Here is a 115,343-nt window from a genome sequence, read left to right on the forward strand (position 1 = left end):
GACAAGGCGCAGGATTCCAAAGGAGGCGCGCCTTCGCCTCCTTTGGGCGGTCTGGGCCGCCGCCCAGTGAGCGCAGCGAATGCAGTTGACCTTGACCTTGACCTTGAAGTTGAAGTTGAAGTTAAAAACAAATTTGCAATTAAAAACCCTTCCCTATATTGCCCCCAAAAAAAAACGCCACTTGATTAAGTGGCGTTTGAGACTGCTTAAAAAATATTATTTTGCAGCAACGAGCGCTTCAGCCTGTGCAGACTGGATCGCCGTCAGGGCTACGGTGTAAACGATATCGTCTACCAGTGCGCCACGTGACAGGTCATTGACCGGCTTACGCATACCTTGCAGCATTGGCCCGATAGAGACCAGGTCTGCAGAACGCTGTACGGCTTTATAAGTGGTGTTACCGGTGTTCAGATCCGGGAAGATAAACACGGTAGCCTGACCAGCAACCGGTGAGTTCGGTGCCTTGGATTTGGCAACGTCTGCCATGATTGCCGCATCGTACTGCAATGGGCCATCGATGATCAGATCCGGACGTTTTTCCTGAGCCAGACGCGTTGCTTCACGTACTTTCTCAACGTCACTACCTGCACCTGAATTACCGGTAGAGTAAGAAATCATCGCTACGCGAGGTTCGATACCGAAGGCTGCAGCAGAATCGGCAGACTGGATAGCGATTTCAGACAGCTGTTCAGCCGTTGGGTCCGGGTTAATTGCGCAGTCACCGTAGACCAGAACCTGATCAGGCAGCAGCATAAAGAACACGGAAGAAACCAGTGAACTGCCTGGTGCCGTTTTGATCAACTGCAACGGAGGACGGATGGTGTTGGCCGTGGTATGCACCGCACCAGAAACCAGACCGTCAACTTCGCCTTTTTCCAACATCAGCGTACCCAGAACCACGTTGTCTTCCAACTGTTCGCGGGCAACAACTTCAGTCATGCCTTTGCTCTTACGCAGTTCTACCAGACGGGCAACGTACTCTTCACGCACGGCAATCGGGTCAACGATTTCAATACCTGTTCCCAGCACAATACCTTGGGAAGCGGCAACGCGGCGGATCTCTTCCGGATTACCCAGCAGCACACATTCCGCGATACCACGTTCAGCACACAGTGAAGCGGCTTTAACGGTACGTGGCTCATCGCCTTCTGGCAGTACAATGCGTTTGCACGCTTTACGTGCCAGTTCGGTCAACTGATAACGGAAGGCCGGAGGCGACAGACGGTGAGAACGCTCAGAGTGTGCACTCAGTGAATTGATCCAGTCCGCATTGATATGCGAAGAGACATACTGCTGGATTTTTTCTACACGCTGATGGTCGTCTGCAGGAACTTCCAGGCTGAAGCTCTGCAAGTTCAGAGAGGTCTGCCAGGTGTTGGTTTCAACGGTAAATACCGGCAGGCCGGTTTCGAAGGCGCGTGCGCACAGCTGGGCAATGCGTTCGTCAACCGGATAACCGCCAGTCAACAGGATGGCACCCAGTTCAATACCGTTCATCGCGGCCAGACAGGCAGCAACCAGCACGTCTGGACGGTCTGCTGAAGTGACCAGCAGTGAACCAGGACGGAAATGTTCGAGCATATTAGGGATGCTGCGTGCGCAGAAAGTCACTGACTTCACGCGACGAGTATTCAGGTCGCCTTCATTAACAATCTGGGCATCCAAATGCTTGGCCATGTCGATTGCGCGGGTGGCAATCAGCTCAAAGCTCCATGGAATGCAGGCCAGAACCGGGATCGGGCTGCTGGCAACCAGTTCGGCAATATCCACTTTCTTGGCGATATTGGCTTTGGTGGAATCGTCAAAAATTTCTGACAGATCCGGGCGGGTTCTGCCCAATTCATCAACCGGAGCGTTGAGTTTGTTAACAATCACGCCGGTGATGTTTTTATTTTTGCTGCCGCCGAACACGCTGCGAGCCAGATCGATACGATCTTTGATTTGCTCAGCGGAATCATTGCCTTGTGCAATAACGAAAATAATTTCGGCATTCAGCGTCTTGGCAATTTCATAGTTCAGCGCACTGGCGAACTGGTGGCTACGGGTTGATACCAGCCCTTCCACCAAAACCACTTCCGCGTTTTTGGTATTGGCGTGGTAATTCGCCACAATCTCTTCCATCAGCACGTCTTGCTGATTGGAGCCAAGCAGGCTTTGTACATGCTTGAGCTTCAGCGGTTCAGCCGCGTTGATATTGGAGTTTGCGCGAATAATGGTCGTAGTCTGGTCAGGCACATCGCCGCCTGCGCGGGGTTGTGCAACAGGTTTGAATACGCTCAGGCTAACGCCTTTTTGTTCGATGGCGCGAATTACGCCCAGGCTGACGCTGGTCAGACCGACGCTGCTGCCAATTGGAACCAACATAATAGTACGGGACACGATAAACCTCTTTGACGATTTCCAGGTCGTGGCTTTGTAAGAATAGAGCTCGGGTCTTAAGCTACAAATAGATTAAGGTCATGTGAGCCAGTCGTATTCCATGGCAACGCCCGCCTGTGGTGTAAAAAACACTGCCAGCAGAGGCTGGCAGTGGAGGGGACTTATTTATGCGGTCAGACGCGCGGCGTCCTGGGCAATCACCAACTCTTCATTGGTTGGGATAACCAGTGCTTTGCGAGTGCCTTCTTTATTGATTTCACCTGAATTGCCGAAACGCGCGGCCAGGTTGCGTTCATGGTCAACTTCAAAGCCCAACAGGCCAAGTTTAGCCAGAGACAGTTCGCGAACCATTGCTGCATTTTCACCGATACCACCGGTAAAGACCACAGCGTCAAGACGACCTTCCATCAGCGAAGTATAGCCGCCGATGTATTTGGCCAGACGGTGGCAGAACACGTCCATGGCACGTTTGGCATCTTCTTTGGTGGTGTAGTTCTCTTCAACATAACGGCAATCGCTGGTCACCTGGGTCAGACCCAGCAGGCCAGACTCTTTGGTCAGCATTTTGTTGATTTGTTCAACACTCATGCCCAGGGCATCGTGCAGGTGGAAAACGATAGCCGGGTCGATATCACCACTGCGGGTACCCATTACCAGGCCTTCCAATGGGGTCAGACCCATGGAGGTATCAACACATTTACCGTTACGAATGGCGCTGACAGAACCACCGTTGCCCAGATGGCAAGTGATCAGGTTCACTTCTTCTACAGGTTTGCCAAGCATTTTGGCGGCTTCCTGAGTAACATAGAAGTGGCTGGTACCGTGGGCACCGTAACGACGGATGTGGTGATCGGTATAAAGGTTGTACGGCAGGGCGTAGAGATAAGACTCTTGCGGCATGGTCTGATGGAATGCGGTATCAAATACGGCGACATTTTTTTCAGCCAGTTTCGGGAAGGATTTCAACGCTTCAGCGATACCAATCAGGTGTGCCGGGTTGTGCAGCGGTGCAAATGGGATAGAATCTTTGATACCCTGCAAAACTTCTTCATTAATGACAGCAGATTTTGTCAGTTTTTCGCCACCGTGAACAATGCGGTGGCCAATGGCGACCAGTTCGGCAGACAGTTCTGGCTTCTCTGCCAAAATAGTATTAACGATGTACTTCAATGCTTCGCTGTGGGCTGCTCCAGCACCTAATGCAGCTTCATGTTTAACGCCGTCCAGTTTCCACTTGATACGTGCTTCTGGAAGGTGGAAGCATTCGGACAGACCAGAGATATGCTCTTCGCCATTAACAGCATCAATGATGGCAAACTTCAACGAAGAGCTGCCACAGTTAAGAACCAGAACTAACTTACTTGACATGGAAGTACCTATTTATTTGTGTTGGTGTCGTTGAGAAACAATACACATGGTTAATTAATCGTCACAATCACATAAGCGTAGCGCATTATGGAGGCGGCAATTATGATTAACATCATGCCCAAGCGGGTTTGGAGGCATGACATACCTTCCGTTCTTCGAGTTGGAGGCGGTGACGATCGTCTACCCTGCTACTTATTTGAGTAAGCATCAGACGATTCGTTCCTTTACTGCCAGCCCGTTTCTTGAACGCGTAAGGTATCGTAAATGCTGCAAGACCTGTTATACCAATCGGGTCAATTATCTGTCTATACAATCTGTCTATCAGGCGCCCCTAAAGGCCGGGATAGGATACCGATAGGTTTTGATAAAAACAAAATATATTTGTATGTGATAAAATATATTTTTAGTTTTACAACTATTTTTTAAATTTTCAGAAGTTGAGGTGCACCATGACGAGCAAACCATCGGGTTCTGTCGGTTGGTTTCAGGTTTTCCAACGTGGGCAGCATTATATGAAGACGTGGCCCGCTGACAAGCGCCTCGCTCCTGTGTTCCCCGAGAACCGTATCTCCACGGCAACACGCTTTGCAGTGCGGTTTATGCCGCCGGTAGCGGTATTTACTCTGGCCTGGCAAATTGCGCTGGGCGGACAGCTGGCTCCAGCCGTTGCGACCTCGATTTTTGCCTGTAGCCTGCCAATGCAGGGACTATGGTGGCTGGGACGCCGGGCTATTACGCCATTACCCCCCTCGCTGCTTGGCTGGTTCCATGAGGTACGCCATAAGTTGCTCGATGCCGGACAGGCGTTGGCTCCTCTTGAGGGGGCGCCGACCTATCAGTCACTGGCGGATGTGCTTAAACGTGCTTTTAAACAACTGGATAAAACCTTTCTCGACGATCTCTGAGGCAGTGGCCGGGTATGCCCAACGGATATCCTGCCCTGCACGTTGCCGCTTTTTCCTTATCAGCTAAGCTTTTGTCTGGGGCAATTGGCCTTTTACCCACGGGTTAACCGCTGTTGGCAAAAGAATTCACCCCATATCCATGGTCCAAATCAAAGAATGGTCAGCTTGGGATTTCGTCCGGGTTTGCGCTATGCCATGCTTTGCTCATTATGATTTGCTTAGGAGCTCGATAATGGAAATGACCCATGCACAACGCCTGATTTTGTCTAATCAATATAAGATGATGACCCTGCTCGATCCGGACAATGCTGAACGCTATCGTCGTTTGCAAACCATTGTCGAGCGCGGCTTTGGTCTGCAAATGCGTGAACTGGATCGTGAGTTTGGCGCCCTTGCTGAAGAAACCTGCCGTACTATTATTAATATTATGGAAATGTACCATGCGATGCAGGTGTCATTTTCCAATCTGACCGACGCCGCCGGTGTGGATCCCCGTCGCGTGCAGTTCCTGGGTTTTGATGCCGCCACGGAAGCCCGCTATCTCAGCTATGTGCGCTTTATGGTCAATACCGAAGGGCGCTATACAGATTTTGATGCCGGAACTCATGGTTTTAACGCGCAGACCAAGATGTGGGAAAAATATCAACGCATGTTGTCGGTATGGCAGGCTTGCCCGCGCCAATATCATCTTAGCGCCGTGGAAATTACCCAAATTATCAATGCCTGATAAATAAAGGAGTTGTCTGTGAAGTGTAAAGGTTTTCTGTTTGATCTGGATGGAACCTTGGTGGATTCACTGCCAGCGGTAGAGCGAGCCTGGATTAACTGGGCGCTGAGCCGGGATGTAGACCCACAAGAGGTGTTGTCTTTTATCCACGGCAAACAGGCGATAACTTCTTTACGTCATTTTATGCCGGGTGCCAGCGAAGAGGAAATTCGGCAACAATTTCTGGTGCTGGAGCACGTCGAAGCCAATGATACCGACGGCGTGGCGGCATTACCGGGCGCTCATGACTTATTGAGTGAATTAACCCGCCTTGGGATCCCCTGGGCAATTGTGACTTCCGGATCTTTGCCGGTAGCCAGTGCACGTCACGCAGCGGCAAACTTGCCGATGCCTGAGGTGTTTGTTACCGCTGAACAGGTTGAGAAGGGCAAACCGCACCCTGAGGCTTATCTGCTGGGCGCGGCGCGTTTGGGACTGCCCGCTGCTGATTGTGTCGTGGTCGAAGATGCGCCGGCCGGTGTGCAGTCAGGTCTGGCGGCAGGTTGCAAAGTTATTGCCGTCAATGCCCCTGCTGATACGCCAAATCTTGATAAGGTGGACTTTGCCTTAAGCAGCCTGGCGGTTTTGGCGTTGAGCGTCGACGCGCAAGGCGTCACCGTTAGTTTGAAATAACCCGGACCAATGTCTTGATGATTGATTAAACCCTGCATTTGCAGGGTTTTTTTATGCCATATTTTTAGAGACGTTTGCTTTGCATAGGATATTGCTTTTGAACGCTCAGTTGATGTGGGTACTGATATTGCTGGCCGCCGCCGTGTATTTATTTGCCAGCAACAAGATCCGGATGGATGTTGTGGCGCTGCTGGTGATTGTCGCCTTTGTGTTTAGTGGGACCCTGACCGTTACGGAGGCGTTGGCCGGATTTAGCGATGCCAATGTTATCTTGATTGCTGCCCTGTTTGTGGTGGGGCATGGTCTGGTTCGCACCGGCGTTGCCTACCAGGTCGGTGAATGGTTAATGCGTGCTGCGGGCAACAGTGAAACCCGGATGCTGGTGCTGCTGATGCTGGCGGTTGCCGGTTTGGGCGCTTTTATGAGCTCGACCGGCGTGGTGGCCATCTTTATTCCTGTGGTTATCAGCGTGGCGGATAGAATGCAGACCTCGGTAACCCGCCTGATGATGCCTCTATCTTTTGCCGGATTGATCAGCGGCATGATGACGCTGGTGGCGACGCCACCCAATATGGTGGTCAACAGCGAACTGCTGCGCGCAGGTTTTGCCGGCTTTGGCTTTTTCGGCGTTACGCCCATTGGCCTGGTGGTGTTGGTCTCGGGCATCGGTTATATGCTGGTGGCCCGCCGCTGGTTGGCCAACGAGCCCAACCAGCGTAAAGAAAACTGGCGGCGGCGTACTTTTCTTGATCTGATCCGTGATTATCAACTTAGCGGTCGCGCGCGGCGGATGGCGATTCGCCCCGGTTCGCCTCTGGTCGGCCAAACGCTGGACGGACTACATTTGCGTGCGCGTTACGGCGCCAATGTGATTGGCATTGAGCGCTGGCGTAAATTCCGCCGGGTGATGATCAGTGTCACCAGCAATACAGAGCTGAAAGCGCGCGATGTGCTGCTGATTGATATGTCGGCAGCGGAGATGACGGTACGCCAATTCTGTGCCGAGCAACAACTGGAACCTCTGGTGCTGCGCGGCGAGTATTTTTCCGGCCAGTCGCGCGATGTCGGTATGGCGGAAGTCTCACTGATCCCCGATTCCGAGCTGCCAGGTAAAACCCTGCGTCAGGTGATGTTCCGTTCGCAATATGGCTTGAATGTCGTGGGCATTCGCCGTCAGGGGCAAGCGATTGCGGGCAAACTGGTGGACGAAGAGTTAATGATTGGCGATATGCTATTGGTCGCGGGTGACTGGAAGTTGATCCGGCAACTGCAGCAAAAAACCTATGACTTTATTGTGCTTAATCTGCCGGCAGAAGTAGATGATGTCGCACCGGCGGTCAGTCAGGCACCCCATGCGCTTTTTTGTCTGGCGTTAATGGTGGCATTAATGCTCACCGATGGCATTCCCAATGTGCTCGCCGCGCTGATTGCCTGTCTGCTAATGGGCAAATTCCGCTGTTTTACCGCGGAAAGCGCCTATAAAAGTATTCACTGGCCGAGTCTGATCCTGATTGTTGGCATGATGCCGTTTGCCCTGGCGCTACAAAGGACCGGTGGCGTTGAGCTGGTGGTCAGGGGATTGATGGATATCAGCGGCGGACAGGGGCCGCGAGTGATGCTACTGAGTCTGTTTGTGCTTTGCGCGGTCATTGGCTTGTTTATTTCCAATACCGCCACCGCCGTATTGATGGCACCGATTGCCATTGCGGCTGCGCATGAGATGGGGCTGTCCCCTTATCCCTTTATTATGGCAGTCGCGCTTGCCGCGTCAGCCGCTTTTATGACGCCGGTCTCTTCACCGGTCAACACGCTGGTAATGGTGCCGGGCAACTACCGCTTTGCCGATTTTCTGCGCATTGGCGTACCTTTTACGCTCTGGGTTATGCTGGTTAGCGTCGTGCTGGTTCCCCTGATCTATCCGTTTTAAAAATGGTAATTCAGAAGATGAGATCATTGTTTATAGCGGTGAATCCTGGCTGATTTCGTCGAGAGAGAGACTAAAACTGGGAATAAAGATCGCCATAAAATAGTCCATTTCCGGACTTTGCCGTTCGGCGAGGGTTTTTTCCAATCGCGCTTTGGCTAGCGTGAATTCGGTATTTCCTGCTGATAACTCTTCCAGACACTTCAGATAGGCACAGAGCGCATCGGCTTGTTTAACGGTTTTCTTTTCGTCATCACTAAAGTGATCTTCATCAATAAGTGAGCGAAAATCTTCCTGCAAGTCCTGCGGCAGCATTTCGATCATTTTCTGCTGGGCAATTTTCTCTATCTTTTTGTATTCACGAGCAATTTGCGGATTATAGTATTTGATCGGCGTTGGCATATCGCCGGTCAGCACTTCACTGGCATCATGGTACATTGCTAGCAATGCTACGCGTTCAGCGTTTAATTGGCCGTCAAATTTACGATTTTTAATCAGCGCCAGCGCGTGGGCCACAAAGGCGACCTGCAAACTGTGTTCTGATACGTTTTCCATACGCACATTGCGCATCAGCGGCCAGCGAGAGATGAGTTTAAGACGGGAAAGGTGGGCAAAGAAATGGCTCTGGGTCATAGGATCCTCAGCGGCTAGTGACAGACTGTCATTGTGGCCGCATGCCCTTCATCTTTCAAGCCACAGATGCGTTGGCTGCTTTCGTTCACCCCAATCACTGACTAGAGTCAGCTCATGGGGATTCGCTCAGTTGCCGCCTTTCTGTGACTCGAAATCTATTGGGCATGCCCTTCATCTTTTAAGCCGCAGATGCGTGGGCTGCTTTCGTTCACCCCAATCACTGACTGTGGTCAGAGCTCATGGGGATTCGCTCAGTTGCCGCCTTTCTGTGACTCGAAATCTATTGGGCATGCCCTTCATCTTTCAAGCCACAGATGCGTTAGCTGCTTTCGTTCACCCCAATCACTGACTGGGGTCAGCTCATGGGGATTCGCTCAGTTGCCGCCTTTCTGTGACTCGAAATCTATTGGGCATGCCCTTCATCTTTCAAGCCACAGATGCGTTGGTTGCTTTCGTTCACCCCAATCACTGACTGGAGTCAGCTCATGGGGATTCGCTCAGTTGCCGCCTTTCTGTGACTCGAAATCTATTGGGCTTGCCCTTTATCTTTCAAGCCACAGAAAGGCAAAGGGCACAGACTGTTACTGATGATAGGTTTCCAGGAAGCGTCCCAGTTTACCGACGGCCATTTCCAGCTCGTCAACGCGCGGCAGGGTCACGATACGCACGTGATCCGGGTACGGCCAGTTAAATGCCGAGCCCTGTACCAGTAACACCTTTTGCTGAAGCAGCAGATCGAGCACCATTTTCTGGTCGTCGTGAATGTTAAAACGTTTGGCGTCGATTTTCGGGAACATATACAACGCGCCGCGCGGTTTCACGCAGGAGACCCCCGGGATCTGATTGATCAGTTCCCAGGCCTTATTACGCTGTTCATACAAACGGCCACCGGGTTGGATAAATTCGCTGATGCTCTGATAGCCACCAAGTGCCGTCTGGATGGCATGCTGCATGGGGACATTGGCACACAGACGCATCGAGGCAAGCATTTCCAGCCCTTCGATATAGCCTTTGGCGTGTTTTTTCGGCCCGTTAATTACCATCCAGCCCTGGCGGAAGCCCGCCACGCGGTAGGTTTTTGACAGGCCATTAAAGGTGACGGTTAATAAATCCGGGGCCAGCGAGGCAATAGAAATATGCTGCGCATCATCATAGAGGATCTTGTCGTAGATCTCGTCAGCGAAGATGATCAGATTGTGTTCACGGGCTAACTTGACGATTTCCATTAACAGCGCTTCGCTGTAAACCGCACCGGTCGGGTTGTTGGGATTGATGATCACGATCCCGCGCGTGCGTGGGGTGATTTTAGCGCGGATATCATCAAGATCCGGGAACCAGTCCGCTTCTTCGTCGCAAAGGTAATGCACAGCGTTACCCCCGGAAAGGGAAACGGCGGCGGTCCATAAAGGATAGTCAGGTGCCGGAACTAGCATTTCGTCACCGCTGTTAAGCAGTGCCTGCATAGATTGCACAATCAGCTCCGAAACGCCGTTGCCGATATAGATATCTTCCACGGTCATATCGCGCATATCTCGCGCCTGGTAGTGCTGCATGATGGCTTTACGCGCGGTAAACAGACCTTTTGAATCACAGTAGCCCTGGGCGGTGGGCAAATTGCGGATAACGTCGACCAAAATTTCATCAGGCGCATCAAAACCAAAAGGGGCAGGGTTACCAATATTCAGCTTAAGAACTTTGTTGCCTTCTTCTTCCAAACGCTTGGCTTCTTTCAGCACCGGCCCGCGGATGTCATAGCAAACGTTATCCAGCTTGTGGGATTTTTCAATGGGGGACATAGTCAATGTTAACCTTTTGCGGTAAAGCTTGTTCTTTCCCTGGAAGAGATACCGTAGAACATAGCGAAGCGGACAATTTACTCTCAAGGCGGGGGATTTTGAAGGGCAAACACTGGCTTTGGCGTAAAACAGTAGTCCTGTTGCCAGTTATGATATCAATCACCTGGTTTTATGTTGCCAATGAAGTTTTTCACTAATTATTTTTGTTTTTATGAATTTTAATTCTGTAATGGCTTTATATGTAAATTTTTACAGTGTATTCAACCATGTACAGCTGATAATTCAAGCTATTCAAAAAGATACTGCCAACATTGCCCAATTGGCGTTAAATTGACCATTATGCTAGCAATATTTGGCCGGTGTGGGCTTAATCTTAAAAGGCTTCCCCTCAGAGTTTTTCTCTTTTCTTATAGTGTATAAAAGATATCGAACAAGAAAAGCTTAAGTTAAGGGTTTTCTCTTGGTAAGGGTAAGATTGCGTAAATATTTAGTTAAATGATTCTGATGGTTCGTTTGGAGAAATATATGAAGCTTGCTACATAAAGTGGATTATACAACGAAGATTAAACTTTAGGAATAATCTCATTAGTTGCCGGCGTTATTACTCTTTGGCGAAACAACGTTGGCGGAATTACCTTGATACAAATTAACTTCGGCTGTTTATTTATTAAAAACGTTTATATATCAAATTTTTAATGTCGCGCTATCGCGAGCTGTGTACAGGAGAAATGAGCCAGTGAAGATGGGCTGAATCCTGCCTTAATCATTAAAATGGCGTCACTGGTCAGCAGGAAATTATATTTCTTTGAATTTAATAACTATTTGAAAAAGTGCACAGGGAATTGAACATTTTAAATAGTTGCCGGGCAGAAATATTTCTCATTTCTTCATTATCTAATGAGTGAGTGTCTTTCAGATCTGGTATTCTGCATTTTGCGGGAAGTTTTCCGCACTATCAGGGTAGCTTGTTATTAGATTTTAAAAGTGAAGAAAAACTATGACAAATGCAAATCGTCCAATTCTTAATCTAGACCTTGACCTGCTTAGGACCTTTGTTGCCGTTGCTGATTTAAATACTTTTGCTGCTGCGGCCGCTGCGGTATGTCGTACTCAATCAGCGGTGAGTCAACAGATGCAACGTCTTGAGCAACTTGTCGGTAAAGAACTGTTCGCCAGGCATGGACGCAATAAGTTATTGACGGAACACGGTATTCAGTTGCTCGGCTATGCACGTAAAATATTACGCTTTAATGATGAAGCTTGCACCTCGCTAATGTACAGCGATGTTCAGGGCGGGATAACCATTGGTGCATCCGATGATACCGCAGACACCATTCTGCCTTTTCTGCTGAGCCGTGTGACGTCTATTTACCCTAAGCTTTCTATAGACGTTCGCGTCAAGCGCAGTCCTTTTATGTTGTCGATGTTGGAAAATGACGAAATCGACCTCGCTATTACCACCATGACCTCCGCTGACCATCCTCATATTGTATTGAGGACGTCACCGACTCTATGGTATTGCTCGGCTGATTTTTCTTATCCTTCCGGTGACAGCGTGCCCCTGGTGTTGTTGGACGAACCTAGCACCTATCGTTCCATGGCAATCGAGCACCTTAACAAGGCGGGTATTCCATGGCGTATTGCCTATGTCGCTTCGACGCTGTCGGCTATTCGTGCGGCAGTTCGTGCCGGATTGGGGGTAACCGCCAGGCCTATTGAGATGATGAGCCCGGAGTTGCGCGTATTGGGTGAGCAAGATGGTTTGCCAAGACTGCCAGATACGCAGTATGTACTCTACAAAAACCAGCGTTGTGAGAATGAACTCGCCATGGCGATTTTCACCGCAGTCGAACAGGGGAACGATCCCTATTCACTGAGCAGCTATGCTCAGCGCGCTGTTGTTGATGATGAATACGAAGGCGATGCCAGTCACTGATTGCCGGTAAAGCGTTTTCTATCCCCGCCCTCCTGGAGTCACAGTAGGGTAGGGGATGGACAACATATAAAGGTTAACTAATGTGCAATTCATTAGTTTTTCTTTATCAAATTCTCATTTTCCCAGGTAAAGGTTCCACAAATCCCCCCTCCCGTCATTGGCTCACTTAATCCTCTACGCTCTACCCATCGTCGGTCTGCAAGGCAAAAAAAAAGCATGCTGCCAGTGGTTATTTTTTGTTAGGTATTGACTTTTTTTGAATTTCACAACCAATTTTGATCAAAAAATTGTCTTATTTTCTAGCAAACATCACTGAAACGTGTCCTGGATCAAAAAAATAACCCTGATTAATGAGTGGAAGAATGGGTTATTCCTGCGACAATAGTAAGGTAGAAACCAAAGCATTAACTCTCGTTAACATAGATCCTTATTATCACACTTTTGGACTGACTCGATTTAGCAAAAGGGCGGCGCATGATATGTTAATAAAATGCTAATGATGTAAACTAACGTAGAGATACTTTTGTCAAAGTTGACAAAAGGTTATAGAAAGGGGTAAAAAGCCCCCAGTATTTCACTGGCTAACCGATTTTTATCCCCGCTCGAATTCAAGCTGCAAGCAGGCGGTCGATGCATTAGCAACCTGAAGACGAAACGGATACCCCGTGAACACTGGTGGTTATTAATCCTTCCCTTGAATCGATGTGGCAGGCAAGTTGCCGACCAAGAGCAAATGCAAAACGCCACTTTTGATGAGTAAGCATAGAGTATGTCAACAGCCACAGAAGTTACCGCTCATAACTGGGCGCTCGCAGTTTTTCTTATTGTCGCAGTCGGTCTATGTTGCCTGATGTTGTTGGGTGCAGCTTTCCTGGGAGGGAAGGTTCGTGGTCGCAACACGGAGACGCCGTTTGAGTCGGGTATTGCCCCCGTTGGCACCACTCATATGCGTTTGTCGGCAAAATTCTATCTGGTCGCCATGTTCTTCGTGATTTTCGATGTGGAAGCCCTGTATCTGTATGCATGGTCTACGTCGATTCGCGAAAGTGGCTGGACCGGTTTTGCCGAGGCCGCCATTTTTATTTTTGTACTTTTAGCCGGCCTGTTTTATCTGGTTCGCATCGGTGCGCTTGACTGGACTCCTGTTCGTTCTAAAGGTCCTGTGAAAGCCAGCCCGGTTATCCCGAGTCCAGTCATTAAGACCAGCAATCACCCGCAAGATCATCGCCAATAAAAAAGTGAGGCATTCAGATGGACTATACGCTCACCCGCTTAGACCCGAACGGTGAGAACGACCGTTACCCCCTGCAGAAACAAGAGATCGTTGCCGATCCCCTGGAGCAGGAAGTTAACCGCAGCGTGTATATGGGGAAACTCGAACACGCGCTGCATGATGTAGTTAACTGGGGTCGTAAAAACTCGCTTTGGCCATTCAACTTTGGTCTTTCATGCTGCTATGTCGAAATGACCACGTCATTTACTGCCGTGCATGACGTGGCCCGCTTTGGTTCGGAAGTTATCCGTGCCTCACCTCGCCAGGCCGACTTTATGGTCGTTGCCGGTACCTGCTTTACCAAGATGGCGCCGGTTATTCAGCGTTTGTACGATCAGATGCTCGAACCCAAATGGGTGATCTCCATGGGCGCCTGTGCCAACTCTGGCGGTATGTACGATATCTATTCCGTCGTCCAGGGTGTCGATAAGTTCCTGCCTGTTGATGTCTATATCCCGGGTTGCCCGCCGCGTCCTGAAGCCTATATGCAGGCTTTGCTGCTGTTGCAGGAATCCATTGGTAAAGAACGTCGCCCTCTCTCCTGGGTGGTAGGCGACCAGGGTGTTTACCGCGCCAATATGCAGTCTGAAAAAGAGCGTAAACGCGCCGAGCGTATCGCCGTGACCAATTTGCGGACACCTGACGAGATTTGACACTGTTCGTCAACCCTGAGGGGGCTACGCCGTCAGGAGATATTTAATTAAAGACGACGGTGACTTAGCCGATAGGTTTCAAGATGTAAGAAGGCGGCGAACGCACTAGCAGCTTGAGAGCTAAAGGGTAGAACAGGGCTTTCCCCCTTGGGCATACATGACCATTTAGTGTGGTGAGAAAATATGACTGATTTGACGACGCAAGACCTCGCTCAGCCAGCATGGCAAACCCGCGATCATCTCGATGATCCGGTCATTGGCGAGTTGCGCAACCGTTTTGGGCCAGAGGCCTTTACTGTTCAGCCGACCCGTACCGGTATCCCGGTGGTATGGGTAAAACGCGAACAGATACTGGAAGTAATTACCTTTCTACGCAAACAGCCAAAACCTTATGTCATGCTGTACGACCTGCATGGTATGGATGAACGTTTACGTACCCACCGTGACGGTTTACCGGCTGCGGATTTTTCTGTTTTCTATCATCTGCTTTCTATCGAACGCAACAGCGACATCATGCTTAAGGTGGCGCTGGCAGAAAACGATTTGCACTTACCGACGCTGACCAAGGTTTACCCGAATGCCAACTGGTATGAACGTGAAACCTGGGAAATGTTTGGCATTACCTTTGATGGCCATCCACATCTGACGCGCATTATGATGCCGAAGACCTGGGAAGGACATCCGCTGCGTAAAGACTACCCGGCACGTGCTACCGAATTCGATCCTTTCGAGCTGACCCGCCAGAAAGAAGATCTCGAAATGGAGTCGCTGACCTTCAAGCCGGAAGACTGGGGCATGAAGCGCGGCACCGACAACGAAGATTACATGTTCCTTAACCTGGGACCGAACCACCCGTCCGCGCACGGTGCCTTCCGCATTGTGATGCAGCTTGATGGCGAAGAGATTGTCGATTGTGTACCCGATATCGGTTATCACCATCGCGGCGCAGAAAAAATGGGCGAACGCCAGTCATGGCATAGCTACATCCCCTACACCGACCGTATTGAGTATCTCGGCGGCTGCGTTAACGAAATGCCTTATGTACTGGCGGTGGAAAAACTGGCTGGTATCACCGTCGGCGATCGCGTCAATACCATTCGCGTGATGCTTTCGGAACTGTTCCGCATCAATAGCCATCTGCTGTTTATCAGTACCTTTATCCAGGACGTCGGGGCGATGAGCCCGGTATTCTTTGCCTTTACCGACCGCCAGAAAATTTACGACGTTGTTGAAGCGATCACCGGTTTCCGTATGCACCCGGCCTGGTTCCGCATTGGTGGCGTTGCCCACGACCTGCCAAAAGGTTGGGAACGTTTGCTGCGTGATTTCCTGGCGTGGATGCCAAAACGTCTTGATGCCTATATGCAGACAGCATTGAAAAACAGCATCCTGGTTGCCCGCTCCAAGGGCGTTGCTGCTTACAACGCAGAAGATGCTTTGGCCTGGGGCACGACCGGTGCCGCACTGCGTGCGACCGGCGTCGCCTTCGACGTGCGCAAATGGCGTCCTTACTCTGGCTATGAAAACTTTGATTTCGAAGTGCCGGTCGGCGATGGCGTCAGCGATGCCTATTCACGCGTGATGCTGAAAATGGAAGAGATGCGTCAGAGTCTGCGCATTCTCCAGCAGTGTCTGGATCATATGCCGGAAGGTCCGTTCAAAGCCGACCATCCGCTGACGACGCCGCCACCAAAAGAGCGCACGTTGCAGCATATCGAAACCTTGATCACCCACTTCCTGCAAGTTTCATGGGGGCCGGTCATGCCAGCCAATGAATCTTTCCAGATGATTGAGGCCACGAAAGGGATCAACAGCTACTACCTGACCAGCGATGGCAGCACCATGAGCTATCGTACGCGCGTACGTACGCCAAGTTTCCCGCATTTGCAGCAGATCCCGTCCGTGATCCGTGGCAGCCTGGTATCCGATTTGATCGTATATCTTGGCAGTATTGATTTTGTAATGTCAGATGTGGACCGCTAACGATGACAGATCTTAAAAAAGACTCAGAGCTTCAGTATATCAACGTGTCGGCAGCTGCGGATTATCTTGCCGCATCGGCTCAGCCGACCTTTGAACTGAGCGCGACTGAACGTGATGCGATTGAACACGAAAAACATCACTACGAAGATGCCCGCGCGGTATCGATCGAAGCGCTGAAGATCGTGCAAAAACAGCGTGGCTGGGTGCCAGACGGCGCTATCCACGCTATTGCCGAGGTGCTGGGCATTCCCGCCAGTGACGTGGAAGGCGTTGCCACCTTCTATAGCCAGATCTTCCGTCAGCCGGTAGGTCGTCATGTGATCCGCTATTGCGACAGTGTCGTCTGCCATATCACCGGTTATCAGGGTATTCAGGCAGCGCTTGAGGATCAGTTAAATATCAAGCCGGGTGAAACCACTCCGGACGGCCGCTTTACGCTGTTGCCAACCTGTTGTCTGGGCAACTGTGACAAGGGGCCAAACATGATGATTGATGAAGATACTCACAGCCACCTGAAACCAGAAATCATTGGTGAGCTATTGGAGCGTTACTCATGATTATCGACGGTTATACTCCGAGACAAATTATCCGCACGCCGGAGATGCACCCGCTGACCTGGCGCATGCGCGAAGACAAGCAGCCGGTATGGATTGACGAATACCGCAGCAAAAACGGCTATGTCGGCGCACAAAAGGCGCTGACTGGCATGTCTGCTGACGAGATAGTCGCGCTGGTAAAAGACTCTGGCCTGAAAGGCCGCGGCGGTGCCGGGTTCTCTACCGGTCTGAAGTGGAGCCTGATGCCGAAAGACGAGTCGATGAATATCCGTTACCTGTTGTGTAACGCCGATGAAATGGAACCGGGTACCTATAAAGACCGCCTGCTGATGGAGCAAATGCCGCACCAGCTGGTGGAAGGTATGCTGATCAGCGCCTTTGCGCTCAAGGCTTACCGTGGGTACATCTTCCTGCGTGGTGAATATATCGAGGCGGCGGTGAATTTGCGTCGCGCCATCGAAGAAGCCAAGGCAGCCGGTCTGCTGGGCAAAAATATTTTGGGCAGCGGTTTCGATTTTGAACTGATTGTCCATACCGGTGCCGGTCGCTATATCTGCGGTGAAGAAACCGCATTGATCAACTCGCTGGAAGGCCGTCGCGCCAACCCGCGCTCCAAGCCGCCGTTTCCTGCATCAGCCGGGGCCTGGGGTAAACCGACCTGCGTCAATAACGTTGAAACCCTGTGCAACGTACCTTCCATTTTGGCCAACGGCGTCGAGTGGTACAAAGGCATTTCCAGCAGTGAAGATGCCGGTACCAAAATGATGGGCTTTTCCGGTCGGGTGAAAAATCCCGGCGTCTGGGAACTGCCTTTCGGCACCACGGCCCGCGAAATCCTTGAAGAGTATGCCGGTGGCATGCGTGATGGGCTGAAATTCAAAGCCTGGCAGCCGGGTGGCGCGGGTACCGACTTTTTGACCGACCAGCATCTTGACCTGCCGATGGAGTTTGCCAGCATCGGTAAAGCCGGGAGCCGTTTGGGCACCGCGCTGGCGATGGCGGTCGATCATGAAATCAATATGGTTTCTCTGGTACGCAACCTTGAAGAGTTCTTTGCGCGTGAGTCTTGCGGCTGGTGTACTCCTTGCCGTGACGGTTTGCCGTGGAGCGTCAAGATCCTGCGTGCGCTGGAGCGTGGTGAAGGTCAGCCCGGGGATATCGAAACCCTCGAGCAGCTTTGCCGCCAGCTTGGCCCAGGTAAAACATTCTGCGCACACGCGCCGGGTGCGGTGGAGCCATTGCAGAGTGCGATTAAATATTTCCGGGATGAATTTGAAGCAGGTATCGCCAGGCAGCATTTCAATAATGCGCGGGCAATTGGCGGCATACAGCCAAACAACCTGCTGAAACAGCGATGGTAACCCGTAAAACCTTCGCATTCGACCGATGCCCCAATGCCTGCGGGATGCCGTTAACCGACGGAATATTTTGCAGCACTGGGGTGTTACCCGGCCAGAATTTTTGATTAACGCCTGCCGTAAGGTGGGCCTCGTGGAAGCATGCTGACTATGGCTACGATTCATGTAGACGGCAAAGAATACGATGTAAACGGAGCGGACAACCTACTTCAGGCTTGCCTCTCTCTTGGCCTCGATATTCCTTATTTTTGCTGGCATCCGGCGCTGGGAAGCGTCGGCGCTTGCCGCCAATGTGCGGTTAAGCAATACCAAAACGCGGAAGATACGCGCGGCCGTTTGGTTATGTCATGTATGACGCCTGCGTCTGATGGGACTTTTATTTCCATCGACGACCAGGAAGCCAAACAGTTCCGGGAAAGTGTGGTGGAGTGGTTAATGACCAACCACCCGCACGATTGCCCGGTGTGCGAGGAGGGCGGTAACTGTCATCTGCAGGATATGACAGTAATGACCGGCCACAGCACGCGTCGCTATCGTTTCACCAAACGTACCCATAACAACCAGGATCTCGGTCCGTTTATTTCCCACGAAATGAACCGCTGTATTGCCTGCTATCGCTGTGTCCGTTACTACAAGGATTACGCCGATGGTACCGATCTGGGTGTTTATGGCGCGCACGATAACGTCTACTTCGGTCGCCCGGAAGACGGTGCGCTGGAGAGCGAATTCTCCGGTAACCTGGTCGAGGTTTGTCCGACCGGCGTGTTCACCGACAAAACGCACTCCGAGCGCTATAACCGTAAATGGGATATGCAGTTTGCGCCAAGCATTTGCCAGCAGTGCAGCGTGGGTTGTAACACCAGCCCGGGCGAGCGCTACGGCGAATTGCGTCGCATCGAAAACCGTTATAACGGTACCGTGAACCACTACTTCCTTTGCGATCGCGGTCGCTTTGGTTACGGCTACGTTAACGCCAAAGATCGTCCGGCCCGTCCGCTGCAACAGCGCGGCAACGACTGGATCGAACTCAATGCCGAACAGGCGATGCAGGGCGCTGCCGATATCGTGCGGCAGTCGAGCCGAACCATTGGTATTGGTTCGCCGCGCGCCAGCCTGGAAAGCAACTTTGCGTTGCGTGACCTGGTGGGGGCGGAAAACTTTTATACCGGTATCAATGCGGCCGAGCAGTCCCGTCTCTCTTTGATGCTCGATGTTCTGAAAAACAGCGGTGTGCATACGCCAGCGCTGCGTGAAATCGAAGGCTATGACGCCGTGCTGGTGTTGGGTGAAGACCTGACGCAGACCGGGGCACGTATTGCCCTGTCGGTTCGCCAGGCGGTGAAGGGCAAAGCTCGCGCCATGGCTGCCGCCCAGCGTGTCGCTGACTGGCAGATTGCCGCCGTGCAGAACATTGGTCAGCACGCCAAACATCCACTGTTTATCACCAACGTCGATAATACCCGCCTTGATGATATTGCGGCCTGGAACTACCGCGCACCGGTTGATGAACAGGCACGTTTCGGTTTTGCCATCGCTCATGCCATTGATGCTACGGCACCGGCGGTTAACGATCTGGCCGCAGGCCTGGATAAGAAAATCGATGTGATTGTGCAGGCGTTAACCGGCGCGCGTAAGCCGCTGATTATCACCGGCAGCAACGCAGGCAGCGACGCTATTATCGCCGCTGCGGCTAACGTCGCCAAAGCCCTGAAGTCTCGCGGCAGCGACGTCGGCATTACCTTTGTCGCCGCCTCGGCTAACAGCCTCGGCTTGGCGCTGATTGGTGGTGGCAGCCTGGACGACGCGCTGAGTCTGTTGACCAGCGGCGGTGCCGACAGCGCCATTGTGATGGAGAACGATCTCTATCGCCATGCGCCGGAAGCTCAGGTTGATGCCGCCCTGGCCAAAGTACAAAACCTGCTGGTCGTTGACCATCAGCGTACACGTATTATGGACAAGGCCAGTTTGATCCTGCCAGCGGCAAGCTTTGCCGAAAGTGACGGTACCTTGGTCAATCAGGAAGGCCGCGCCCAGCGTTTCTTCCAGGTTTATGACCCGGCCTATTACGATACCAGCGTGGTTATGCTGGAAAGCTGGCGCTGGATGCATTCGCTGCACTCCACGGTCAACAGCCGCAAGGTTGACTGGACCCAGCTCGATCACGTTATCGAAGCCTGCGTCAGTGCATTGCCGCAGTTGAAAGGCATGGTTGACGCGGCGCCGGATGCCTCTTTCCGCATTCGCGGTCAGAAACTGTCACGTTCACCAAACCGTTCCAGTGGTCGTACCGCCATGCGCGCCAATATCAGCGTGCATGAACCGCGTCAGCCGCAGGATAAAGACACCATGTTTGCCTTCTCGATGGAAGGGAACAACAGCCCATATGCCGATCGTCAACAGGTGCCTTTTGCCTGGGCACCGGGCTGGAACTCACCGCAGGCGTGGAATAAATTCCAGAGCGAAGTCGGTGGCAAACTGCGTCATGGCGATCCCGGCGTGCGTTTAATCGAAGCCGGAGAAGCGACACTGGCCTATTACACAGAGATCCCGGCAGCCTTTACCGCCGTGGACAATCAGTGGCGAGTGGCTCCTTACTACCATCTGTTTGGTAGTGAAGAGATGTCGCAACGTTCTGATGTGATTGCTCAGCGTATGCCGACCGCTTACGTGATGGTCAACCCGGACGATGCTGCACGCCTTGGCGTCAACGAGGGAACCCGGGTGGAATTCAGCTGTGCAGGGCAAACCCTGACGCTGCCGGTTCGTCTGAGTGCCACTCTCGATAAAGGACAAGTTGGCTTACCGCTGGGATTGCCGGGTATTTCGCCGGTGCTGGTGGGTGCAACAGTTGATAATCTGCGGGAGGCAACCCGATGAACTGGTTTACACCTGAAGTAATCGACACCATTATCGCGGTGGTCAAAGCGGTAGTGATCCTGTTAGTGGTGGTCACCTGCGGTGCGTTTATGAGCTTTGCCGAACGCCGCCTGTTGGGCCTGTGGCAGAATCGCTACGGACCTAACCGTGTCGGCTGGGGCGGCTCGTTACAGCTGGCTGCCGATATGATCAAAATGTTCTTTAAAGAGGACTGGGTGCCGAGGTTTTCTGACCGGGCTATTTTTACCCTGGCTCCAATGATTGCTTTCAGCTCCATGTTGATGGCTTTCGCCATTGTGCCGGTGGCTCCCAGCTGGTACGGCGCCAACCTGAATATCGGCGTGCTGTTCTTTTTGATGATGGCGGGTTTGACGGTGTATGCCGTGCTGTTTGCCGGCTGGTCCAGCAACAACAAATACTCGCTGTTGGGGGCGATGCGTGCCTCGGCGCAAACGCTAAGTTACGAAGTATTCCTCGGGTTATCAATGATGGGCGTGGTCGCACAGGCCGGGTCTTTCAACCTGCAGGATATCGTTAACTCGCAGGCGCATATGTGGAACATCATCCCGCAGTTCCTGGGTTTTCTGACCTTTGCCATTGCCGGGGTTGCGGTATGTCACCGTCATCCGTTTGACCAACCGGAAGCTGAACAAGAGCTGGCCGATGGTTACCACATTGAATATTCCGGGATGAAATTCGGTCTGTTCTTTGTGGGGGAATATATCGGCATCGTTACCGTTTCTTCCATGATTGTGACGTTGTTCTTCGGGGGCTGGCAGGGTCCTTTCCTGCCGCCATTTATCTGGTTTGCGTTGAAAACCGGTTTCTTCATGGTGATGTTCATTCTGATCCGTGCAGCTTTGCCGCGCCCACGCTATGACCAGGTGATGTCATTCGGCTGGCGTATCTGCCTGCCGCTGACCTTGCTGAATCTGTTGGCGACCGCTGCGGTCATTCTGTACAACGCGCAATAAGGGGTGATTGAACCATGACATTGAAAGAACTCGTGGTAGGTTTCGGCACCCAGGTTCGCAGTATCTGGCTGATAGGGTTACATACCTTTGCCAAACGCGAAACCCAGATGTATCCGGAAGAACCTGTCTATCTGCCGCCGCGCTATCGTGGCCGCATTGTATTAACCCGCGATCCTGATGGGGATGAGCGCTGCGTAGCCTGTAACCTGTGCGCCGTTGCCTGCCCGGTGGGTTGTATTTCGCTGCAAAAAGCCGAAATGAAAGACGGGCGTTGGTATCCGGAGTTTTTCCGCATCAACTTCTCCCGCTGTATTTTCTGCGGCCTGTGCGAAGAAGCCTGTCCAACCACGGCGATCCAACTGACGCCGGACTTTGAAATGGGTGATTTCAAACGCCAGGATCTGGTGTATGAAAAAGAAGATCTGTTGATCTCTGGACCGGGTAAATATCCGGAATATAACTTTTACCGGATGGCCGGTATGGCCGTGGATGGCAAGCCGAAAGGCGATGCCGAAAACGAAGCCAAACCGATCAACGTCAAAGGTCTGTTACCCTAAGGAGCCGCAAGCATGGAATTTGCATTTTATATTGCAGCCTTGGTGGCCGTGTTGGCGACAATACGCGTGATTACGCACACCAACCCGGTACATGCGTTGCTGTACCTGATCATTTCGCTTCTGGCGATAGCTGCCGTGTTCTTTTCGCTCGGTGCCTATTTTGCCGCCGCGTTGGAAATTATCGTCTACGCCGGTGCCATTATGGTGTTGTTCGTGTTTGTGGTGATGATGCTGAACCTTGGCAGCGTCCAGGAACAGGAACGCATCTGGCTGAAACCGGCAACCTGGATAGGACCTTCTCTGCTGACGGCGGTGCTGTTGGTGGTGATGATCGCCTCGATTGTCGGGGTTAACGATCACGGTATCCAGGGCACGATGATCTCCGCCAAGGCGGTGGGTATCACCTTGTTTGGTCCTTACGTACTGGCGGTAGAACTGGCGTCTATGCTGTTACTGGCCGGGCTGGTGGTCGCCTTCCACGTTGGGCGCGAACATAAACCGGGCGAAGTGCTGAATAGCGCACCCGCGGTCAAAGAGATGGCAAAAAGAAAACCGGAGGAGAGAGCATGATCCCTCTACAACATGGCCTGATCCTGGCCGCTATCCTGTTTGTGTTAGGCTTGACCGGATTATTGGTGCGACGTAACCTGCTGTTTATGTTGATTAGTCTTGAAGTGATGATCAACTCGGCGGCGCTGGCGTTTATTGTGGCTGGCAGTTATTGGGGACAGGCAGACGGGCAAGTGATGTATATCCTGGCCATCAGTCTGGCGGCGGCGGAGGCCAGTATTGGTCTGGCATTGCTGCTGCAACTCTATCGTCGTCGTCATACCCTGAATATCGACACTGTCAGTGAGATGCGCGGATGAACCTATTATATTTAACAATTCTGTTCCCGCTGATTGGCTTTCTGTTACTGGCCTTTTCTCGCGGACGTTGGTCAGAAAATACCTCAGCGACGGTGGGTGTCGGCTCTATCGGCCTCGCCGCGCTGGTAACGCTCTATGTGGGCATTGAGTTTCTCGGTCAAAAAGCCACCGGTGTGCAGGTGTTTAACCAGACCCTGTGGAACTGGATGCAGGTAGGGGATTTCAATATCTCCGCCTCGCTGAGCCTGGATGGTCTGTCGATGACCATGCTGTCGGTAGTCACCGGTGTCGGCTTTCTGATCCATATGTTTGCCTCCTGGTATATGCGCGGTGAAGAGGGCTACTCACGCTTCTTTGCCTACACCAACCTGTTTATCGCCAGCATGGTGATCCTGGTATTGGCAGACAATCTGTTGCTGCTGTATCTCGGCTGGGAAGGGGTAGGGCTGTGCAGCTACTTGCTGATTGGTTTCTACTACACCACGCCAGCCAACGGTGCGGCGGCGATGAAGGCCTTTATCGTTACCCGTGTCGGTGATGTGTTCCTGGCGTTTGCGCTGTTTATCCTTTATCGCGAATTGGGTACGCTCAATATTCACGATGTGCTGACACTGGCACCGCAGAAGCTGGCGGTTGGCGATAGCGCCATTACCTGGGCGACGCTGATGCTGTTGGGCGGCGCGGTCGGTAAATCGGCGCAGTTGCCGTTGCAGACCTGGCTGGCCGATGCGATGGCGGGTCCAACGCCGGTTTCCGCACTGATCCACGCGGCAACCATGGTTACCGCCGGGGTGTATCTGATTGCCCGTACGCACGGTCTGTTCCTGATGGCCCCTGAAATCCTGCATCTGGTGGGGATTATCGGTGCGGTTACGTTGGTGTTGGCAGGCTTTGCCGCGCTGGTGCAAACTGATATCAAACGTGTGCTGGCCTACTCAACCATGAGTCAGATCGGCTATATGTTCCTGGCGCTGGGCGTTCAGGCGTGGGATGCAGCAATTTTCCATCTAATGACCCATGCCTTCTTTAAAGCGCTGTTGTTCCTGTCCTCAGGCTCGGTGATCCTCGCCTGTCATCATGAACAAAACATCTTTAAAATGGGTGGCCTGCGTAAATCTATTCCGCTGGTTTATATTTGCTTCCTGGTTGGCGGCGCGGCGCTGTCTGCCCTGCCTGTTATCACCGCCGGTTTCTTCAGTAAAGATGAGATCCTGGCTGGCGCACTGGCAAACGGGCATATCAATTTGATGCTTGCCGGTTTGGTGGGTGCGTTTATGACCTCGCTTTATACCTTCCGCATGATCTTTATCGTCTTCCACGGTAAGGAGCAAATCAAAGCACATGCGGGCAAAGGGATTACTCACCATTTACCCCTGTTGGTTCTGATGGTCCTGTCGACTTTTATTGGCGCCATGATTGTGCCGCCATTACAAGGCGTATTGCCAGGCACCACTGAACTGCCTCACGGCGCGGTAATGCAGCTTGAAATCACCTCTGGCGTGGTTGCGATTGTCGGCATTTTGCTGGCCGCAGCGCTCTATCTCGGCAAGCGCTCGCTGGTTACCAGCATTGCGCAAAGTGCGCCGGGACGCTTCTTCTCTACCTGGTGGTTCCATGCTTGGGGCTTTGACTGGCTGTACGACAAGATTTTCGTGAAACCTTATTTGGCTGTCGCGAAACTCCTGCAACGCGATCCGCTGAACTCAATGATGAACCTGCCTATGTACTTATCCCGCTGGGGTAGTGGTGGACTGACATTGAGTGAAAATGGGCAGACACGTTGGTACGTTGCGTCAATGGGATTGGGTGCAGTCGTCGTTTTAGCGCTGTTACTGGTGATTTAAAAACATAGGGACCTATACGCCATGCTATTACCTTGGCTAATTCTTATCCCCTTTATCGGCGGACTGCTGTGTTGGCAGGCTGAGCGCTTCGGAACCAAAGCTCCACGCTGGATAGCTCTGATTTCGATGGGGTTGACCTTTGCTCTATCCCTGCAGCTGTGGCTGCAGGGTGGCTATACATTAACCACACCATCGGGTATTCCCCAATGGCAGTCCGAGTTTTCCGTGCCGTGGATCCCGCGTTTTGGTATCGACTTCCATTTGGCACTGGACGGACTTTCACTGCTGATGGTGGTATTGACCGGCCTGCTCGGCGTGCTGGCCATTCTCTGTTCATGGCGTGAAATCCAGAAGTATCAGGGTTTCTTCCACCTGAACCTGCTGTGGATCCTCGGCGGTGTGATTGGGGTGTTCCTGGCTATCGACTTGTTCCTGTTTTTCTTCTTCTGGGAAATGATGTTGGTGCCGATGTACTTCCTGATTGCACTTTGGGGTCATAAAGCGTCAGACGGCAAAACCCGTATCAGCGCAGCGACCAAATTCTTTATCTACACCCAGTCCAGTGGTCTGGTGATGTTGATTGCGATTCTGGGGCTGGTCTTTGTGCACTACAACGCCAGCGGCGTGTGGACGTTCAGCTATGAGCAATTGCTGAAAACGCCGATGTCGCATAACGTTGAATACCTGCTGATGCTCGGCTTCTTTATCGCCTTTGCGGTAAAAATGCCGGTGGTTCCGCTGCATGGCTGGTTGCCGGATGCCCACAGTCAGGCACCGACCGCAGGTTCTGTCGACCTGGCGGGGATTTTGCTGAAAACCGCGGCCTACGGCATGCTGCGCTTTAGCCTGCCGCTGTTCCCTAATGCCTCCCATGAATTTGCGCCTATCGCCATGTGGCTGGGGGTAATTGGTATTTTCTACGGTGCCTGGATGGCATTTACGCAGACCGATATCAAACGCCTGATTGCTTACACCAGCGTGTCACATATGGGCTTTGTGCTGATTGCCATCTTTACCGGCAGCCAGCTGGCGTATCAGGGGGCGGTGATCCAGATGATTGCCCACGGCTTGTCCGCTGCCGGCATGTTCATTATCTGTGGTCAGCTGTATGAACGTCTGCATACCCGTGATATGCGTCTGATGGGCGGCCTGTGGGGACGCATCAAGTATTTGCCTGCGCTCTCGCTGTTCTTTGCCGTCGCCACCCTGGGTATGCCGGGTACCGGTAACTTTGTCGGTGAATTCATGATCCTGTTTGGCAGTTTCCCTGTCGTACCAGTGATTATTGTGATTTCGACATTCGGGCTGGTGTTTGCGTCGGTGTATTCGCTGGCGATGGTGCAGCGTGCATTCTACGGTGCACCCAAGTCGGACCAGCCTTTGCAGGGGATGACGGCGCGTGAGTTGTCGATCATTCTGTTGCTGGTGGTGTTGCTGGTGTTACTGGGTGTTTTCCCGCAGCCTATCCTTGATACCTCAAGCGCAGCGATGAGCAATATTCAGCACTGGTTCGGGTCATCAGTTTCATCAATTTCAACGACAAGGCCGTAATTCGCCATGACATTTACTCCTCAAAATCTGATCGCACTGTTACCGCTGTTGATCGTTGGATTGACGGTGGTAGTGGTGATGCTGTCCGTAGCGTGGCGACGCGACCATTTCCTGAATGCCACACTGACAGTCATTGGCCTCAACCTGGCACTGCTTTCGCTCTATTTTGTCGGGCATGCCGGGCCACAGGATGTGACCCCTTTACTGCGCGTTGACGGCTACTCAATGTTCTACATTGGGTTGGTGTTACTGGCGAGCCTGGCGACCAGCACTTTTGCCTATCCGTGGCTGGCGGGTTATCCCGATAACCGCGAAGAGTTCTATCTGCTGGTATTGATTGCCGCCATGGGGGGCATTTTGCTGGCCTGTGCCAACCATCTGGCTGCCATGTTCCTCGGGATTGAATTAATCTCGCTGCCATTGTTTGGTCTGGTGGGTTACGCCTATCGGCAAAAACGTTCGCTGGAAGCCAGTATCAAATACATGCTGCTGTCGGCGGCGGCCTCGTCCTTCCTGCTGTTTGGTATGGCGCTGCTGTATGCCCAGTCAGGGGATCTCTCCTTTAGCGGCCTGGGTAAAAACCTGAGCGACGCCATGTTGCATCAGCCATTGTTGCTGGCTGGCCTGGGGATGATGATTGTCGGTCTCGGCTTTAAGCTGTCACTGGTTCCTTTCCATCTGTGGACGCCAGACGTCTATCAGGGCGCCCCGGCACCGGTATCAACCTTTCTGGCCACCGCCAGCAAGATTGCTATCTTCGCCGTGGTGATGCGCTTGTTCCTCTATGCGCCGGTAGCTGACAGTGAAGCAATCCGCGTAGTGCTTGGTATCATTGCCTTCTGTTCGATCCTGGTCGGTAACCTGATGGCCCTCAGCCAGCGTAATATCAAACGCCTGCTGGGTTATTCCTCCATCTCGCACCTGGGTTACCTGCTGGTTGCGCTGATTGCCGTTCAGACTCATCAGTTGTCGATGGAAACCGTGGGGGTTTATCTCGCCGGTTATCTGTTTAGCAGCCTGGGAGCCTTTGGTGTGGTCAGCCTGATGTCCAGCCCGTATAGCGGTCCTGACGCCGAGTCGCTGTTCTCTTACCGTGGACTGTTCTGGCATAAACCGATCCTGTCGGCGGTGATGACTGTGATGATGCTGTCACTGGCCGGTATTCCCATGACCCTGGGCTTTATCGGCAAGTTCTATGTTATTGCGACCGGTGTAACCGCCCATTTGTGGTGGCTGACCGGTGCCGTAGTGGTGGGCAGTGCCATAGGTCTTTACTACTATCTGCGCGTGACCGTCAGTTTGTTCCTGCACGCTCCTGAGACGCTGCAACGTGATACGCCAAACAACTGGGCGTTGACCGCCGGTGGTGTGGTGGTGCTGATTTCGGCAATTTTGGTACTGGTGCTGGGCATCTTCCCACAACCGCTGATTTCGCTGGTGCAGCTGGCACAACCGCTGTTCTAATCGACGTAATGAGTAAGTAATAAGCCGCGCCTCGGTTGAGGTGCGGTTTTTTTTTCGCTATCAAAGGGGGATTTGGATTAAATAAAGTTTATTTCATTAATATTTTGATTATAAACATTTCATTTTATTACATGCCGAGTAAACTTCATGCTTTAGATTCGCTTATTACGACTGGGGTCCGCACAGGAATGAATGCTTTACTGATGATTGCTTTCACGACCGGTATTCTTTCCGGAGTATGGGGATGGTTGGCTATCACCTTTGGCCTGATTGGCTGGGCCGGATTCCTGGGTTATGCCATTTGCTTTTCCTCTCCCATCAGTGGATTGCGTGGGTTATCGATCACCGCCTTAACCTGTTGCACCGGGGTATTCTGGGCAGAGGTTATCTTGCTGGGCAACGCATTAACCCCAGGCTGGAGTTTTATGGGCTACCTGTTGACCGGCGCGGTGGCTTTTCTGATGTGTATCCAATCGTTATATCAGTGGCTGGCCTTTATCCCGGGGACCTTTATTGGGGCCGGGGCAACCTTTGCTGCGCAGGGTAACTGGCAACTGGTGCTGCTTTCCCTGTTGCTGGGACTGTTATTTGGCTATGCCATGAAGATAAGTGGCTTATGGCTGATGCAAAAACATCAGCTGCGCAACCTGCTGCGCGAGCAGAGTAAAGCCATCGAAATTGCCCGCACTACGCATTCTCGGTCAGAAGGTTCTTAAAAGCCGGTTATCAGGGCAGTCAGCCGCCATTCATTCAGCACAGCCTCGGAATATAAGCTAGGGTTAACACTACCGGGTGATATAACTCGCTGAATCACAAGATATGGAGAACAGAATGGCTAACCAATTTGAACCACAGCAAACCACCCTCGATGACGATCTTAAAATGCTCAGTGAAACGCTCGAGGAAGTGCTTAAATCTTCTGGTGACAAGGCTGATGAAAAGTACATCGAAATCAAACAGCGTGCCGAACAGGCGCTCAGTGACGTTCAGTCTCGCTTGAGTTCGAGTGCCGAATCCTATTGCGCCAAGGCGCGCAACGTTGCCCAACAGGCCGATACCTACGTGCGTGATAATCCATGGCACGGTGTTGGCGTGGGTGCTACCGTCGGCCTGATCCTCGGTCTGCTTTTACGTCGGTAAACACCGGCGATCTTTTTGCCTAAGTAGTTTGTTTATTTGACAAAAAAGAGGTGTACAGAGACAACCCTGGTTGTCTCTGTATTGTTAAAAGTGCTTTCTCTGATACCGTCTTAATCCCGCTTGATCTGCCGCATATTTTATAATTTTTCTACCAAGCATAATTCCACAATAGCTGTTTAACCTATTTATTGATCCAGCAGGGTATTTTTCTGGTGGTGAGGAAGAGTATTCCGTGGTGGAAAAACAGGTAGCGATTTTACTTCAGCAAATCAGCGAGTTGCTTACGCAAGATATCCCCGATTCTGCGGGTTATCGGCAGTTTTCTATTGAGCTTGATCAGCCGGGCGACGCTTCACCTGTGGCCTGGTTAGCGGCTCAGACATGCTATCCCCAATTTTACTGGCAGGATCGCGACGGTCAGCAAGAAGTGGCGGTATGCGGCGATGCCTACGCCTTTTCAACTTTGCTGGCTGCGCAGATGTTTATCCACGAATATGCCGAATTCCCCGAGATCAGTATCTGGGGTCTGAACGCCTTTACCTATCAAAAACAGGCGCAGAAGGCGATCCTGTTTCCTGAAAATGCCCTGTTTCTGCCCCGTATTGAAGTGCGCCTTAAACAGGGGCGTTGCCGCGTTATTGTCAATATTTTCAGTCCCTTTTCGCTACGCCAGGAGGTAGTACGCACACTGGCATTTATTCGTGCGTTAGCGACCCCGGCTGCGCCTTCTGCGGTTGCCAGCCGTGTACTCTCCTGCGAGCATTTGCCCGAGCAAGATCAATGGCGGCAGCAGGTGGTGCAGGCACTGAGTGCAATTGACGAGGGCAGCTTGCAAAAGGTGGTACTGGCGCGCAAAAGTACCCTGCATCTGGATATGCCTCTCGAGCCGATGGCGCTGGTGGCCGCCAGTAAAGCCGTGAATCATCATTGTTATCACTTTATGATGGCCTTTAGCCCCAGCGAGTCTTTTTTGGGGGCCAGCCCGGAACGTCTGTTTTTACGCCAGGGACAACGTTTGAGTACCGAAGCGCTGGCAGGAACAGTTGTCAGCGGCGAGAATGCGCGTATTGTCAATGACGGTGCCCAGTGGTTGATGAATGACGGAAAAAATCAGCACGAGAATCTGCTGGTGGTAGATGATATCTGCCAACGTTTGCAGGGAGCGGTCGACGAGCTTGATGTAAAACCGGCACAGGTTATGCAACTGCGTAACGTGCAGCATATCCAGCGAAAAATTAGCGCCAATCTGCTTAGCGGTGATGATGCGGACTGCCTGCAACGATTACAGCCGACGGCCGCCGTGGCCGGTTTGCCTCGCCATCTTGCCCAGGTGTTTATCAAGCACCACGAGCCTTTTAATCGTCAGTGGTATGCGGGTTCTGCCGGCTACCTCAGTCTCAGGCAAAGTGAGTTTTGTGTGGCGTTACGTTCGGCGAGGATCCTCGCTGACCGACTGGAGCTGTTTGCTGGTGCCGGTATTGTGGCCGGTTCTGACCCCGATCAGGAGTGGCAAGAGTTAGAGAATAAGGCGGCTGGTTTGCGAACCTTGTTGAGTGGGCAAGTTACGCCCGTTGTTTCACAAGAATAAGAGGTAAGTCAGGCGATGTCGGTGAATACTTTTAACCATCGTTGGGCCAGCGTGATCCTTGAGGCCCTGACGAGGCACGGCGTGCGCCATATTTGCATTGCCCCGGGTTCACGTTCAACGCCGCTGACGCTGGCTGCAGCCGCTAATGCAAAGTTTATTTGCCATACCCATTTTGATGAACGCGGTCTCGGCCATTTGGCGCTGGGTCTGGCCAAGGGCAGCGGTGAGCGCGTCGCCGTAATTGTTACCTCGGGAACGGCAGCTGCCAACCTCTATCCGGCGGTGATCGAGTCCGGGCTGACCGGCGAACGGCTGATTATGCTGACTGCCGACCGCCCGCAGGAGATGATCGACTGTGGTGCCAATCAGGCGATTACCCAGCCGGGACTGTTTGCCAGTCATGTAACACAATCCCTTAATCTTCCCCGACCAACCCCGGCGATTGAAGCCCGTTGGCTGGTCTCGGCGGTAGATAATGCGGTGGCTCTGCAGTTACAGGGCACGGTACATATTAACTGTCCCTTTGCTGAACCGCTTTATGGCGAATGGGATAACGAAGAACAGGCGTGGTCCGAGGCCTTGGGCGACTGGTGGCAGGAAAGCCAGCCCTGGCTTCAGCAGCCGCAGTCGCGCTTTTCGGAAAGTCAGCGGGACTGGAATCAATGGAGCCAGAAGCGCGGCGTGGTGGTCTGTGGCCGTCTTTCGGCCGCAGAAGGGCAGCAGGTTGCCCAGTGGGCGGCGATCCTCGGCTGGCCGCTGATTGCCGACGCGCAGTCGCAAACCGGTCAACCATTGGCCTATGCCGATCTCTGGCTCGGCAACCCCAAAGCACAGGCGATATTACAGCGGAGCGAACTGGTGATTCAGTTTGGCAGCCATCTGACCAGCAAACGGCTGTTGCAGTGGCAGAACGCTTGCCGCCCGCAAGAGTACTGGCTGATTGAAGACCGCCCTGGACGCCTGGATCCGGCACAGCACCGTGGTCGGCGTATTGCCACTGCGGTCGGCGAATGGCTCAGGCAACACCCTGCCTTGCCCGGTAAGCCATGGGCGCAACTATTGACCGAGCTGTCATCCGCCGCCCATACCTGCATTGAACAGCGACTGGCCAACGAGTTTGGCGAAGCCCAGGTCGCCAGCCGCATGTCGGCATTACTGCCTCCCCATGGTCAGCTTTTTTTAGGTAACAGCCTGGTGGTGCGGCTGGTGGATGCCTTTGCTCAACTGCCCATCGGCTACCCGGTGTTTGCCAATCGTGGTGCCAGCGGCATTGATGGGCTGATTTCCACTGCTGCGGGGGTAGAGCGCGCCACCTGCAAACCTACGCTAATCCTGCTTGGCGACCTCTCCGCACTCTATGATCTCAACTCGCTGGCGCTGCTGCGTCAAAGTTCTGCTCCGGTGGTCATTCTGGTCGTTAATAATAATGGCGGGCAAATTTTCTCACTGTTACCGACGCCGATAGCCGAGCGTGAGCGTTTCTACTGCATGCCGCAGCAGGTGGATTTCAGTCATGCCGCCGCGATGTTTGGCTTGCACTATCGCCAGCCGCAGGACTGGGCGTCACTGTATCAACAGGTTACCCAGGCCTGGCAGCACGGCGGCGTCACGCTGGTGGAGTTAAAGGTCGCAGAAACCGCTGGGGCCGAAGCACTGAGACAATTGGTTCAGCAAGTCGGGGCATTATGAAGCTGGCTTGCCAACGTATTGAGCAGGGCACAGAGGATCCGCAACGGCCCTGGCTGGTACTTATCCACGGCTTTTTAGGCAGTGGCGACGACTGGCAGCCTCTGTTGCCTTATCTTCATGGCTGGCGCTGTCTGCTGGTGGATCTGCCTGGGCATGGTGCCTCGGCATCGGTGACCGCCGCAGGCTTTGCCGACGTCAGCCAGCACCTTAGTGACACCTTGCGCACGCAAAATATCGACCGCTATTGGCTGGTGGGTTATTCCCTTGGCGGGCGTATCAGCCTTTATCATGCCTGCTTTGGCGAAACCCCTGGCTTGCAAGGCTTGCTGGTGGAAGGTGGACATCCCGGTCTGCAATCTGTGGAAGCGCGTCAGGCACGGCAGTATCATGACGCTTGCTGGAGTGACAAACTGCGCCAGTTGCCGCTGCCAAGTTTTTTGCAACTGTGGTATCAGCAACCGATTTTTGCCTCGCTGTCTGCTGCCGAACGTCAGCAGCTTGTTGCGCTGCGTATGCATAATCGGCCGGAGAGTCTGGGGGCCATCTATAACGCCACGTCGTTGGCGGTGCAGGCGGATTTTCGCCCCAGACTGCGTGAATTGACACTGCCCTATGCCTGGCTCTGTGGTAGCCAGGATCACAAGTTCCAGTCGTTGGCCGCAGAAAGCCAACTGCCCATTTTTAGCGTAGCCGATGCCGGTCATAATGCTCATCGGGCGCAGCCCGCTGCGTTTGCCCGCCAGCTACTCGATTTTATTGCTTAACCCAGTCCGCAGGAGACGATGGATGAGACAGTTCGACGAACAACAGTTTTATGTGCCGATAGACTGGCAAGATTGCAGTGCTGATTTTGAGGATATTCGTTATCACAAGTCAGCTGAAGGCATCGCGAAAATCACCATCAATCGCCCGCAGGTGCGTAATGCGTTTCGTCCCTTAACGGTGAAGGAGATGATCCGCGCCATGGAAGATGCGCGCTATGATGACAGTATTGGCGTCATTATCCTGACCGGTGAGGGTGATAAAGCCTTTTGTTCGGGCGGCGATCAGAAAGTGCGCGGTGATTACGGCGGCTATCAGGATGACAGCGGCGTTCACCATCTGAATGTGCTCGATTTTCAGCGCCAAATCCGCACCTGCCCCAAACCTGTGGTGGCTATGGTGGCCGGTTATGCCATCGGCGGTGGCCATGTGCTGCATATGATGTGTGATTTAACGCTGGCTGCCGATAATGCCATCTTTGGTCAGACCGGACCCAAGGTCGGCTCCTTTGACGGCGGATGGGGCTCGTCCTATATGGCGCGCATTGTCGGGCAGAAAAAAGCCCGTGAAATCTGGTTCCTGTGCCGTCAGTACGATGCCCAGGCCGCGCTGGATATGGGACTGGTTAATACCGTGGTGCCGCTGGCCGATCTGGAAAAAGAGACCATTCGCTGGTGTCGTGAAATACTGCAAAACAGCCCGATGGCTTTACGCTGTCTGAAAGCTGCGCTGAACGCTGACTGTGACGGTCAGGCCGGATTGCAGGAACTGGCCGGTAATGCCACCATGCTGTTCTATATGACCGAAGAAGGTCAGGAAGGGCGCAACGCATTTAATGAAAAACGCCAGCCTGATTTCAGTAAATTTAAACGGAATCCCTGATGCGCCGAGCTAAAGTCTATCGTTATTGCCTGCCGATGGAGGCTGGCGTGGTATTGCGTAATCAACGCCTGAAAACCCGTGACGGTTTACTGATTGAACTCAGTGAGGGCGACAGGCAAGGGTGGGGCGAAGTCGCGCCGCTGCCCGGCTTTAGTTTTGAATCTCTGGAGCAGGCGCAACAGGCACTGCTGCCATGGCTCGATGAGTGGCAGCGGGGGGAAAATATCCCCGAAAGCCGTCTGCCCTCTGTTGCCTTTGGTGTCAGCTGTGCTTTGGCCGAAATCGCCGGTACCCTGCCTGAGGCCGGGGATCAGCGCTGCGCAGTATTGTGCCATGGCGATCCCGATGAAATACTCATGCAGTTACATCAGCAGCCCGGCGAGAAATTGGGCAAAATTAAAGTCGGCCTGTATGAAGCAGTACGTGATGGCTTAAACGTTAGCCTGTTGCTGGAATCGATCCCGGAACTGACCCTGCGTCTGGATGCCAATCGCAGCTGGAGCTGTAGCAAGGCGGCGGCCTTTGCCAGTTATCTGACCCCGGAACAGCGTGCCCGCATCCGCTTTATCGAGGAGCCGTGCAACACCCGTCAGCATTCGCTGGAGTTTGCCGAAGCGAGCGGTATTGCCATTGCCTGGGATGAGAGCACCCGTGAAGCCGGTTTTGTCGCGCAGGCGCAGCCGGGAGTGGTCGCCATTGTGATCAAACCGACGCTGATCGGCAGTATTCAGGAGTGTCAGCAGCGGGTACTTGAAGCGCAACGGGAAGGTCTGCAGGTGGTATTTAGCTCCAGTATCGAGTCGAGTCTTGGCCTGACGCAATTGGCTCGTCTTTCGGCCTGGTTGTCCCCGGAATCGATTCCAGGGCTGGATACGCTGGATCTGATGTCGGCCCAGTTGGTGCGTCCCTGGGCAGGCAGCCATTTACCATTAATTGACGCAGAAAAGCTGGAAGTGATATGGCAGCGTTAAATGACTGGCCCTGGCATTATTGGCGGCAGCGCGCGCCGGATGACCTGGCGCTGCGCATTGACGACACCCGCCTGAGTTGGGCTCAGTTGGCGGAGCTTATCGACCAAAAGTCCGCCGAGTTTGTACGTATGGGCGTCCATGCCGGTGATGGCGTGATGCTGCGCGGCAAAAACAGTTTTCGCCTGCTGCTCTCCTATCTCGGCTTGCTGCAAATTGCTGCGCGCTGTTTGCCGCTTAATCCCCAGTTGCCTGCCGCTCTGCTGCAACAACTGCTGCCACGCCTGGATATTAGCCATAAAATTGATTTAACCGAAGACGTCGCCGCGGTGGAGGAAAAACCGGGCGTCAGTATTTCCCATCCATGGCCATCGTGCCATCGTCACTGGCAGTTTGCTGCCTGGCAGCCGTCAAGAGCGGCAACCCTGACGCTGACCTCTGGCTCCAGTGGTCTGCCGAAGGCCGCTGTTCACCCGCTGGCTGCCCACTTGGCCAGCGCTGAAGGGGTGCTGGCATTACTGCCCTTTAGTCGGCAAGATAGCTGGCTACTCTCTTTACCGCTGTATCATGTTTCAGGTCAGGGCATCGTCTGGCGCTGGTTATTTGCCGGGGCAACCCTGGTATTGGGGGAGGAACAACCCCTGGCTCAGGCGCTGCAGGGATGCAGTCATGCTTCGTTGGTACCGACCCAGTTATGGCGTTTGCTGGAACAGCAACAGCTTCCGTCGAGCCTGCACGATGTGTTGCTGGGGGGCGCGGAGATCCCGTTGGCGCTGACCGAGCGGGCAGAGCAGGCGGGCGTTCGCTGCTGGTGTGGCTATGGTCTGACTGAGCTGGCCTCCACCGTTTGTGCTAAACGCGCCGATGGTCGTCCTGGTGTCGGTCAGCCGCTGCCCGGGCGCGAAGTGCGCATTGTTGATGAAGAGATCCTGGTGCGTGCTGATTCACTGGCGCTTGGTTACTGGTGGAGCGACGGTATTTTGCCGCTTACAGACGTCGATGGCTGGTTTCATACTCGCGACCGTGGCCGCTGGCAGCAGGGGGAACTTTGTGTAGCAGGTCGACTGGATAATCTGTTTTTCAGCGGCGGTGAGGGGATCCAGCCTGAGGACGTCGAGCGTATATTGCTGGGGCATGCGCAAATTAATCTGGTGTTTATTGTGCCCATTGATGATGCTCAGTACGGGCAGCGGCCGGTAGCAGTGATTGACAGTGAGGGCGTGGTGTCGCTTCAGACATTACTGGCTTGGGTCGAAGATAAGTTAATTAACTTTCAACGCCCGGTGGCGGTGTTGCAGTTGCCGGAACAGTTAAAAAACGGTGGTATCAAAATCTCGCGCCGCGAAGTACAACAGTGGGCCGAGCAACAACTGCGTCTGCAATAGCTTGGTTTACATTGTGTTACCCTAAAATAAAATGTCTGACGGCTAAAATGTGCACAACATCACATTGGAAAATTGCAAACAATTGTTAACTGACTGATAACAAAAAATCAGGAGTTAACATTATGTCAGCTATTCAAGGCACTTCGGGTGCTAACAGGCAGGGTACAGCCGCCAATATCTTTCGTGTTGCCAGCGGCAACTTCTTAGAAATGTATGACTTTATGGTGTTTGGCTATTACGCCAGCGCCATTGCCCACACTTTTTTCCCCGAAAGTAATCCTTTTGCTTCCCTGATGCTGACGCTGATGACCTTTGGTGCCGGTTTTTTAATGCGTCCGCTGGGTGCCATGGTTCTCGGTGCCTATATTGATCATCATGGCCGCCGCAAAGGGTTGTTGATCACCCTCGGGCTGATGGCGATCGGTACCTTGACCATTGCCTGTGTGCCCGGTTATCACAGCATTGGCGTGATGGCACCGATACTGATCCTGCTGGGTCGTTTACTGCAAGGTTTTTCCGCGGGTGTTGAACTGGGTGGGGTATCGGTCTATTTATCGGAGATTGCGCCCAAGGGTAAAAAAGGTTTTTACGTCAGTTGGCAGTCGGCCAGTCAACAGGTTGCGGTGGTGTTTGCCGCGCTGCTGGGGGTGCTGCTTAATCATCTGTTGGGCAACGAGATGATGAGCGAATGGGGTTGGCGCATTCCCTTTGTTATTGGCTGCCTGATTGTGCCCTTTCTGTTTTGGATCCGCCGCATGATGGAAGAGACCGATGACTTCCAGCGTCGCCGCCACCATCCGGCAATGGGCGAAATTGCCCGTTCGGTGGCCAGCAACTGGCCCATTGTGCTGGTGGGCATGCTGATGGTGGTGACCACCACCGTCTCTTTTTACATGATCACCGCATTTACTCCGACCTTTGGCAAAACCGTGCTGCTACTCTCTGAACAACAGAGTTTTGTGGTCACGCTCTGTGTGGGGTTGTCCAATCTGATCTGGTTACCCATTATGGGGGCGGTATCGGACAAAGTAGGGCGTCGTCCGCTGTTGCTGATCTTTAGTACGCTGATCTTGTTGACCTCTTATCCGACACTGAATTGGCTGGTCGGCTCGCCGAGCTTTGCCCGTCTGTTGGAGGTCGAGCTTTGGCTCTCTTTTTTGTATGCCAGTTATAATGCCGCGATGGTGGTAGCCTTGACGGAAGTGATGCCTGCCGAGGTCCGCGCCACCGGATTTTCCATGGCCTACAGTCTGGCAACCGCCATTTTTGGTGGTTTTACTCCCGCCATCTCAAGTTATCTGATCCATATCACCGGCAATAAGGCGATGCCGGGCGTATGGCTCTCCTTTTCGGCTGTCTGTGGCCTGGTGGCCATTGTGCTGTTGCCGTGGATCAGGCGTCAGCGTGCCTACCAGCAGAGCATGATGAAAACCGCAGAATAGCTAAACTCTCCCCATCCGCCTTTGTTGACTGAGTATCGCCGGGACAACAGGCTGGGTGGGGTTTCGCATCGCCGTCATCTGCCCATCACTCACGCCTGTCACAATGAAAATCAATTTTCCCCTTTGCTGCTGATTACTCCGCTATAAAATTGCTTTAGACTGCTTAACAGAGACACCCCCTATAGTTTTATGATTATTCAGGACAAAAGATGAAAAAGTATCTGGTTGCTTGCTCCACCGCTGCACTGATGATGACCACCCTTTCTGCCCATGCCATTGGCGTGAACGCGGAAATTGGTCAACACTACACCAATCTTGGTTTTGGTATGGGCACGACGACATCGGGTCTGGCGCTGACCGGTAGCTGGGCGCACAGTGATAACGATGGCGACGTTGCCGGGTTGGGTCTGGGATACAACATCCCACTGGGACCCTTTATGGCCACCGTCGGTGGTAAAGCGCTGTACACCAGCCCGAAAAATGGCAGTGATGGCTATGCCGTGCCTCTCGGTGGCGGGCTGCAATTGCCGCTGGGTCGTTATGTCAGCTTGTATGGTGAAGGCTATTACGCCCCCGATTCCCTTTCCAGCGGCATTAACAATTACAAAGAAGCCAACGCCGGTATTCGCATTACGCCAATCCGCCTAATCAGCGTTGATGTCGGTTATCGCTATCAGGCGCTGGAAGGTAAAGACAGCAATCGCGATAACACTATTGCCGATGGTGTTTATGTCGGTGGTGCCGTCAATTTCTAGCCTGATCTTTAGTTAAAGGAAGGAGAAAACCATGCTTAGGGTTGAGATGCTGAGTACCGGCGAGGAAGTGCTGCACGGACAAATCGTCGATTCGAATGCTGCCTGGCTGGCCAGTTACCTGTTTGATCAGGGGTTGCCGATGACCAGCCGTCAGACTGTGGGTGATAGTCTGGAGGATTTGGTGACGGTGATGACTGAACGCAGCCATATTGCCGATGTCCTGATCGTCAACGGCGGTCTGGGACCGACCAGCGACGATCTCAGTGCGTTGGCGGTGGCCACTGCCTGCGGTGTCGAATTGATTGAAGATGCCGGCTGGATCGCCACCATGGAGGCATTTTTTGCCGAGCGTGGCAAACCGATGGCTGCATCCAACCGTAAGCAGGCGCAAATTCCTGCCAATGCCGAGATCCTCGATAATCCGGTGGGCACCGCCTGCGGTTTTACCCTCAAGTTCAACCGTTGCCAGTTGTTCTTTACCCCTGGCGTACCTTCTGAATTTAAAGTGATGGTAGAACAGCAGATCGTTCCCCGTTTGCATCGCGCCCATCCTGGGCTGGAAGCGCCGCTTTGCCTGCGTTTGACCACCTTTGGTCGTTCTGAAAGCGATTTGGCGACGCAGCTTGAGGGGCTGCCGCTGTCGGAAGGGGTGGTGATGGGCTATCGTTCTTCTTCGCCGATTATCGAGTTAAAGCTGACCGGGCCACGTAGCCAGCAAGCCTTGATGCATCAGGCCTGGGAACGGGTTCGCGAAGTGGCGGGCGAGAGCACGATTTTTGAAGGTTTTGGTGGTTTACCGGCACGGCTGGCGGAGCGGTTATTGCAGCAAAATCTGCATTTGGCGATCGGTGAATATTTCACCGGTGGTTTGCTTAACTGGCGTTTGCAAAATGCCGGTGTCCCTTTGGTCGGCGGCGAGTTGCTGGCGGCGAATACCCAGGACAATTCGCTGTCGGCGCAGTTGGCTCGGGCGCAAATGCTGGCCGAGCGCACCGGTGCGCAGTTGGCGTTGGTGACCGGTGGTCTGGACGAAGATCGTCTCAGTCTTGCTTTGCACACGCCGGCAGGCACCCGTGGGATGACTATCCAGTACACGGTAAGTCGACACAGTCATGAGCTGCGCCAGGAGACGATCGCGATGGTGGCAATGGATATGTTGCGGCGCTATTTGAATGTCTGGCCGGTGGTGGCGGATTATCCGTGGCTTACGGTATTGGAAAAAATATAGATTTTGGCTTAAATGGCAATTTTTCTTTTTTAAAGTCAACTTCAAGGTCAACTTCAACTTCTAGGTCAACTTCAAGGTCAAGGTCAAGGTCAAGGTCAAGGTCAAGGTCAAGGTCAAGGGCATTCGCTACGCTCACTGGGCGGCGGCCCAGACCGCCCAAAGGAGGCGAAGGCGCGCCTCCTTTGGAATCCTGCGCCTTGTCCAAATTGATAAGTGTCGTGCCCTCGGTTCGAGTTCTTTCCAGTGACTTCTGCGTGTGGCCTAAACCACGCCGCTGCGCGGTCCCTTCACTCGGTCGCGAGCCAAAAGCGTCTCGCTCCACGTCGTTCAGCGTAGGTTTTGAATCGGCCAAGCGGCATTTACTGAAAAACCGGCAACATTGAAGGTCAACTGCAAAAGGCAAAAAGGCAAAAAGACAAAAAGTTTGCGGCTGAAACGGCACGGCGTATATAGCTTACTGGCACATTCAGAGACGGCGCCGCGCGAAGAGGAGGGAGACGTTTTTGGCTCCCGACCGAGCAAGGGGACTGCGCAGCAGCGCGGCTCGTGCCACGCTGGGAGTGACTGAAACATAGCCGGTAATAGGCAGCAGACGTATCAAAGACACCAAAAGGCCAAGGATTGTTAAGGAGCGGGCCAGCGCTCCTTAACTCGGTTCGGCACAGTGGGTTAAGTTGCCATTGCAATGATAAAACCGAAACAGCTCCTCGGAGTTAATTGACTTTAAGCCATAAATTGCCATTTAAGCCCAAACTGAAACAATTCTGCTAAAGCCAATGGCCTTTAAAACCAAAATTGCCATTTAAGACATGCTGACTGGCACATTCAGAGACGGCGCCGCGCGAAGCGGAGGGAGACGTTTTTGGCTCCCGACCGAGCAAGGGGACTGCGGAGCAGCGCGGCTCGTGCCACACACGGAGTGACTGAAACATAGCCGGTAATAGGCAGCAGACGCATCAACAACACCAAAAGGCCCAGGATTGTTAAGGAGCGGGCCAGCGCTCCTTAACTCGGTTCGGCACAGCGGGTTAAGCTGCCACCGCTATTATAAAACCGAAACAGCTCCTCGGAGTTAATTGACTTTAAGCCATAAATTGCCATTTAAGTAGAAAATTGACTTTAAAATCAAGAAATTGCCATTTAAACCCAAACTGAGTTTTAGAGCGCCAACTCTATATCCCCCACCGGCAAACAACAACATGGCAAAATATCGCCATCCTGAATAAACGCCAACGGCTGCTGCCGATAGGCGACTTTCCCTTTTACCAGCCGCATACGGCAAGAACCGCAAAAGCCTTCACGACACTGATATTCAACCGCCACTTGGTGCTGTTCAAACACTTCCAGCAGATTGGCATGCTCGCCCTGGCAGACGAGTTGTTGACCGCTGTTTTGCAAGCTGATGGTAGACCGACTCATAAATTAAAACTCAAAGTCACTCAGATCGTCAGCGTTCATTTCTGAATCGATTTGACCGACCAGATAGGAACTGACTTCCACTTCCTGCGGCGCAACCTGCACATTGTCTGACACCAGCCAGGCATTGATCCACGGAATGGGGTTGGTACGGGTCTGGAACGGTGCGCTCAAACCCACCGCCTGCATGCGGATATTGGTGATGTATTCGATATATTGGCAAAGAATATCTTTGTTGAGACCAATCATCGAACCGTCGCGGAACAGATATTCGGCCCACTCTTTTTCCTGCTGTGCCGCCAGCACAAACAGGTCATAACACTCCTGCTCGCACTCTTTGGCAATCTCGGCCATTTCCGGATCGTCACTGCCGGAACGCAGCAGATTCAGCGCATGCTGAGTGCCGGTCAGATGCAGCGCTTCATCGCGGGCAATCAGTTTGATGATTTTCGCATTACCTTCCATCAGCTCACGTTCGGCAAAGGCAAAGGAACAGGCAAAGCTGACATAGAAACGTACCGCTTCCAGCGCATTAACGCTCATCAGACACAGATAGAGCTTTTTCTTCAGCTCATGCATGTCCACGACAATGGTTTTGCCATTGACCTGATGAGTGCCGACCCCGAGCAGATGATAGTAGCTGGTCATCTCAATCAGCGAGTCGTAATAACCGGAGATATCCTTGGCACGCTTGAGGATCTCTTCATTGGTGACGATATCGTCAAAAACCAACGCCGGATCGTTAACGATATTACGAATGATATGAGTGTATGAGCGTGAATGAATGGTTTCAGAAAACGCCCAGGTCTCTACCCAGGTTTCCAGTTCAGGAATGGAGATCAGCGGCAACAGGGCTACATTGGGGCTGCGACCCTGAATGGAATCAAGCAGCGTCTGGTATTTCAGATTACTGAGAAAAATATGCTTTTCATGTTCTGGCAAGCCCTGAAAGTCGATGCGATCGCGGGCCACGTCGACCTCTTCCGGACGCCAGAAGAAGGAGAGTTGTTTCTCAATCAGCTTTTCGAATATTTCGTGTTTTTGTTGGTCAAAACGCGCCACGTTGACGCACTGGCCAAAGAACATTGGCTCCAGCAACTGGTCGTTTTTGTGTTGTGAAAAGGTGGTATATGCCATAACTTCCTCGAAGCAGACCTTGGCCGATATCTTTTAAGCCGCAGCGGCGTGGGCTTTGGTATCCCGGTCACCGAAGGCTTTCAGTGACCGGGGTTTATGGGTTTGCGCCTTGCTGCAACCTAAAATCTACCGGATATAAGTAAAATGAATTAAATCTTGCAGGCACCGCTTTCGCAGTCGTCGACTTCTGCCTTCATATCTTCCTGAACATCGTCCGCACCGTCGCGGGTGTTCTGATAATACAGCGTTTTTACACCGTACTTATAGGCGGTAAGCAGATCTTTGAGCAACTGTTTCATCGGCACTTTGCTATTGGCAAAACGTGACGGATCATAGTTAGTGTTGGAAGAGATCGCCTGATCGACAAATTTCTGCATCACACCCACCAGGTGCAGGTAGCCATCATTGTTTGGCATTTCCCACAGCAGTTCGTACTTATCTTTCAGACGTTCGTACTCCGGCACTACCTGACGCAGAATGCCGTCTTTCGAGGCCTTGATACTGACGTGACCGCGCGGTGGCTCAATGCCGTTGGTGGCGTTGGAAATCTGCGAAGAGGTTTCTGACGGCATTAGGGCTGACAGCGTGGAGTTACGCAGACCAAATTCCTGGATACTGCTGCGCAGCGTTTCCCAATCATAGTGCAGTGGTTCATCGCACAGCGAATCAAGTTCCTTTTTATAGGTATCGATCGGCAAAATGCCCTGCGAATAAGTGGTTTCTTTAAACCATGGGCAGGCACCCTGTTCGCGCGCCAGTTCATTGGAGGCTTTCAACAGATAATATTGAATAGCTTCAAAAGTACGGTGGGTCAGGTTATTGGCACTGCCGTCACTGTAACGCACGCCGTTCTTCGCCAGATAATAGGCATAGTTGATAACACCAATGCCCAGGGTGCGACGTCCCATGGCACCGCGTTTGGCAGCGAGGATCGGGTAGTCCTGATAATCGAGCAGGGCGTCCAGGGCGCGCACGGCCAGGGTCGCCAGCTCTTGCAGATCGTCAAGGCTGTCGATGGCACCGAGGTTAAAGGCCGACAGTGTACAAAGCGCGATCTCGCCTTCTTCATCGTTAACGTCGTTCAGCGGCTTGGTTGGCAGGGCAATTTCCAGACACAGGTTGGACTGACGCACCGGAGCAATAGCCGGATCAAACGGGCTATGGGTGTTGCAGTGGTCAACGTGCTGAATATAGATACGCCCCGTCGACGCGCGCTCCTGCATCATCAGCGAGAACAGCTCAACCGCTTTGACTTTCTGTTTGCGAATATTGTCATCTTGCTCGTATTGCTCATACAGACGTTCAAACTCGTCCTGATCGGCAAAGAAGGCGTCGTACAGGCCAGGGACATCCGACGGGCTGAACAGTGTGATATCGCCGCCTTTGACCAGACGCTGGTACATCAGCTTGTTGATCTGCACGCCATAGTCCATATGACGTACGCGGTTGCCTTCCACGCCGCGGTTGTTTTTCAATACCAGCAGGCTTTCGACTTCCAGATGCCACATCGGGTAGAACAACGTCGCTGCGCCGCCGCGTACGCCACCCTGCGAACAGGATTTGACCGCGGTCTGGAAATGCTTGTAGAACGGAATGCAGCCGGTATGGAAGGCTTCACCGCCGCGAATTGGGCTACCCAGCGCACGGATGCGACCGGCATTGATACCAATCCCGGCACGCTGCGAAACGTATTTGACAATGGCGCTGGAGGTAGCGTTAATCGAATCCAGACTGTCGCCACATTCGATCAGTACGCAAGAGCTGAACTGACGGGTCGGGGTGCGGACACCGGACATAATGGGCGTCGGCAGCGAAATTTTAAAGGTCGAGACGGCGTCATAGAAACGCTTGATGTAATCGAGGCGCGTTTCGCGGCTGTAGCCGGAGAACAGGCAGGCCGCCACCAGAATGTACAGGAACTGGGCACTTTCATAGATTTGGCCGCTGACGCGGTTCTGCACCAGGTACTTGCCTTCCAGCTGCTTGACCGCCGCGTAGGAGAAGTTCATATCACGCCAGTGATCGATAAAACTGTCCATCTGCTCGAACTCTTCACGGGTGTAGTCTTCCAGCAGATGTTTGTCATATTTGCCCAGCTCGACCATTTTACTGACCTGGTCAAACAGCTTCGGCGGCTCGAACTGGCCGTAAGCTTTTTTACGCAGATGGAAGATAGCCAGGCGCGCGGCGAGGTATTGATAATCCGGGGCGTCTTTGGAGATTAGATCGGCGGCAGCTTTAATAATGGTTTCATGGATATCAGCGGTTTTGATCCCATCATAAAACTGGATATGGGAGCGCAATTCTACTTGGGAAACTGATACGTTTTGAAGACCTTCCGCTGCCCAGTCGATGACTCGGTGAATTTTATCAAGATTGATGCGTTCTTTACGGCCATCACGTTTAGTAACAAGCAGACTCTGATTCATACGGGGTTATGCCTTAAAAGTTTATAAACAGACAAACGACAACACCATGTCATGCATAAAGCGCACTGACAAAGTGTAGTGTCTGGTTAGGATATAAACACAATATATTGTGGGTTTGTGATTTCTTAGTGACAAGATAGTGTTGCCGCGCCGGATTTGCAAGGGATGAAAACGGCCGCTTTTGTGGATAAGTTGGGGAGAAAATGGTTTCCTGCGCCTACAGTGCCCATGGTGACAGGCTGTCAATATCTGCGATACGATTTTCTTATTTTTTAGAAAAAATGATCGACTGCCGTTTTATTAAACGTTAGAGAAAATCGCTATATTGATCTGGATTACTATTCTAAAAAAATAGCCTTTGGCTGCGGACGGCAGCAAGGCATTAAAAACCCGGTTGTTATACCTCGTTTCGGCCAGCGATCTCGTTATCTTCACTGGCCGAAGCGCTAACAGGGGAGATTCGGCAGTGAGTTACTGACCGTCGCTATCCTGTGATTGGGTGTGCAGCATATAGTTAACATCGACATTGGCTGCCAGCTTAAAGCGATCGGCCAGTGGATTGTAGTGCAGGCCAATAATATGGCGTTCCACCAGGCTGGTTCCTTCGAGCCAGGAGATCAGTTCGGCAGGCTTGATAAACTTTTTGATATCATGTGTCCCCTTGGGTACCATTTTTAATACATATTCTGCGCCAAACACCGCCATCAGCCAGGCTTTGTTATTGCGGTTGATGGTGGAGAAGAACACATGACCCCCCGGTTTCACCAGGCGCGCACAGGCGGCAACCACCGACGCAGGGTCCGGCACATGTTCAAGCATCTCCATGCAGGTCACCACGTCATATTGTTGCGGGTGAGCTTCGGCGTGGGCTTCCACGGTTTCCTGCACATAGTTGACCTTGACGCCACTTTCCAGCGCATGCAGTCGCGCCACTTCAAGAGGCTCGGTACCCATATCCAGACCGGTAACGGTGGCGCCGGCCACAGCCATACTTTCACTGAGAATACCGCCACCGCAGCCGACATCCAGGACATTTTTGTCAAACAGTCCGTCGGCGCGCTCGAGAATATAGTTCAGACGCAGCGGGTTGATACGGTGCAGCGGTTTGAACTCCCCTTCAAGATCCCACCAGCGTGAGGCCACGGCCTCAAACTTGGCGATTTCACTGTGATCTACGTTTTGCGATTCTTGATGAGCAGTGGTGGTGTGACGAGTCGATGTGGTTGTCATGGGGCTGATAAACTCCTTATACCTGATGAAAGGATTATACATATTCTCTGCGCGGAGAGTCAGCTTTGTCTTTTGGCTGATATTTAGACAACCGCTGGCTGACGATTGCGCAAGTTGCGCAACGGATTGAAACAGGCCGCATAATAGTAAACATAGTGGTGCGGTTGTTTCCCACGAATCCCCGCTATGTGGTATAGTTTTACACCTTTGCCTATCTAGACTGTGACCTGCTACTGCGGGATACGGTCTAGGCAGCGGCCATGAATAATCAGTAGAGGGATAGCAGCTCCATGAGCGACCTTGCCAGAGAAATCACACCGATAAACATCGAAGAAGAGCTGAAAAACTCTTATTTGGATTACGCCATGTCCGTTATTGTCGGACGTGCGCTGCCAGATGTGCGCGATGGTTTAAAACCGGTGCACCGCCGCGTACTTTACGCAATGAACGTTCTGGGTAATGACTGGAACAAAGCCTACAAGAAATCGGCCCGTGTGGTCGGTGACGTTATCGGTAAATATCACCCACACGGTGATACCGCTGTTTATGACACTATCGTTCGTATGGCGCAGCCTTTTTCCCTGCGCTACATGTTGGTGGACGGCCAGGGTAACTTCGGTTCCGTCGACGGCGACTCCGCGGCAGCCATGCGTTATACCGAAATTCGCATGTCAAAAATTGCCCACGAACTGTTGGCCGACCTGGAAAAAGATACCGTCGACTTTGTGCCGAACTACGATGGCACCGAACAGATCCCTGCGGTTATGCCAACCCGTATTCCCAACCTGTTGGTGAATGGGTCTTCCGGTATTGCCGTCGGTATGGCGACCAATATTCCGCCACATAACCTCACCGAGGTTATCAACGGTTGTCTGGCGTATATCGAAGACGAAGACATCAGCATTGAAGGGCTGATGGAACACATTCCGGGGCCTGACTTCCCGACTGCCGCTATTATCAATGGCCGTCGCGGTATTGAAGAAGCTTATCGCACCGGTCGCGGCAAAATCCTTATCCGTGCCCGTGCCGAAGTAGAAGCCGATGCCAAAACGGGTCGCGAAACCATTATTGTTCACGAGATCCCGTATCAGGTGAACAAGGCGCGGTTGATTGAAAAAATCGCCGAGCTGGTGAAAGAAAAACGTCTTGAAGGCATCAGCGCACTGCGTGATGAATCCGATAAAGACGGTATGCGTATCGTGATTGAAATCAAACGCGATGCGGTTGGCGAAGTGGTGCTCAATAACCTTTACTCGCTGACTCAACTGCAGACCTCTTTTGGTATCAATATGGTGGCCCTGCATCGCGGGCAGCCAAAAATTCTCGGTCTGAAAGAGATCCTGTCGGCCTTTGTTCGTCACCGCCGCGAAGTGGTGACCCGCCGTACCATTTTCGAACTGCGCAAAGCCCGTGACCGTGCCCATATCCTGGAAGCCCTGGCCATAGCCCTGGCCAATATCGATCCGATTATCGAACTGATCCGTGCGGCATCCACGCCGGCAGAAGCGAAAGCCGGCCTGATTGCCCGTTCATGGGATCTGGGTAATGTTTCAGCGATGCTGGCCAGCGCCGGCGATGATGCTGCACGTCCGGAATGGCTGGAAAAACAGTTTGGTATTCACGACGGCCAGTACTTTTTGACCGAACAGCAGGCACAGGCAATTCTGGATCTGCGTTTGCAAAAACTGACCGGCCTTGAGCATGAAAAACTGCTGGAAGAGTATAAAGAACTGCTGACGCAAATTGCTGAACTGTTGTTTATTCTCGAAAACCCACATCGTCTGATGGAAGTTATTCGTGAAGAACTCGAAGCGATCCGCGATCAGTATAACGATCCGCGTCGTACCGAAATCACCGCCAATACTTCTGATATCAATATCGAAGATTTGATTAATCAGGAAGATGTTGTGGTGACCTTGTCGCATCAGGGCTACGTCAAGTACCAGCCGCTGACCGACTATGAAGCCCAGCGTCGTGGTGGTAAAGGCAAGTCGGCAGCGCGCATTAAAGAAGAAGACTTTATTGACCGTCTGCTGGTGGCCAATACCCATGACACCATCCTGATGTTCTCAAGCCGCGGCCGCTTGTACTGGATGAAGGTCTATCAGTTGCCAGAAGCCAGTCGTGGTGCTCGCGGGCGTCCGATTGTCAATCTGCTGCCGCTGGAGCCGAACGAACGTATCACCGCCATTCTGCCGGTGCGCGAATACGAAGAAGGTCGCCATGTGTTTATGGCCACGGCCAGCGGTACGGTGAAGAAAACCGCGCTGACCGATTTCAGTCGTCCGCGCAGTGCCGGTATTATCGCCATTAACCTCAACGAGGGTGATGAGCTGATTGGCGTCGATCTGACCGACGGTAATGATGAAGTTATGCTGTTCTCTGCGGCCGGTAAAGTGGTGCGCTTTGGTGAGCAAGCGGTGCGTTCTATGGGCCGTACTGCTACCGGTGTACGCGGTATCCGTCTGGGTGAAAGCGATCGTGTTGTCTCGCTGATTATTCCACGTGGCGAAGGCTGTATTCTGACGGTTACCGAGAACGGCTTTGGTAAACGTACCGAGTCCAGCGAGTACCCAACCAAATCCCGTGCGACGCAAGGCGTGATCTCCATTAAGGTCAGCGAGCGTAATGGTCCGGTTGTTGGTGCTATCCAGGTGGATAATGCCGACCAGATCATGATGATCACCGATGCCGGTACCCTGGTACGTACACGTGTTTCTGAAGTCAGTACCGTTGGCCGTAACACCCAGGGTGTGACGCTGATCCGTACTGCCGACAATGAGCACGTCGTCGGCCTGCAACGCGTAGCGGAACCGGTTGAAGATGAAGAGCTTGATGGTGTGGCCACCGTTGAAGGTGAACTGGAAGCCGCACAAGAGAGCGAAGCACCTGAAGATATCGATGCTGAAGACGAAGAACAACCGGGCGAAGACGAATAAGTCCTTTGCCGGATGATGGCAAAGTCGTCTTGATCCTCTAAAATGGGCTTTGTCAGCAGTTTGCGGGCATAACGTGGCAACATGTTATGCCCTTTTCTTTGCAGAAAAGCGTGGATAACTGGCTTTTTCTGGCGGGGATCAGTAAGGTAGGACGATCGCCGGTTTCTCGGTTTTTCCCGTCATTGCTATGGTATTCGCTTGAAGTATTTAACTTCGTTTAGAACAACATTACGCATTTCCCGCTACCTGTTCAGGGTGCTGGCTATTATGCTTTGGTCGCTTGGCGCCTTGCTGACGACTTTCTATGTGCTGAATATTTTCCATAACAAAGAGTCTGAGATCCGCGAAGAAGACAATCTCAATTACACCCAGGCGCAAAGCTATATAAAAAGCACCTCGGATGTGATGCGCGATGTGAAGTTTATGGCGGAAAAACGCTTAAACGACTCGATGAATGGTCTGGATATCATCAATGGCATGCTCAGCAGCAAAAATGCCCAGCCAACTTATCATCCGTTGTTTACCGAATCAGACTGTTCCCATCTTAGCGACAGTTCGCGTAATTCGCTGATTTCCCTCGGCAATATGATCCACTATTGGAAAGATAACTTCGCCGATAATTATAATCTCAAGCGCGTATTCTTTATCGGTGGCGAAAGCCTGTGCCTGGTAGATTTTGGCATTATCAGTAATACCTTGCCGATTGAACGTGAAAACGTCCTTAAATCGCTGCATGACAAAGTGATTAAATATCGCAATGGTAAAAACCAGGATAAAGAGAACAGTTTCTACTGGGTGGCGCCGGGGATTAATAAAGAGAGCGGCAATCTCTATGTGCTGACCCCGATTTATGTTGGCAATAAACTCGAAGCCTTGATGGGCATCCAGCAAACGCTGCGCATCGAGGACCTGACCGCTTCGGGTCCTACCCATCCGGGAGTTACGTTGCTTGATGAGGATGAACAGCCGCTACTGAGCTTTGCCGATGGCGATCTTCCTGACAGTTATCCCGATAGTCAAAGCTATTTTGGTTATATGAATGGCTATAACGACCTGATATATAAAAAATCGCTGCCACCTTCGACGCTGAGTATTGTCTATTCACTGCCGTTTAAAATGGTGATCGAGCGGTTTAAAGTGCTGGTGCTCAATGCGGTGCTGCTTAACCTGTTTTCAGCGCTATTGTTGTTTGTGCTGGCCTGGGTATTTGAGCGAAAAATGTTTTTGCCAGCGGAAGAGAATGCCTTCCGTCTGGAGGAGCATGAGCAGTTCAACCATAAAATTGTTGCCTCGGCCCCGGTAGGGATTTCCATCCTGCGTATTAGCGACGGGGTGAATATCCTGAGCAACGAGCTGGCGCATAATTATATCAATATGCTGACCCATGAAGATCGTCAGCGTATTACGCGCATTATTTGCGATCAGCAAACCCGCCTCGTCGATATTATTACCCGCGATAACAACAATATACAGTTAAGCTTTGTCCACTCGCGCTACCGTAACGAAGATGTGGCCATCTGTGTGCTGATTGATGTCAGCGCGCGGGTGAAAATGGAAGAATCCCTGCAGGAAATGGCCAATGCGGCGGAGCAGGCCAGCCAGTCCAAATCCATGTTCCTGGCCACCGTTAGCCATGAGCTGCGTACGCCACTGTATGGCATTATTGGCAACCTCGATCTGTTGCAAACCCAGGGGCTGCCGCAGGGGGTAGAGCGTCTGGTGACGGCGATGAACAATTCGTCGGCGCTGCTTTTAAAAATTATCAGCGATATTCTCGATTTCTCAAAAATCGAATCTGAACAGTTAAAGATCGAGCCACAAGAATTCTCCTGTCGTGAAGTGATCACCCATATTGCTGGTAACTATTTGCCGCTGGTGGTGAAAAAACACCTGGGACTGTACTGTTTTATTGAACATAACGTACCTGAGGTCTTTATTGGCGACCCGGTCCGCTTGCAACAAGTGCTGTCCAATATCCTCAACAATGCCATTAAATTTACCGATACCGGTTGTATCGTGCTGCATGCCCGCACCAGCGGCGATTATCTGGAATTTATGGTTCGCGATACTGGCGTCGGTATCCCGACGCGCGAAATTACCCGCCTTTTTGACCCCTTCTTCCAGGTGGGTAGCGGCGTTCAGCACCATTTCCAGGGTACCGGCCTCGGGCTGGCGATTTGCGAAAAACTGATCAACCTGATGGACGGTGATATTGCCGTTGATTCCGAGCCGGGTTTGGGCAGCGCCTTTACCGTCAGACTGCCGTTATATGGCGCGATACCCCCTGCGCCGCCACAGCTTTCGCTATGGCAGGGAAAACGGCTGTGGGTTAATATTCGCAACAACTATCTCGAAAACTATCTGATGCAGTTGCTGCATCATTACGGCGCCGACGTGCAGCGCTGGCAGGCTGAGGATGACACTCAGGCTGAAGATGTAATGATCACTGATATGCCGTTTATTCATCACGGCGATCTGCATGCGCAAATCGAATTTTCCATCGATCATATCGGTCAGCCGCAAGAGACCCGCCCGGGTTACTGGGTGCACAGTACCTCTACGCCGCTGGAGGTCACGCTGCTGCTCAACCGCATTTATCAGCTTAATGATCGCAGCCATGACCAGATCAGCAATCTGCTGCCGGAAGTGATCGAATCCCCCGACAATGGAGATATTTCTCTGCTGGTGGTGGACGATCACCCCATCAACCGACGTCTGTTGGCCGATCAACTGGGTTCGATGGGTTTTCTGGTGGTTACCGCCAACGACGGTCTCGATGCGCTGGAAGCAATAAAAGTCCATCAGATCGATATTGTGTTAAGCGACGTCAATATGCCCAAGCTGGACGGCTATGGCCTGACCAAACGGCTGCGTGAGCTGGGTTATCGTCTGCCGGTGATAGGTGTCACGGCCAATGCACTGGCCGAGCAAAAACAGCTCTGTCTCGAAGCGGGGATGGATAATTGCCTGTCTAAACCGGTCACCCTGGAGCAACTGCGCAAAACCCTCAGTTATTACAGTCAGCAGGTGCGACGTCAGCGTTTAACTAAACCCATCGACTAAAATATTGCCCATTAAAAAGGCCAGCTTGCGCTGGCCTCAGACGGCTAACAAAGTCCGTTATTAGGGAGAGTGCACCGTTGGGGTCGTAGCGGGCTTGCCCGCCGGAGCGCCCCTGGGTGTGCTATGCCCGGGTATCTCGATCATCAAGACGACTTTGTCATCAAACTCAGGCCAGCTTGCGCTGGCCCTAAACGATGCAGACAGGGTCTGCGCTGCCTTGATCAACCCTGGCCGCGGTCAACCGGCGTGGAGCTGACGGAAGAGAGATAGTTGAGCAGGGCGATATCGTTCTCTACCCCCAGTTTCATCATTGCCGATTTCTTCTGGCTGCTGATGGTTTTGATACTGCGGTTCAACTTCTTGGCGATCTCGGTCACCAGGAAACCTTCGGCAAACAGACGCAGTACTTCACTCTCTTTCGGCGATAAACGTTTGTCGCCATAGCCGTTGGCGCTGATTTTTTCCAACAGTTTTGACACGCTTTCCGGGGTGAATTTTTTCCCCTTTTGCAGCGCAGCCAGAGCTTTGGGCAGGTCGGTCGGCGCGCCTTGTTTAAGCACAATGCCTTCGATATCCAGATCCATTACCGAGCTGAGGATGGCCGGGTTATTGTTCATGGTCAGTACAATGATGGACAGCTGTGGATAGTGACGTTTGATATATTTAATAAGCGTGATGCCGTCACCATATTTGTCACCTGGCATGGACAGGTCGGTGATCAGGACATGGGCATCGAGCTTGCTGAGGCTATTGATTAGCGCAGTTGAATCTTCAAACTCGCCAACTACATTAACCCATTCAATTTGTTCGAGGGATTTACGGATCCCGAATAGGACGATAGGATGGTCGTCGGCAATAATTACGTTCATATTGTTCATGTGATTAGCTACCTTGCTGCAGCAGTCTGGAGACAAAAGAATCAATCTGATTAATATTGTCTGAGATCATCAACACTTCGCCTTTGGCGAGATGCTGCTCTAATTTTTCACACATTTGCTTCCCTGGAATGATGTTTAGCATGGCGAATACTCCCTTAAGCCGATGCGCAGTCTGGGAAAGCGATGTAAAATCACGACGTTGATTCTCATTATACAGTTTCTCTATATCTTCCGGTACTGTATCAACAAAAAGCTGGTAATAGTCACTGGATCGAAGCTGTTTAACATAGCCTTCAATTTCGTCATTACCGGTACCGGCATCGGAATTACCGTTCGCTGAATCATCAGTGCTGTGTTCAAGGGAGAAAGACTCCGTTTCCTGCTCCGCTTCTTCCAGCAGTTGCTGCTCAATTAACAGTAGGGTTGCGTCAATCAGGGCACTGCTTATATTATAATTGACGCGAATATAGTGTTTTTCCAATTTCTGAAAACCGTTTTCATCACTGGTCAGCAACAAGGTGTAGCGGTCGCTGTTTTGTGGATTATCGGTTAATAATACATCGTATTCACGCGTAGGTTGCCGCTCATCGGCGACAATGCACAGCGCGCCATAGGCATTCATCACCGTGGTGACAATCCCTCTGACTTCATCGGCAGTGATATCCAGTAACAGCGTGACATCATCAAGTAATTTTTCGTCGTTGGCTGCCGGCTCCGGTGTCTGCACGCTCTGTTTGATACGCACCGTATAGCGAGTACCAATATCCATTTTACTGCGGATTTCCAACTGACCACCAAGCTTCTTGCACAGCTGGTTACACAGGTAAAAAGTCAGCCCGGAACCATGGTTAAAGCGGTCGACCAATGTCTGGCTGAGGAACGGATAGTTAAGGTTGCTCAGTTCTTCTTTTGATAAGCCACTACCGGTATCGGTAATGTGAAAAATCAGCATACCTGGGTGCTCGGCATCCTGTTCACAGCTTAGTGTCACCTTGCCCAGCGAGGTGGAAACAATGGCGTAATCAAGCAGTAAAGAGAGAATTTTTTTCACTGCCTGCCGATCGCCGACGTAATTATTCAGTGGGTTAAGCTCAAAGTGATTGATCAGCATCAGCCCTTTCTGGTTAATTTTGGGCAGCGCCTGCAACAGCATTTCATCAATCAGTGACGACAGAGAGTACTCTTCTTGTGTTGGCTGCCAATCCTGGGTCTCCAGGCGAGTGAGCAGGGTAATATTATCCACCAGCGTCAGCACATTTTTTGACTCGATCAATAACGTCTGTGCCAGCTGCGGGCGATCCTCCTCCGCGGTGTCAATGGTCAACTGTTGCGCCAGATCATGCAGGTCAATCAGCGGTTGATTAAGTTCAATCCCCAGGTTGTGCAACATCAGTTTGCGCGCCTGCAGGTTTTTTTCGTATTCGCGACGTGCCTGCTGCAGTGTTTTACTGACCATCGCTTCCTTGTCCTGATCGTGCATCATAAACAGGAAGGTTTCCGGGGAGATTTGGCTGCGGATCATACGAATTTCATACACTTCGTTATTGATAGTCGCCTGGATCATGCCGTGATTTTCTTCCGCCATATTGGCGATTTTATTCAGGCTTAAATGCGGCAACAACTGATCGGCAATTTTATTGCTCACCACCACGCTGTGGCTGCTGAAGTTGTAGATCAGCAGACCAACGGACAAATTGGAGATGATCTCCTGATTAAGGGCCTGCTGGGTCTGCAGTTGTTCGGCCATATTTTCGCTGGGGCGCAGATATTGATGGCGAATAAAATAGAGCCCGGTCAGTGCCATGCCCAACAGCACCAGGTTAGTCAGGATCAGCCAGAAATTATTGTGTGACAGATCGACCACCATCGAGAACAGTGGTACACGGTAGGTCAGGTTTAACGGTGAGTTGCTCAGTGGGGCACTGAAATACACCGAGCCACCCTGAAATGACAGGCTGCTGCTGACGCTGGCCGTCTGCGGTGCATCACCTTCGTTTACCGTGTCATTATTATTGGTCAACTGGAAATTGTCCCTGGCCATGGTTGGCGGGATCAGGTCGCTCATTGGCAGGTCAAAGGCGATCACCGTCGCCAGATTGCCAGGATTATTAAAGGTGGTGCGCAGCGAAAAGAAATAGTCGCTGGAGTTGCGTGACTTTCGCAGATTGGAGTAACTTTCGCGCTCATCGAGGGTATTGGCCTGCTGCAACATTTCTGTGCGTCGCGATTGCAGGGCACTGGCGAAGTAGCTTTCTTTTAAGCGTGAATCTTGTTGTTGCAACGTCTGAGTGGTGATCAACATCAGACTGTTATCTTGGCCATTTAAATAATACATCGAGTAGGGCAGGGTCTTGGCCCCCCACTGATTATCAAGAAACGCCGAAATTTTCAGTGCCAGATCCAAGGTCGCTGCATCGTGAGTACCATAGATCACGGCATCGGTTTTTTTGTGCGCCTTGGCGACAAAGAACATGTCCTGACGCAATTTTACTTCCTGAACATTGGCCGGGATCTGCGCCAGCGGTTGTCCGGTGAAATTATCGTAAATTTGATAGGTCAGATAGCGATAGTTATCGATACGTTTTTGCAACTGCTCGGCGGTGGTTTGCAGCGTACGCAATTTATCGTTCAGATAGGCATTGGTGTAGTTATAGCCGTAGAGGCCCAGCCCCATTACCAGAAGCAGAATGAAGATTAAAAAAAATCGCGTGATATTGGTCGACGTCAGCGATAAATATTTACTTGCCATGGTGGTAAGGCTTTTCCTTCGGTTAGCGAGTGACAGCACGTGCGCTGGCGGCAACCAGCAGTAATAACGCCGCGACACAGCTTAAGGCAATCGACAGATTGCTCAATTGCGCAATAAAGCCGACCAGCGCCGGACCGGCTAAAATTCCGGCGTACCCCAGCGTAGTGATGGACGCAATGGCCAGATTGGCTGGCATGGTGCTTTGATTGCCCGCGGCGCTAAACATAATGGGCACCAGATTGGCAGCACCGAGGCCGACCATAATAAAGCCAATGGCCCCAGCATACAGACTATCGACGGCAACAGACAGAAGTAGTCCGGCGCTGGCCACCAGACTGCCAACCAGCAGCACGCTAAAGCGTCCGCAAGCGTTGATGATTTTATCCCCGGACAGGCGGCCAATGGTCATGGCAATGGCAAACAGGGTATAACCCATCCCGGCGTGATGTGGGCTAACGCCGCGCTCGCTGGTGAGAAACAGTGCGCTCCAGTCCAGCATGGCACCTTCTGTCAGGAACATCACAAAACAGAGTAAGCCAAGGAAAATCACCCAGCCTTTGGGTAATACCAGCATCGGCTCACCCTGTTTACGTTTGGTATCCTGCCAGAGATGTTTACTGATGCCGAGCAGGCAAACCAATACCAGCGCACTGACCGCCAAAGTAGCAACCGCCGGTGTCAAGGCCATTGACAGCAGGCCGCTTACCGCCAGTGCGCCAAAAATGCAGCCAATGCTGAAAAATCCGTGGAATCCGGACATCATTGCGCGACCGCTGGCTTTTTCCACCACCACGGCATGCACATTCATTGCCACATCAACCATACCAATGGAAATACCAAACACCAGCAGGGCCAGCGCCATAGCCAGTGGTGAATTCATTAATGTAAGCAAGGGAAGATCGAGGCACAGCACCAGCGTCGATAAAAGGATAACGGTTTTGCAGCCCAGCTTACCGGTTAACACGCCGGTCAGGGGCATAGAGAAGGTGGATCCGGCCCCAATGCAAAGCAGCAGCAAGCCCAGGGTTCCGTCGCTGATATCAAGACGCGTTTTGACAAAAGGGACTAAAGGTGCCCAGGCCGACATCACAAAACCTGACAGCAGGAAGATAATCCTGGTGGCCATCTGCTGGCACCGGCCTGGTTGGGTCTGCAGGGGAGTCAGGCTTATCGTTGAGTCTGCTGGCATCTGGTTGTTAATCCTTTTTTATATTTTATGAGATCCCTATTGCACAGGATACAACGAATACTTATCGATAACTCCTTCTCTTTTCAATGAAAACGTCACAGAAAAGCGCGATTTTGCTGAAACTGGCCGCATATTTTAACAGAAATTAACCGCGTCAGTTATTTCCTGTCGTCCTAATTATTGTTTTCTTTACACACTTCTGAACGCGGCATCTGGCTGAAAAGGGAAAAATTATTAATTAATTTTAATGAAATGACTAAGGGGTGCTTAACAATTAGCCGCTACCATAGTTAGATAATTATGCGGGTATAAAATATATCTTTAAATATTTCATCGCTTTATGTGGCTATCTTTTACGCTATCGACATAAATAAAAAACAGAAGTATTAATGTAATATCGATATTTAATTTAATGTTTTTATCTGAATGATAAGAAGATTAGCAGTAGTCTGACCCACGTGTAGGCCGCTACCGCCAACATAAGGGCCTGCGCAGGGATCGGGCTCCTCACGTACTGATGTACGCTGCGGTTTCTGCGCACCGTCCGTTCTTAAATGGCTCGAGAGAATTATTCCATTTCCTCTTCGTCGGGCAGGGATGGTGACGAAGGTTGGCGGTAGGCGGCGGTGAAGTCGGCGCCTTCTACCTTGCGTTTGTCCTGCCATAAACTCATGCGCGCGCGTAGCGAACCCTCAAGTTGGCGAATGGCCAACTGGGCCGGTTCCGACTCGGGATTGAGCTCAAGCACAAACTTCATCATCTGCCAGGCAATATAGCGGTTCTTTTTGGTGCCTACGCCCTGCATCCAGGCCATACCCAGGGTATAAGCCGCAGCAAAACGCTCAGGATGATCGACATTGGCGATAATAGCCGGCAAATCCTGCTCCACCGCCTGGCGTTTTTCCAGTTCTGAACCTAAATCCAGTGCGCAACTGGCGCGCCAGTAGTCGGCAGAAGCATGGCCGGCGTCAGTAGCACGCTGATACCACTGCATGGCCTGGGCATAATCGACCTGGTCACCCAAACCTTCGCGCAGCGCATTGGCACAGCTAAACATCGCCGGTACCCATCCAGAGCGGGCAGCGCTCAACACGCAGTCCAGCGCATTGCTATCATTGTGAAACGACGGCGGAACATCCAGGTGCCAGGCGTCGCGATAAAAGAAAAACAGTTCATAGCTGTGCACTACGCTGCCACGGCGTGCCATCTCGGTCATTAAATAATGCGTGGCTTCCATATCGTCATTGAGTGCCATATCGTGCGCCAATAGCAACAGATCTTTACTGACGCTCTCTGTGCTTCGCTGCTGTTGCATTAATTGCCAGGCCCGGTCCATCAGCCGGTTGCTCAGCTCGGGATCGCAGGGTAAGCCATATAGCCCATAGTGAACGGCGGTAGCGGCAAAAGCCGTTAGCATGGGGTCGCTGGCCTGATTAATCGCTCGTACCAGCAGCGAGGTCAGTACTGACAGTCCCTCTTGCTGCGCATTGGCCAACACAGCGCGGGAAATAAACAGCGCGGCAAATTTTCCGGGCATCGCCTGCGGGGAAACGGCAAACAGTTCGCTATAGACCTGCAAGCCCGCGTGGTCATCATCATGCCAGTAGGCAATACAGGTACCTGCCAGATCCAGCAGGGCAATGCGCGTTGCCGGCTCCAGGGGCTGGGACAGCAGATCGGCTAAGCGCTGCTGTAACTGACTGGCGCGAGGAGAGTCGCGATCGGCAATCTCGCCTTGCAGCGCATCAAGCAAGGCATTGGCGCGGAACTGATTACGCTCATCGTCGCTGAATTCGGCGCAAAGCGGACTATCGATAATCTGATATTGCTGCTCGTCATCACCGCCCCAATAGCTCGAGTGCAACAGTAAATAGGACTCCATACTGCCGACATCATGATGGCGAACCGACATCGCCATGCGTAGCCAGTAATCAATGGCTTCCTCGTCGTCACGGCGAGTTTGTTGCAACACGTCAGGCAGTTGTTGAGGCCATTGGCTGGCGGGCACCACACCGAGATCATAAAGATAGGCGGCACCTTGCTGCCATACCAGGCTGTTTTCAATGTTGAATTGTTCGTGCAGCGGCTTGGGCGCGCGACCGGCAAAGAGATCGCGCAGCCAGTATGGTTCGCCGAAGCCGCCGGCAAGATTCATCATATGACGAAAGGCATGGGTCGGACGCGGGTGGTATTCAATGGCACGAATAAAGGAGAGAACGGCATAGTCGCAGCACAGTTGGGCGCCCAGCCATTGGGCATCTTCCACTTCCTGCTGTTGACCTTTGCCACGACGGATAACCCATGCCTGTTCGTGCCACAGCATGCCAAGCAGGCAATGGACGTGATAGCTATCAGGGCACTGTTGCTCCCAGTTAAGCAGCGTCTCCAGACGGTGGATGGCGCTTTCTTCCTTGGTAAATAACGTATCGGGATGCATGATCAGGCCATAGGCATTATCTGTCTCGGTCTGATTCTGCCAACCGCGCATTTGTGACAACAGCCACTCGTCGAGTTTGAAAAAACGGCGGGTTGCCAGCAGCATCTGTGCTTTGGCGATGTTGTCTTGCTTGTCCGGTTGTTGCATGCGATTCCTTATTGGCTTGCAGGATTGGTTGACCATCTTCAATGGCGCCAGTGCCGTAGTGTAGCGACTGTGATGGCCGGCCACTGCGGGATTGCTCTTATAGTAACGGAATATGCGCCGCGCTTGTTGGCTAACTGCGGATTTAAATGCTGTCTTTTCACCGGGCTGAGGCGCTTTCAGCGTAAAACGAGGGCGTCTGGTCAGATGCTGATCCACTGCGTGACGCGCAACCAAATCAGCGTGGCGTTGATGGACCGGCAATTGAGCCAGCCTGGCGTATAAAACATACATATTAGCGCTAACGTCTTGTTTTTATTTGATGATTTAAATAGTGATCATTAAAAAACTCTTGAGCATAACGTGCGATTATTTGTAAATAGAAAGTAAGGTTGCGGGTAAATAGGGTTTTCTGTTGGGAGGTTAATGGAGTAAATAACCGCTAAGATTAGGCGCTTAAGGAAGGAAACAGCAGGAGAGAAAAGTCATCACCGTGATTAATTACCGCACGAAAGGTAAAAAAAACCGGCCAAAAAGGCCGGCTGTCGTTTCCGAATACATGGGATAATGAAGGTAATAAATAACAAATAATGATGATAGCGAGATGGATTATATAGGGCTTTCTGTTTTTGTATTTATCACTTAGTGCGCTTTTCATTTTTTGTATCTTTTTGTTGTGTATGGTTTTTTTAATTCTTTAGCGATAAGTGCTATATTTTGTGTGTTGAAGAAACGCCCGGAAGTTCGTAAAAATACAATATTTATTACATTTGTTTGTTATTGTGAAACACTATCGTGTATTCCGTATCATTTTCTTTATGGATTAATATATTTTATATCCCGAGAATAGAACTGCCAGTCACTTATGGCGATTGTTGAATTTATGATTCAGTGGCAGCGACACGATATACCTTAATGAGGACAGACAAATGAAACTTCGCGTTCTTTCACTCCTGGTTCCCGCTTTATTAATGGCAGGAACCGCCAGTGCGGCAGAAATCTACAACAAAGACGGCAACGTATTAGATCTGAACGGTAAAATTGATGCTGAGCACTACTTCTCTTCCAACAGCGGTGTTGATGGCGATCAGTCTTATATGCGTTTCGGTTTCGACGGCCAGACTAAAATCAGCGATCAGATGACCGGCTATGGCCAATGGGAATACCAGGCCGCGCTGAATACCGCAGAAAGCCAGGGCACGGCCAACAGCTACACCCGTATTGGTTTTGCCGGTCTGAAATTTGGTGACTGGGGTTCATTAGACTATGGGCGCAATTACGGTGTCATGTACGACGTTGGTTCATGGACTGACGTTCTACCTGAGTTCGGTGGCGATACTTATAGCGCAGACAACTTTATGGAACAGCGTGGCAATGGCCTGCTGACCTACCGTAACAATAATTTCTTTGGTCTGGTCGACGGCTTGCATTTTGCACTGCAGTATCAGGGTAAAAATGACAACGGCAGCGGTGAAACCGATGGCCGTACCGTGCAGGCAGCCAACGGTGATGGTTACGGCATGTCCGTTTCCTACGATATCGGGATGGGTATTAGTGCTGCGGCCGCATACAGCAGCTCCGATCGTACTACCTTGCAGAATCAAATGGCTTTCGGTCACGGCGACAAAGCTGACGCTTACAGCGGCGGTTTGAAATACGATGCCAACAACGTTTACTTGGCAGCGATGTATACCAAAACTGATAACCTGACGCGTATTGGGGCCGAAGGTAATGATGTTTACGGTTTCGCCAACCAGGCACAAAACTTCGAAGCAGTAGCCCAGTACCAGTTTGATTTCGGTCTGCGTCCATCGCTGGCTTACCTGCAATCTCGCGGTAAAGACATTGAAGGCTATGGCGATCAGGATATTGAAAAATACATTGATGTCGGTACTTACTACTACTTCAATAAAAATATGTCGACCTTTGTTGATTACAAAATCAACCTGATGCGCGACAGCGAGTTTACCAGCGCCGCCGGTATCAATACCGATAACATCGTGGCAGTAGGTCTGGTGTATCAGTTCTAAGTATTAGATCGAGTATAAACAACGCAGCCCCGGCTGCGTTGAGTTTGATGATAAAGTCGTCTGCATGATCGAGATACCCGGGCATAGCACACCTAGGGGCGCTCCGGCGGACAAGCCGCTACGACCCCAACGGTGTACTCTCCCTAATAACGCACTTTGTCAGCAGTCTGAACGCAGCCCCGGCTGCGTTTTTTGATCGCTAATGGCAGGGATTTGTTTCGCTGTTTTGCCAACCCACCAGCAACACCTCCAGCATCTCCTGCAATAAACCGCTGACCTGCCGGGCATCACCGGCGATCTGCGCCTGCACAATGGCACCATCAATCAATAGCGCAATACTCCGGGCATGGGGCATCTGCTCCTGTTCCGCAGGCAGATAGCGCGCAACTTCCTGTGCCATAGCCTGCTTATGCTCGGCGGAGAGGGTTAGCACCTCGGGCAGGGCGTGGGCGTATTCCAGACTGCTATTAATAAAAGCACAGCCGCGAAAATTTTCGTCGGCGAACCACTCTTGCAGGGTATTCGCCAATGCCGCCGCCAGTGTTGTATCGCTGGCGCAGTTGCGCGCCAGCGTGGTGGTAAACCACTGCATCCAGCGTTGATGACGCAAATGCAGAAAGGCGAGGATCAGCGCATCTTTACCGGGAAAATGACGGTAAAAGGTGACTTTGGTCACTCCGGCCTCTTTGATCACACGATCGATACCGGTGGCGCGGATACCTTCACGATAAAACAGACGGTGCGCGGTCAACAAAATACGCTCCCGGGCGGGCAGGGCGGTCAGTTCAGAAGGCGAAAGGGGCTGCATATCCATTTTTTCACTGCCTGTCAGAATGATAAAATAATCACGTAGACAACTCTGTCTACTTGCGCTAGTGTGACACATGTAGACAGAGTTGTCTACGTGACGATGTTGATGAGTTTTTCTAAAACAGTGAGGCAATAATGACCGAAAACCGCCCAGAGTTGATTAAAAAACCCCTTCCTCCTTTTACCCGCGAAACGGCGATTGAAAAAGTCCGTCTGGCGGAAGATGCCTGGAACAGCCGCGACCCGCTACGGGTAAGTCAGGTCTATTCAACTGATACACAGTGGCGCAACCGCAGTGAGTTTGTTTCCGGACAACAGGCTGTAGTGGCATTTTTGCAAAGAAAGTGGGCTAAAGAGCTGGATTATCGATTAATCAAAGAGCTATGGGCGTTTGACGGCGAGCGTATTGCGGTGCGTTTTGCCTATGAGTGGCACGACGATTCGGGGAACTGGTTCCGCAGTTTTGGCAACGAGAACTGGGCGTTCAATGCACAAGGATTGATGTTTGCCCGTCACGCCTGCATTAATGATTTACCCATCGCCGCCACCGAACGCCAGTTCCATTGGCCGTTGGGACGTCGACCCGATGATCACCCGGGCCTCAGCGAGTTTGGTTTTTAGTCAGGCCGATTTTTGATGGCTAATATGCAGCGGTGGCGCAACATCCAGTTTGATATCAGGATTTTGGCGGAACTCGTAGGGCGTAATATTAAAACGCTTGCGGAACATATAGGTAAAGTGCGACTGCGATCCAAATCCAAAGTCCATGGCAATATCAAAAATTGAGGAATCACTGCTGCTTAGCTGGTACACCGCGCTGGCCAGACGCCGTTCACGAATATATTTACCCAGTGAGATGCCGGTGGACTCTTTGAACAGTTTTTGCATATGCCAAAGGGAGTAGCCGGAATACTCGGCCAGCTCCTCAAGATGGATCACTCTTCCCAAATGGCCTTCAATCCATTTGCTGAGTGCGTTGACGATAGTGAGATGAATGTCTTGTGCCATAGCCCGTCAGTGGTTGGTTTCGATAGGATGATTATACACAAATTTGTCGTAATGACGGAGACAGCACCGGATTTACCGCGGACCTGCCGGCCATCTCAGTGCAGCAAGATCCAGTGGATGATACGGGCGATAACGTCATCGAGCACCACAATGCCAACAAGGATGGCAATCACCATCAATACAAAGCGTTTACCGGTGGGCAAAATGGAGGCTCCTCGCGCCTTGTGGTGTCATCAGTAGCTTAATTCCAGGGACTGGTTCCGTGCATATTCAAGGCAATAACCGCAACACAAACCGCGATAAAAACTACCAGAACAATAAACAGCCGTTTCATAGTGTCAGACACTTTCACTCAATGGCAAACAGAGTGGAAAGAAATCCTGTTTGCCAACACAAAATCCAGGGTGATGGCATAAAAGCCCGGCATAACTGCTTTGCCGCTTTCCTGCAACTTTTACGTCTTCCCGCAGTTACCGTCTTCAGGTTGCCGGTTTACTGCTCGCGTTCGTTTTTCTCTTTCGGGGCCAGGATAACCGCTTTGCCGCTGGAGATAATGGTTGGCGGCACGGTTTCCGGGACCAGCGCATCAGGCGCTATATTCATATGGTTTAAAACCTGCCCCATGATATCACCAAATACCGGTCCGGCAACTGAACCACCAAAGTGTTTACCGGCCTGAGGGTTGTTGACCATGACTACCAGCGCAACACGAGGGTTACTCGCCGGAGCCACCCCAGCGGTATAGTTGATATAGCCACCGTCATATTTGCCGGAGGGGCCCATTTTTTCTGCGGTACCGGTTTTGATCGCCAGACGATAACCCGGCACTGCCGCACTCAGACCACTGCCGCCCGGTAAGGCGTCACTTTCCATCATATGAACCACGGTTTCTACCACGTTTTTATCCATGATGCGTTTGCCAATCACCGGTGGCGTAACTTTGGTAATCGACAGCGGGCGATAAATACCAAAAGAACCAATGGTGGCGTATTCGCGGGCAATTTGCAGCGGGGTGACACGCAACCCGTAGCCAAAGGAGAAGGTGGCGCGTTCAATATCGGCCCAGCGTTCACGATGCAGCGGGAAATAGCCGCCGCTTTCACCGCCAATGCCCAGATCGGTCGGTTTGCCTAAACCAAACGCCTGATATTGATTGACCAGCACTTGCGCCGGCATCGCCAGCGCAATATGGGAAACGCCGATATCGCTGGATTTTTGCAATACGCCGGTAATGGTCAGCGCTGGCCAGTGGCCAACGTCACGGATCAAGTGTCCGTTTACCGAGTAAGGTCGGGTGTCGAGCACAGTATCGGGACGTATTAGCCGATGTTCGAGTCCGGACATCACCACCAGCGGTTTTACCGTCGAACCGGGTTCGAAACTGTCGCTGATCGCCACGTTACGCATATCTTTAATATTAACGCCGGCGTAATTATTCGGATTAAAAGAGGGGAAGGAAGCCATTCCGAGGATTTCCCCGGTGTTGACATCAACCATCACCGCGGCACCAGAGTCAGCCTGGTTGAGCATCACCCCTTTTCTTAATGATGCGTACATTACATATTGAATATAGCTGTCAATACTGAGATTGACCGTTGGCGGCTGTTGCGGCGGAATATCTTTTAAAATACCGATGACCTTGCCCTGACCATCCTGACGATACTCACGCAGTCCCGGTTTGCCTTCCAACAGGCTATTAAAGCCACGTTCTATACCGGTAAGCCCCTCATTATCAGTGCCGACGATGCCCACCAGGTTAGCCGAGGCTTCACTCATCGGGTAATAGCGGCTGTCATCATGTTGCAAGGTAATGCCGCCAAGGTGCAGTTCACCGATATCTTTAGCAATACCTTGTTCGATTTTTCTGCCCAAAAAGACAAAGCGTCGTTTCGGATCGCTGGTGATGATCTGTTGCAGCTGGGAAAGTGGCATATTTAAGGCGGAAGCCAGATATTGCCATTTAGGACTGTTTAAGTCGCTATGGAGTTGTTCAATACGGAAAGGGTCGGCAATAATATCTTTTGACGCTACGCTCAGAGCCAGCGGGTGCCCGTTGCGATCGGCAATGGTACCGCGACCGGCTGGAATAATCTGCGTGCGCAGTGAGCGCTGGTCGGCCTGACGCTCTAACATCGGGCGGTTAAGCAACTGCAAATAGCCAACCCGCCCCAGCAGCAGCACCATGCAGCAGACGATGCCCAGACAAATCAACGCAAAACGTTTTGAATAAAAATGCGGTTGAGCGTGGTTTTTCTTAGGTGTAGGCATCTATTGCTTCGCAAGGTCATTGATAAATTTTTATTTTCTTGCGCTATCTTATAATAAGCCGTAGCAGTGATATGTTTATTTCAGTTGCGCTTTGTAACTAAATAAGTATTGATCACTCCACGGAGAGCCACTGGTCCGCTTCGTCAAACATTTCTTCAAGCATTTGATTCAACTGTGACTTCTCTTGCTTGCTGGCACCGTGGGTGCTTAGTCCATTGGCCTGCATCGCTTTGACTTTGATCTCGGCATCCGGAAACATTCGGTGGACCCGTTTGGTTAACTCCTGGGTGATTTTTTCACTTGCGTCAGGGATAGCCGCAACGTTCCTTTTGTCATAACTCAGTTCTACCCGCATAACCTGCTCTCTACTGTTAATCATGTTATCTGAAGAATGAAGACTATTGCCTGACAATGGCTGGATAAATATACAGTTAAATCAGCAGTGGGCCAAGCTATTATTGAGATATTTTAGCCGTTGATTAGCGTGCATCCGGTTTTTTTGACAGCAGGATCAGCCGACGTGCCGCCATAACAATAAAACCGATGAGGGCGGCAGAGATACCGATGCGGATGACCAGACCCGCCAATCCTAACGCCGCAGGCATTTCCCCTGACAGGTTGCCCACAGGCAGTGTCGGCTGTTCAGGAAAGGCGAGAAAATAAATTACTGCCAGACTGCCGAGGCCAATTAGCAGGCTGCAAAATAGCCAATAAAGGCGCTTCAATCCCTTGGTGCGCAGGGTGATATTCAGCGTGGCCACAAACAGGCCCACGATAAAAATGATCACTGCGATAAGCATCATGACATCCCATTGCATAAATTTTTTCTCCCATTCACTGTGTAGTGACAATCACCATCATGTTAAGAATATTAATCTGTGGGCGGATATCAGGCAATCAATAAACCAGAGAACTCTCATTGATGAGTTGATTTAATTTCGCTAAATTTGAATATTATTAATGAAAAGGAGAGCATCATGGGTTTTTGGCGAGTGATATTGACCATAATTATGCCGCCGCTGGGCGTATTAATCGGCAAAGGATTGGGTTGGGCGTTTATTATTAATATTATTTTAACGCTCTGCGGTTATTTGCCAGGGCTTATTCACGGTTTCTGGGTACAAACCAGGAATGCCTGATTTTTTCCCCCTAAGTCATGGATCCTCGGCCAGGGGGCTATCTTAATGTCCGCTTAAGGTCACCGCGTTACTCTGCTTTTAGTGTTAATAGCGAGCGACCTTGATGCGTACAAAATTTACCCCAATACAGATAGCGATACACTGGACGGTCTTTCTTATTTTGGCGGCAACCTATGCCACCATTGAGCTGAAAGGATTTGTGCCTAAGTCTCTCCCCCTGCATCAACTCTTGACCTTGCTGCACTTTTCGTTTGGTTTCTGTGTGCTGGCCTTGATGTGTCTACGGATTTTTGTGCGCTTGATGTACGTTACCCCAGGCATTGTGCCCAAGCCACCACAGTGGCAACACCTGCTGGCGCTGCTTACTCACCTGATTATTTATATAATGTTTATCAGCATACCAATTCTTGGTATCCTGTCTTTATATTTTAAAGGCGTTGAGTGGACCCTTTTCTCGTTAAAAATGCCCATTACTATCGCTCCCGATCTGGCATTCTCCAGACAGCTAAAATCTATTCATGAATTTATTGCCAATGCGGGCTATTATTTAATTGGGCTACATGCTGCGGCAGCATTATTCCACCATTATATTGCCCATGATAATACGCTGCTACGCATGATGCCGGGACGTAAATCGGCAGGGGGAAATAACCATTAAAGCCCCCTCGTCACAAAAACCGAGGGGGAAACGATCAATAGAGGGTTTTAATAAACGCCAGCAGATCGTTATTTAACTGATCCTGGTGGGTCTGCGCAAAGCCATGAGGTGCCCCTTCATAGGTTTTTAATTGCGCATTGGCAATCATACCGGCTGCCAGCTTACCGGTAGCCTCAAAAGGCACTATCTGGTCCTTGGTGCCGTGGATCACCAGTGTAGGCACATCGATTTTTGCCATATCACCACGGAAATCTGTTTCCGAGAAAGCCGTAACACAGTCAAGGGTTGCCTTTAATGATGCCAGCAGCGCAATATTCAAGGTTTGGCTCAATACGCCAGCGGAGACGGTCATACCCTGATTGATGCCATAAAACGGCGTCGCAAAGTCGCTGATAAACTGTGCACGATCTTTGCGCAAGCCGTCTTTAATACCATCAAACACAGATTTTTCAACGCCCTGCGGATGATCGTCTGTTTTGATAAATATCGGTGTCACAGCCCCTAACAATACCAGACCGCTGACTCGCTCAGTGCCGTAACGACCGATATAGCGCGAAACATCACCGCCGCCCATAGAAAAACCGACCAAAGTGATCTCGTCGAGATCAAGGTGCGCAATCAGACCGTGCAGGTCTTCGGCAAAGGTATCGTAATCATAGCCCTGCCAGGGTTGGTCTGAGCGGCCAAAGCCTCGGCGATCAAAAGCAATTACCCGGTAGCCGCGTTCAGCCAGAAAATTCATCTGACTGTCCCACATATCGGCATCCAGCGGCCAGCCGTGACTAAATAGAATAGGTTTACCTGTACCCCAGTCTTTGTAATAGATTTGGGTTCCGTCTTGCGATGTGAATGTGCTCATGATGATCCCTTATTTGCTTGTGATTGTTGATGTATTTGTCGTCTTGCAATTACATTAACTCGCATAAAAAAATAATGATAAGGCAACATTTTTGACGACTTGTTTAATAATTTTTATCAGAACAGCAGCGTTGCCGAGGGTAACAACAGAGGTGATCAACATTATAGCTGCTTTGCGCGAGACCGGGTTTGCAGCACAGATTGCGGCTGACGGGAGCAGGGCAGTGCTTGGAGATGGCAGAGTTGCGGTGATTGATACTGCCCCATGTAGCGGGCGTCGAGGTGATACGGATGATCATAACCCATAAAAAAAGGCCCGAGGGTGGTCGGGCTTAAGAGGGTGTATTTGTTGCTTTATGGTTTTACTGATACTAACGATTTGCATAGTTTAGTGGCCGTGGATTGCCAAGAGTTCCTTACCGGGGGGCATTTTTTTCCTGGTATACGTCAATTCTGACAGGCTCGCTGTGGGAATTTATCCTGCGGGTTAAAATCGCCAGCATGAGTGATTGCCAGCGACTAAAACAGGTACGAGTAGGTGTAATGAGTTTGATGATAAAGTGGTCTTGATGATCGAAATACACAGCAATAGCGACCCAAGGGCGCTCCAGCGGGCAAGCCAGAAGCCGGTTATTCCTGGTTATGACTGGATCACATTCGGGGTCAGGGTCATTTAATGAATATTTTCAGTTGAAACAGTTGCCAGTAGACGAAGCTGCCACCAAGCTGACTAAATAAGGACGCGGAATTTACTCAATTCTTTGATCGTTTGTGGTAAACCTTGGCGGAGTAGCGCATCAAGATATTCTTCCACCGATTTCGGCGGCTTTCTCATATTGTGACGTTGTTTATTTACCGCAGCCACAACAAGTGCCTGATTCAAATCGAACAGATCAGTAATAAAATCATCTGGATGCACTGCTTCAATGCTGAAATTATCCAGATATTGCTGTGGAAAATCTTTTAAGTTGAACGTAACAATAATTTCAGCATCGCTGCAAATTGCTGCAGCAACAACGTGCCTGTCATCAACATCAGGAAGATCCATACTGGCAACGAGCGGCTCGAAACCTGTAACCATTGCATCAGGCAATGCCCGATTCATAAGCTCCCCAGTATGCCTGATTTGGTCAGAATCTAAGTCAGGTCGATCTTTAATCAAATTACGCTGCCATTCGTCTTCTATCATGGCCGACCATTTCGGTTGATACAGTCCGGTCAGTCCCAGATACATCAATAAATCCCGTAGTAAGGATGGATAGAGTACGCAAGCATCTAATACTACGGGATAAGGTGAGTGAGCCATCAGTAAAATCCAAGCTCCTGGCTATGATCTGCCAATTCTTGCATTGCTTTGTGGCTTTCGCTATATCGCTGATCCTTGTACCTCATTAAATCTGCGAAAAGCACGCGGCGATGGCGACCTGTTTTGTGAAAAGGTAGCTTCCCATCTTCCAGTAGTTTCACCATGTGAGGGCGAGAAACATTCAGAATGTTGGCAGCTTCCTGTGTTGTTAATTCAGCATGCACAGGAACAACTTGAACCGCGTTACCGACGGCCAGTTCCCCTAAAATTGACATAAGTAGCGTCAATGAAGACGTTGGCAGCTCAATCTGCCGAGGGTTGTTATCTGAGTCCTGAATCGAAATTTTTTGTGTTTCCATTTTAGTGGAGAGATAGGCAGCAAGCTCCCTTTGTCCACGTACAGCTGCCTCAATCTCCCTTTGAACCGGAAGGCTCAGGCTATTAAGAATTGAGTTTGTCATTTGAGTATCCAATGTTTAGGTTCAGTTTCTGAGTTCTAGTTTTACGATTTAGTGTAGGCTGCAGCTGTTGAATGCATATTAGTCAAAACAAATATCAAATGCAATAAACGAAACAAACGAAGCAAGCGAAAATAAATTTAGACGGAAGGGGTCACAGGTACGATATGCAAGCAGTGTTCCTCAATGTCAGGACAGTTGGCACCCCATCAAAAACACTAATGGCAAGATGGGAACAAACTGTTAAGCAGGGGGAGATATTAGCCAGCCTGACTGGCCAGTGGTGCCGGAGATACAGTAAATATACGGCTCTAAAGCAGGTGTGGTTTGATTGTTTTCGATCGATGTTTTTACACCAGCCAAATTCCAGGCATAAAAAACCAACCGCAAAGGGTTGGTTTTTAAGGGAATGTTTGGTCGGCATGAGAGGATTCGAACCTCCGACCCCCGACACCCCATGACGGTGCGCTACCAAGCTGCGCTACATGCCGACGCTGTAACGACAGTCTACTCATCCGCGTTTTGAAAGCAATACCCCGGGCGAACGACTGCTTTACTTTTAAGCAGTTAGTTGGCGACAAACCGTTTTTGGTTGGTCAGCACCTGCAATAGCAGACCCAGTTCCGGCTTCTGATCTATTAACTCATTACCCTTGCTGTCGTAGGCGCGGTAGTTGCCATTATTGTCCAGACGAATAGTTTGCGTTGGCGTGGTGACTGCCAGTGCGCCATCGCTGCTGCTGGCTACCCAGTTGTTAGTGCGACGCGACGCAAACAGATCTTCGCCCTGCGAGTAATCGGCAGGCGCAGTGCTGACATGCAGCAGGCGTTGCATCAGTGTCGTCATTACGTCTTCATGGGAGGTGAGTTTATTTACCGTCTGCGCCGGCGTTCCCGGCCAATGGATCACCAGCGGTACTTGCAGTTGACTGGCATCCATCTGTTTCTGATCCGCGTCAAGGTTGATGCCTTTCGACCCGGTGATCACCACCACGGTATTATCGAGCATACCTTTATCCTGCAGTTTTTTTAATACCTCGGCGATTTGGTTATCTACGTCGGCGGCACCTTGCTGGTAGCGACGTAGCACCGTTGCCTGCGGTGGACGTTTGGCGTCATTTGCCGCGAGTGCAATATCCGAGGTGTCATTAAAACTGAGATAAGAGAACCATGGACGGGTGTTGCGCGCATTGAGCCACTGTTCCCACTGCTGAGTGGTCTGCTGGTCAGTTTGACGCACGGCAGGGGGCAGTGAGAAGTCAGACAGCAAGGCCTGGCGATATAACGGGCTGTTAAATCCATCGGAAGCAAACAGACCAAACTCGTAGTTTTGCTGCGCCAGCGCGTTCATTAACGCCGAAGGTTTGCGCGAGGTAATAATGCCTTCGAGATAGCTCGGCGAGATACCATAAAACAGGCCAAATAAGCCGGTATCGTCCTGATTGCCCGAACTGTAGTGATGGGCAAAATTGACATTGCTGCTGGCGAAACGGCTCAACTGCGGCATGTCTTTGGCCACAGAACGGGCATTGAGACCATTCACCACAATCATCAACAAATTATAATGGCTGCCGTTATCGCGAAAGCTAATGCTGTTAAGCGGATATTCTACGGAAATAGCTTCCGGGTCACCTTGCTCAATCAGCCGCTGTTGATACGCCTGGGCATCAAGCAAGCCATGCTTTTCAAGGAATTTACGCGCGGTCATCGGATACGACAGCGGCAGATTGGCGCGTTGCATGGTGATCGGGCGATAAAAATTGGCGTCTGCCCAGATATACATCAGATGCGAGGCAAAGAAACAGCAGATAAACAGGATCACCATCGGCTTGGCAAAACTGCGGCGGTTAAGGCTGCGCAATTTCTGCCAGGCCCAGGTCCCCACCAGCATCTCGATAAGAAAAATTATCGGCACGCTGATAAACATCAACTGCCAATCCCGCGCCAACTCTGCCTGACCGGGGTTAACCACCAGTTCCCATACCACCGGGTTGATATGCAGGTGGAAGCGGGTAAAGACCTCGCTATCCACCAGCAGCAGTGTCAGTCCGGCGGTAGCCAGAATCGCTGACAGGAAGCGCAGTAACCGTTGTGACATCACCACAAAGGTCAGCGGGAAAAGGATCAGTAAATAAACGGCAAAACCAATAAAGCTGAAATGACCCAGCCAGCTGACCAGCGAGTAGATGCGTCCTTCCAATGAGGACGGCCAGTCAGAAACAAAGAGATAACGGCTGCCGAGTCCAAGACTAAGCAGAATATTAAATAAAGCGAACCAGTGTCCCCAGCTAACCATCTGGGATACTTTTTCGCGATAGCGTTGGCTATTCGTCACCATAAAAAGGTCTGGCAAAATAATAAATTAATGGGCTTTGTCTTCTCTTACAGATGCTTGCAGGGCATCAGCAAACGAGCGTGCCAGTACTTTTCGCTGAGCAGGCGCGACGCTGGTATTGATCAGATTGGTCACCATATTGCCGAGGACCATTAACGACAGGTCAGTCGGGGTGCGGTGTTTTTCCAGAACGATGGCCAGCTCTGACAGAAGTTGTTCAACGTGTTCGTCACTGTAACGGGATGATTGCGGCATAGATTAATGTGCTCAAAGCTTTACAAAGTCCAATATCTTAACTTATCACGGCATGAGTTTCCGCATTTTTATAACGCTATTAGTGCGGGGATATTGTTTAGCCTTGTTAATGCAGGTTTCTGTGGCAGGGTTATGGCTTGCAGCTCGTCGTCTTCGGTGTTTGAATACGCGCGCAGGGGAAAACCCACATGAACAGGAGAAAGTCACATGAGTCTGGATCTCGAGCAGATTGCTCTACACCAGTTGAACAAACGCGACGAGCAGACGCTGGACGTTGTGCTGCGCGATACCCTTTTGACCCCCAACGCGGCGGTTGAAGAGATGATGGCCGAGCTGCATCGGGTATACAGTGCCAAAAGCAAAGCCTATGGCCTGTTCAACGAAGAGAGCGAGCTGGCCGCGGCGTTGCGCAGTTGTCGTAAAGGCGATGATGATTTTCTCGGCTTTAGCCGCGCGGCCACCGGGCGTTTGCGCGACGAGCTGGCGAAATATCCCTTTGCCGAGGGTGGGGTGGTGCTGTTTTGCCATTACCGTTTTCTGGCCGTGGAATATTTACTGATTGCGGTATTAACCAGTCGCAGCAGCATGCGCGTTAACGAGCAGTTGGACGTCAGTACTATCCGCTATCTGGATATCAATCATGCCGATATTGTGGCACGTATTGATTTGACCGAATGGGAAACCAATCCGCAGTCAACCCGCTACCTGACGTTTCTCAAGGGACGCGTCGGACGTAAAGTCTCCGATTTCTTTATGGATTTCCTGGCCGCGTCGGAAGGCCTGGATACCAAGGCGCAAAACCGCGGTCTGCTGCAGGCGGTAGATGACTACTGCGCCGAAGCTCAGTTGGATAAAAACGAGCGTCAAAACTATCGTCAGCAGGTTTACACCTATTGCAACGATCAACTGCAAGCTGGCGAAGAAATTGCCCTGCAAGAGTTGTCGCAGGAGCTGCCGCCATGGGGGGACAAGGATTTCCGTCAGTTTTCTACCGAGCAGGGTTATCAACTGGAAGAGAGCTTTCCGGCGGATCGCAGCACTTTACGCCAGTTAACCAAGTTCGCTGGCAGCGGTGGTGGGGTGAGCATCAATTTTGATGCCTTACTGCTGGGGGAACGTATTTTCTGGGATCCGGCAACGGATACGCTGACCATTAAAGGTACGCCGCCTAATTTGCGCGACCAATTGCAGCGCCGTTCCGGCAGTGGCAACCAGTAAATAACAGACATAAAAAACGCCGCAATTGCGGCGTTTTTTATTGTTCTCGCTTAGGCGTCCCTATGCGTATCTTTACCCTTTGTCTTACCGGTGGCAGCGGCGTTATCTGTTTGACCTCCTCCATTGGCTGACTTGCGTCAGTATCTGGCGGCGTCGTTCAGTTAGCGCGTGACTGCTGCTGGCCAGTCATTGGGCAGACCCGTTGGCGATTAAACGCGAACGAAGTCGATATGAGCCAGTTTTGGCTTGAACGGGTGACGCTGTACAGCTTGAACTTTAACTTTGGTTTCTTTACCGTCGATAACCAAAATGATTGCTTCGCTGTAAAATTCCGCTTTCAGTTCCAGGTTCTTAACTGGATCATGATCTAACTCGATAGAGATAGGTTCAGCAGAGCCACCGTAAACGATAGCTGGGAATTTGTTTGCTGCGCGCAGGCGGCGGCTCGCACCCTTACCCTGCGCAGTACGTACTGCTACTTTAATAGTAAACATTATGTTTTTTCTCTTAATAAGAAAATTAACCCCATTACAGGCGACCCAGCAACAGGTTGGATAGTTCTTGGCTTCACACAAGGCGAAAGCGCGCGGTATGTTACCGAAGTATCGCCCTGGCAGCAATGATTAATGCCGGAAAATGCGCCGCTTTTAGCCGCGCAACTCATAGGCGCGGCGGAAACGTCCCTGATAATCGAAGATTTTTTCCCGTATTTGCCAGAATTTGCCTTTCATACGGGCGACGACAAAATCGGGATGGCGCAATAACCCCTGTTGCGCCAGGATATCGGCGGCCGTTTGCCACACCAGTGGGATCCCCGGTGCGCGCTGATGCGGGTGCATAAAACTATGCAAAAAGGCGGTGCGCTGAGCGGCGGTGTGCAGACGATAACGTTCGCTGACGCTGGCACCGTCTTCATCGTAATAGGTAATTTTCAACCACTCGCCTTTTTCATCTTTGCCGGCCTGCAGATCCATCCCACCGCAGCGCAGTACCAGCGCATCTTTCAGCCGTTGGGCAGCTTTAAGCATATCGTCCGGGTCGACCAGAATCTCCTGGCACTGCTGACAGCGCCTGGCGGCAATATCATTTTCCGCTCCGCAGTGCGGACAGCTTTTAAACCGGAAGCGATAGTCGCACTGCTGGCGATTGTCCTCGTCATCTTCCAGTATCCCCTGGCAGCGACGGCCAAAGTGTTCAATCACTGTGCCGTCGTCGCTGGTTTTGCCCCAGAAAATATTGGCAAAACCGCAGGACGGACAAAATACCTGCACCGGCTGATTGTCCCCTGCCGGTTTATGACTGCCCACTTCCGGCGTAAACAGGTCATGGGGGTTACCGGCATAATCGAGGATCAGACAGTCGGTTTTTCCGGGGGAAAGGCGCAGACCACGACCGACAATTTGCTGATACAGGCTCACCGATTCGGTGGGGCGTAAAATGGCAATCAGATCGACATGTGGGGCATCAAAACCGGTGGTTAACACCGAGACATTTACCAGATAACGCAGTTGCTGCTGCTTAAAGGCGTCGATCAATCGGTCACGTTCGGCGGCGGAGGTCTGGGCACTGACCAGGGCGGCTTCTCCTGCTGGCAGCAGACGAAATATTTCCCCCGCGTGCTCCACAGTAGAAGAAAAAATCATCACCCCTTTACGATCTTTGGCAAAATCAATAATCTGCCTGACGATATGCGGAGTAATACGCGCCTGCTGGCGCAGTTCAGCGTTAAGATCGGCCTCGGCAAACAGGCCGTTGCTGTTGGGTTGCAGGCGACTAAAATCGTACTGCACCACTGGCATATCCAGACGCTGCGGCGGCACCAGAAACTGATGCTTGATCATATAGCGCAGCGGCAATTCATAAATACAGTCACGAAACAGACTGTTTTCAACACCGCGCACCATGCCCTGATAGTGATACTGATAGATCCAGCCTTTGCCGAGACGATAGGGGGTAGCGGTCAGCCCCAGCAGCCGCAGGCGCGGATTTTGTTGGCGCAGATGGTTAATGATCTGTTGATACTGGCTATTGTCATCGTCGCTGATGCGGTGACACTCATCAATAATCAACAGAGAAAAGGCGCTATCAAACTGGTCGAGATTGGGCGCCACCGACTGCACGCTGCCAAACACCACTTTTCCCTGACTCTGCTTAAGGTGCAAACCGGCGGCATAAATATCGGCCTGCAAGCCATAAGAGAGATATTTGCCATGGTTTTGCGAGACCAGCTCTTTTACATGGGCCAAAACCAGTACGCGACCGCGCGCTACCCGTGCCAATTCGGCTATTACCAGGCTTTTTCCCGCGCCGGTCGGCAGCACAATTACCGCCGGGGTATCATGTTGACGAAAATGCTGCAAAGTGGCGTCAACGGCTTCTTGCTGATAGGGGCGCAGTGTAAAGGGCAGTGTTTGCATGACGTACCTGAAAAAATAACTGAAGATGCAGTATGCCAATAATTGCTGCTGAAGGCGACCAGACCTGGGAAGATGCCGAGGATACCGTGCCAATCCTGTTGGTAGCGCGGCGGTATTTTTAGGAAAGCTTTTACAGACAAGGCGGGCAAAGCCCCGCTATAATACGCGCTCTTAAAGGCAGGCAAACTGCCCCCGCAAGGTAATAATCACCGATGGCAATGATTATCTATTGCCAAAATCATTCAAGATCCGGCCAATATTCCTGTGTCTTGAGAGATGACGGAAGACTGAATATGTTTACACCCCGTTGCCGCTGCGTTATGTGGAAGCGGGGTGTTGTGTTTTATCAAAGTGCGACGGTGACCGTTCGCCAGAACAGGCTAAATAGATTCAATGCGATTGGACAAGTTTTTATCTCAGCAGTTGGGCATCAGCCGGGCGCTAATTGTGCGCGAGCTGCGAGCAAAGCGCGTGACCGTAGACGGCGAAGTGGTGAAAAGCGGTTCTCTGAAATTGACCCCGGAACAGCGCGTCGAATTTGATGGCAATGAGTTGCTGCAGATCACCGGGCCACGTTACTTCATGTTGAACAAGCCGCAGGGTTACGTCTGTTCTACCGACGATCCGGATCATCCAACGGTGCTCTATTTCCTCGATGAACCTATTGCCTACAAGTTACATGCCGCCGGTCGTCTGGATATCGACACCACCGGACTGGTACTGATGACCGATGATGGCCAGTGGTCGCACCGCATTACTGCGCCGAAACACCATTGCGAAAAAACCTATCTGGTCACGCTGGAACAGCCATTGGCTGCCGATACCGCAGCGCAGTTTACCGCCGGGGTGCAACTGCATAATGAAGATTCCCTGACTCTGCCTGCCCAACTGGAACAGCTGGAAGACTGCCTGGTGCGTCTGACCATTAGCGAAGGCCGTTATCACCAGGTGAAACGCATGTTTGCCGCCGTGGGTAACCGCGTGGTTGCGCTGCACCGTGAGCGTATTGGCGCGATCATCATGGATGAGGATCTGCAACCGGGCGAATACCGACCATTGACCGAACAGGAAATTGCCAGCGTCGGTATGCCGGGTCGTTAATTCTGTGCTCTGGCATTGTCGCATTTTTGCGTCAGCGCCAGTGACTTAGGCTTTTATTTTTACAGGAGTTACTGAACGTGCAAGAACCCAGGACATCCCACTTCGGACTGATCTTGATTTTGGGATTGGTGTCGATGCTGATGCCGTTGGCTATCGATATGTATCTGCCGAGTATGCCAGTGATCGCCAGGGAGTTTGGCGTTCCCGCCGGCAGTGTGCAGATGACTCTCAGCGCCTACGTGTTGGGTTTTGCTATCGGTCAGCTGTTTTATGGTCCCATGGCCGATAGTCTTGGGCGTAAGCCGGTAATTTTCTGGGGTGTGCTGGTTTTTGCATTGGCAGCGGCGGCCTGTGCCCTGTCAGATTCAGTTCAGCAACTGGTCAATATGCGTTTCTTGCACGGTTTGTCGGCAGCCGCCGCCAGCGTGGTGATCAACGCCCTGATGCGCGATATGTTTACCAAAGACGAGTTCTCGCGAATGATGTCTTTTGTGGTGCTGGTGATGACCGTTGCCCCTTTGCTCGCGCCGATGATTGGCGGCGGTCTGATGCTGATTTTTAGCTGGCACGCCATTTTCTGGGCCATGGCCCTTGCCGCGCTGATTGCCGCCGTGTTGGTGGGCGTGTTTATTAAAGAGACCTTACCCAAAGAGCGCCGGCAGCGTTTTCATATGCGCACCAGTCTGGGGAATTTTGCCAGTCTGTTCCGTCACAAGCGGGTGCTGAGCTATATGCTGGCCAGCGGCTTCTCTTTTGCCGGCATGTTCTCTTTTCTTAGCGCCGGTCCTTTTGTCTACATTGAGCTAAACGGCGTTTCGCCGCAAAATTTTGGTTTCTATTTTGCGCTGAATATTGTTTTCCTGGTGCTGCTGACGGTGATCAACAGCCGCTATGTGCGTCGGGTTGGTGCCGTTAAAATGTTCCGCTTTGGCCTGATGGTGCAACTGGCGATGGGACTCTGGTTGCTGGTTGTCGGTGCCTGCGGATTAGGCTTTTGGGCGCTGGTATTTGGCGTGGCGGGCTATGTTGGTTGTATTGCCATGGTTACCTCGAATGCCATGGCGGTGATTATGGATGATTTCCCGCATATGGCGGGAACCGCGGCCTCGCTGGCCGGGACTATTCGTTTTGGTACCGGTGCGCTGGTGGGATCGCTGTTATCGCTGTTTACCGCGCGCAGTGCCTGGCCCATGGTTGGCTCAATGGCCTTTTGTATTATCGCCGCCGTATTGCTCTATTTATATGCCAGCCGACCGGCGACGATAAAGCGAGAAGCGACGGCATCGGAAGTTGCCAGGTGATCCCTGGCTATTCAGCATGCCAGATGCCGCCGTTCGGCGGCATCTTTTTAGTGCTATAAGCCGGTCCGCGACACGGCCTGATAGACCATCCCGGGGGCTTTATATTTTGCCCGTGCTTTGGCGTAGTGCTCGGCCAGGGCAATGGCTTTAGCGCCCGGTACCAAGGCAATATCGCACTCCTTCGGCAACAGCATGGTGACCAGCGCGGCAATCAGTAACGAGGCGACCAGCGCATAAATCGCCAGACTTTGCCCATACAGACTGACCAACACTCCTACCAAATAGGGTCCACAAAAGCCCCCCAGATTACCCAGTCCATTGATCACCCCGCGGGCACGGCCAGCCACTTCAGGGGTAGTGACTTTGCCTGGAATGGTCCAGAAGGCACTGGTTGCCGCCTGCAAGAAGAAACCGGCACCGACCAGAAAACCATAAGCGGCCATCACATTGCTTTTAAAGGTCACCGAGGCAGCCAGACAGGCGGCAAATCCAACCAGCGGCAACACAATAAACAGACGGCGTTTGCCAGTTTTATCGGAGAAAATCGACATCGCCAAAATCCCCATCATGGTACCGACAAAGGGGATCACCGCCAGCATACCGACCGAGCTCATATTCCCCCCGGTCAGGTTCTTCAGAATTGTCGGCAGCCACAGCGTGTAGCCGTAAATACCTGTCTGATAAAAGAAGTTGATAATAATCAGTTTGATAATCGACTTATTGCGGAATACCTCTTTCAGTGGTGCCGCCTGCACTTTGGCCAGCACCTGCAACGCTTCGCGTTCACGGTTCAGTTCAGTGACCAGATAGTCACGTTCACGGGCAGAGAGCCACTTTGCCTCCTCTGGGCGATCGCTGATGGTAAACCACCAGAACAGCATCACCACTACCGACAGCAAACCTTCAATAATAAACAGCCAGCGCCAGTTAAGGGCATCGAGAATAAAACCGGATAACGGCGCAGTGATCATGCCACCCAGCGGCGCAAACATCAGCACATAGGCATTGGCGCGGCCACGTTCGGCATCCGGGAACCAGTTGCTGACCATGGTTAGCACTACCGGCAACATCCCCCCTTCCGAAACCCCAAGAGCAAAGCGCAAAAACAGTAGCTGGTATTGGTTAGTCACCATACCGGTCAATACTGAGATAATTGCCCAGGCAATCAACGAGCAGGCAATAAATTTTCTGCCGCTGCCGTGAACGGCAATACTGCCACCGGGGACTTGCAGAAACAGATAACCAATAAAGAAAATACCCGCCGCCAGTCCCGCCATTGAGGAGGTGATGCCCAAGGCACTGTCCATACCCCCAGGCATGGCGAAGCTGATATTTACCCTGTCCATAAAAGACATAATGCAGGCGATTAATATGGGAGTAATTACGCGTAACCAGCGGGCTTTAGGTATTTTATTATCCATGGGTACACCTCATATGGGCACAATGATTATTTTAAATAGAGCGAATAACCTTATATTTCGGATGGGATTAATAAAGATTGAAACTTAATTAACTTGATCCGGCGATGCTTAATAAAAGCATTTCTACCATTATATTTCGTGATACAAGTCACGTTAGATCATGTTAAAAAAGGATGTTACTGCTTACGTGATCCTGCCCGCATGCCAGCCAGGCCGGATATTAGCGAGGGGAATTTAGATTGTGCCGCCGAGGGAGAGTCGATAATGCAGGTCAACGTTTTCAATTGTTGGAAGTTTATTTATTTTCTTTAGCATAATTTCCGCCGCCACTTTACCTATTTCAAAACGTGGCGTAATGACACTGGCAAGCGCCGGGGTAGTCGCCAAACCAATATCCAGGCCATGGAAGCCTGAAATAGCCATCTCTTGCGGAACCTGAATACCCAATTTAATACATTCCTGTAAAACGCCTACGGCAATATCATCATTAGTGCAAAGTACGGCATTAATTTGCGGAAAAAGCTGCCGAGCCAGGGTGAGCATTCCGCCGCCAATCGATACCGAGGAAACTTTATTTGGCGTAATATGTTGCGGTGTAAGCTGATTGTTTTCCATCGCTTTACTGTAACCGGCATAGCGTTTCATATCGCGCGCGTCAGACATGGAACCAAAATAGACCACCTGCTGCTTGCCGCTGGCGATTAATGCCGATGCCATATCGTATCCGGCCTGAAAATTGTCAAAACCGACGGCAATACGCCCCTGAACAGCGTCAATATCCATAACCTGAGCAATGGGAATATCGGCAGCATTAAGATATTTATCGGCTTTGAGGGTATGCACCGACTCGGTGAGGATCAGCCCCGCCAGCCGATAACTCAGCAGATTGATGATATGTTCTTCTTCGCGCTCTTTGCTGTAATCATAATTGACCACCAGCGTCTGGTAACCTTGTTGCGAGGTGACTGATTCAATGCCTGCCAGCAAATCCGAGAAAATCTGATTGTTAAAAGAGGGCACCAGAATGCCGATCTTTTTGCTTTGATTCTGCTTTTCAACTTCTTCCAGCGGAAAACCGACTTCTTGCATCACCCTGGTAATGCGTTCGCGGGTTTCCGGCGAGACTTTTTCCGGTGTACGCAGAAAGCGGCTGACAGTCATTTTGGTGACGTCGGCGAGTAACGCGATATCTTGCAGGGTGACGCGTTGGTTTCTCATCCGGGAGTCCTGGGCAAGTCAAAGGGCGATGAAGGGGAATACCGTTTATGTTAGCAAAATGATATGCCGTTAACAACGCACGATGGTAAAGCAAAAAACTTTTATTTTCATAAAGATGACACCTTTTGTGCGCAATGTATCTGCGCGGTACCGGTAAAAATTTGTCTTAGCGGGCCAGGCAGGACGACTGAGATCACGCTTGCGGTAACAGAGTTTGTTAACACCGTATAAGGTGATCTGCATCACAGTTCTCGGCGGGGTAAACCGCTTTGATGACGGAAACACCATCGACTTATGGCGTTCGCGCCTTATGCGGACTTCTTGCTACCTGCCGTCAGGAAAAAATAATGACCAATTTATTCTCGCTGGATAACAAAAATATTCTGATCACCGGTTCTTCCCGCGGCCTGGGATCTTTGCTGGCCAAAGGGCTGGCAGAGCAGGGGGCTGCCGTTATTATCAACAGTACCCGCCAGGACTCTGCCGAGAAAGCGGCAGAAAAGTTACGTGCCGAGGGTTTGATTGCCCATGCCCTGGCTTTTGACGTCACCGACAGCCAGGCGGTCCAGCAGGCGATTGATCGCATTGAAAATGAAATTGGCGCCATTGATGTGCTGATTAATAACGCTGGTATCCAGCGTCGTCACAAGTTTACCGAGTTTCCGGAAAAAGACTGGGATGACATCGTGGCGGTAAACCAAAAGTCGGTGTTTTTGGTTTCTCAGGCAGTGGCGCGCTATATGATCAAACGTGAGCGCGGCAAAATCATTAATATCGGTTCGATCCAAAGTGAGCTGGGTCGCGATACCATCACCCCTTATGCCGCATCGAAAGGCGCGGTGAAAATGCTGACGCGCGGCATGTGCGTTGAGCTGGCGCGCTATAATATTCAGGTCAACGGCATTGCGCCGGGCTACTTTAAAACTGATATGACCCAGGCGCTGGTGGATGACAAAGCTTTCTCCGACTGGCTGTGCAAGCGTACACCAGCCGCACGCTGGGGCAATCCGGAAGAGTTGATCGGCGGCGCAGTCTTTCTGTCGTCGCGGGCATCTGATTTCGTTAACGGCCATTTACTGTTTATTGATGGTGGTATGTTGGCTGCTGTTTAACCCGCAATTGAGAGCCCTGAATGAAGCAAAGTGAAAAGAAAATTGCCCTGATCACCGGGGCCGGGAGTGGTATCGGGCTGAGCGCGACCAAGGCCCTGGTCGCCAGCGGATTTCTGGTCATTATGACCGGACGTAATCAGCAGAAGCTGGAGCAGGCGGCGGCAGGTTTTGCCCCCGGGCAAACCTGTGTGCTTACCGTAGATGTCACCGACCCACAGTCGGTTACCGCACTATTTTCCCAGGTAGAGCAAACCTTCGGGCGACTGGATGTACTGTTTAACAATGCCGGTAATAACGTCAAGGAGCTGCCGATAGAAGATCAGCCGGTTGAGGACTGGCTAACGGTGATCAATACCAACCTGACCGGCACTTATCTTTGTACCCAGGCAGCGGTGCGGCTGATGAAACAGCAAAGGCCGATGGGCGGACGGATCATTAACAATGGCTCGGTGTCGGCGCAAAGTCCGCGACCTCATTCCTCGCCTTATACGGCCAGTAAACATGCCATTACCGGGTTAACAAAATGCACCGCGCTTGACGGTCGTAAATATAATATCGCCTGTGGACAAATCGATGTCGGCAATGCTTCTACCGATATGGGCAATAAGGCACTGGCAGGGCGCATCCAGGCGGATGGCGAAATTGCGCCAGAGCCGGTGATCCCGGTGGAACGGGTGGGGGAAGCGGTGGCATTTATGGCCAGTCAGCCGGAGGGGACCAATATTCTTACCCTGACGCTAATGGCTAGCGCAATGCCGCTGGTGGGACGCGGTTAATCTTTATGCCGATAAGGTGTTGAAGCATGCCTTATCGGCTGCCTGTTATTTTTGCATATTATTTTTGCGATACTGCAAGGGGGTTTCACCAATTCTATTTTTAAAAGAACTGATAAAATAAGTGACATCTGAAAACCCCACGGCCAGCGCAATATCATTAACACTTATTGGACTGCGTAATAATAATTCACAGGATTTTCTTAAGCGGAAGGTGGTTAAGTAGTCATGGACTTTTTCGCCGGTTTCATGATGAAATCGCCGGGAAACATAGCTGCGTGACTTGCCTAAATAGTCTGCCAGATTATCCAGACTGAATTTCTCAGTATAATTCTCTTCGATCCAAAGCATAATTTTGGTTGAAATCAGATTATCTTGCACGGTGAGCATGCTTTTATGTTCAGGCAACATACTAAACAACGTTAATAGCAGACAGATAGCGCTCTCGCTATCGAGCTGATTTTTTTCTGTCAGCTGCGCGTAACGTACAAATAAATGATCAAGAAAATCATGAATATCTGCCACGTCAGCAATAAAGGCTTCACTGCCGCGTAGTGAGATCTGACTTAATTGCTGATAATTTTTAGGAAAGTTTTTCAGGATGGGCAGGATGGCATTCTGATCAATATGGATAATTGTTCGTCGATAAATTTCGGTCGAACTTTCTTCAATCATGATTTTATGCAATGTCAGAGGAGGGAAGAAAAAAATCCTTCCAGGCCTCAGCGTATAATGTTTGTTATCAACGATAACCACACCATATCCCTGCTCCACATACAGCATTTCCAGGCACTGATGCCAATGATGGTAGCGTACGCTATTGGCGTAAAGCCGATTGAAAGAGACGATATTGTCATTGAGTGAAATAAGCTCAAGGCGTTCAGATTTTTCTTTTTCGTCCATGATGCAATATTTTTAAGTTTTCTGGCCGTAAATCCTATTAGTAACCAATAGTTTTAAATTTACAAGAACGTAGCCTCACAAACCTTGCGCGGATGTGATCGAGATAACATTTTAGCGAACGGCCATTTCATTATTCTCTGCTCAGTCAACAGACACCCATCTGGCCTATTTAGCTGAAAAGGAACCAAAGCATGTTAGATAATATCGTTAAAGAACCTTTGCACGGATTTGCAGAGGAGACCGTCGAACAGCGTCAATTTTACGACGAGTTAATTTCTGCCCGTGCCCAAGTTCTTGCGCTGATTAGTCGTAATTTAACGGATTTTGGTGATAAGTATCCCGCAGAAACCTGCCTTGATGGCCAATACCCCTTAACAGAGAATGTTGAATGGACCACCAGTTTCTGGACGGGACAGTTGTGGCTGGCCTGGGAAATGAGCGGCGATGAAAAGTTTCGTCATATGGCAGAAAGGCATGTGCGTTCATTTGGATTACGTATTGCAGGCAGAGTGGATACCAATACCCACGATCTGGGCTTTCTTTATACGCTATCTTGCGTGGCTGCATGGCGTCTTACGGGAAATCGCCAGGCACGGGGTTTTTCGTTATTAGCTGCGGAAGCCTTGCTAGAGCGTTTTCATGCCAAAGCAAAAATTATTCAGGCCTGGGGAGATTTGCGCGATCCGGAACAGGCCGGTCGGATGATTATTGACTGCAATATGAATCTGCCGCTGCTGTATTGGGCCAGCGAGCAAAGCGGAGATATGCGCTTTGCGCAGGCAGCTTATGACCACGTCAGTCAGGCCGCCCGTTATTTGATCCGTGAGGACAGCTCCACCTATCACACCTATTACATGGATAGTCTGACCGGGGCACCGCTTTACGGTAATACCCAGCAAGGCTATGCCGATGATTCCTGCTGGTCACGCGGCCAGGCATGGGGCATTTATGGTTTTACCCTCAGTTACCTTTATACCGGTGATCAGGCATTGCTTGAGCACGCCAAAAGGCTGGCAAACTACTTCCTTAATCGCCTGCCGAAAGACGGTATCTGTCATTGGGATCTGGCGCTAAACGGCACAGACGCATTGCGCGATTCCTCAGCGGCCGCCATTGCGGTCTGCGCATTGCTGGAATTAAGTAAACAGTTGCCGGTTATTGATGCGCATCGCAAAAGCTATGAAATTGCCGCCAGGCATATGATGTCCTCCCTGACGCGTAGTTATTTGACCCGACTTGAAGATAAGGGGACGGGTTTACTAAACCACAGTGTTTATCACTATGCGTCAAATAAAGGTGTCGATGAATGTAGCATCTGGGGCGACTATTTTTATGTCGAAGCGCTGGTGCGTATGACGCAAAGCTGGAAATTATATTGGTGATCCGGTCACGACGTTGACAGGAAACACAAGGTGTTATTAATAGCACCGCTAAATCCTATCAGGCGGGAGAAAAAATGAACGTAGTGGATAAACATAATCAGGCAACGATGGAGTCGGTGATTGGCTCCTGTTGTTCTGATTTCACAGTGGAATACGCCTTATTGGTAAAGGATAAGTTTTACGTTGCCTACTACAACGCAGAACACTGCATTACTGTTGCCAGCCGCAAGCCAGAAGAAAGCCAGTGGACAATCAGTCAGCCACAGGGCAAATGGCTGGCGGATAAAAAGCGCTATATGCATCAGACCGAGTTTGACAGCCATAACTATCTGACGTTGGCCATGGATAATCAGGGCCACCTGCATTTATCGGGCAATATGCACAAAGACCAAATGGTCTGGTTTCGTTCTGTCAGGCCCTATGACATTCATTCATTGGTGCAGCGCACCATGATTGGTGAACGGGAACAGAGTGCCACATATCCATTATTTTTTTATGGCCGCCAGGGCGAGCTGTTGTTTCGCTATCGTGACGGAGAAAGTGGTAATGGCGACGATATTTATAACCGTTGGGATGAGTCACAACGTCGTTGGACCCGGTTACTGGCGCAGCCTTTGCTCTCCGGTAATGGCTTACGCAATGCCTATGCCCGTCTGCCGATATTTGGACCGGATGACCAATGGCATATGGTCTGGATGTGGCGCGAAACACCCCATTGTGAAACCAACCATCACCTATGTTATGCCTGCAGCCCCGATCTGCTGCACTGGTACAGCCACAGTGGGCAGATGTTTACGCTGCCGATGACGTCGGAAACTGGCGATATTGTTGATCCCGCTCCGGTTGAACAAGGATTGATAAATATGAGTCAGAACCTGGGCTTTGATAGTCAGGGTCGGGTCTTGATCACTTGGCACCGCTATGACTCATCAGGCTGCTCGCAGGCATGGATCGCGCGCCCCGAGGGCGACCACTGGCTGATCAGACAAATGAGTGACTGGAATTTTAGATGGAATTTCAAAGGGATGGGTTCTATACCTCCGGAAGTTATTATCTCTGCAGCCCGGCCGGAAAATGGTCAACTAATAGTCAGTTTCCAGCTCAGTGATGGTCGCAGCGGTCAGTGGCATCTGCAGGAAGAAAACCTGGCGGTGACTGAAACACGCCTGCTTGCCGTCAACCCCTTACCTGAAATTTTCTATCAGTGCCGGCAGACTTTCTCCCGTCAGGGCGAAGTTCAGGTCGTCCCCGAGTTGTATCGTCCTTACCCGCGTCATTTTCTGCGCTGGGAAGCCTTGCCTATTCACCGAGATCTGGCATCGGGTCAACAGGTTTTACCTGGACAACTCAGCGTCATTAGCCTGATCTCTCCTCATGACCATAAGGAATAAACCATGTCATTACCCATGCTCAATAGGTCAGCCTATATACGGATCAGTTTAAGTCTTTTTTTCTTCTACTTTGCCTGGTCGATAAGCTGGTCCTTTCTGGCTATCTGGTTGGCAGATAACATCGGTTTTACCAGTACCCAGATAGGTTATACCCTATCAATCAATGCACTATTTGCCCTGGCAATCAAACCGGTATTCGGTTTTATCATGGATAAACTCGGGCTTAAAAAATGGCTGTTAATCGCGGTGGCGACCGCTTCCGTGCTGGCTGCACCGTTTTTTATTTACGTCTATCAGACGCTGCTGCAGAGCCATATGCTCTTGGGCATGCTTTTAGGCGGAGCCTATCTTGGTACCGCCTATCTGGCAGGGATACTGGTTTTTGAATCCTATGCCGATCGCTACAGCCGAGCCTTTGGCTTTGAGTTTGGTCGGGTGCGTATGTGGGGGTCATTAGGTTGGGCAATAGCCGCCATATTTTCAGGCCAACTGTTTAATATTAACCCGCATATCAATTTTACCATTACCTCGGTGGCTGCCGTCGTGGTGTTACTGATTTTGCTGACGTTAAGAACGCAGGGGGAAGGTATCAACTGGCAGGCCGTCAATGAAGCCAGAAAAGACAAAGTCTGTGCTAAAGATGTTAGGGCATTTTTCCAGCATGCCAGTTTTTGGGGACTGATGCTGTTTTATGGCGGCATTATCTGGATGATGCAAAGTGCCGAGCAGCAGTTTCCGCGCTACTTCGTCAGCTTCTTTGACACTCATCAGCAGGGAAACTCAGTGTTGGGCTATATGGGGTTTGTCCAGTCTGCCTGCGAATTTGTGCTGATGTTTTTTATTCCACTATTGATTAACCGTATCGGGCCCAAAAATGGATTATTGATGGCGGGTTTTATCATCGGGACGCGTTTAGTGTTATCGGCCTTGGCCACACAGCCCTGGATGATTATTGTGCTCAAGCCACTGTATGGACTGGAAATGACCTTGTTGCTGGTTTCTATTTTTAAATTTCTCGCCGAGAATTTTGATAAACGCATGACCGGGACGATTTATATGGTACTGGGTTGTTTTAATTATCTGGGAATCACTGCCATTAATCCTATTGCCGGTTATTTCTATGATAAACACGGTTTTGCGACCACCTATCTTTTTATGGGGGTAATTGCCTGGCTGATTACCCTGACAGGTTTAAAACTTCTCGGCGGCAAGACGAAATTACGCAATATTATCAGTGATGATAACAAATTAGCTCATCTGCTGGAGAGGAAATAATTAACCAGTAATACCCTTTACCAGGTTATAGCTTCAACTATTATCCACTATCTAACGTTTTACCATGGCCATATTTTAACCGGTTAGGGCATTCTCTTGCCCAAGAATAAGCTAAATAACAAATAATATGATGATGTTTTTTACCAACCAATAAAAATAAGAGTGCAATTAAATGAAAAAAATAATATCAGCGATTACCGTTGCGGGTTTTCTTTACTCTGTCTCTTCCTATGCTGCCGGTCCGTGGATTGAAGCGCGTGAAGCCTTTAACTCGGCATCAGAACAACATGAATTTATGATGCGTGGAGGTTATAATTTTATTAATGGAGCAGGCATTATGTTGACCAATGCCTACAGTGTCGATAAATACAATCAGTTTAAACATAGTTATAATGAACTTGAGAGTTGGTATCCGCTGTTTAAACCTACTCAGTTTTTTACAATTTTACCGGCATTAATCATTACTGATAGCGCCAGTGGTTCAACGGTTTCACCTTATATGGATTTTAATTATAAATTTACGCCTGATTTTAATGTCACCTTTCGCTATCGCTATAATAATAAAAATTATGATAGTGTCGATAATCAGGGGCGTTATGATAAAGACAGTACTCATCAGTTTGTCATGTACTGGAATTTGAAAATTAACGATACCTGGGCGTATACCTTTGAGCCAGATTACTACATTCATATTAATGACTATAATAGTAAAAACGGGAAAGATCATAATTGGGAGTTAAACAATAAATTGACTTATACCTGGGATAAAAACTGGAAACCTTATGTCGAGGCATCATGGCTGGATCGTTGGGATTTGTATAATCGTGAGCAGTATCGTTTTCGTGTCGGTATTCGTTATTCCTTCTGATGACTTAACCGGTAATCTATCATTATCCTAATACAGGAACAAAAAATGAAAGCAGCAATACTGCTGACCGCAGGTTTTGAAGATGCGGAGGCTGTTATCGTCTATGATATTTTATCTCGATTAAATATTGTTGTAGATATGATCTCTTGTACAGAAAAGAGAACCGTGACCTCTTATTTTGGATTAACGTTGCTGACCCCTATAACACTGGGTGATATCGGTGATTTTTTGTATGATGCGATTATTATCCCCGGTGGCCCGGAGGCGACAAAAAGCATGGCGAAAAATCACCAAGCATTATCATTTATTGAGCAGCATGATGTTGCCGGTAAATGGCTATGCGCGCTTTGCTCTGCCGCTCCCCGAGTATTGGCAGATAATCAGTTACTAAAAGGTCGGGCATATACCTGCTCCGGTGATTTGTGGCAGGGGAGAACTGAGGGCCGCTACCGCGATAACGATATCGTTGTTGATGGCAACCTGATCACTGGCAGGGGATTAGGAGTCGCGTTCGATTTTGCTTTTACCGTGGCGGAATATCTATCCGGCAGTGCTGTGGCAGGCCAACAGCAAGCTGAGCATATCTATCACCAGCGAAAATCAATGTAATAGTTCGACAAAGCTGAATACCCCAGGACATCCTTCTGGGGTATTCAGCAGTGCAGTCAGCGTCTACAACAATCTAGACACGGCGTTTGCGGGATCGTCTAAACAGCCAGTAAATCAGTGCCAAAACAACGATCAGCGCCACGGCCATCGCGGGTGCTATTAAAGGCTGTAACCTGGCCAGTAGTGTGACCGGACCACCGCCGCGCAACACCGCCACATCATGGGCACTGACCGCAATCGCCGGGTTGCCATAGTGGGTCAGCACATAATTGGCGATCTCGGCAATTTGCTCATCCGTTAACTGACCCACGTAAGAACCCGGGCCAAACTTTGGCATCAGCACATGTTGCTCGCCAACCTGACGATCGACGCCGTAGAGCATGGCAGAGATCAGGTTAGAGGCGTTGGTCATCCCGGTCGCGGTATTATTATATAACGACGGGTAAGCCTGGTTTTTGCTGCCGCCACCGTCGGGCTGGTGACAACTGGCACAATAACCACTGTACAGCGCTGCGCCGCCTTTTATCGTGCCGTTGGCGTTATACGGATGTTCGCCACGCAATCCTTGTTCGACATTGACCTGCTTTGGCCCAAAGCTGTCTGCTGCCTGTTTATCCGCGGGATCGCGAACTGGCGTGCTGTTTTTCAGGTAGAAGGCGATGGCATTGAGATCGCTATCCGGCAGATACTGCAGGCTGTTTTGCACCGCTTCCGCCATAGGGCCGGCGGCCTGATTTTTACCGGTCGTGCGTCCGGTTTTCAGGTACTCCACCAACTGTGCCTGCGTCCAGTTACCAATGCCGCTGACCGCATCGGCGCTGATATTTGGCGCATACCAAGGACCGACCATGCCTCCGGCCAGCGGTTTGGCCGTCACTTCTCCCATCATTAAATTACGCGGTGTATGGCAGGTATCACAGTGACCGGCACCGTTAACCAGATAGGCACCGCGGTTCCACTCGGCGCTTTTACTGGCGTCGGCTTTAAACGGTGTTTTATCGAGATACAGCAGGTTCCAGCCCGCCATGGCGATCCGCATATTAAACGGGAAAGGCAGGGCGGTCAGCGAAGCGGTTTGCTCCACCGGCTGTACGCCATGCTGAAAATAGACATACATGGCATGAATATCTTCATCACTCATATGGCTGTATGAGGTATAGGGCATGGCCGGATAAAGGTTACCGCCGTCAGGACGTACCCCTTCACGCACCGCGCGGCTAAATTGCTCCTCGCTATAATTGCCGATCCCCGCAGTTTTTGACGGAGTTATATTGGTGGTGTAAATGGTGCCCATTGGCGAATGAATGGCATAACCGCCGGCAAACGGCTTACCGCCTTCCGGGTTGGTATGACAGGCCTGGCAGTCGGCGGCGGTGGCGACCGCTTTACCTTTGGCGACCAGATCCAGTTGGCTCTCTTCGGCCAATGCCTGCGCAGATAGCCCATTCAGTGTGGCTGCCAAGAGTACAAAACGCAGTAAATTTTTCATGCCTCACCTGCCAGGACCTTTGCCATATCATCAGCAGCTTTTAGCGCCAATGCGGCCATGGTCAAAGTACTGTTAACTACGCTGGCGGATGGGATAGCGCCACCACCAGGCAACCACAGGTTGTTGTGGTCGTGAGTGCGGCAGTTACCGTTGACCACCGAATCATGCGGATCGTTGCCCATAATGGTACCGCCCATAATATGATTATTGGCATTAAGGCTGGTGGTGATATTGAAGTCTTCGGCCATAAACAGCTTGCCGATCTGTTCGAGCTGTTTATGGGCGGCCACTGCGCCTTCGCGCACATAGTCCCCGACGTCATAGTGAATATCCGGGCAAGGCAAGCCGTGCGGATCTTTGCGGGTTTTGCTTAGTGTCAGACGATTGTCGGGATCGGGCAGCGGCTCGAGACTAATGGACAAATCAACGCCATAGATGGAACGACGACGGATCTCTTCATCCAGTTCTTCGCCCACCAGCCCCATTTCCAGTGCCTTATTGGTGGCAGGGATCACCTGACTGATATTATTGACGATCATCTTGTTTGCCGAATATTGACTGCGGAACTCACCGTCACGCGGGCCGACCAGACAGCTGCTTTGCGCCGGTCCGCGGCCGATCCACAAAGGTTCCGAGGCAATAAAGGTACAGTGGAATCCGGAGTGGTCCATCATATTGCGACCAACGTGATCGGAAGAGTTGGCAATGCCGTTGGGATTTTTTTCATTGGCGGCAATCAATAACAAACGCGGCGTTTCAATGCCGTTACAGGCCAGGGCAAACACCTTGCCGCTGGCTTTATGTGACTGCTTTTTGTTATCCAGCCAGTGCACGGCGGTGACGCGGTTGTTTTCATCGGTATCGATCTTGTACACCACCGACTCTGCCAACACCACCGCGCCCTTGTTTTCGGCCCGTTCGATATGGCTGATACCGTTGTACATGGCACCAATCGGGCAAATCGGCTGGCAGTTATTATTGCCACAACAGGTCGGGCGTCCCTGCCACGGGCGGGTGCTGCGTCCCTGCGGGATTGGAACCGAACGGAAACCGTGCGGGTTTACTACTTCAGCAAAGCGGCTATCGCCATAGGCATAGGGAACCTGATCCATCGGATAGGGTTTGCTGCGTTCGGCGGGGGATTGCAGCGCCGGATCGTTGGGACCCGCTACGCCAATCTCTTCTTCGGCGCGGCAGTAATAGGGTTCCAGCTCATCATAGGAGATCGGCCAGTCACGGCCAACGCCGTACAGGGTTTTCATTTTGAAATCGTTGGGCACATGGCGCCAGCAAGATGCCGCCCAGTGCCAGGTTGTGCCGCCCACGGTGCGCAGATAACCTTGCTGAAAACTACTGGCGCTGGGGCCGGTCAGATTGACGTAGTTGTTCTTCGGGAAATAGAGCGGGGCAGGGGCCAGTTCTGATTGCGGATACAGTCCCTGAAAGTCGGAGCCGGCACGGTTGGCAAACGGCATATTGCGCCAGTTCTCCACGGCCTGAGCCCGTTCAATGCGCAAACCGGCTTCCAGGATCAGCACCGAGTGGCCAAGGGCGACCATTTGGTCGGCGATCAGGCCGCCAACAATTCCTGAACCAACAATAATGACATCAGCAACGGCGTCGCCGTCGGCGGTAAAAGTGGGCTTGTTCATCATGCTTTACTCGTATTAACAGTATCGGGGGTCGCCTGTAAGCGCGCTTGTTTTATGCTTTCCGGCATGGCGGCAGCAGGAGGCGCGGCGGTAAACCACAGCGGGCCATTGCCGCAGTAAGTAGGGACAATCAACCCATCGCTCACCGGGCGATACATCAGCGCATCTTTATAGGCGATTAAAATGGAATCGGTACCATTTTTGACTGTGCCGGTATACCAGCCAGTGATAATACGAGTCAGCAGTTCCCCCAGGTTATGCTCTTTGGCAACCTGTTGAAATTCTTTGGCACGCTGATTGGGTTGCAGCAGCAGATAGAGCGCGGCGATCTGGGCCGGGAACTGAGTATCACCCTGATAGAAGGCGTTGAAAATACGGGCAGACATGCCGGGACTGAGATCTTTATGCTCGGTGATCGCCTGCGAAATCATAAAGAATTGCGAGAAAATTAGCGGATCGCTGGTGGCGGTACTTTTTTCCGCCTCGGTAAGAAATGGAAAGCCAAGCAGGGTAGCCGCTACCATTGCAGAACCGACGCCTTTCAACATGTCGCGCCGACTGAAACCGGTACCATTTTGCTGTGTGCCAAAATCAAAAAGTGAAGGATTTTTGTCCATCTTATATCTCTTTAGATCGGGGGAGTAAGCCAAGGGCTTGCCAGAAATTGTTATTAATGCGGTGACGGTATGTCTGATTCAGGCGCGTCACAGGCGGGGGACTGACCTCGTTGCCAGGATAAGGCAGTAATAACCTTGTGGATGATAATCGCAGAACCAATAAAAGCCTCTAACAAAACGTGCTAAAAAATAACATTTTGTTTTCAAATTAACGGCTGCACGATGCTGAAAAGCGGATAAGTTCGCACTGGACATGAGATATTAGCGAATAATGAACCAAAAGATTCGTTATTCGATTACCAAATGTAATTTTTATAGGTCATTGATTTATATGCAATCAAACTTTATCTGATGATTTTTTGTTTCTTCTTTGTAACTGTTATTGATTTAACGGGTAACAATTGTGAATGAAATTGGTTGAGAAATGATGCCAGAAAGGTTACAAATGACGCTAAATGAGAGCAAGATCCCAAAAACTAACCAAGACGCTCATAAAATAGCCAGGCAGCAGTTTATTAAGCAATTAAAAGTTAATAAAATGTAAACGAGTGGCTATTTTCTTACCGTATTGCAGGCGAAGTCAGCCATGTTGCGTTATAACTTGGTTTAGCGTTGCGGATATGTAAAATTATTGTTGAATATTCTTTGGGGAGCATCGTGAATAACAACCCTTTTTCGGTGGTGCATCGTTTGCCACAAAGCTATCGCTGGCTGTCAGGTTACGCGGGCGTAAAAGTCGAAGTTATTCCGCTGCCCGCGGAAGAAGAAGAGAGTAACCTGATTGGTCTCAAGCTGTTAAGCCCGGAAGGCGACAGTGCCCGCAGCATTTTGCAAGGCTTGAATCTGTCGCTAAGAGAAATTGAGGTTGAAAGCAATATCGTCGAATGTGACGGTGAACTCTGCCTGTTTGTGAAGCGTGATGATGAAAGCGCCGCCATGTGCCGTTTAAAAAATATTGGTACGGCAATAGCAGAATCTGTCTCCGTTTCGGCCCTCTATCCTTTCTGATCACCCGACACTATCTTGTTCACTCTCCGCGGATTGGGAGAAAGCTAACAGCTGCCGGGTATAGGCATGCTGGGGTTGGGTAAACAGTTTTTCACATTCCCCTTGTTCGACCACCTTACCGTGCTGCAACACTATCACCTGATGGCATAAACTGCGCACCACCTGCAAATCGTGACTGATAAATAGATACGACAAACCATGACGCTGCTGCAGATTACGCAACAGGTCCAAAATCTGCGCCTGTACCGATTTGTCCAGTGACGAGGTGGGTTCATCAAGGATCAGCAACTCTGGTTGCAGGATCAGCGCACGGGCAATGGCGATACGCTGACGTTGGCCACCGGAGAATTCCGTTGGATAGCGGTGACGACTCTGCGGATCGAGCCCCACCTCCTGCATTGCGGCAATCACTCGTTGTTCCCGCTGTTCGGCCGTCAGGCGTTGGTGTACTTGCAAGCCTTCGGCAATAATCTGCATCACGCTAAGTCGTGGATTGAGGGCGGAATAGGGATCCTGAAACACCACCTGGATACGGCGGCGAAACGGCAGCATCTGTTTGCGGTTAAAGGTTTGTAATGGCTGCCCGTCAAACTCAATGCTTCCCCCTGCGTTCAGTAAGCGTAATAGCGCCAGGCCAGTGGTGCTTTTGCCGGAGCCGGATTCGCCCACCAGGCCGATACTTTCCCCGCGCCGCAGAGTAAAACTCAGTTGCTGTACCACCTGTTTGTTGCTGACCGTGCGTCGTAGCAGGCCACGTCGTACGGGAAACGCCACGCTAAGGTCGACGACACGCAGCAGGACCGGGCTTGCCGGGTCAACCGGGTTTGGGCTACCGGTGGGTTCTGACTGTAGCAGCTTGCGGGTGTAGGCATGCTGAGGAGAGGCAAAGAGCGCAGCGCGGGTGTTGGATTCTACGCAACGGCCCTGATGCATTACCGCCACGCGATCGGCAATGGAGCGCACAATGCGCAGATTGTGGGTAATAAACAGCATCGCCATCCCCAGTTCCTGTTTCAGCTCTTGCAGCAGACTGAGAATTTGCGCTTGCACCGAAACATCCAGCGCCGTGGTCGGCTCATCGGCAATCAGCAATTGGGGCTGGGTCAAAATGGCCATGGCGATCATCACCCGCTGGCGTTCACCGCCAGAGAGTTGATGGGGAAAGTCCGCCAGTCGTGCAGCGGGGTGCACAATGCCGACCCGGTCGAGACATTGAATAATTTCCGCCCGCGCTGCCTGACGCCCCATACCACGATGCAGTGCCAAGACTTCCGCCAGCTGCTTCTCAATATTATGCAATGGGTTGAGGGATACCATTGGTTCCTGGAAAATCATTGCAATCTGGTTGCCGCGAATATTGCGTAGCTGCGCCTCGCTGGCATGCAACAGACTTTGTCCGGCAAACAGGATATCGCCGCGCGGATAGACCACCGTTTGCGCACGGATCAGCCGCAATATCGACAGGGCAGTCACGCTTTTACCTGAACCCGATTCACCGACCAGCGCCAGGGTTTCCCCCGGTTCAATACTCAGCGACAGATCCTGCACCACCGGCGTCACCCTCCCGGCCTGACGAAAGGCAATATCGAGATCCTCAATGCGCAGTAATGGTGAACTTGACATAGTGTGGCGATCCTAACGTGATTGGCTGGGGTCAAAAGCGTCCCGCACCGCTTCGCCAATAAAAATCAGCAGTGACAGCAGAATAGCGAGCATAAAAAAGGCGCTTATGCCCAGCCAGGGAGCCTGAATATTATTTTTACCTTCCAGCAGCAGCGATCCCAGCGACGGCGACCCCAGCGGCAGACCAAAGCCGAGAAAATCCAGCGATGCCAGCGTGGTAATGGATCCGCAAAGTATAAAAGGCATATAGGTCAGGGTAGCTACGGTGGCATTGGGCAGCATATGACGCAGCATAATCATGCGATCGCTGACCCCCATCGCCTGTGCTGCACGAATATAATCAAAATTGCGGGTACGTAAAAACTCGGCGCGCACCACCCCCACCAGTACCATCCAGCCCGATAATACGGTGATAAGCAGCAGCCACCAGAAATTGGGTTGCACCACGCTAGAGAGCATAATAATCAAAAACAGCGTCGGCATTCCTGACCACACCTCGATAAAACGTTGGCCCCAAAGGTCGATTTTGCCGCCGTAGTAACCCTGAGTTGCGCCAATCAGAATGCCAATCAGTGACGAGAGCAGAGTCAGCATCACGCCAAAAAATAGCGAGATACGCAGTCCGTAGAGCATTTGCGCCAACACGTCGTGACCATTGCTATCGGTGCCGAGCAGGTTTTGCCGCGAAGGGGGAGAGGGGAAGGGCTGGGCAGTAGCGAAATTAATGGAGTTATAACTTTGCCGCAGCGGTGCCCACAGCGCCCAGCCCTGGCTATCCAGCTGCTTACGCACAAACGGATCCTGATAATCGGTGGCCGTTTGCAGCTCGCCGCCAAAAGTCGTTTCGCTATAGTTGAAAAGAAACGGCATATAAAGATGCCCCTGATAGCGTACCAGCAGCGGTTTTTCATTGGCGAGGACGTTGGATAACAGCGCCAGAATAAACAGCAGTAAAAACAGCCATAGCGACCAGTAGCCGCGCGTGTTGTGGCGAAAACGCCCCCAGCGGGCCTGATTAACGGCGTTGAGTTTCATCAATGTCGTCCCTCAAAGTCGATGCGCGGATCCACCAGCGTATAGGTGATATCACTGACAATATTAAGCAACAGGCCAATCAGGGTAAAAATATACAGCGTGCCAAACATCACCGGGAAATCACGCTGGAGGGTGGCATCAAAGCCCAACAGTCCCAGACCGTGCAGTGAGAACATCACTTCAATCAACAACGAACCGGTAAAAAACATACTGATAAAGGTGGCCGGAAAGCCGGCGATCACCAGCAGCATGGCATTGCGAAAGACATGGCGATAAAGAATTTTCTTTTCATCCAGCCCCTTGGCGCGGGCGGTGACCACATACTGTTTCTGCACTTCATCGAGAAAGGCATTTTTGGTCAGCATGGTCAGGGTGGCAAAGCCGCCAATCACCGTGGCCAATACCGGCAAGGTGATATGCCACAGGTAATCGCCAATCTGGCTATACCAGGGCAACTGGTCAAAGTTGGCCGAGGTTAAGCCGCGCAGCGGGAACCAGTCGAAATAGCCGCCGCCGGTAAAAAACACAATTAGCAAAATGGCGAAGAGAAACGACGGTACGGCATAGCCGACAATAATTACCGTACTGCTCCAGATATCGAAGGCGCTGCCATTTTTTACCGCCTTGCGGATCCCCAGCGGGATTGATACCAGATAGATAATCAGCGTGCTCCATAGCCCGAGAGTGATGGAGACCGGCAGGCTGGATTTGATGAGCTGCATTACCGAAGCTCCGCGAAACAGGCTGTCGCCAAAGTCGAAGCGGGCATAGCGCCACAGCATATCGAGATAGCGCTGATGCAGCGGTTTATCAAAACCAAAGCGTTTGGTGATCTCGGCAATCACCTCCGGGTCCAGTCCTCGCGCTCCGCGATACTGGCTATCACCCAGCTGGCCGACACCGGCGTGGGCATGGCTGGTGCCACTGCTGCTGGTTGGCAAGCCACTGCTTTGCCCCATTTCAATTGCGGCGATCGCCTGGTCTACCGGTCCGCCGGGGGCAATCTGCACAATAAAAAAGTTGATGGTAATAATCGCCCACAGGGTCGGGATCACCAACAGCAGTCGACGAAGCAAATAGGTGGTCAATGGCAGCTCCCTACTTTCTGGCCGCTTGCAGCCGCGCGGCTTTATTCATGTCATACCACCAGGTATCCAGCTCAATGGAATAGGGGGGGCGAATGGCGGGCATGGCAAACTTGTCCCAATAGGCATAACGGTCGCGGTTGGAGTACCACATGGGGATCATATAGTGGTGCCAGGTTAAAACGCGGTCCAGTGCATGGCCCAGTGACAGCAGCGCGGCCGGTTGTCCCTGATGAGCGACGATCTGTTGCGTCAACTGGTCGATAGCCGGGTCGCTGACGCCGGGTGTATTGTAGGAGGAATTAAGAAATTTCGAATTCCACATAATCTGCAAATCGTTACCGGGGTAGGGCACGGCGCGATACACCGTCGGGATCATATCGTAATCCCTGCTACGCAAGCGGCTGATAAACTGCGAGTTATCCACTTGTCGAATCGACATTGTAATGCCCAGACGCTGCAAATTATGCTGAAAAGGCACCACATACTGCGAGTTGCCGCCGCCGGGCAGCAGCAGTTCAAAGTTGAAAGGCTTGCCGGTTTGATCGTTGACCAGTTGCTGATCTTTAATGCTCCAGCCAGCGGCTTTCAGCAAGGCTGTCGCCTTAAGCAGGTTCTCACGGTCATTGCCGCTGCCGTCAGAGTGCGGTGGCTGATAGAGCTGGCTAAATACTTCATCCGGTATTTTACCTTTTAGCGGTGCCAGCCAGGCCAGTTCGGCCGCGTCGGGATAATTTTTGGCTGCATACTCGGTATTTTGGAAGTAACTGTTCACTCGCTGGTAGGCCCCGTAATACAGCGCCTTGTTCATCCAGTCAAAATCGAACGCCAGCGTCAACGCCTCTCTAACCCGTGGGTCTTGAAAAATTGGGCGTTGAATATTAAATGCCAGCCAGCGGGTATCCTGTGCCGCCTGATTTTCATCATCCTGCTTGACGATCAGCCCGCGCGTAAAATTGCTGCCCTGGTACTGGGTGGCCCAGTTTTTGGGGGAGGACTCACTGCGAAAATCAAAGGCCCCCGATTTAAAGGCTTCCAGCGCGACATTATCGTCGAGATAATAGTCGTAGCGAATGGTATCAAAGTTATAACGGCCGCGGTTTACCGGCAGATTGGCCGCCCAATAGTTGCTGATCCGCGAGTAGGTGACATATTGGCCCAATTTATAATCGCTGATGCGATAGGGGCCACTGCCTAAAGGCGGGGTCGCCAGCGGCTCGTTAAATTTGCGATTGGCCCAGAATTTTTCCGGGATCACCGGCAGGCTAAGCAAACCCAGCATCTGCTCTTTGTCAGGGTTGGGGAATTCAAAACGGACGGTCAGCGGGGCGATGGCTTTAACTACCACACCTTTATAGACCACGCGAAATTGCGGTACGCCTTCGGTCATAAATTTATGAAAGGTAAAGGCAACATCCTTGGCGGTAATGGCTGTGCCGTCCTGGAAAACGGCATGGGGATTCATCTCGACTTCAACCCATTTGTAATCACTGTCATAGCGTGCCGACTCGGCAATCAGCGGATAATAACTGCCAATCTCGTCGCTGGAGGGCGTAAACAGGCTGTCGTACAGGGTATCACTGCGGATGGCAGCATTGCCACGTGAGGCAAAGCGATTGAAATTATCAAAGGTGCCAATGGCTGCCAGCGTGATATTACCGCCTTTCGGTGCCGCCGGATTAACATAGTCAAAATGACTAAAGTTATAGATATATTTCGCCTCGCCCAAAATTGCAAAGGCGTAGCCATCCTCGATAGTTTCGGCCTGGGCGCAATAGGTGAACAATGACAGTAACAGCGCTGTGAGTACGCGAGGAAACATCCTGAAGGTGAACTCCTGTTAAACAACATGCCCGGGTGTCAACCCATTATTCGCCACCGGTCCTCGTTATCTTCGACGAGAGTAAGCCAGCGGCGAGAGCCTCATGATAGGTCGAAATTTTTCAAACAACAATGGGCTGTTGTATCACAAGATACCGCAGAGTCCTAAAAAAATAGTCTGCTGAAACAAGGCGAAAAGCCGAAGTGACTTATACGTTGGCGGAGACGATTTGCCGGTTAAATTTGTAGGTAAAGTCAATCAGCGCATCAAGACCCAGTGCACGGCTATATAAAAATCCCTGTAGAAAAGCCACCCCATGCTGACGTAAATATTCTGCCTGTGAAGCGGTTTCCACGCCTTCGGCCACGGTTTTTAGCTTCAGTTGATCGGTCAATCGCAACACGGTATCCAGCACCGGCGTGGTCAGGGTGTTCTGGTCAATCGACATCACAAAACCGCGATCGATTTTCAAATAATCAACGGTAAATTTCTCAAGATAGATCAGGGCGCTATAACCGGTACCAAAATCGTCAATCGCCACTTCTATACCCTGCTGCCGTAGCCACATAAAATCACTCATGGCCTGTTCATTGTCAATCATGCCACGCTCGGTGATTTCAAACACAATATTCAGAAAATTAGGCTGTGGCAGAGAACTAATAAAATGCCTGACATCATCGCGAAAACTCTGAGTGGTTAAATGATAAGGCGAAATATTAATACTTAATTTCAGTCCCTTGGGCATGTTATAGGCCAGGGAATGGGCATCAATCGCCACGATGCGCAACAGGTATTGCGTCAAACTGACAATCAGGCCATGTGATTCAGCATAATTAATAAAAATATCCGGCGGGATGCGCCCTTCAGTGGGATGTTGCCAACGCAGTAGCGCCTCAACGCCAATGATTTTATTATTTTGACTGTCGATAACAGGCTGATATTCAACAAAAAATTCATTATGGCGCATGCCGCGTATTATTTCGCGTTCTATGCTGTGATAGTTGAGATGGATGTAATGGAACAGCGCCCCCAACAGCATACTAAGCAATACTCCGCTAAGCAGGGTATAGCGAATATTCTCAGGGCTAAGAAGGGGACCATATAGCCGCAGAGACAGCGGGAATTTATTTAGATCAAAGGATAAATAGTGTCCATCGGGCAATTGTTCAACATTGACAATAGTCGAACTGGAAGAGAGTAGTGCATGATTTTCAGTGATTAGCGCAATACCCTGAAAACGTGAGACACCTTGAGAAAAAAGAATATTTGAGTAATTTGTCAGGTCAATAGTGGCCAGTATCCCGCTGTTGGAAATATCCGGATTAGCCAACCACACCACAATTAACGGGCGTTTGGGTATAAAGCGGGTACCTTGCTGAAGTTTGATATCGAGGGGTTTGTGCTCGTTGATATAGGCAAAGAGATCATTAACTTTGATATCTACAGCGCCGGCAATGGATGAGCAAAAAATATTGCCGTTACGCACCAGCAGCAAGGTGCGAACACCCGGCGTCATGGCCGCATTGCGAATAAGCACATCGGAGACTGCAGGACACTCCTGCACCGGTAATTGATTCAGCTTGCTCATGCTCTCGGTAAGGCTGGTGAGATATTGCTGAGTAAACTGGACGATCTGCTGCCCAAGAGCGTCATGCTCCTGTTTGTTTCTTAACTGAATAAAATACAGGGTGATCGCCGTAAACAGCACAAAACAAAACAGCGAGACAATGAAGACTCTCGCCTTGGAGTGGCGTGAGGGCAAAAAATCATACTGAAGTGCCGAGAGCAGTCCCATGTAAGTAGTCCTTTAAGAAGGCGATGCCAATGAGAAAATGCAGATTACTAACAGCATGAAAAAGGGAATAGATGATTTTTTCTTATTGATTAAGTAATAACCAAGTTTAAGAATTGTGCAAGGGGAGAGACAACAGTTTTTAATCAATATCACCAGAATAGTGATAACAAGGGCAAGCAATAAAAAAAGACCCGCTTGAGAGGGTCTTTTTGTATTCGCTTGGCTGGGACAACAAGGGAGAAGTCAGTTAAGCGTTGCTTATTGCAGCATTGCTGTACTCAGGCTTGCCGTACTGGTATTTGGCTTAGTGCCAGTCAGTACTCGTCTTGCTTCACGATAACGCTTTGTCCAATAGGTTTCATTCATGCTGGAGATCATTACGCCATTGGTAGTAGAAGCATGGACGAATTGATCATTACCCAGATAGATACCTACGTGACGGCCAGTTGAGCCTGCACCAAACAACACCAGATCGCCTGCACGCAGTTTATTGCGCTGAATTTTCTTACCCAGGTCTTCTTGTTCATAGCTTGAGCGAGGTAAATCAAGGCCAAACTGTTCGCGGAAAGTTAACTGTACGAAGCCCGAGCAATCGATACCACGCTTGCTGTCGCCGCCTAACCGATAACGAACGCCTTTCCAGCCAGCGTATTGATCCATAATTCTGGATTTAACGTTGACGTTGCGAACCATTGCTTCAAATTCATCCTGAGAGGATTGCAGTAAAAGACCATCTTTGTCATTAACTGCATGCATCTCAGTTTGCGCGCTGTCTGTATTCGAAGCATGTGTGCCACTACACGCGGAGAGAAGAATTGCCGCGCCAATTGCGGGTATGATCCGCAGTATATATCTCATAAACGGTTGAGACTTGACCATGTTTGTTGTTATCCCTTGATGTCCTTAACGATTAAATCGTTTTACCTTGCCTTGTTTGATACCGCAGCGACATCAGCTTTTATCTTTTATCCGCTTCACTTAACTTGTTTAAGCTTATCGGGATTAAATCATTAGCTGCCTTGCTATCACTTCAACGAGCCAAGATGTATGAAAATGCTAAACCCAAGCGAGATTACCCGTCGCATTCATCTGGAGCAAAGACTTAACCAACAATTTGTGTACCAGAACACATTATTTATCGGATTCGAGCCTGTTATGCCACATTTGTGTGCAACGAGGTCGAGATTACCGTAATGATCGGGGGATTGCGAGAGGTTTTAGCTGTTTTTTAATAAGAAATAATGATGTAAAGCAATGTAAGTGTTCATGTTAAATTTGTTGATTGAGTTTTGTGCGTATTTGGCGCAAAAGCGCAGCAGACGGGGGTTTGCGGGCAATAATTACTTTTCGTCAATTGGCCCTAAAGTCAAATAAAATGGCCCAAAAACAAACAAATGCTGCATGGGCCATAATTAAAAACTATGCCAGCGAAAATAAGCTATTTCTTAAAGTGGAATTATTTTTTTGCCATTTTTGGCAGTTTTTTGTCCAGCCAATTAACCAGAACATCGCTTGCCGGGGTCATTAACCACCAACTTCCCCCCACTAGCACCACCGAAAGTGAACCCACCATAATGTCTGTAAACCAGTGCGCACCAATCATCAGCCGTGGCAGAGAGAAGATAATAGTGATCGCCAGGGCTATGGCAAAAGCACGCCTGCCAAGATAGCGCAGCATAAAACAGCTAAACACCATTAACATCATGCCATGGTCTCCCGGGAAGCTATCGCTGGAGGCATCCTTGGTGGGAATGCCGGTCAATTCACTGACGCGATTGACATGGGGGAAGCTGAGTGAGGGGCTGGGATGTGACACCGGCAGCAAATGACCCAATTGATTAAGCACCACGGCGGTCAACAACATCACGATACCGATAATCACTCTTTGGCGACGCCCGGCACGGTCTTGCCGGATAAAGTCGCTGAGATATAACAGCCCCATCGCCAGCAGTGAGCAGAGGTCAAAGGCGCGATTATTGCTGATTGCCACCAGATGTAAAAAGGTCTTGCTGGTAGCCAGATGTTGATTGAAGTAAAAAAATACCGAGGAATCTATCGCAAACCACAAACCGTGATTGGCGGGCAGGTAATAGGACAAGAAGAGCGCGAACCCTATTATGTTAAGAATAAGAATGGTAGCGAGATGACGGCGGAACATAAGATCAAAACCTGTTTATAAAAATGATTAGTTCGATAATTATTGCATGATACAGCATTCTGGCTAGCTTAAGCGAATCTTCAGCAATGCGCTCTGCAGGGTATTCCAGTCGGTCTGCTGATGGTTGATCAACTCGATTCGGCTGTCGACAGGGGCCGCTGCCAGGGTTTCGATATGCAGATCTTGCCCCTGTCGGTTGATTCTCAGCGTACCTTCCTGAATACGTATTACCGCTTTTAGGCGTTCAACGGGAGCCAGTCTGGCCCAGTCAAGAAAGGCCACAGTATCAAACAGCGTCTCTCCGTCGAATATCCAACCACAGCTGACATATTCACCGGCCTGGTTTAGCGCGCGTCGCCAGCGCTGTTGCCCGGGAAGACTAAGGGCAGCAAGCCCCTGGCGGGCACTTTGTCCATGATGGTGTTGGCCATCGGGCAGCGTTTGTTGATTGTTGCGTGGTGCATCCAGCCAGCGGGGATCGATCTCTCCCTGGGAAACATGCAGAATCTTTCTGTCGTCACCGTGCTCACTGAGCCAGGTTGCCAGCGCCTGCTGGTCCTTATCGCTGTACATCTCCTGCTTGTTGGCAACGATAATGTCGGCACAGGCCAGTTGATCGCGGAAGTTTTCGTTGCTGACCACGCGGTCATCGCTAAGTTGACGCGCATCCAGCAGGCACAATGTGGCATTGAGTGTTAGCCAGGATTGATAAACCTCTGAGGTCAACAGCGAGAGGATCTGTTTGGGGTGGCCGAGGCCGGTCGGCTCAATCAGCAATCGATCCGGTTTCGCCTGCTGCAGCAACATATTTAGCCCAACCTGCATCGGCAAGCCATTGACGCAGCACATGCAGCCACCAGGGATCTCTTTGAGCACCGCGCCACTCTCTGCCAGCAGTGCGCCGTCTATGCCCACTTCACCAAACTCGTTAACCAGCACCGCCCATTTTTCATCTGCGGGCTTGTGCGCCAGCAGATAACGAAGGGTAGTAGTTTTACCGCTGCCGAGAAAGCCGGTGACAAGATTTGTTCGCGTCATGTTTTATCCTTGCAACGGGGTGTGATCCGGCGATTTTATCCGCGCTTGCCGCCCCGGTAATAAATTAAGATTTTTTGCATCAATAAGATGCCGCGCACCGGCGAGAAAATCTACCCCATTGCTCGCCGCAGAGGGTTAAACAGCTCTTAAACCTTAGCGAGACGCCAGGATAAATAGTGGCAATCCTGAGAAAAACTCATGGTGGGCCAATAAAGATAACCTAATGTTATTAATTGGTGATGTTTATATTTGTAGCCACTTTTTCGAGGTGACCATGAACAGATTTTTCGCCATAGGTTGTTTCACTGCCATTACCCTCGCTTCTGCCAGCGCCGAAGAAAAAATATCCTCGGGGCGAATTGAATTTCAGGGGCAAATTGTTGAATCAAGCTGCTGGCAGGATGCGGCAGTAAACGCTATTACTCTTACCTGTCTGCGCCAGGGAAAAGAAAGTAAAATAGTGCAGTCTTTCACGCCTAATCATACTCAGATATTACCTTTTTATCTGGGTTCCACGACCACCTTGGCGGTGGATGGCCATCCGCACCTCCGTATGGTGACAGTGACTTATCGCTGATATGCCATAAAACAGGCTGATATTGACCTAAACGACAGTTTTCGTTACCACTGTTCGACCCTAACTCGCTGCATGATATACTCTTTTTAGGCTTTTTGGATATGAGGAAGGGGTAATGCGGCTTTATCAGCAAATTGGAAACCAATTGCGTGCGGCAATCGATGCTGGCCAGTATTGTCCTGGTGACAGATTGCCGCCTGAACGCGATATTGCCGAACGTTTCGCGGTCAGCCGCAGCGTGGTGCGTGAAGCATTGATTATGCTTGAATTACAAAAGGTGGTCGAAGTCCGTAAAGGCTCCGGGGTCTATGTATTGGCGCTACAGACGGAAAGTCTGAGCTCGGCGGCAGATAGCGGCTACGGACCTTTTGAACTGCTGCAGGCACGCCAGTTGCTAGAAAGCGAGGTTGCAGCCTTTGCCGCCGTGCAGGCCACCAAGGCGGACATCCTGAAAATGCGGGATGCCATTGCAATAGAAGAAGGTTTTATTGCCCAGGGGGTGATCGACGAAAGTGCCGATGAACTGTTTCATACTTTGCTGGCACAGGCGTCGCAAAATAGTGTGTTGGCAAATATGGTTTATGAGCTTTGGCAGGTGCGTAAACACAGCCCGATGTGGCAGGGTGTGCATTTGCATGTCGGCGAACAAAACTACAGCGAAATGTGGCTGCGGGATCATCGACAAATTCTGCAAGCAGTATTACGCCGCGATCCCAAAGCCGCCAAACAGGCGATGTGGCAACATCTGGAAAATGTGAAAAGCAAACTGCTTGAAATTTCAGATGCCGAAGACCCAACGTTCGACGGCTATCTGTTTACCTCTGTTCCCGCCAACCTTAATGGTTAAGCAAACTGGCTGACCAGCTCAGCCACGGTCTGTTTCGCGCCAAATTTCTGCAACTGCAAATAAGCCTGGGTAATGGCGGCAACGGCTTGCGGATGTTGCGGCAAGGCTTCGCCAAAGACACTTTTCATCGCTAACAGGGCATGCACGCGAGCTTCCCCATCCTGGCTCTGACTAACGATTTCACGCAGTTTCTCTGCCATGGGATCTTTAATTTCAATAGGCTGGCCGGCATCATCAATGCCACCCACGTAACGCATCCATCCGGCAACACCTAACGCCAGGCAGGCGTAATCGCTACCGTTTTCCAGATGCCAGCGAATTGAGTCAAGCATGCGCTGAGGTAATTTTTGCGTGCCATCCATGGCAATTTGCCAGGTACGGTGTTGCAAAGCCGGGTTTTTATAACGTTCAATCAGGTTGTCGGCATAATGCGTCAGATTGATCCCGGTCACGCTCAGCGTCGGAGCCTGCTCTTTTAACATCAACTGATAGGCCGCGCGACGATAGTTTTCATCGTCCATACAGCTATTGATATAAGGGTAGCCCGCCAGATAACCGAGATAAGCCAGGAATGAGTGGCTGCCGTTAAGCATACGCAACTTCATTTGTTCAAAGGGCAGGACATCGGCGACCAGCTGTGCGCCAACTTTTTCCCATTCTGGACGACCGGCGACAAAGTTGTCTTCGATTACCCATTGAATAAAAGGTTCGCAGGCAATACCGCAAGGGTCATCTACGCCGCCCAGCGCCTGACAGATAGCGGCTTGCGTGGTGTCGGTTAATGCCGGAACAATGCGGTCGACCATGGTACTTGGAAAGGTCACCACCTCTTCGATCCAGGCAGCCAGCGCCGGGTCTTTGGCTTTGGCCATACCGAGCACGGCATTTTTGACTACATGGCCATTTTCCGGAATATTGTCACAGGAAAGAATAGTAAAACCAGGCAGTCCGCGTTGATGGCGTAAGCGAAGCGCTTCAACCAATAAACCGGGCGCGGTACGTGGGGACTCTTTTCCTTGCAAATCAGCAATAATATCCGCATGTTGCAGGTCGAGTTTGCCGCTGACCGGCTCAATGCAATAGCCTTTTTCGGTGATGGTCAGCGAGACAATAGCCACCTGTGGTTCGGCCAGTTTTTCGGCGATAGCGTCAATACCATCAATACCACCGTGCAGCGATTCAGACACCGAACCTACCACAATGGCCTGATTGGCAGTAGCCCCGCGTTCCAGCACAGTAAACAGATGGTTCTGTTTGCGTAGGCTGAGGATCAACGGTTCGTTGCCAAACATCGACACCTCGCAAATACCCCAGTCTCCACCTTGTTGATTTAGCAGCCGGTTGGTCAGCAACGCCTGATGGGCGCGGTGAAATGCGCCGAATCCGATATGCACAATACGGCTTTTCAGCGCCTGACGATCGTAGTTGGGCAGTTGCACTTCGGCAGGCAAAGCACAGGTAGCAATTGTGTTCATAAAGACTCCATCAGATTCACTCAAAGGATTAATTGGTCAGGCCAAAATGGTTTTAACCGTGCGTGCCGGATGACCAGGTGGTTATTAGCGGTGATATCAGCGGTTAAAGCGTGGTTGTAGTGTAAAGTGATATGACAGGAAGATAAATTGGTAAGTCCAAAGTTTCAGGCGCATTTGTGAGGCGGATCATAAGATGGCAGGCAAAAAAAAGAGCGCCGCAGCGCTCTTATAACAATATGCTAACGTCAGACGGCTAACTATGCCCGTCCCATATAGCGATGTTCAGCAATATGGATCTGAATTTTGTCGCCGGTGCTCAGGTATTCTGGAACCTGGATCACCAGGCCGGTGCTCATGGTGGCCGGTTTGGTGCGCGAACTGGCTGAAGCCCCTTTGATACCCGGTGCTGTTTCCACAATTTCCAGATCGACGGTTTGCGGCATTTCCAGCGCCAGCAACTGACTGTCGAGAGTCAGTACCTGCATACCTGCCAGACCACCTTCCGGAATAAACAGCAGCTCTTCTTCGATCTGCGCTTTATTAAAGGTATAAGGCGTATAGTCTTCGTCATCCATAAAGATATACTCGTCGCCGTCAACGTAAGAGAAGTTGACTCTACGGCGGGTGAGGGTGACGGTATCGATAATGTCATCACCTTTAAAACGCTCTTCAACCTTCAAGCCGGTACGCACGTCAGAGAAACGCATTTTATACAGCGTACTGGCACCACGTGCGCTTGGACTTTGAACATCGATATCTTTTACCAGCAGCAATTTACCGTCGTAATTTACAACGAAGCCGCGTTTAATCTCGTTAGCACGTGCCATAAAAATAACCTGTTTGCAAAAAGTATGGATAATGGGCGACACGTTACCCGTGCCGCGGATTTCAGGCAAGCAGATAGCGTAAAAAGAGTGATGAAAAGCCCGCCTGCGGCAGTTTTTAGCGATTTTTCTGGTGACATTTTCGCCTTGCTGCTATTGTCGGCGCCTAAACTCGGGGGGGATACCATCCTTTTGAGACTTTCAATTCGCAGCCCTTAGGAGTGCAACCGATGGACTGTCGATCAGACTGCGGTGCCTGTTGTATCGCGCCTTCCATTTCCAGCCCCATCCCCGGTATGCCCAACGGCAAGCCCGCCAATACCCGCTGCGTGCAGCTCGATGAGCAGATGCGTTGCAAAATCTTCACCTCACCGCTGCGGCCCAGAGTGTGCGGCGCGCTGCAGGCGAGAAGAGATATGTGCCATACCACGCGCGACCAGGCGTTGACTTACCTGATCCAGCTCGAGCTCGATACCGCGCCTTGATAAGTATCCCGCGCTATTTTGGCTCGTAGATACGCCAGATGCATATCACCGACAGCACCACCATCGCCAGCGCCGCGTAAAACACGGCATAGTAGCTGGCAAACTGTGCCACCAACCCGGCAACAGATCCCGCCAGGATCCAGCCGACACGGGTTGAGTTGGTAAATAGCGTGGTGGCTGCTCCCGCCTGACCCGGCATCAAATCCTGAAAATAGAGCATGCCAATACCGGCCAATATGCCGATAAACAGCGCATTGAACAGCTGCATGGCAATTAGCATCACTGTACCGGTAGTAAACAGCAGGCTGATATAAAAAATAACTCCACAAATCACCGCAAAACGCATCAGGAAACGCTTGCCCAGTCGCTTGGCGAAATAGCCGGCGATCAGCATGGTCGGGATTTCCAGACAAGCTGCGGTGCCCATCAGAATACCGGCCAGTTTTGAAGAAAGGTGCAACTCGGTAACTAGATACAGCGGCATATCAATCAGATAGATACTATTGGCGGCCCACATCAGCGAACAGGCAATAAACAGCATTAAGGTATCGCGCCGATGACTACGCGGTGCTTGCAGCGTAGCGGCACTTTTTATCCTTGCCTTGGGCATGGATGGCAGAAAAGCACGCACCATTAGTCCACACAGCAAAAAGGCCAATGCTGCCGCGCAGTACATAAAGGTAAAACCAAAACCCAGCGCCAGAGCAAAGGCCAGCGGTGGCCCCACAACCCAGGCCAGTGACACCTGGGCGCGCAGAATGGAACTGAACATCACCGCTTCACGACCGGTTTTATCGGCGTGTTCCCGCGCCAGGGCAAACATTTGCGGGTTGGCGGTGGAGCCAAAACTGGAGAGTAAAACCCCAATCAGCAGCAAGATAAAATAATTGCGATTAAAGGCAAAAAGTACACACCCCAGCGCGCCCAACAGGCAGCAAAACAGGATCAGACTTTTGCGGTCGCCTTTCTTATCCGACCAACTGGCCAGAAACTGACTGACAAAGATCCCCAGCACCGCACTGCCGGTAAAAAACAGCCCCACCATAAATGGCGAGACCTTGACTTCGGTGGTTAAGAACAGGCTTAGCGTTGGGGTTTGCAGCGCACCGGCAATGCCGCTTAAAAACGCAATAATTAAAAACGCGCTCGACGTCATCTCGGGAAGACGCAAGCGACGTGCTGAAGTGGTTGAAACAGTCATTTTTTACAATTACACCAGAAAGCAGAAAGCCGCGGGAGGATAAAATTTGCGCGGAAATATTACGCCTGTTTGTGATAACAAACACGGATTTTTAGCAGTAAAACCGTGATTGTTCTTATGTTTTAACTGATTGTCAGCAAAAACCGCACAAGAGGTTAAAAAGTGATAATTCATTTCGCGGGCATAATGCCGTCCAGGCCGCCAGCCAACTTCAGCAACAGACCCGCCGGGACCGTCAGCAACACTTCAGCTTTTTGAGGTTTTGCTGAAAACAGTAAAAGTTAATAATAAGAAAATGTGCGTAGCATCATAAAAATGCAACGCCAAATCAGGGAATGCTTGCAAAATAATCGGCGCACAATGAGACTGATTGAAACGTTTCAGCGTTGTTCAGTTAATCGATTTGACTCAATGGCGCTTAATTTTTCTATTTAGGCTGAAACGATTCAAGTTCGGCAGGAGAGGAGACTTATGTTCCAGTTATCACAGCAAGATATTCACCTGGGTGCTGCCGCCAGCAACAAACAGGACGCTATCCGTCAGGTCGCTGCGGCGTTGACGCAGGCCGGACGCGTTAGCGAAGGCTATGTAGAAGGGATGCTGGCTCGCGAGCTGCAAACGTCAACCTATTTGGGCAACGGCATCGCTATTCCTCACGGCACAACGGATACCCGTGATCTGGTCCTTAATACCGGTGTTCAGGTATTTCAGTTTCCGCAGGGCATTGAATGGGGCGAAGGCCAGACGGCTTTTGTGGTCATCGGCATTGCCGCTCGCTCTGACGAACATCTGACATTACTGCGTCAGCTAACCCATGTACTCAGCGATGACAGCGTGTCGGCACAGCTGGCAAAAACCCAATCTGCGGAAGAACTGCGCAGCCTGCTGATGGGCGAAAAGAACGCGGCTGAATTCCGTTTTGACAGCCAGCTGATTGCGCTGGATGTTGCTGCAGACAGCCTGATCACTCTGCAAGCGCTGAACGCCGGTCGTCTGCAACAGATTGGTGCGGTCAATACTGCCTTTGTCAGCGATGTGATTAGCCGTAAGCCACTGAATCTTGGCCAGGGTATCTGGTTAAGTGACAGCACCGAGGGCAACCTTAACAGCGCGGCCACCCTGAGCCGTCCCGCCACTGCCTTTGTGCAGGATGGCGAGAAGGTTGCTCTGTTGCTGACGCTGGCTGTAACCGATGAACAACCCTTCAGTGTACTGAACTATCTGAGCGATCTGCTGCTGGCCAATAAAGCCGATCGTCTGCTGACTGCCGACGCCGTAGGCGTACTGGCATTGCTGACCAGTGAGGTTGCTGAACAGAGCGAACTGCTGACAGCAGAATATGTTATCCGTAATGAACACGGTCTGCATGCCCGTCCAGGCACCGCGCTGGTCAACTGCATCAAGCAGTTTGAGAGTGAGATTACGGTGACCAACCTTGACGGCAGCGGTAAGCCAGCAAATGGACGCAGCCTGATGAAAGTCGTGGCGCTGGGCGTTAAAAAAGGTCATCGCCTGCGGTTTACCGCCAGCGGTGCGGATGCTGAAACAGCATTGAAATCTATCGGTGAAGCTATTGCCGAAGGTCTGGGAGAAGGCGCATGAGCCGCAGAGTCGCCACTATTACCCTCAACCCGGCGTACGACCTGGTGGGCTACTGCCCAGAGATCGAACGTGGAGAAGTCAATCTGGTGCAAACCGCCGGACTGCATGCTGCCGGGAAAGGCATTAACGTTGCCAAGGTACTGAAAGATTTGGGTATTGATGTCACCGTCGGCGGTTTTCTGGGTAAAGAAAACCAGGATGGCTTCCAACACCTGTTTAGCAGCCTGGGCATTGCCAACCGTTTTCAGGTGGTATCGGGCCGTACGCGTATCAACGTCAAGCTGACCGAAAAAGATGGAGAAGTCAGCGACTTCAACTTCTCCGGATTTGAAGTGACGCCGCAGGACTGGGAGCGTTTTGTTACCGATTCCCTGAGCTGGCTGGGTCAGTTCGATATGGTCGCCGTTTGTGGCAGCCTGCCAGCCGGTGTGGCGCCAGAAGCCTTTACTGACTGGATGACGCGTCTGCGTTCCCAGTGCCCATGCATTATCTTCGACAGCAGCCGCGAAGCGCTGGTGGCGGGATTAAAAGCGGCGCCTTGGTTAGTCAAACCAAACCGTCGCGAGTTGGAAATCTGGGCTGGTCGCAAGTTGCCAGCACTGAGTGATGTGGTCGAGGCTGCGCATGCATTGCGCGATCAGGGGATCGCTCATGTAGTGATTTCTCTGGGGGCCGAAGGGGCGTTGTGGGTTAACGCTTCCGGTGCCTGGATTGCCAAGCCTCCGGCTTGTGAAGTGGTTAGCACCGTGGGTGCTGGCGACTCAATGGTCGGTGGGCTGATTTACGGTTTGCTGATGAGAGAGTCAAGCGAACATACGCTACGTCTGGCAACTGCCGTGGCGGCACTCGCTGTAAGTCAAAGCAATGTCGGTGTCACCGATCGTCCGCAGTTGGCGGCGATGATGGCACGTGTTGATCTGAAACCCTTTAATTGACCGCAGGAGGCAGAATGAAAACGCTGCTGATGATAGACAAAACGCTGGGGCAGGCAAGTGGCCACCTGGCAAAAAATATGCTCGCTGCTTCTGCTGAAAAAGTAGGGCAACAGGTCGTTTCCACCGCTTCTGAGGCTGAACTGGTGGTATTCATTGGTGATGCACTGCCAGTGGATGCGCAACTTAATGGTAAAAATGTGTTCCTGGGATCGCTGGCAGACGCCGTAAGCGGACCTGAGGCGCTGTTGACCCGCGCGGTCACGGAAGCGAAAGCTTATCAGGCCCCGGTACAGGCACCTGTTGCCGCAGCGCAAAAGCGCGTTGTCGCCATCACTGCCTGCCCAACCGGCGTAGCGCACACCTTTATGGCTGCTGAAGCCATTGAAACCGAAGCGAAAAAACGCGGCTGGTGGGTGAAGGTCGAAACCCGTGGTTCAGTGGGTGCCGGCAATGCCATCACCGCTGAAGAAGTGGCGGCTGCTGACCTGGTGATTGTTGCTGCCGATATCGAAGTTGACCTCGAGAAGTTTGCCGGTAAACAGATGTATCGCACCTCAACCGGTCTGGCATTGAAAAAAACCAAACAAGAGCTGGATAAAGCGCTGGTTGAAGCGGAACTGTTTGAACCTAAAAAACAGGGTCAGGCAGCTTCCGGCAAGAAAAAAGAGAGCGGTAGCGGCCCATATCGTCACCTGTTGACCGGGGTTTCCTACATGCTGCCGATGGTGGTAGCCGGTGGTTTGTGTATCGCGCTGTCATTTGTCTTCGGTATCGAGGCCTTTAAAGTCAAAGGTACTCTGGCTGCAGCCTTGATGCAGATTGGTGGCGCATCCGCCTTTGCATTGATGGTGCCGGTATTGGCAGGCTTTATCGCCTTCTCTATCGCTGACCGTCCGGGTCTGACTCCGGGTCTGGTGGGCGGTATGCTGGCAGTCAGCACTGGTGCCGGTTTCCTCGGCGGTATCATTGCCGGTTTCCTGGCAGGTTACCTGGCGAAATTTATCAGCAACAAGCTGCATTTACCGCAGAGTATGGAAGCGCTGAAGCCGATCCTGATCATTCCACTGGTGGCCAGTTTAATTACCGGTCTGGTGATGATTTATGTGGTTGGTACGCCAGTGGCGCAAATCATGGCCGGTCTGACCGCCTGGTTGCAATCTCTGGGTACGGCTAACGCGGTTCTGCTGGGTGCTATCCTCGGTGCCATGATGTGTACCGATATGGGTGGTCCGGTTAACAAAGCCGCTTATGCCTTCGGTGTGGCACTGCTGAGCTCTTCTGTGTATGCGCCGATGGCGGCAATCATGGCGGCAGGGATGGTTCCTCCACTGGCGATGGGTCTGGCAACGCTGCTGGCACGCAACAAGTTCGACGATGGCGAACGTGAAGGCGGCAAAGCGGCACTGGTTCTGGGTCTGTGCTTTATCTCTGAAGGGGCAATACCTTTCGCTGCTCGCGATCCGATGCGTGTTCTGCCGTGCTGTATCGCCGGTGGTGCATTAACCGGTGCGCTTTCCATGGCCTTCGGTGCCAAACTGATGGCACCACACGGCGGGTTGTTTGTACTGCTGATCCCTGGTGCGATTAGCCCGGTACTGCTGTATCTGGTGGCGATTATTGCTGGTACGGTGTTGGCAGGTGGTGCTTATGCCATCCTGAAACGCTCAGATGCCGCTATTGCAGCGAAAGCAGCAGTCAGCAACTAAGTTTCAATAACGCCGGTTAAGGGCGCAAATGCCAGTCACGAAAGTGGCTGGCATTTTTTTTTGCACCGGGCATCTTGTATATATATGGTTTGAATATCGCTAGCCCGCAATGACGGCTTTAACGCTCGTAGTCTTAAAGTGTTGACAAGTATTATAGAGTCAAATTACACACATTTTCTGGAGGCCTGGAATGACTATTTCAGCTAAGAAGATTCACTTTGACGATACCACTATGTGGGTTGAACTGAGTGATGCGCGTACTATAGGTGTTCCTCTCGCCTGGTTTCCTCGTTTATTGCATGCGTCTTCCGAACAGCTTAATTCTTTTGAACTGAGTGCCAGAGGGATCCATTGGGAGGCTTTAGATGAAGATATTTCGGTTGAGGGATTACTTGCAGGACGGGGGGATGTGACACATCAGCCTCACCAGGTAGCATAACTAGTCAGCATATCTCTTGTCTTGGTCTGCACTTAAGTTGCAGACCAAGGAGATTTACTATTGATTA

General features: G+C 51.2%; 97 protein-coding genes and 1 tRNA gene (1 of these 98 running past the window's edge). 54 read left to right on the top strand and 44 right to left on the bottom strand.

The annotated features are described in order from the left end of the window. Positions 1–189 (top strand): hypothetical protein (locus tag GW590_RS24180; RefSeq protein ID WP_211186722.1); only part of this gene is annotated, 189 nt, incomplete at its 5' end. Positions 190–216: 27 nt separating this feature from the next. Here the strand turns inward: GW590_RS24180 and pta are convergent. Together pta and ackA are read right to left on the bottom strand one after the other, a co-directional pair. Continuing rightward, positions 217–2,379, bottom strand: coding sequence for a phosphate acetyltransferase (gene pta / locus GW590_RS10255; protein WP_169402961.1), 2,163 nt, complete (start codon positions 2,377–2,379; stop codon positions 217–219). Between the two features lie 165 nt (positions 2,380–2,544). Next, entirely contained in the window at positions 2,545–3,747 is a 1,203-nt protein-coding gene (ackA, locus tag GW590_RS10260; protein ID WP_169402962.1) for an acetate kinase, read from the bottom strand. Positions 3,748–4,196: 449 nt separating this feature from the next. On the opposite strand from ackA, the gene yfbV reads away from it, so the two are divergent. From yfbV to GW590_RS10280, 4 genes are all read left to right on the top strand, one after another. Then, the gene (gene yfbV / locus GW590_RS10265) at positions 4,197–4,652 is read left to right on the top strand and encodes a terminus macrodomain insulation protein YfbV (protein WP_169402963.1); all 456 of its coding nucleotides are present in this window, start codon (positions 4,197–4,199) and stop codon (positions 4,650–4,652) included. Positions 4,653–4,884: 232 nt separating this feature from the next. Further along, positions 4,885–5,379, top strand: a complete 495-nt coding sequence (locus GW590_RS10270) for a YfbU family protein (RefSeq protein ID WP_169402964.1) — start codon at positions 4,885–4,887, stop codon at positions 5,377–5,379. An 18-nt stretch (positions 5,380–5,397) separates the two neighbouring features. Continuing rightward, entirely contained in the window at positions 5,398–6,051 is a 654-nt protein-coding gene (locus GW590_RS10275) for a sugar phosphatase (RefSeq protein WP_169402965.1), read from the top strand. Positions 6,052–6,148: 97 nt separating this feature from the next. Beyond that, positions 6,149–7,978 (top strand): SLC13 family permease, encoded by a 1,830-nt coding sequence (locus GW590_RS10280; protein ID WP_169402966.1) that lies wholly within the window; start codon positions 6,149–6,151, stop codon positions 7,976–7,978. Between the two features lie 30 nt (positions 7,979–8,008). Here GW590_RS10280 and yfbR read toward each other — a convergent pair whose 3' ends face one another. Further along, positions 8,009–8,608, bottom strand: a complete 600-nt coding sequence (gene yfbR / locus GW590_RS10285) for a 5'-deoxynucleotidase (protein ID WP_169402967.1) — start codon at positions 8,606–8,608, stop codon at positions 8,009–8,011. Between the two features lie 581 nt (positions 8,609–9,189). Beyond that, the gene (locus GW590_RS10290) at positions 9,190–10,404 is read right to left on the bottom strand and encodes a pyridoxal phosphate-dependent aminotransferase (RefSeq protein ID WP_169402968.1); all 1,215 of its coding nucleotides are present in this window, start codon (positions 10,402–10,404) and stop codon (positions 9,190–9,192) included. Between the two features lie 997 nt (positions 10,405–11,401). On the opposite strand from GW590_RS10290, the gene lrhA reads away from it, so the two are divergent. From lrhA to GW590_RS10415, 25 genes are all read left to right on the top strand, one after another. After that, the gene (gene lrhA / locus GW590_RS10295; RefSeq protein WP_169402969.1) at positions 11,402–12,340 is read left to right on the top strand and encodes a transcriptional regulator LrhA; all 939 of its coding nucleotides are present in this window, start codon (positions 11,402–11,404) and stop codon (positions 12,338–12,340) included. Positions 12,341–13,109: 769 nt separating this feature from the next. Next, positions 13,110–13,574 carry an NADH-quinone oxidoreductase subunit A gene (locus GW590_RS10300; protein ID WP_169402970.1) on the top strand — a complete coding sequence of 155 codons (465 nt, stop codon included), beginning with the start codon at positions 13,110–13,112 and terminating at the stop codon, positions 13,572–13,574. A gap of 17 nt (positions 13,575–13,591) precedes the next feature. Next, the gene (locus tag GW590_RS10305; RefSeq protein WP_169402971.1) at positions 13,592–14,266 is read left to right on the top strand and encodes a NuoB/complex I 20 kDa subunit family protein; all 675 of its coding nucleotides are present in this window, start codon (positions 13,592–13,594) and stop codon (positions 14,264–14,266) included. Between the two features lie 183 nt (positions 14,267–14,449). After that, positions 14,450–16,249, top strand: coding sequence for an NADH-quinone oxidoreductase subunit C/D (nuoC, locus tag GW590_RS10310; protein ID WP_169402972.1), 1,800 nt, complete (start codon positions 14,450–14,452; stop codon positions 16,247–16,249). Positions 16,250–16,251: 2 nt separating this feature from the next. Beyond that, complete coding sequence (gene nuoE / locus GW590_RS10315; RefSeq protein ID WP_235955917.1) at positions 16,252–16,806, top strand: NADH-quinone oxidoreductase subunit NuoE; 555 nt, start codon at positions 16,252–16,254, stop codon at positions 16,804–16,806. Beyond that, complete coding sequence (gene nuoF, locus GW590_RS10320) at positions 16,803–18,167, top strand: NADH-quinone oxidoreductase subunit NuoF (protein ID WP_169402973.1); 1,365 nt, start codon at positions 16,803–16,805, stop codon at positions 18,165–18,167. The genes nuoE and nuoF overlap by 4 nt, the downstream gene beginning before the upstream one ends. Positions 18,168–18,314: 147 nt before the next feature. Then, positions 18,315–21,041 (top strand): NADH-quinone oxidoreductase subunit NuoG, encoded by a 2,727-nt coding sequence (gene nuoG / locus GW590_RS10325; RefSeq protein WP_169402974.1) that lies wholly within the window; start codon positions 18,315–18,317, stop codon positions 21,039–21,041. Continuing rightward, positions 21,038–22,015, top strand: coding sequence for an NADH-quinone oxidoreductase subunit NuoH (nuoH, locus tag GW590_RS10330; protein ID WP_169402975.1), 978 nt, complete (start codon positions 21,038–21,040; stop codon positions 22,013–22,015). The genes nuoG and nuoH overlap by 4 nt, the downstream gene beginning before the upstream one ends. A 14-nt stretch (positions 22,016–22,029) precedes the next feature. Further along, positions 22,030–22,572, top strand: a complete 543-nt coding sequence (gene nuoI, locus GW590_RS10335; RefSeq protein WP_169402976.1) for an NADH-quinone oxidoreductase subunit NuoI — start codon at positions 22,030–22,032, stop codon at positions 22,570–22,572. 12 nt (positions 22,573–22,584) lie between these two features. Then, positions 22,585–23,142: an NADH-quinone oxidoreductase subunit J gene (nuoJ, locus tag GW590_RS10340; RefSeq protein WP_169402977.1), complete on the top strand. Its 558-nt coding sequence runs from the start codon at positions 22,585–22,587 to the stop codon at positions 23,140–23,142. Continuing rightward, on the top strand, positions 23,139–23,441 hold the full coding sequence (gene nuoK, locus GW590_RS10345) for an NADH-quinone oxidoreductase subunit NuoK (RefSeq protein ID WP_169402978.1): 303 nt from the start codon (positions 23,139–23,141) through the stop codon (positions 23,439–23,441). The genes nuoJ and nuoK overlap by 4 nt, the downstream gene beginning before the upstream one ends. Further along, positions 23,438–25,285, top strand: a complete 1,848-nt coding sequence (gene nuoL / locus GW590_RS10350) for an NADH-quinone oxidoreductase subunit L (RefSeq protein WP_169402979.1) — start codon at positions 23,438–23,440, stop codon at positions 25,283–25,285. Before nuoK ends, nuoL begins: the two co-directional genes overlap by 4 nt. A 21-nt stretch (positions 25,286–25,306) precedes the next feature. Then, complete coding sequence (gene nuoM, locus GW590_RS10355) at positions 25,307–26,836, top strand: NADH-quinone oxidoreductase subunit M (protein ID WP_169402980.1); 1,530 nt, start codon at positions 25,307–25,309, stop codon at positions 26,834–26,836. A gap of 6 nt (positions 26,837–26,842) precedes the next feature. Continuing rightward, on the top strand, positions 26,843–28,300 hold the full coding sequence (nuoN, locus tag GW590_RS10360; protein ID WP_169402981.1) for an NADH-quinone oxidoreductase subunit NuoN: 1,458 nt from the start codon (positions 26,843–26,845) through the stop codon (positions 28,298–28,300). 188 nt (positions 28,301–28,488) lie between these two features. After that, positions 28,489–29,016, top strand: a complete 528-nt coding sequence (locus tag GW590_RS10365; RefSeq protein ID WP_169402982.1) for a DUF1097 domain-containing protein — start codon at positions 28,489–28,491, stop codon at positions 29,014–29,016. 115 nt (positions 29,017–29,131) lie between these two features. After that, a complete protein-coding gene (gene elaB, locus GW590_RS10370; protein ID WP_169402983.1) occupies positions 29,132–29,440 on the top strand; it encodes a stress response protein ElaB in 309 nt (102 codons plus the stop codon). Positions 29,441–29,672: 232 nt separating this feature from the next. Beyond that, positions 29,673–31,028: an isochorismate synthase MenF gene (gene menF, locus GW590_RS10375; RefSeq protein WP_169402984.1), complete on the top strand. Its 1,356-nt coding sequence runs from the start codon at positions 29,673–29,675 to the stop codon at positions 31,026–31,028. 15 nt (positions 31,029–31,043) lie between these two features. Further along, positions 31,044–32,717 (top strand): 2-succinyl-5-enolpyruvyl-6-hydroxy-3-cyclohexene-1-carboxylic-acid synthase, encoded by a 1,674-nt coding sequence (gene menD / locus GW590_RS10380; protein WP_169402985.1) that lies wholly within the window; start codon positions 31,044–31,046, stop codon positions 32,715–32,717. After that, on the top strand, positions 32,714–33,481 hold the full coding sequence (menH, locus tag GW590_RS10385) for a 2-succinyl-6-hydroxy-2,4-cyclohexadiene-1-carboxylate synthase (protein WP_169402986.1): 768 nt from the start codon (positions 32,714–32,716) through the stop codon (positions 33,479–33,481). Before menD ends, menH begins: the two co-directional genes overlap by 4 nt. 22 nt (positions 33,482–33,503) lie before the next feature. Continuing rightward, positions 33,504–34,361: a 1,4-dihydroxy-2-naphthoyl-CoA synthase gene (menB, locus tag GW590_RS10390; protein WP_169402987.1), complete on the top strand. Its 858-nt coding sequence runs from the start codon at positions 33,504–33,506 to the stop codon at positions 34,359–34,361. Next, the gene (gene menC, locus GW590_RS10395) at positions 34,361–35,332 is read left to right on the top strand and encodes an o-succinylbenzoate synthase (protein ID WP_169402988.1); all 972 of its coding nucleotides are present in this window, start codon (positions 34,361–34,363) and stop codon (positions 35,330–35,332) included. The genes menB and menC overlap by 1 nt, the downstream gene beginning before the upstream one ends. Beyond that, the gene (gene menE / locus GW590_RS10400; RefSeq protein WP_169402989.1) at positions 35,320–36,714 is read left to right on the top strand and encodes an o-succinylbenzoate--CoA ligase; all 1,395 of its coding nucleotides are present in this window, start codon (positions 35,320–35,322) and stop codon (positions 36,712–36,714) included. The genes menC and menE overlap by 13 nt, the downstream gene beginning before the upstream one ends. Positions 36,715–36,836: 122 nt before the next feature. Then, positions 36,837–38,156, top strand: coding sequence for an MFS transporter (tcuC, locus tag GW590_RS10405; RefSeq protein ID WP_169402990.1), 1,320 nt, complete (start codon positions 36,837–36,839; stop codon positions 38,154–38,156). A gap of 209 nt (positions 38,157–38,365) precedes the next feature. Next, positions 38,366–38,911 (top strand): YfaZ family outer membrane protein, encoded by a 546-nt coding sequence (locus tag GW590_RS10410; RefSeq protein WP_169402991.1) that lies wholly within the window; start codon positions 38,366–38,368, stop codon positions 38,909–38,911. Between the two features lie 31 nt (positions 38,912–38,942). Further along, entirely contained in the window at positions 38,943–40,139 is a 1,197-nt protein-coding gene (locus GW590_RS10415) for a nicotinamide mononucleotide deamidase-related protein YfaY (RefSeq protein WP_169402992.1), read from the top strand. Here the strand turns inward: GW590_RS10415 and GW590_RS10420 are convergent. From GW590_RS10420 to ubiG, 5 genes are all read right to left on the bottom strand, one after another. After that, positions 40,117–40,491, bottom strand: coding sequence for a hypothetical protein (locus GW590_RS10420; RefSeq protein ID WP_169402993.1), 375 nt, complete (start codon positions 40,489–40,491; stop codon positions 40,117–40,119). The genes GW590_RS10415 and GW590_RS10420 overlap by 23 nt on opposite strands. Positions 40,492–41,297: 806 nt before the next feature. Further along, on the bottom strand, positions 41,298–41,558 hold the full coding sequence (yfaE, locus tag GW590_RS10425) for a class I ribonucleotide reductase maintenance protein YfaE (protein WP_169402994.1): 261 nt from the start codon (positions 41,556–41,558) through the stop codon (positions 41,298–41,300). 3 nt (positions 41,559–41,561) lie between these two features. After that, complete coding sequence (nrdB, locus tag GW590_RS10430) at positions 41,562–42,692, bottom strand: class Ia ribonucleoside-diphosphate reductase subunit beta (RefSeq protein ID WP_169402995.1); 1,131 nt, start codon at positions 42,690–42,692, stop codon at positions 41,562–41,564. 149 nt (positions 42,693–42,841) lie between these two features. Continuing rightward, positions 42,842–45,121: a class 1a ribonucleoside-diphosphate reductase subunit alpha gene (gene nrdA / locus GW590_RS10435; RefSeq protein ID WP_169402996.1), complete on the bottom strand. Its 2,280-nt coding sequence runs from the start codon at positions 45,119–45,121 to the stop codon at positions 42,842–42,844. Between the two features lie 471 nt (positions 45,122–45,592). Then, entirely contained in the window at positions 45,593–46,351 is a 759-nt protein-coding gene (ubiG, locus tag GW590_RS10440) for a bifunctional 2-polyprenyl-6-hydroxyphenol methylase/3-demethylubiquinol 3-O-methyltransferase UbiG (RefSeq protein ID WP_169402997.1), read from the bottom strand. A gap of 290 nt (positions 46,352–46,641) precedes the next feature. Between ubiG and gyrA the strand changes: the two genes are divergently transcribed. Both gyrA and rcsC read left to right on the top strand, forming a co-directional pair. Then, on the top strand, positions 46,642–49,290 hold the full coding sequence (gene gyrA / locus GW590_RS10445; protein WP_169402998.1) for a DNA topoisomerase (ATP-hydrolyzing) subunit A: 2,649 nt from the start codon (positions 46,642–46,644) through the stop codon (positions 49,288–49,290). Between the two features lie 198 nt (positions 49,291–49,488). Continuing rightward, positions 49,489–52,353, top strand: a complete 2,865-nt coding sequence (gene rcsC, locus GW590_RS10450; protein WP_169402999.1) for a two-component system sensor histidine kinase RcsC — start codon at positions 49,489–49,491, stop codon at positions 52,351–52,353. 221 nt (positions 52,354–52,574) lie between these two features. Here rcsC and rcsB read toward each other — a convergent pair whose 3' ends face one another. The 4 genes from rcsB to GW590_RS10470 form a co-directional block, all read right to left on the bottom strand. Beyond that, complete coding sequence (rcsB, locus tag GW590_RS10455) at positions 52,575–53,231, bottom strand: response regulator transcription factor RcsB (RefSeq protein ID WP_169403000.1); 657 nt, start codon at positions 53,229–53,231, stop codon at positions 52,575–52,577. A gap of 4 nt (positions 53,232–53,235) precedes the next feature. Further along, positions 53,236–55,980 (bottom strand): phosphotransferase RcsD, encoded by a 2,745-nt coding sequence (rcsD, locus tag GW590_RS10460; protein ID WP_169403001.1) that lies wholly within the window; start codon positions 55,978–55,980, stop codon positions 53,236–53,238. Positions 55,981–56,002: 22 nt separating this feature from the next. Further along, positions 56,003–57,169 (bottom strand): MFS transporter, encoded by a 1,167-nt coding sequence (locus GW590_RS10465; RefSeq protein ID WP_169403002.1) that lies wholly within the window; start codon positions 57,167–57,169, stop codon positions 56,003–56,005. A 568-nt stretch (positions 57,170–57,737) separates the two neighbouring features. Continuing rightward, positions 57,738–59,753 carry a DUF4034 domain-containing protein gene (locus GW590_RS10470; RefSeq protein ID WP_169403003.1) on the bottom strand — a complete coding sequence of 672 codons (2,016 nt, stop codon included), beginning with the start codon at positions 59,751–59,753 and terminating at the stop codon, positions 57,738–57,740. Positions 59,754–60,679: 926 nt separating this feature from the next. Here GW590_RS10470 and ompC point away from each other — a divergent pair. Continuing rightward, positions 60,680–61,780, top strand: coding sequence for a porin OmpC (ompC, locus tag GW590_RS10475; RefSeq protein WP_169403004.1), 1,101 nt, complete (start codon positions 60,680–60,682; stop codon positions 61,778–61,780). 199 nt (positions 61,781–61,979) lie between these two features. Here ompC and GW590_RS10480 read toward each other — a convergent pair whose 3' ends face one another. Next, a complete protein-coding gene (locus GW590_RS10480; protein ID WP_169403005.1) occupies positions 61,980–62,594 on the bottom strand; it encodes a TetR/AcrR family transcriptional regulator in 615 nt (204 codons plus the stop codon). Between the two features lie 131 nt (positions 62,595–62,725). Here GW590_RS10480 and GW590_RS10485 point away from each other — a divergent pair, with 131 nt between their 5' ends. Then, positions 62,726–63,211, top strand: a complete 486-nt coding sequence (locus tag GW590_RS10485) for a nuclear transport factor 2 family protein (RefSeq protein WP_169403006.1) — start codon at positions 62,726–62,728, stop codon at positions 63,209–63,211. Here GW590_RS10485 and GW590_RS10490 read toward each other — a convergent pair whose 3' ends face one another. From GW590_RS10490 to GW590_RS10505, 4 genes are all read right to left on the bottom strand, one after another. Then, on the bottom strand, positions 63,212–63,598 hold the full coding sequence (locus GW590_RS10490) for a helix-turn-helix domain-containing protein (RefSeq protein WP_169403007.1): 387 nt from the start codon (positions 63,596–63,598) through the stop codon (positions 63,212–63,214). A 492-nt stretch (positions 63,599–64,090) separates the two neighbouring features. Continuing rightward, positions 64,091–65,866, bottom strand: a complete 1,776-nt coding sequence (locus GW590_RS10495; protein WP_169403008.1) for a penicillin-binding transpeptidase domain-containing protein — start codon at positions 65,864–65,866, stop codon at positions 64,091–64,093. A gap of 112 nt (positions 65,867–65,978) precedes the next feature. Further along, on the bottom strand, positions 65,979–66,221 hold the full coding sequence (locus GW590_RS10500) for a DinI family protein (RefSeq protein ID WP_169403311.1): 243 nt from the start codon (positions 66,219–66,221) through the stop codon (positions 65,979–65,981). 124 nt (positions 66,222–66,345) lie between these two features. After that, on the bottom strand, positions 66,346–66,669 hold the full coding sequence (locus GW590_RS10505) for a hypothetical protein (protein WP_235955918.1): 324 nt from the start codon (positions 66,667–66,669) through the stop codon (positions 66,346–66,348). Positions 66,670–66,843: 174 nt separating this feature from the next. Between GW590_RS10505 and GW590_RS10510 the strand changes: the two genes are divergently transcribed. Continuing rightward, entirely contained in the window at positions 66,844–67,005 is a 162-nt protein-coding gene (locus GW590_RS10510; RefSeq protein WP_169403010.1) for a YqaE/Pmp3 family membrane protein, read from the top strand. A gap of 103 nt (positions 67,006–67,108) precedes the next feature. Then, positions 67,109–67,663, top strand: a complete 555-nt coding sequence (gene cybB / locus GW590_RS10515) for a cytochrome b561 (protein WP_169403011.1) — start codon at positions 67,109–67,111, stop codon at positions 67,661–67,663. Positions 67,664–67,697: 34 nt separating this feature from the next. Here the strand turns inward: cybB and GW590_RS10520 are convergent, their stop codons facing one another. The 6 genes from GW590_RS10520 to GW590_RS10545 form a co-directional block, all read right to left on the bottom strand. Next, entirely contained in the window at positions 67,698–68,522 is an 825-nt protein-coding gene (locus tag GW590_RS10520) for an alpha/beta fold hydrolase (protein ID WP_169403012.1), read from the bottom strand. A 729-nt stretch (positions 68,523–69,251) separates the two neighbouring features. Continuing rightward, positions 69,252–69,827: a PIN domain-containing protein gene (locus GW590_RS10525; protein ID WP_169403013.1), complete on the bottom strand. Its 576-nt coding sequence runs from the start codon at positions 69,825–69,827 to the stop codon at positions 69,252–69,254. After that, positions 69,827–70,288 carry a helix-turn-helix domain-containing protein gene (locus GW590_RS10530; protein ID WP_169403014.1) on the bottom strand — a complete coding sequence of 154 codons (462 nt, stop codon included), beginning with the start codon at positions 70,286–70,288 and terminating at the stop codon, positions 69,827–69,829. The genes GW590_RS10525 and GW590_RS10530 overlap by 1 nt, the downstream gene beginning before the upstream one ends. A 411-nt stretch (positions 70,289–70,699) precedes the next feature. Then, a tRNA-Pro gene (locus GW590_RS10535) sits at positions 70,700–70,776 on the bottom strand. Between the two features lie 76 nt (positions 70,777–70,852). After that, a complete protein-coding gene (yejM, locus tag GW590_RS10540) occupies positions 70,853–72,622 on the bottom strand; it encodes an LPS biosynthesis-modulating metalloenzyme YejM (RefSeq protein ID WP_169403015.1) in 1,770 nt (589 codons plus the stop codon). A gap of 24 nt (positions 72,623–72,646) precedes the next feature. Then, positions 72,647–72,874, bottom strand: coding sequence for a YejL family protein (locus tag GW590_RS10545; protein ID WP_169403016.1), 228 nt, complete (start codon positions 72,872–72,874; stop codon positions 72,647–72,649). 207 nt (positions 72,875–73,081) lie between these two features. On the opposite strand from GW590_RS10545, the gene yejK reads away from it, so the two are divergent. Further along, positions 73,082–74,092, top strand: coding sequence for a nucleoid-associated protein YejK (yejK, locus tag GW590_RS10550; protein ID WP_169403017.1), 1,011 nt, complete (start codon positions 73,082–73,084; stop codon positions 74,090–74,092). A 209-nt stretch (positions 74,093–74,301) separates the two neighbouring features. Here yejK and rplY read toward each other — a convergent pair whose 3' ends face one another. Together rplY and GW590_RS10560 are read right to left on the bottom strand one after the other, a co-directional pair. Then, on the bottom strand, positions 74,302–74,586 hold the full coding sequence (gene rplY / locus GW590_RS10555) for a 50S ribosomal protein L25 (protein WP_169403018.1): 285 nt from the start codon (positions 74,584–74,586) through the stop codon (positions 74,302–74,304). A 153-nt stretch (positions 74,587–74,739) separates the two neighbouring features. Next, on the bottom strand, positions 74,740–76,500 hold the full coding sequence (locus GW590_RS10560) for a DEAD/DEAH box helicase (RefSeq protein ID WP_211186736.1): 1,761 nt from the start codon (positions 76,498–76,500) through the stop codon (positions 74,740–74,742). 402 nt (positions 76,501–76,902) lie between these two features. On the opposite strand from GW590_RS10560, the gene rsuA reads away from it, so the two are divergent. Next, a complete protein-coding gene (rsuA, locus tag GW590_RS10565; RefSeq protein ID WP_169403020.1) occupies positions 76,903–77,610 on the top strand; it encodes a 16S rRNA pseudouridine(516) synthase RsuA in 708 nt (235 codons plus the stop codon). A 77-nt stretch (positions 77,611–77,687) separates the two neighbouring features. Then, positions 77,688–78,911, top strand: a complete 1,224-nt coding sequence (locus GW590_RS10570) for a Bcr/CflA family multidrug efflux MFS transporter (protein WP_169403021.1) — start codon at positions 77,688–77,690, stop codon at positions 78,909–78,911. Between the two features lie 53 nt (positions 78,912–78,964). On the opposite strand, the gene GW590_RS10575 is transcribed toward GW590_RS10570, so the two are convergent. Together GW590_RS10575 and GW590_RS10580 are read right to left on the bottom strand one after the other, a co-directional pair. Beyond that, the gene (locus tag GW590_RS10575; protein ID WP_169403022.1) at positions 78,965–80,332 is read right to left on the bottom strand and encodes an MFS transporter; all 1,368 of its coding nucleotides are present in this window, start codon (positions 80,330–80,332) and stop codon (positions 78,965–78,967) included. A 234-nt stretch (positions 80,333–80,566) separates the two neighbouring features. Continuing rightward, the gene (locus tag GW590_RS10580; RefSeq protein WP_169403023.1) at positions 80,567–81,550 is read right to left on the bottom strand and encodes a LacI family DNA-binding transcriptional regulator; all 984 of its coding nucleotides are present in this window, start codon (positions 81,548–81,550) and stop codon (positions 80,567–80,569) included. A gap of 347 nt (positions 81,551–81,897) precedes the next feature. Here GW590_RS10580 and idnO point away from each other — a divergent pair, with 347 nt between their 5' ends. After that, on the top strand, positions 81,898–82,662 hold the full coding sequence (gene idnO / locus GW590_RS10585) for a gluconate 5-dehydrogenase (protein WP_169403024.1): 765 nt from the start codon (positions 81,898–81,900) through the stop codon (positions 82,660–82,662). 20 nt (positions 82,663–82,682) lie between these two features. After that, the gene (locus GW590_RS10590; protein ID WP_169403025.1) at positions 82,683–83,438 is read left to right on the top strand and encodes an SDR family oxidoreductase; all 756 of its coding nucleotides are present in this window, start codon (positions 82,683–82,685) and stop codon (positions 83,436–83,438) included. A 45-nt stretch (positions 83,439–83,483) separates the two neighbouring features. Here GW590_RS10590 and GW590_RS10595 read toward each other — a convergent pair whose 3' ends face one another. Continuing rightward, positions 83,484–84,338 (bottom strand): AraC family transcriptional regulator, encoded by an 855-nt coding sequence (locus GW590_RS10595; RefSeq protein WP_169403026.1) that lies wholly within the window; start codon positions 84,336–84,338, stop codon positions 83,484–83,486. A gap of 191 nt (positions 84,339–84,529) precedes the next feature. Here GW590_RS10595 and GW590_RS10600 point away from each other — a divergent pair, with 191 nt between their 5' ends. The 5 genes from GW590_RS10600 (at position 84,530) to GW590_RS10620 (ending at position 89,863) form a co-directional block, all read left to right on the top strand. Further along, positions 84,530–85,720 (top strand): glycoside hydrolase family 88 protein, encoded by a 1,191-nt coding sequence (locus tag GW590_RS10600; RefSeq protein ID WP_169403027.1) that lies wholly within the window; start codon positions 84,530–84,532, stop codon positions 85,718–85,720. Between the two features lie 74 nt (positions 85,721–85,794). After that, positions 85,795–87,111 (top strand): BNR repeat-containing protein, encoded by a 1,317-nt coding sequence (locus GW590_RS10605; RefSeq protein ID WP_169403028.1) that lies wholly within the window; start codon positions 85,795–85,797, stop codon positions 87,109–87,111. Between the two features lie 3 nt (positions 87,112–87,114). Beyond that, positions 87,115–88,386, top strand: a complete 1,272-nt coding sequence (locus tag GW590_RS10610; protein WP_169403029.1) for an oligosaccharide MFS transporter — start codon at positions 87,115–87,117, stop codon at positions 88,384–88,386. Positions 88,387–88,558: 172 nt separating this feature from the next. Then, positions 88,559–89,254, top strand: coding sequence for an oligogalacturonate-specific porin KdgM family protein (locus GW590_RS10615; RefSeq protein WP_169403030.1), 696 nt, complete (start codon positions 88,559–88,561; stop codon positions 89,252–89,254). 45 nt (positions 89,255–89,299) lie between these two features. Continuing rightward, on the top strand, positions 89,300–89,863 hold the full coding sequence (locus tag GW590_RS10620) for a DJ-1/PfpI family protein (RefSeq protein WP_169403031.1): 564 nt from the start codon (positions 89,300–89,302) through the stop codon (positions 89,861–89,863). Between the two features lie 73 nt (positions 89,864–89,936). Here the strand turns inward: GW590_RS10620 and GW590_RS10625 are convergent, their stop codons facing one another. Genes GW590_RS10625 through GW590_RS10635 form a run of 3 tightly spaced genes read right to left on the bottom strand, consistent with a single transcriptional unit; the run spans position 89,937 to position 93,621 of the window. Next, positions 89,937–91,352: a cytochrome c gene (locus GW590_RS10625; protein ID WP_169403032.1), complete on the bottom strand. Its 1,416-nt coding sequence runs from the start codon at positions 91,350–91,352 to the stop codon at positions 89,937–89,939. Next, a complete protein-coding gene (locus GW590_RS10630) occupies positions 91,349–93,004 on the bottom strand; it encodes a GMC family oxidoreductase (RefSeq protein ID WP_169403312.1) in 1,656 nt (551 codons plus the stop codon). Before GW590_RS10630 ends, GW590_RS10625 begins: the two co-directional genes overlap by 4 nt. Beyond that, complete coding sequence (locus tag GW590_RS10635; RefSeq protein WP_169403033.1) at positions 93,004–93,621, bottom strand: sorbitol dehydrogenase family protein; 618 nt, start codon at positions 93,619–93,621, stop codon at positions 93,004–93,006. The genes GW590_RS10630 and GW590_RS10635 overlap by 1 nt, the downstream gene beginning before the upstream one ends. Before the next feature lie 657 nt (positions 93,622–94,278). Here GW590_RS10635 and GW590_RS10640 point away from each other — a divergent pair. Beyond that, the gene (locus GW590_RS10640; protein ID WP_169403034.1) at positions 94,279–94,629 is read left to right on the top strand and encodes a YejG family protein; all 351 of its coding nucleotides are present in this window, start codon (positions 94,279–94,281) and stop codon (positions 94,627–94,629) included. On the opposite strand, the gene yejF is transcribed toward GW590_RS10640, so the two are convergent. The 8 genes from yejF to GW590_RS10680 all read right to left on the bottom strand — a co-directional run bounded on the left by yejF (position 94,630) and on the right by GW590_RS10680 (position 105,185). Then, positions 94,630–96,252, bottom strand: a complete 1,623-nt coding sequence (gene yejF / locus GW590_RS10645; protein ID WP_169403035.1) for a microcin C ABC transporter ATP-binding protein YejF — start codon at positions 96,250–96,252, stop codon at positions 94,630–94,632. 12 nt (positions 96,253–96,264) lie between these two features. Next, positions 96,265–97,287 carry an ABC transporter permease gene (locus tag GW590_RS10650; protein WP_408014930.1) on the bottom strand — a complete coding sequence of 341 codons (1,023 nt, stop codon included), beginning with the start codon at positions 97,285–97,287 and terminating at the stop codon, positions 96,265–96,267. Further along, on the bottom strand, positions 97,287–98,375 hold the full coding sequence (locus GW590_RS10655) for a microcin C ABC transporter permease YejB (protein ID WP_169403037.1): 1,089 nt from the start codon (positions 98,373–98,375) through the stop codon (positions 97,287–97,289). The genes GW590_RS10650 and GW590_RS10655 overlap by 1 nt, the downstream gene beginning before the upstream one ends. A 10-nt stretch (positions 98,376–98,385) precedes the next feature. Then, positions 98,386–100,194: an extracellular solute-binding protein gene (locus GW590_RS10660; protein WP_169403038.1), complete on the bottom strand. Its 1,809-nt coding sequence runs from the start codon at positions 100,192–100,194 to the stop codon at positions 98,386–98,388. Between the two features lie 208 nt (positions 100,195–100,402). Further along, positions 100,403–101,989 carry a cyclic di-GMP phosphodiesterase gene (locus GW590_RS10665; protein ID WP_169403039.1) on the bottom strand — a complete coding sequence of 529 codons (1,587 nt, stop codon included), beginning with the start codon at positions 101,987–101,989 and terminating at the stop codon, positions 100,403–100,405. Positions 101,990–102,247: 258 nt separating this feature from the next. After that, entirely contained in the window at positions 102,248–102,868 is a 621-nt protein-coding gene (mepS, locus tag GW590_RS10670) for a bifunctional murein DD-endopeptidase/murein LD-carboxypeptidase (protein ID WP_169403040.1), read from the bottom strand. 577 nt (positions 102,869–103,445) lie between these two features. Next, positions 103,446–104,147 carry a phosphatase PAP2 family protein gene (locus GW590_RS10675; RefSeq protein WP_169403041.1) on the bottom strand — a complete coding sequence of 234 codons (702 nt, stop codon included), beginning with the start codon at positions 104,145–104,147 and terminating at the stop codon, positions 103,446–103,448. 63 nt (positions 104,148–104,210) lie between these two features. Continuing rightward, on the bottom strand, positions 104,211–105,185 hold the full coding sequence (locus tag GW590_RS10680) for a CobW family GTP-binding protein (RefSeq protein WP_169403042.1): 975 nt from the start codon (positions 105,183–105,185) through the stop codon (positions 104,211–104,213). A gap of 274 nt (positions 105,186–105,459) precedes the next feature. On the opposite strand from GW590_RS10680, the gene GW590_RS10685 reads away from it, so the two are divergent. Both GW590_RS10685 and GW590_RS10690 read left to right on the top strand, forming a co-directional pair. Continuing rightward, positions 105,460–105,762, top strand: a complete 303-nt coding sequence (locus GW590_RS10685) for a hypothetical protein (RefSeq protein ID WP_169403043.1) — start codon at positions 105,460–105,462, stop codon at positions 105,760–105,762. A 115-nt stretch (positions 105,763–105,877) separates the two neighbouring features. Then, positions 105,878–106,609, top strand: coding sequence for an FCD domain-containing protein (locus GW590_RS10690; RefSeq protein ID WP_169403044.1), 732 nt, complete (start codon positions 105,878–105,880; stop codon positions 106,607–106,609). Here the strand turns inward: GW590_RS10690 and GW590_RS10695 are convergent. Continuing rightward, the gene (locus GW590_RS10695; protein WP_169403045.1) at positions 106,606–108,084 is read right to left on the bottom strand and encodes a mannitol dehydrogenase family protein; all 1,479 of its coding nucleotides are present in this window, start codon (positions 108,082–108,084) and stop codon (positions 106,606–106,608) included. The genes GW590_RS10690 and GW590_RS10695 overlap by 4 nt on opposite strands. A 257-nt stretch (positions 108,085–108,341) precedes the next feature. Continuing rightward, entirely contained in the window at positions 108,342–108,911 is a 570-nt protein-coding gene (yeiP, locus tag GW590_RS10700; protein ID WP_169403046.1) for an elongation factor P-like protein YeiP, read from the bottom strand. Between the two features lie 227 nt (positions 108,912–109,138). On the opposite strand from yeiP, the gene GW590_RS10705 reads away from it, so the two are divergent. Beyond that, on the top strand, positions 109,139–109,393 hold the full coding sequence (locus GW590_RS10705) for a YkgJ family cysteine cluster protein (RefSeq protein ID WP_169403047.1): 255 nt from the start codon (positions 109,139–109,141) through the stop codon (positions 109,391–109,393). A 13-nt stretch (positions 109,394–109,406) separates the two neighbouring features. On the opposite strand, the gene GW590_RS10710 is transcribed toward GW590_RS10705, so the two are convergent. Next, the gene (locus tag GW590_RS10710) at positions 109,407–110,594 is read right to left on the bottom strand and encodes a sugar efflux transporter (RefSeq protein ID WP_169403048.1); all 1,188 of its coding nucleotides are present in this window, start codon (positions 110,592–110,594) and stop codon (positions 109,407–109,409) included. A 471-nt stretch (positions 110,595–111,065) separates the two neighbouring features. On the opposite strand from GW590_RS10710, the gene fruB reads away from it, so the two are divergent. The 4 genes from fruB to GW590_RS10730 all read left to right on the top strand — a co-directional run bounded on the left by fruB (position 111,066) and on the right by GW590_RS10730 (position 115,276). After that, a complete protein-coding gene (fruB, locus tag GW590_RS10715) occupies positions 111,066–112,196 on the top strand; it encodes a fused PTS fructose transporter subunit IIA/HPr protein (RefSeq protein ID WP_169403049.1) in 1,131 nt (376 codons plus the stop codon). Further along, positions 112,193–113,131, top strand: a complete 939-nt coding sequence (fruK, locus tag GW590_RS10720) for a 1-phosphofructokinase (protein WP_169403050.1) — start codon at positions 112,193–112,195, stop codon at positions 113,129–113,131. The genes fruB and fruK overlap by 4 nt, the downstream gene beginning before the upstream one ends. A gap of 14 nt (positions 113,132–113,145) precedes the next feature. Further along, entirely contained in the window at positions 113,146–114,837 is a 1,692-nt protein-coding gene (gene fruA, locus GW590_RS10725) for a PTS fructose transporter subunit IIBC (protein WP_169403051.1), read from the top strand. 190 nt (positions 114,838–115,027) lie between these two features. Then, the gene (locus GW590_RS10730; protein ID WP_169403052.1) at positions 115,028–115,276 is read left to right on the top strand and encodes a DUF2442 domain-containing protein; all 249 of its coding nucleotides are present in this window, start codon (positions 115,028–115,030) and stop codon (positions 115,274–115,276) included. A gap of 64 nt (positions 115,277–115,340) precedes the next feature. Here GW590_RS10730 and nfo read toward each other — a convergent pair whose 3' ends face one another. Next, positions 115,341–115,343, bottom strand: the 3' end of a protein-coding gene (gene nfo, locus GW590_RS10735) for a deoxyribonuclease IV (RefSeq protein WP_169403053.1). 861 nt of this gene lie beyond the right edge of the window; 3 of the gene's 864 nt are visible here — the last part of the coding sequence; the start codon falls outside the window, past its right edge; the stop codon is at positions 115,341–115,343.

The sequence above is a fragment of the Rouxiella aceris genome, assembly GCF_012933545.1.
GTDB lineage: Bacteria > Pseudomonadota > Gammaproteobacteria > Enterobacterales > Enterobacteriaceae > Rouxiella > Rouxiella aceris.

Coding starts and splice junctions, on each gene's coding strand:
- GW590_RS10300 (WP_169402970.1), top strand. CDS start 13,110: ATGTCAACAGCCACAGAAGTTACCGCTCATAACTGGGCGCTCGCAGTT.
- GW590_RS10595 (WP_169403026.1), bottom strand. CDS start 84,338: ATGGACGAAAAAGAAAAATCTGAACGCCTTGAGCTTATTTCACTCAAT.
- GW590_RS10710 (WP_169403048.1), bottom strand. CDS start 110,594: ATGACTGTTTCAACCACTTCAGCACGTCGCTTGCGTCTTCCCGAGATG.
- menD (WP_169402985.1), top strand. CDS start 31,044: ATGTCGGTGAATACTTTTAACCATCGTTGGGCCAGCGTGATCCTTGAG.
- GW590_RS10505 (WP_235955918.1), bottom strand. CDS start 66,669: ATGATGCTTATCGCAGTGATCATTTTTATCGTGGGCCTGTTTGTGGCC.
- GW590_RS10290 (WP_169402968.1), bottom strand. CDS start 10,404: ATGTCCCCCATTGAAAAATCCCACAAGCTGGATAACGTTTGCTATGAC.
- fruA (WP_169403051.1), top strand. CDS start 113,146: ATGAAAACGCTGCTGATGATAGACAAAACGCTGGGGCAGGCAAGTGGC.
- GW590_RS10665 (WP_169403039.1), bottom strand. CDS start 101,989: ATGGGACTGCTCTCGGCACTTCAGTATGATTTTTTGCCCTCACGCCAC.
- menB (WP_169402987.1), top strand. CDS start 33,504: ATGAGACAGTTCGACGAACAACAGTTTTATGTGCCGATAGACTGGCAA.
- GW590_RS10270 (WP_169402964.1), top strand. CDS start 4,885: ATGGAAATGACCCATGCACAACGCCTGATTTTGTCTAATCAATATAAG.
- yfbR (WP_169402967.1), bottom strand. CDS start 8,608: ATGACCCAGAGCCATTTCTTTGCCCACCTTTCCCGTCTTAAACTCATC.
- GW590_RS10415 (WP_169402992.1), top strand. CDS start 38,943: ATGCTTAGGGTTGAGATGCTGAGTACCGGCGAGGAAGTGCTGCACGGA.
- yejF (WP_169403035.1), bottom strand. CDS start 96,252: ATGTCAAGTTCACCATTACTGCGCATTGAGGATCTCGATATTGCCTTT.
- tcuC (WP_169402990.1), top strand. CDS start 36,837: ATGTCAGCTATTCAAGGCACTTCGGGTGCTAACAGGCAGGGTACAGCC.
- GW590_RS10470 (WP_169403003.1), bottom strand. CDS start 59,753: ATGCAACAACCGGACAAGCAAGACAACATCGCCAAAGCACAGATGCTG.
- nuoI (WP_169402976.1), top strand. CDS start 22,030: ATGACATTGAAAGAACTCGTGGTAGGTTTCGGCACCCAGGTTCGCAGT.
- gyrA (WP_169402998.1), top strand. CDS start 46,642: ATGAGCGACCTTGCCAGAGAAATCACACCGATAAACATCGAAGAAGAG.
- nuoK (WP_169402978.1), top strand. CDS start 23,139: ATGATCCCTCTACAACATGGCCTGATCCTGGCCGCTATCCTGTTTGTG.
- nuoE (WP_235955917.1), top strand. CDS start 16,252: ATGACAGATCTTAAAAAAGACTCAGAGCTTCAGTATATCAACGTGTCG.
- fruB (WP_169403049.1), top strand. CDS start 111,066: ATGTTCCAGTTATCACAGCAAGATATTCACCTGGGTGCTGCCGCCAGC.
- rplY (WP_169403018.1), bottom strand. CDS start 74,586: ATGTTTACTATTAAAGTAGCAGTACGTACTGCGCAGGGTAAGGGTGCG.
- yejM (WP_169403015.1), bottom strand. CDS start 72,622: ATGGTGACGAATAGCCAACGCTATCGCGAAAAAGTATCCCAGATGGTT.
- mepS (WP_169403040.1), bottom strand. CDS start 102,868: ATGGTCAAGTCTCAACCGTTTATGAGATATATACTGCGGATCATACCC.
- nuoC (WP_169402972.1), top strand. CDS start 14,450: ATGACTGATTTGACGACGCAAGACCTCGCTCAGCCAGCATGGCAAACC.
- GW590_RS10530 (WP_169403014.1), bottom strand. CDS start 70,288: ATGACAAACTCAATTCTTAATAGCCTGAGCCTTCCGGTTCAAAGGGAG.
- GW590_RS10500 (WP_169403311.1), bottom strand. CDS start 66,221: ATGCGGGTAGAACTGAGTTATGACAAAAGGAACGTTGCGGCTATCCCT.
- GW590_RS10600 (WP_169403027.1), top strand. CDS start 84,530: ATGTTAGATAATATCGTTAAAGAACCTTTGCACGGATTTGCAGAGGAG.
- nuoF (WP_169402973.1), top strand. CDS start 16,803: ATGATTATCGACGGTTATACTCCGAGACAAATTATCCGCACGCCGGAG.
- GW590_RS10615 (WP_169403030.1), top strand. CDS start 88,559: ATGAAAAAAATAATATCAGCGATTACCGTTGCGGGTTTTCTTTACTCT.
- GW590_RS10545 (WP_169403016.1), bottom strand. CDS start 72,874: ATGCCGCAATCATCCCGTTACAGTGACGAACACGTTGAACAACTTCTG.
- elaB (WP_169402983.1), top strand. CDS start 29,132: ATGGCTAACCAATTTGAACCACAGCAAACCACCCTCGATGACGATCTT.
- nrdA (WP_169402996.1), bottom strand. CDS start 45,121: ATGAATCAGAGTCTGCTTGTTACTAAACGTGATGGCCGTAAAGAACGC.
- rsuA (WP_169403020.1), top strand. CDS start 76,903: ATGCGATTGGACAAGTTTTTATCTCAGCAGTTGGGCATCAGCCGGGCG.
- yejK (WP_169403017.1), top strand. CDS start 73,082: ATGAGTCTGGATCTCGAGCAGATTGCTCTACACCAGTTGAACAAACGC.
- GW590_RS10650 (WP_408014930.1), bottom strand. CDS start 97,287: ATGAAACTCAACGCCGTTAATCAGGCCCGCTGGGGGCGTTTTCGCCAC.
- GW590_RS10495 (WP_169403008.1), bottom strand. CDS start 65,866: ATGCCTACACCTAAGAAAAACCACGCTCAACCGCATTTTTATTCAAAA.
- GW590_RS10520 (WP_169403012.1), bottom strand. CDS start 68,522: ATGAGCACATTCACATCGCAAGACGGAACCCAAATCTATTACAAAGAC.
- GW590_RS10305 (WP_169402971.1), top strand. CDS start 13,592: ATGGACTATACGCTCACCCGCTTAGACCCGAACGGTGAGAACGACCGT.
- nuoJ (WP_169402977.1), top strand. CDS start 22,585: ATGGAATTTGCATTTTATATTGCAGCCTTGGTGGCCGTGTTGGCGACA.
- ackA (WP_169402962.1), bottom strand. CDS start 3,747: ATGTCAAGTAAGTTAGTTCTGGTTCTTAACTGTGGCAGCTCTTCGTTG.
- cybB (WP_169403011.1), top strand. CDS start 67,109: ATGCGTACAAAATTTACCCCAATACAGATAGCGATACACTGGACGGTC.
- GW590_RS10480 (WP_169403005.1), bottom strand. CDS start 62,594: ATGGATATGCAGCCCCTTTCGCCTTCTGAACTGACCGCCCTGCCCGCC.
- menH (WP_169402986.1), top strand. CDS start 32,714: ATGAAGCTGGCTTGCCAACGTATTGAGCAGGGCACAGAGGATCCGCAA.
- GW590_RS10630 (WP_169403312.1), bottom strand. CDS start 93,004: ATGAACAAGCCCACTTTTACCGCCGACGGCGACGCCGTTGCTGATGTC.
- GW590_RS10675 (WP_169403041.1), bottom strand. CDS start 104,147: ATGTTCCGCCGTCATCTCGCTACCATTCTTATTCTTAACATAATAGGG.
- GW590_RS10685 (WP_169403043.1), top strand. CDS start 105,460: ATGAACAGATTTTTCGCCATAGGTTGTTTCACTGCCATTACCCTCGCT.
- nuoM (WP_169402980.1), top strand. CDS start 25,307: ATGCTATTACCTTGGCTAATTCTTATCCCCTTTATCGGCGGACTGCTG.
- GW590_RS10490 (WP_169403007.1), bottom strand. CDS start 63,598: ATGGCACAAGACATTCATCTCACTATCGTCAACGCACTCAGCAAATGG.
- GW590_RS10610 (WP_169403029.1), top strand. CDS start 87,115: ATGTCATTACCCATGCTCAATAGGTCAGCCTATATACGGATCAGTTTA.
- GW590_RS10365 (WP_169402982.1), top strand. CDS start 28,489: ATGAATGCTTTACTGATGATTGCTTTCACGACCGGTATTCTTTCCGGA.
- GW590_RS10605 (WP_169403028.1), top strand. CDS start 85,795: ATGAACGTAGTGGATAAACATAATCAGGCAACGATGGAGTCGGTGATT.
- nrdB (WP_169402995.1), bottom strand. CDS start 42,692: ATGGCATATACCACCTTTTCACAACACAAAAACGACCAGTTGCTGGAG.
- nuoG (WP_169402974.1), top strand. CDS start 18,315: ATGGCTACGATTCATGTAGACGGCAAAGAATACGATGTAAACGGAGCG.
- GW590_RS10635 (WP_169403033.1), bottom strand. CDS start 93,621: ATGGACAAAAATCCTTCACTTTTTGATTTTGGCACACAGCAAAATGGT.
- GW590_RS10660 (WP_169403038.1), bottom strand. CDS start 100,194: ATGTTTCCTCGCGTACTCACAGCGCTGTTACTGTCATTGTTCACCTAT.
- GW590_RS10465 (WP_169403002.1), bottom strand. CDS start 57,169: ATGCCAGCAGACTCAACGATAAGCCTGACTCCCCTGCAGACCCAACCA.
- GW590_RS10580 (WP_169403023.1), bottom strand. CDS start 81,550: ATGAGAAACCAACGCGTCACCCTGCAAGATATCGCGTTACTCGCCGAC.
- yeiP (WP_169403046.1), bottom strand. CDS start 108,911: ATGGCACGTGCTAACGAGATTAAACGCGGCTTCGTTGTAAATTACGAC.
- GW590_RS10690 (WP_169403044.1), top strand. CDS start 105,878: ATGCGGCTTTATCAGCAAATTGGAAACCAATTGCGTGCGGCAATCGAT.
- rcsB (WP_169403000.1), bottom strand. CDS start 53,231: ATGAACAATATGAACGTAATTATTGCCGACGACCATCCTATCGTCCTA.
- GW590_RS10485 (WP_169403006.1), top strand. CDS start 62,726: ATGACCGAAAACCGCCCAGAGTTGATTAAAAAACCCCTTCCTCCTTTT.
- nuoN (WP_169402981.1), top strand. CDS start 26,843: ATGACATTTACTCCTCAAAATCTGATCGCACTGTTACCGCTGTTGATC.
- yfaE (WP_169402994.1), bottom strand. CDS start 41,558: ATGAGTCGGTCTACCATCAGCTTGCAAAACAGCGGTCAACAACTCGTC.
- GW590_RS10590 (WP_169403025.1), top strand. CDS start 82,683: ATGAAGCAAAGTGAAAAGAAAATTGCCCTGATCACCGGGGCCGGGAGT.
- GW590_RS10525 (WP_169403013.1), bottom strand. CDS start 69,827: ATGGCTCACTCACCTTATCCCGTAGTATTAGATGCTTGCGTACTCTAT.
- nuoL (WP_169402979.1), top strand. CDS start 23,438: ATGAACCTATTATATTTAACAATTCTGTTCCCGCTGATTGGCTTTCTG.
- yfbV (WP_169402963.1), top strand. CDS start 4,197: ATGACGAGCAAACCATCGGGTTCTGTCGGTTGGTTTCAGGTTTTCCAA.
- GW590_RS10695 (WP_169403045.1), bottom strand. CDS start 108,084: ATGAACACAATTGCTACCTGTGCTTTGCCTGCCGAAGTGCAACTGCCC.
- menE (WP_169402989.1), top strand. CDS start 35,320: ATGGCAGCGTTAAATGACTGGCCCTGGCATTATTGGCGGCAGCGCGCG.
- GW590_RS10625 (WP_169403032.1), bottom strand. CDS start 91,352: ATGAAAAATTTACTGCGTTTTGTACTCTTGGCAGCCACACTGAATGGG.
- menC (WP_169402988.1), top strand. CDS start 34,361: ATGCGCCGAGCTAAAGTCTATCGTTATTGCCTGCCGATGGAGGCTGGC.
- GW590_RS10410 (WP_169402991.1), top strand. CDS start 38,366: ATGAAAAAGTATCTGGTTGCTTGCTCCACCGCTGCACTGATGATGACC.
- ubiG (WP_169402997.1), bottom strand. CDS start 46,351: ATGACAACCACATCGACTCGTCACACCACCACTGCTCATCAAGAATCG.
- GW590_RS10680 (WP_169403042.1), bottom strand. CDS start 105,185: ATGACGCGAACAAATCTTGTCACCGGCTTTCTCGGCAGCGGTAAAACT.
- nuoH (WP_169402975.1), top strand. CDS start 21,038: ATGAACTGGTTTACACCTGAAGTAATCGACACCATTATCGCGGTGGTC.
- GW590_RS10575 (WP_169403022.1), bottom strand. CDS start 80,332: ATGGATAATAAAATACCTAAAGCCCGCTGGTTACGCGTAATTACTCCC.
- GW590_RS10510 (WP_169403010.1), top strand. CDS start 66,844: ATGGGTTTTTGGCGAGTGATATTGACCATAATTATGCCGCCGCTGGGC.
- fruK (WP_169403050.1), top strand. CDS start 112,193: ATGAGCCGCAGAGTCGCCACTATTACCCTCAACCCGGCGTACGACCTG.
- idnO (WP_169403024.1), top strand. CDS start 81,898: ATGACCAATTTATTCTCGCTGGATAACAAAAATATTCTGATCACCGGT.
- ompC (WP_169403004.1), top strand. CDS start 60,680: ATGAAACTTCGCGTTCTTTCACTCCTGGTTCCCGCTTTATTAATGGCA.
- rcsD (WP_169403001.1), bottom strand. CDS start 55,980: ATGGCAAGTAAATATTTATCGCTGACGTCGACCAATATCACGCGATTT.
- lrhA (WP_169402969.1), top strand. CDS start 11,402: ATGACAAATGCAAATCGTCCAATTCTTAATCTAGACCTTGACCTGCTT.
- GW590_RS10705 (WP_169403047.1), top strand. CDS start 109,139: ATGGACTGTCGATCAGACTGCGGTGCCTGTTGTATCGCGCCTTCCATT.
- GW590_RS10730 (WP_169403052.1), top strand. CDS start 115,028: ATGACTATTTCAGCTAAGAAGATTCACTTTGACGATACCACTATGTGG.
- GW590_RS10620 (WP_169403031.1), top strand. CDS start 89,300: ATGAAAGCAGCAATACTGCTGACCGCAGGTTTTGAAGATGCGGAGGCT.